The sequence below is a fragment of the Nitrospira sp. NS4 genome, from assembly GCF_049546785.1.
GTDB lineage: Bacteria > Nitrospirota > Nitrospiria > Nitrospirales > Nitrospiraceae > Nitrospira_D.
In genome coordinates, this window is the sequence record NZ_JBMWAN010000008.1 from 1 (window position 1) to 80,768 (window position 80,768).

At 60.6% G+C, this 80,768-nt stretch carries 73 protein-coding genes and 1 pseudogene; 1 reads left to right on the forward strand and 73 read right to left on the reverse strand.

All coding sequences use genetic code 11. The features are described 5' to 3' along the window. From ACO9S2_RS17030 to ACO9S2_RS17370, 69 genes and pseudogenes are all read right to left on the reverse strand, one after another. Positions 1-328, reverse strand: a pseudogene (locus tag ACO9S2_RS17030) (carboxypeptidase regulatory-like domain-containing protein); the annotation flags it as partial. Positions 329-379: 51 nt separating this feature from the next. After that, entirely contained in the window at positions 380-958 is a 579-nt protein-coding gene (locus tag ACO9S2_RS17035; RefSeq protein ID WP_423723608.1) for a carbon monoxide dehydrogenase beta subunit family protein, read from the reverse strand. Positions 959-983: 25 nt separating this feature from the next. Further along, positions 984-2,429, reverse strand: coding sequence for a hypothetical protein (locus ACO9S2_RS17040; RefSeq protein WP_423723609.1), 1,446 nt, complete (start codon positions 2,427-2,429; stop codon positions 984-986). A gap of 18 nt (positions 2,430-2,447) precedes the next feature. Continuing rightward, the gene (locus ACO9S2_RS17045; RefSeq protein WP_423723610.1) at positions 2,448-2,849 is read right to left on the reverse strand and encodes a hypothetical protein; all 402 of its coding nucleotides are present in this window, start codon (positions 2,847-2,849) and stop codon (positions 2,448-2,450) included. A 47-nt stretch (positions 2,850-2,896) separates the two neighbouring features. Beyond that, complete coding sequence (locus ACO9S2_RS17050; RefSeq protein ID WP_423723612.1) at positions 2,897-3,184, reverse strand: hypothetical protein; 288 nt, start codon at positions 3,182-3,184, stop codon at positions 2,897-2,899. A gap of 35 nt (positions 3,185-3,219) precedes the next feature. Next, the gene (locus ACO9S2_RS17055) at positions 3,220-3,912 is read right to left on the reverse strand and encodes a carbon monoxide dehydrogenase beta subunit family protein (RefSeq protein WP_423723613.1); all 693 of its coding nucleotides are present in this window, start codon (positions 3,910-3,912) and stop codon (positions 3,220-3,222) included. Between the two features lie 76 nt (positions 3,913-3,988). Then, positions 3,989-4,483, reverse strand: coding sequence for a hypothetical protein (locus tag ACO9S2_RS17060; RefSeq protein ID WP_423723614.1), 495 nt, complete (start codon positions 4,481-4,483; stop codon positions 3,989-3,991). Positions 4,484-4,829: 346 nt separating this feature from the next. Continuing rightward, positions 4,830-6,188, reverse strand: a complete 1,359-nt coding sequence (locus tag ACO9S2_RS17065; RefSeq protein WP_423723615.1) for a sigma-54-dependent transcriptional regulator — start codon at positions 6,186-6,188, stop codon at positions 4,830-4,832. Then, the gene (locus tag ACO9S2_RS17070) at positions 6,185-7,579 is read right to left on the reverse strand and encodes a two-component system sensor histidine kinase NtrB (protein WP_423723616.1); all 1,395 of its coding nucleotides are present in this window, start codon (positions 7,577-7,579) and stop codon (positions 6,185-6,187) included. The genes ACO9S2_RS17065 and ACO9S2_RS17070 overlap by 4 nt, the downstream gene beginning before the upstream one ends. 94 nt (positions 7,580-7,673) lie before the next feature. Beyond that, positions 7,674-9,353, reverse strand: coding sequence for an ATP-binding cassette domain-containing protein (locus ACO9S2_RS17075; protein ID WP_423723617.1), 1,680 nt, complete (start codon positions 9,351-9,353; stop codon positions 7,674-7,676). A 1,762-nt stretch (positions 9,354-11,115) separates the two neighbouring features. Further along, positions 11,116-11,700: a Tll0287-like domain-containing protein gene (locus ACO9S2_RS17080; protein WP_423723618.1), complete on the reverse strand. Its 585-nt coding sequence runs from the start codon at positions 11,698-11,700 to the stop codon at positions 11,116-11,118. Between the two features lie 110 nt (positions 11,701-11,810). Then, positions 11,811-12,347, reverse strand: coding sequence for a c-type cytochrome (locus ACO9S2_RS17085; RefSeq protein ID WP_423723620.1), 537 nt, complete (start codon positions 12,345-12,347; stop codon positions 11,811-11,813). Positions 12,348-12,471: 124 nt separating this feature from the next. After that, complete coding sequence (locus ACO9S2_RS17090) at positions 12,472-12,915, reverse strand: CBS domain-containing protein (protein ID WP_423723622.1); 444 nt, start codon at positions 12,913-12,915, stop codon at positions 12,472-12,474. A gap of 463 nt (positions 12,916-13,378) precedes the next feature. Beyond that, the gene (locus ACO9S2_RS17095; RefSeq protein WP_423723624.1) at positions 13,379-13,963 is read right to left on the reverse strand and encodes a c-type cytochrome; all 585 of its coding nucleotides are present in this window, start codon (positions 13,961-13,963) and stop codon (positions 13,379-13,381) included. Between the two features lie 26 nt (positions 13,964-13,989). Next, a complete protein-coding gene (ppk2, locus tag ACO9S2_RS17100; protein WP_423723625.1) occupies positions 13,990-15,051 on the reverse strand; it encodes a polyphosphate kinase 2 in 1,062 nt (353 codons plus the stop codon). A gap of 26 nt (positions 15,052-15,077) precedes the next feature. Further along, positions 15,078-15,437, reverse strand: a complete 360-nt coding sequence (locus ACO9S2_RS17105; RefSeq protein ID WP_423723627.1) for a DsrE family protein — start codon at positions 15,435-15,437, stop codon at positions 15,078-15,080. A 45-nt stretch (positions 15,438-15,482) separates the two neighbouring features. Continuing rightward, positions 15,483-16,070, reverse strand: a complete 588-nt coding sequence (locus ACO9S2_RS17110; RefSeq protein ID WP_423723629.1) for a superoxide dismutase family protein — start codon at positions 16,068-16,070, stop codon at positions 15,483-15,485. A gap of 121 nt (positions 16,071-16,191) precedes the next feature. Next, positions 16,192-17,202, reverse strand: a complete 1,011-nt coding sequence (locus ACO9S2_RS17115) for a c-type cytochrome (protein ID WP_423723630.1) — start codon at positions 17,200-17,202, stop codon at positions 16,192-16,194. Between the two features lie 37 nt (positions 17,203-17,239). Then, entirely contained in the window at positions 17,240-17,857 is a 618-nt protein-coding gene (locus ACO9S2_RS17120) for a c-type cytochrome (protein ID WP_423723631.1), read from the reverse strand. Next, entirely contained in the window at positions 17,854-19,035 is a 1,182-nt protein-coding gene (locus tag ACO9S2_RS17125) for a sulfite oxidase (RefSeq protein ID WP_423723632.1), read from the reverse strand. Before ACO9S2_RS17125 ends, ACO9S2_RS17120 begins: the two co-directional genes overlap by 4 nt. Then, a complete protein-coding gene (locus ACO9S2_RS17130) occupies positions 19,032-19,469 on the reverse strand; it encodes an OsmC family protein (protein ID WP_423723633.1) in 438 nt (145 codons plus the stop codon). Before ACO9S2_RS17130 ends, ACO9S2_RS17125 begins: the two co-directional genes overlap by 4 nt. Then, entirely contained in the window at positions 19,466-19,996 is a 531-nt protein-coding gene (locus ACO9S2_RS17135; protein WP_423723634.1) for a YeeE/YedE thiosulfate transporter family protein, read from the reverse strand. The genes ACO9S2_RS17130 and ACO9S2_RS17135 overlap by 4 nt, the downstream gene beginning before the upstream one ends. After that, positions 19,993-20,559 (reverse strand): YeeE/YedE thiosulfate transporter family protein, encoded by a 567-nt coding sequence (locus tag ACO9S2_RS17140; protein ID WP_423723636.1) that lies wholly within the window; start codon positions 20,557-20,559, stop codon positions 19,993-19,995. Before ACO9S2_RS17140 ends, ACO9S2_RS17135 begins: the two co-directional genes overlap by 4 nt. Positions 20,560-20,608: 49 nt before the next feature. Further along, positions 20,609-21,463: a c-type cytochrome gene (locus ACO9S2_RS17145; protein ID WP_423723637.1), complete on the reverse strand. Its 855-nt coding sequence runs from the start codon at positions 21,461-21,463 to the stop codon at positions 20,609-20,611. A gap of 10 nt (positions 21,464-21,473) precedes the next feature. Then, the gene (locus tag ACO9S2_RS17150) at positions 21,474-21,692 is read right to left on the reverse strand and encodes a YgaP family membrane protein (RefSeq protein ID WP_423723688.1); all 219 of its coding nucleotides are present in this window, start codon (positions 21,690-21,692) and stop codon (positions 21,474-21,476) included. 96 nt (positions 21,693-21,788) lie between these two features. After that, the gene (locus tag ACO9S2_RS17155; RefSeq protein WP_423723638.1) at positions 21,789-22,157 is read right to left on the reverse strand and encodes a c-type cytochrome; all 369 of its coding nucleotides are present in this window, start codon (positions 22,155-22,157) and stop codon (positions 21,789-21,791) included. 239 nt (positions 22,158-22,396) lie between these two features. After that, positions 22,397-22,912 carry a hypothetical protein gene (locus ACO9S2_RS17160; RefSeq protein ID WP_423723639.1) on the reverse strand — a complete coding sequence of 172 codons (516 nt, stop codon included), beginning with the start codon at positions 22,910-22,912 and terminating at the stop codon, positions 22,397-22,399. A gap of 63 nt (positions 22,913-22,975) precedes the next feature. After that, on the reverse strand, positions 22,976-23,203 hold the full coding sequence (locus ACO9S2_RS17165) for a DUF2934 domain-containing protein (protein WP_423723640.1): 228 nt from the start codon (positions 23,201-23,203) through the stop codon (positions 22,976-22,978). 17 nt (positions 23,204-23,220) lie between these two features. Further along, the gene (locus ACO9S2_RS17170; protein ID WP_423723641.1) at positions 23,221-24,216 is read right to left on the reverse strand and encodes a hypothetical protein; all 996 of its coding nucleotides are present in this window, start codon (positions 24,214-24,216) and stop codon (positions 23,221-23,223) included. Next, positions 24,216-24,452 (reverse strand): hypothetical protein, encoded by a 237-nt coding sequence (locus ACO9S2_RS17175; protein WP_423723642.1) that lies wholly within the window; start codon positions 24,450-24,452, stop codon positions 24,216-24,218. The genes ACO9S2_RS17170 and ACO9S2_RS17175 overlap by 1 nt, the downstream gene beginning before the upstream one ends. A gap of 224 nt (positions 24,453-24,676) precedes the next feature. Then, on the reverse strand, positions 24,677-25,468 hold the full coding sequence (locus tag ACO9S2_RS17180; RefSeq protein WP_423723644.1) for a Crp/Fnr family transcriptional regulator: 792 nt from the start codon (positions 25,466-25,468) through the stop codon (positions 24,677-24,679). A gap of 821 nt (positions 25,469-26,289) precedes the next feature. After that, positions 26,290-26,529, reverse strand: a complete 240-nt coding sequence (locus tag ACO9S2_RS17185) for a hypothetical protein (RefSeq protein ID WP_423723645.1) — start codon at positions 26,527-26,529, stop codon at positions 26,290-26,292. Positions 26,530-26,730: 201 nt separating this feature from the next. Next, complete coding sequence (locus tag ACO9S2_RS17190; RefSeq protein WP_423723646.1) at positions 26,731-27,363, reverse strand: response regulator; 633 nt, start codon at positions 27,361-27,363, stop codon at positions 26,731-26,733. A 25-nt stretch (positions 27,364-27,388) separates the two neighbouring features. Continuing rightward, entirely contained in the window at positions 27,389-31,066 is a 3,678-nt protein-coding gene (locus tag ACO9S2_RS17195) for a PAS domain S-box protein (protein ID WP_423723647.1), read from the reverse strand. An 8-nt stretch (positions 31,067-31,074) separates the two neighbouring features. Further along, complete coding sequence (locus ACO9S2_RS17200; protein WP_423723648.1) at positions 31,075-31,539, reverse strand: response regulator; 465 nt, start codon at positions 31,537-31,539, stop codon at positions 31,075-31,077. Between the two features lie 55 nt (positions 31,540-31,594). Beyond that, on the reverse strand, positions 31,595-33,379 hold the full coding sequence (locus tag ACO9S2_RS17205; RefSeq protein WP_423723649.1) for a sensor histidine kinase: 1,785 nt from the start codon (positions 33,377-33,379) through the stop codon (positions 31,595-31,597). A 395-nt stretch (positions 33,380-33,774) separates the two neighbouring features. Continuing rightward, on the reverse strand, positions 33,775-34,209 hold the full coding sequence (locus tag ACO9S2_RS17210; RefSeq protein ID WP_423723650.1) for an OsmC family protein: 435 nt from the start codon (positions 34,207-34,209) through the stop codon (positions 33,775-33,777). Between the two features lie 46 nt (positions 34,210-34,255). Then, positions 34,256-34,705, reverse strand: a complete 450-nt coding sequence (locus ACO9S2_RS17215; RefSeq protein ID WP_423723651.1) for a DsrE family protein — start codon at positions 34,703-34,705, stop codon at positions 34,256-34,258. Positions 34,706-34,730: 25 nt separating this feature from the next. Further along, a complete protein-coding gene (locus ACO9S2_RS17220) occupies positions 34,731-35,267 on the reverse strand; it encodes a hypothetical protein (protein ID WP_423723652.1) in 537 nt (178 codons plus the stop codon). Positions 35,268-35,271: 4 nt separating this feature from the next. Further along, a complete protein-coding gene (glgP, locus tag ACO9S2_RS17225) occupies positions 35,272-37,011 on the reverse strand; it encodes an alpha-glucan family phosphorylase (protein WP_423723653.1) in 1,740 nt (579 codons plus the stop codon). 7 nt (positions 37,012-37,018) lie between these two features. Continuing rightward, positions 37,019-37,498 carry a hypothetical protein gene (locus tag ACO9S2_RS17230; protein ID WP_423723654.1) on the reverse strand — a complete coding sequence of 160 codons (480 nt, stop codon included), beginning with the start codon at positions 37,496-37,498 and terminating at the stop codon, positions 37,019-37,021. 19 nt (positions 37,499-37,517) lie between these two features. Further along, entirely contained in the window at positions 37,518-37,868 is a 351-nt protein-coding gene (locus ACO9S2_RS17235) for a c-type cytochrome (protein WP_423723655.1), read from the reverse strand. Positions 37,869-37,890: 22 nt separating this feature from the next. Then, complete coding sequence (locus ACO9S2_RS17240; RefSeq protein ID WP_423723656.1) at positions 37,891-38,520, reverse strand: ABC-type transport auxiliary lipoprotein family protein; 630 nt, start codon at positions 38,518-38,520, stop codon at positions 37,891-37,893. Positions 38,521-38,533: 13 nt separating this feature from the next. Continuing rightward, positions 38,534-39,496, reverse strand: coding sequence for an MlaD family protein (locus ACO9S2_RS17245; protein WP_423723657.1), 963 nt, complete (start codon positions 39,494-39,496; stop codon positions 38,534-38,536). A gap of 132 nt (positions 39,497-39,628) precedes the next feature. Then, the gene (locus ACO9S2_RS17250) at positions 39,629-40,447 is read right to left on the reverse strand and encodes an ABC transporter ATP-binding protein (protein ID WP_423723658.1); all 819 of its coding nucleotides are present in this window, start codon (positions 40,445-40,447) and stop codon (positions 39,629-39,631) included. Positions 40,448-40,484: 37 nt separating this feature from the next. Next, positions 40,485-41,597, reverse strand: a complete 1,113-nt coding sequence (locus ACO9S2_RS17255; RefSeq protein ID WP_423723659.1) for an MlaE family lipid ABC transporter permease subunit — start codon at positions 41,595-41,597, stop codon at positions 40,485-40,487. A gap of 85 nt (positions 41,598-41,682) precedes the next feature. Further along, entirely contained in the window at positions 41,683-43,485 is a 1,803-nt protein-coding gene (gene ftsH, locus ACO9S2_RS17260) for an ATP-dependent zinc metalloprotease FtsH (protein ID WP_423723660.1), read from the reverse strand. Positions 43,486-44,067: 582 nt separating this feature from the next. Beyond that, positions 44,068-45,219, reverse strand: a complete 1,152-nt coding sequence (locus ACO9S2_RS17265; protein WP_423723661.1) for an ABC transporter permease — start codon at positions 45,217-45,219, stop codon at positions 44,068-44,070. Positions 45,220-45,233: 14 nt separating this feature from the next. Then, positions 45,234-46,388 carry an ABC transporter permease gene (locus ACO9S2_RS17270; protein ID WP_423723662.1) on the reverse strand — a complete coding sequence of 385 codons (1,155 nt, stop codon included), beginning with the start codon at positions 46,386-46,388 and terminating at the stop codon, positions 45,234-45,236. Continuing rightward, positions 46,385-48,445 carry an ATP-binding cassette domain-containing protein gene (locus ACO9S2_RS17275; RefSeq protein WP_423723663.1) on the reverse strand — a complete coding sequence of 687 codons (2,061 nt, stop codon included), beginning with the start codon at positions 48,443-48,445 and terminating at the stop codon, positions 46,385-46,387. The genes ACO9S2_RS17270 and ACO9S2_RS17275 overlap by 4 nt, the downstream gene beginning before the upstream one ends. A 40-nt stretch (positions 48,446-48,485) precedes the next feature. Next, entirely contained in the window at positions 48,486-49,592 is a 1,107-nt protein-coding gene (locus ACO9S2_RS17280; protein ID WP_423723664.1) for an HlyD family secretion protein, read from the reverse strand. A 132-nt stretch (positions 49,593-49,724) separates the two neighbouring features. Continuing rightward, positions 49,725-53,015, reverse strand: coding sequence for an efflux RND transporter permease subunit (locus tag ACO9S2_RS17285; protein WP_423723665.1), 3,291 nt, complete (start codon positions 53,013-53,015; stop codon positions 49,725-49,727). Between the two features lie 12 nt (positions 53,016-53,027). Then, positions 53,028-54,080, reverse strand: a complete 1,053-nt coding sequence (locus tag ACO9S2_RS17290; protein WP_423723666.1) for an efflux RND transporter periplasmic adaptor subunit — start codon at positions 54,078-54,080, stop codon at positions 53,028-53,030. A gap of 26 nt (positions 54,081-54,106) precedes the next feature. Then, positions 54,107-54,295, reverse strand: coding sequence for a YgaP family membrane protein (locus ACO9S2_RS17295; RefSeq protein WP_423723667.1), 189 nt, complete (start codon positions 54,293-54,295; stop codon positions 54,107-54,109). A gap of 62 nt (positions 54,296-54,357) precedes the next feature. Then, on the reverse strand, positions 54,358-55,683 hold the full coding sequence (locus ACO9S2_RS17300) for a cytochrome b N-terminal domain-containing protein (RefSeq protein WP_423723668.1): 1,326 nt from the start codon (positions 55,681-55,683) through the stop codon (positions 54,358-54,360). A 78-nt stretch (positions 55,684-55,761) separates the two neighbouring features. Further along, positions 55,762-56,313: a ubiquinol-cytochrome c reductase iron-sulfur subunit gene (locus ACO9S2_RS17305; protein ID WP_423723669.1), complete on the reverse strand. Its 552-nt coding sequence runs from the start codon at positions 56,311-56,313 to the stop codon at positions 55,762-55,764. Then, a complete protein-coding gene (locus ACO9S2_RS17310) occupies positions 56,310-57,557 on the reverse strand; it encodes an NAD(P)/FAD-dependent oxidoreductase (protein ID WP_423723670.1) in 1,248 nt (415 codons plus the stop codon). Before ACO9S2_RS17310 ends, ACO9S2_RS17305 begins: the two co-directional genes overlap by 4 nt. Positions 57,558-57,744: 187 nt before the next feature. After that, positions 57,745-58,212 (reverse strand): hypothetical protein, encoded by a 468-nt coding sequence (locus ACO9S2_RS17315; RefSeq protein ID WP_423723671.1) that lies wholly within the window; start codon positions 58,210-58,212, stop codon positions 57,745-57,747. A gap of 26 nt (positions 58,213-58,238) precedes the next feature. Then, the gene (locus tag ACO9S2_RS17320; protein ID WP_423723672.1) at positions 58,239-58,670 is read right to left on the reverse strand and encodes a DUF2231 domain-containing protein; all 432 of its coding nucleotides are present in this window, start codon (positions 58,668-58,670) and stop codon (positions 58,239-58,241) included. Between the two features lie 297 nt (positions 58,671-58,967). Next, positions 58,968-60,236 carry a hypothetical protein gene (locus ACO9S2_RS17325; protein WP_423723673.1) on the reverse strand — a complete coding sequence of 423 codons (1,269 nt, stop codon included), beginning with the start codon at positions 60,234-60,236 and terminating at the stop codon, positions 58,968-58,970. Between the two features lie 149 nt (positions 60,237-60,385). Further along, positions 60,386-60,865, reverse strand: a complete 480-nt coding sequence (locus ACO9S2_RS17330) for a DUF4149 domain-containing protein (RefSeq protein ID WP_423723674.1) — start codon at positions 60,863-60,865, stop codon at positions 60,386-60,388. A gap of 15 nt (positions 60,866-60,880) precedes the next feature. Continuing rightward, positions 60,881-61,441: a hypothetical protein gene (locus ACO9S2_RS17335; RefSeq protein ID WP_423723675.1), complete on the reverse strand. Its 561-nt coding sequence runs from the start codon at positions 61,439-61,441 to the stop codon at positions 60,881-60,883. Between the two features lie 128 nt (positions 61,442-61,569). Next, the gene (locus ACO9S2_RS17340; RefSeq protein WP_423723676.1) at positions 61,570-62,532 is read right to left on the reverse strand and encodes a formylglycine-generating enzyme family protein; all 963 of its coding nucleotides are present in this window, start codon (positions 62,530-62,532) and stop codon (positions 61,570-61,572) included. Positions 62,533-62,558: 26 nt separating this feature from the next. Next, entirely contained in the window at positions 62,559-63,521 is a 963-nt protein-coding gene (locus ACO9S2_RS17345) for a formylglycine-generating enzyme family protein (RefSeq protein WP_423723677.1), read from the reverse strand. Between the two features lie 126 nt (positions 63,522-63,647). Continuing rightward, positions 63,648-68,588: a hypothetical protein gene (locus ACO9S2_RS17350; RefSeq protein WP_423723678.1), complete on the reverse strand. Its 4,941-nt coding sequence runs from the start codon at positions 68,586-68,588 to the stop codon at positions 63,648-63,650. Between the two features lie 471 nt (positions 68,589-69,059). Further along, complete coding sequence (locus ACO9S2_RS17355) at positions 69,060-70,454, reverse strand: sigma-54 interaction domain-containing protein (protein ID WP_423723679.1); 1,395 nt, start codon at positions 70,452-70,454, stop codon at positions 69,060-69,062. A gap of 83 nt (positions 70,455-70,537) precedes the next feature. Beyond that, the gene (locus tag ACO9S2_RS17360; RefSeq protein WP_423723680.1) at positions 70,538-70,921 is read right to left on the reverse strand and encodes a response regulator transcription factor; all 384 of its coding nucleotides are present in this window, start codon (positions 70,919-70,921) and stop codon (positions 70,538-70,540) included. 226 nt (positions 70,922-71,147) lie between these two features. Further along, complete coding sequence (locus ACO9S2_RS17365) at positions 71,148-72,245, reverse strand: two-component system sensor histidine kinase NtrB (protein WP_423723681.1); 1,098 nt, start codon at positions 72,243-72,245, stop codon at positions 71,148-71,150. Continuing rightward, positions 72,242-73,615 (reverse strand): sigma-54-dependent transcriptional regulator, encoded by a 1,374-nt coding sequence (locus ACO9S2_RS17370; RefSeq protein WP_423723682.1) that lies wholly within the window; start codon positions 73,613-73,615, stop codon positions 72,242-72,244. The genes ACO9S2_RS17365 and ACO9S2_RS17370 overlap by 4 nt, the downstream gene beginning before the upstream one ends. Positions 73,616-74,136: 521 nt before the next feature. On the opposite strand from ACO9S2_RS17370, the gene ACO9S2_RS17375 reads away from it, so the two are divergent. Next, on the forward strand, positions 74,137-74,865 hold the full coding sequence (locus ACO9S2_RS17375) for a hypothetical protein (protein WP_423723683.1): 729 nt from the start codon (positions 74,137-74,139) through the stop codon (positions 74,863-74,865). A 134-nt stretch (positions 74,866-74,999) separates the two neighbouring features. Here the strand turns inward: ACO9S2_RS17375 and ACO9S2_RS17380 are convergent, their stop codons facing one another. The 4 genes from ACO9S2_RS17380 to ACO9S2_RS17395 all read right to left on the reverse strand — a co-directional run. Beyond that, positions 75,000-76,349 (reverse strand): TolC family protein, encoded by a 1,350-nt coding sequence (locus ACO9S2_RS17380; RefSeq protein ID WP_423723684.1) that lies wholly within the window; start codon positions 76,347-76,349, stop codon positions 75,000-75,002. Positions 76,350-76,355: 6 nt separating this feature from the next. After that, on the reverse strand, positions 76,356-77,747 hold the full coding sequence (locus ACO9S2_RS17385; protein ID WP_423723685.1) for an HlyD family type I secretion periplasmic adaptor subunit: 1,392 nt from the start codon (positions 77,745-77,747) through the stop codon (positions 76,356-76,358). Between the two features lie 11 nt (positions 77,748-77,758). Then, on the reverse strand, positions 77,759-79,957 hold the full coding sequence (locus ACO9S2_RS17390) for a type I secretion system permease/ATPase (RefSeq protein WP_423723686.1): 2,199 nt from the start codon (positions 79,955-79,957) through the stop codon (positions 77,759-77,761). A gap of 134 nt (positions 79,958-80,091) precedes the next feature. Beyond that, positions 80,092-80,768: calcium-binding protein (locus tag ACO9S2_RS17395; RefSeq protein WP_423723687.1), on the reverse strand; the 677-nt coding region annotated here is incomplete at its 5' end.

Consider the following 80,768-nt stretch of genomic DNA (forward strand, 5'->3'; position numbering starts at 1 on the left):
TGGCTTCGATCTGGGGCACGCCCCCCACGTCGAACGGTTTGCCCTTCTCGATCCCCTCGAGATAGACCACGACTTCGCGAAACTCGCCGGCCGGTCCGACGTTGAACGGCTGCAGGATACGCCAGCCCTGTCCATCGGAGATGCGGCCGCAATAGAAGGGGTCGGGCAACGTGGTGAGATTGTAGCCCTTCGGCTTGGGGACGGTCCCGTCCAGCTTCACGGTACCCGTGAGGGTGCCTCCCTCAGACACCGCGATTTCTTCATAGGCCCAGGCGGAAGAGCCCATTCCAATTATTACCGCGACAATCGCAGCCAATACATATCGCATGACATATCCTTTGTTGTTGAAGGCAGATAGCAAGACGGCCGTCCTGCGCCCTTATGAAGGCCGCGTGCCTTTCTGCCGATGGACAGAATCCACGATGCGTTGAATGGTGTCGACGGTCAAATCGCGAATCGTCAGGTGCGCTTCATCGTCGCCACTGAAGGTACAGAGCGCGATCGTGAAACAATCGGTTCCCCCGCGAATGATCTTCAGTGCGATATTGGATTGATGGCAGTGCACTCCGACAAAGAGGCACACGTCGATCTTGTTCTTCCAGATAGTCAAATTGGGATGGTTCGGGTTGATCTCCTTCTCCGCGACAATCTTCGGATACTTCGGCCGGTAGTCGGCCATCGGAATGAGCCTGGCCGGAACGGATTCGGCCAAGGCTTTGACGACGCGCGCCTCACGGACGGCTCGCTCATTCCAGGCCCAGAGGACTAAGGGACCAGGAAAAATCGTCGGGTTCTTGGCCGTCAGCAACCGGCGCGCGGCCTCGTCGATGGCCTGCTGTTCAGGGACACGTTTTCCCATCACGAGCCCCTCGCCTTTCGAGGGCCCCACGACTCCCCTATTCGACACGGACGGGGGAAGAAATCCTTCCGGCCCAAGCGTCATTTCATACTGGTTCATTCCTGACACTCCTTTCCATTGTGGTTCATACGGCTCCCAACCCTTCGCGAAGGAAAATATCCATCGGCGTGAGGGACTTCCCGGGCGGCGGCCTGAGCACCGTAAACGGGAACGAGCAGGCCCCTCGGAGTCGCTCCTCATAGCCCTGAGTCCGGCTTGATTCGATCAGGACGACTCGATCAACGGTCTTGGCAAACACTTCCAACTCTTCCTGTGGAAACGGCACGATCGCTTTTGGATACCAGCCGGTCACGTTCATTCCAAAGCTGCGGCAGAGAGCCACCGCGTCTCGGACAACCCCTTGAGCTGCGCCCCACGCCACATAGCCCACAGTGATCCCGCCCTCTCTTTCCTCTTCAGTGAACAGACCCTGTGCCTCAGGCTGCGCGGTCATGGCCGGGTCTCGCGCGATAACGGCTCTCCGTCGGAATAATTCCTGCACAACGCTGATCTCGACACTTTGCTGGCGCCTCGCGAGCGTGTCGTCAATCATGATGCCGACGCCATCACTCAGTCCGCTACGGATCATATTGTGTCCGGCAATGACCAACGCCAGCGCGTCCGGGACGTCGGCCGCGACCAAGACACTCGGAGCCTCGAAGCCATTGAGACAGGACGCGATGGCGGAGGCGTCTCCCTTGAGCAGAGCCGTCACTCTCCCTTGCGGCCCACGATACGCGTCCACGCCCGGATGCCTGTCGCTCTGCAACACCGACACCGTCGCCCCGGCCATTCCCGTATGCCTCGTGACCCACTGCCCCGGCGATCGGGCAAGCTCCTGATCGCAGGTTGATTCACACCCGCAGGCACTCACCCCGAATCCGATCATGATGGCCCGTTCCGGAGTCAGGATGATTCGATGAGCCTCTTCCACAGCCGTGGAAAGAGGCAGGGAATAGGCATCGCGCTTCGTGAGCGTTCGATCGGCGAAATGCCATCCGGCGACGAATGACTGCGGGGCTGTCACCAAGGGAGAGAAGCAATGGAGGGACTCTTCAGGAAAGCCGAGCACATGCAGCAACACGCCCAGCGCAGCCAGTCCCTTGCCGGGAAGCCCTTCGCCTTGTTGGGCGCCAAGCATGCCGAGAGGGATAGGGTAAGCGATCACTCCCTCTGGAAGCATCGGAGGCGCCAGTGGCTCTGCCGGAGGCTCCCAGAGCAGGACACTTCCCGGCTGAAGATTGAAGCGCCACAATTCCGGCACGGTAGGGCTCAGGTGGAGGAGAACATCGCACCCGTGTCCCATCGAATGGAACGGACGCGTGGCGAGGCGAACCCGCAGCACACAGTCGCCGAAGTCTCCGTTGACCCGGCCGCTTTGGGCCATCACGGAGAACCCGCGATCGGCCAGGAATTGGGCAATAGGCCCCCACTCTTTCAGAAGCAGTGCCGCCCCGGGTCCCACGATCTTGATGATAAGATCGAAGTCTTCGCTGGAACGAGCGGGCAGCCAGGCTGTCAATGGAGCCATATCCCTCGCCTGCATAATCTACACACGATAGGCATTGCGCACTTCTTTGAGGCCGGAGAGGCTGAGCCATTGCACGCCATAGCCGCTCATGAAGAAGTGGTCGTACACGGCGGACAAGAAGATGGGGCCGTCGTGGGGATACACGACCTGTCCCTCCCAGCCGCTGATTCCCCGGCGCAACAGTTCTCGTAATCCGGCATGCGTCGTCGCAATCGCCCCGGTCGCGAGGTCGAACCAGACGAAGGCCGTGACGCCTCGTGGATAGTACAGGGCCACCATGTCGGCATGCTGTGACATGTGCTCAGCTCCCACTCGCACGGTTACTGCTTCTTTTTCCCAGCCGGAGATTTCTTTGCGGGCTTCTTCGCTGTGGTGTTCTGCTTCGCGGCCATCGGTTCCTCCTGAGCTGGTTGTGATCACGATCGCCCTGCGTCATTGCGGGGCCTCGATCGTCAGAAGGCATCTCCTCACCGATTGGATTGCAGAGGATGACCGGTCCGCTGGCGGCAGCGAGCCACCCCTTCACGCGCTTTGAGACTGTTGGGATCACAGGCTAATACCGCATCCCAGTTGGACAGAGCCTCTTCGTACTGTTCCAGCCTTTCAAGGATCGCGGCCAGCTCGCATCGCGACAGGACATCGGCGGGACAGGCGGTCAAGGCCTCTTGAAGCCGGGTGAGCCGTGCGACCCATTCTTCGCCCGAAGCATGGCGGACTGATTGTGAGTCCGCCCCTGTATCGCTCTTCATGTCCATGACCGCACCCCTTCTTCAACGCAGTCCCGCAATCGTTACGCCGGCCTCGGATCTACGCGCTCGACACCATGATTGGCCCGGATTTGTGTTCCCGTCAGGCGCACAGTCTGTCCATCCGGGGGCATCTGAATCCCAAGGTCTTTCCGAACGGCTTTGAAAATCTCGATGATATGGTCCATCTGCTTCACGTCCAGGTCTTGCACGCTCAACATGGCGTCTTCATGAATATCGTGGCAGAAGGCGACGGTCAGGCAATTCGTTCCCGCTCGGACCATCCGCAACGCCAGATTGGCATAGTGGCAGTGGATGCCGATGAAGAGCGCGACTTCGATCTTATTTCCCCAGATGGTGAGATTGGGGTGGTTGGGATTAATGCCTTCCTCGGGATCGATCTTGGGATATTTGGGCCGATAATCCGGCATGGGAATAATCATCACGCCGGGGATTTCCGCCGCGAGCCGCAGCAAGGCCTGCCCTTTGGCGATCCAGTCGGGATTCCAGGCCCAGAGGTATAGGGGGCCGGGAAAAATCGTGGGGTTCTTCCTCGTATACAGTTGTCTGGCCGCCTCGGCGATCACCTCATCAGCCGGTGCGTGGTGGCCATAGAGCAGCCCGAACCCGGAATCGGGGTGAGTGACCCCGAGTTCCATAGCCGACGGCGGGTGAAATCCTGCCGGGCCGACATCGATCACACGGTCACGCTTGATACTACCCAATGGGCTCATCATCTATTCCTTTCCACATGCTGCGCCGTTTCCTTTCACCGCCTTCGCTTGCACCTCCGCCCCGACGTAATCCCCCATCTCAATGAGCGGGTGAACCGCATCGAAACTTGTCTCTAACCCCTCGGTCTTGCTTGATGGTTTCCAGCCCGGCCCACTCGTATCCGGTCGGCACCTTCGCGATGAGTTCCTTGGCCGAAGTCACAACCCGCCCAGCTTCTTGTCCCATGGCCTGGACTGCCGTCTTCGCCGCCGTTTTGTTTTGAGCGGCCTTGCCCGCAACAGGTCCGGCGAATTCCACGACCGCGATCGGCATTTTTTCAGCATCCGCGTAGCACCGGACAATAGAGAAGCCTTCCTCCTGCGTGACCAATTCGTCCTTCGCGAGAATCAACCGCTGTCCCAACTTCACGAAGTCGTCCTTCGCATAATCCGGCGCTCCAGCGGCTCCCGCTTCGTCCAACGAGTGTTGTGCTGCTCTCAGCCGTTCAGCCGGCGGCTGGGCACAGCCCGTCCCAACGGGGATCGCGATACTGATCAGTCCGACGGCAATCCCCTGCCACGTGCTTCGCGACACCACTGTGCCCTCTCGCGCGCTCAGAGTGTCTTCCAAGTACCCGGGCCTTTGCATGGGGAATGCCGTGGATCGAAGGCGCATCGAAGATGGGCAGTCTCACAAGAAATTAAGGACTTGCGCTCTTCCGTTTGACATGTCAGGAATCACATTGGCTCGTCCATGATAGAGGCATGCAAGACTTGCAGATTTCGACGGGAGGCCTGGACGGCTGACTGCATTTCTTGCAGATCCGGAGACGGCCCTGCGTTGCGCATGCGATCAGGCACCGGCAACCGTGCAAAATTTGCGATTCGGGGAGGGGCGGAGAGAGTCAGGGCTGATTAAAACCGTGGCCGGCAGAGGGACGTCAGTCTCTGATGCCGTATTCTTTGATTTTGTACTGCAGCGCGCGAAGGCTGATGCCGAGGAGCCTGGCCGCCTTCTCCCGATGGTTGGTCACTTCCGCTAACGTGCGCTGGATTGCTTCCCGTTCGATCTCCTCAAGGGACGATCCCAGTGTGACGACCATCGTGCGCGCATCCTCCTTGCTCGCCTGAATCTCTTCCGGAAGATGCTCCGGCTGAATCGCCGGGTCTTTCACCGTAATCACGAGTCGCTCCATCAGATTCCGCAGCTGACGAATATTGCCCGGCCAGGCATAGAGCCGGAGCAGCCGCATCGCCTCGCGGGAGACGTCTTTCGGTTCGCGATGATGTTGCGCTGCGAACTCCCTGAGAAAACGGTCGGCTAAGAGCGGAATATCGTCGCCCCGATCGCGAAGGGGCGGGAGGCGGATCGGGACCACGTTGAGCCGGTAATAGAGATCTTCCCGAAACAAGCCCTGTTTGACCGCTTCCTCAAGGTTGCGGTTGGTCGCCGCGATGATCCGGGCATCGACCGTGATCACCTTCGTTCCGCCCAGGCGCCGGAACTCCTTCGTTTCCAGCACACGCAGAAAATCGACTTGGGATTTCAGCGATAATTCCCCGACCTCGTCCAGCAGCAGTGTGCCGCCGTCGGCCAACTCGAACCGCCCGGCCTTGGTCGTCATCGCGCCGGTGAATGCGCCCTTTTCGTACCCGAACAGCTCACTCTCGAAGAGATTCTCCGGCAGGGCGCCGCAATTCATGGTCACGAACGGCCCGCCGGCCCTGGCGCTCCGGTGGTGGATGGCCCGGGCCACGAGTTCCTTCCCGGTGCCGCTTTCTCCCGTCAGCAGGACGGTCACCGCGCTGTCGGCGACCATGTCCACCAGACTGTAGACCCGCTGCATGGGTTCACTCTCGCCGGCCAGCTGGTCAAATCGTGTCTGCGTCTCAAGCCGCTCCCTGAGCTGCTTATTCTCCTGCGCCAAGGCGCGGCGCTCCAGCGCCTTCGCGACGACGATGTGAAACCGGTCGCGGTCAATCGGCTTGGTGAGGTAGTCGTACGCCCCCAGACGCATCGCTTCAACGGCGGTATCGATGGAACCGAAGGCGGTCATCACGATCGCCTCGGTCTCCGGAGCGTGCTCCTTCATGCGGCGAAGGAATTCCATACCACCCAGGCCGGGCATCCGCAAATCTGTGATCACCAGATCCGCCTTCGTGTGTTCGAGCAGGGCCAGCGCCTCTTCCGCGGTTCCCGCCCCCTGCACCTTGTGCCCGAGCTTTTCCAGCATGGTGACGAGGGCGGACCGGATATTGGCCTCATCTTCCACGACGAGGATGTGCGCGTTCCGTGTCATGGGTCGCGCACCAATAGGTCATGTGCGACGGGGGCTGTGGGGAATTTGATGACCACCGTCGTGCCGATCCCCGGTGTGCTGGAGACCTGGATCGTCCCTCCATGGTCCTGCACGATGCGGTAGGCGATGGCAAGACCGAGTCCGCTGCCCGCAGTCTTGGTGGTGTAGAACGGTTCGAACAGCCGGGACAGCTCTTCTTCCCTGATGCCCACGCCGCTATCCTGCACCGTCAGTTCCAGCCAATCCTTTTCGCCTGCCTTGCATCCTCTCGCGATCACATGGCACACGCCTCCCTCCGGCATCGCCTGGAAGGCATTGACGATGACATTGACCAACACCTGGCTGATTTCTGTCTCGTCGCCCATGATCGACGGCAAGGGGGCGGACGTTTTAGCGATGAGTTGTATACGGCGGTCCTGCGCTTCGTACTGCAAGAGCGCCATAATGTGCGACAGTACTTGCCCCGTGTCGACCGCGTGAAGGCGAAGCGCGCCTGGTCGCGCGAATTTCATGAAATTGTCCAGGATGGCCCCAAGCCGGCGGGTTTCCGCGTTCAAGACGTGAAGATACTTGCCCAATGCCGCCGAGGGGCGGGAGCCCGCCCGCAGCTCCTCCTCAAGCAGATGAAGATTCAAGTCGATCGCGCTCAAGGGATTGCGCAGCTCATGCGCGACACCGGCTGAGAGCGTATGCAATCCCGCCAGTTTGTCCGCGACCCGCACGCGCCGTTCCAGATCCAGCAGCTCCGTGACATCCTTGAGCAGGGCAATCACGCCGACCGGCCGGCCATCGTCCCCTGTCAGGTCGGCGGTGGTGAGGCGGATCGTGCGGGCCTGGTCGCCGGTACGGTAGGGGATGTCATGCTGATCGACATGACGGTTATTGTGGAGCGCCTCATCGAGCGCACTGCGAATCAGGTCTCCCCGGGGAAACATCCGGTCATAGGAGTGACCGAGCAATTCCTCCGTGGACCGCCGCAGCGTCGCCACGGCAGACGGGTTGACGGCGGTGATCTGGCCGCCGCTGTTGATCGTCAGCACGCCGGTCGGGATACTTTCAAGGATATTTCTCGCAAGCCCCTTCACCTCTTCAAGCGTGCGTTTGGTGCTGTCGTAATGGAGGAAGGTGATGACCGCCGCAATCCCGATCGCGCTGACCAAGAACACAAGCAGCGTCACCACAATCAGATCATGCCGCGATTGCCAGAGGGCCGGAAACAGGTCCGTCGCTACTGTTTGTCCTTGCGTGAACCCCTGGAGCAGCAGTTTCTCCTGCTCCAAGCTGAATAGGAGAATGACGGCGACGACCAAGGCCAGAATGAGCACGACGGAGGTAATGAGCCGGTACGGGATGTGTCGGAGCCGGGTGGCTTTGGGAATAGGTCTAAACATAGGAGCCGTCGGGACGCTGCGCCTTCATGCTATCACGGAAGACGCACCCGATACAGTCCGGGGTTCCGCTCGCGAGAGGCGTGGGCGGCGCGCATCATTCCTGAATCACGCATCGGTCGACATGGTCTTTAATCGTATGGTCGTTGCTGATGAAAATCGCGGACCAGGACTCCTCCTTCGAACACAACCGTCGCAGGATGACCTGCCTGATAGCCGGTTCCACATTATGCAAAGTTCCATCGAAAATCAGCAATGGCGGGCGCGTCACAATGGCGCGGGCGACCAGGACACGAAGAATCTGGCTTTTGGTGAACTGCGTGCCTCCCGCGTCTATCCGGGTCTCAAGCGCACGGGGCAACCGGTCGATCTCGTCTTCCAATTCAACGAAGCGTATCGCCCACCGGAGGTCTTCAAATCTGATGGACGATCGTCCCAGCGTGATGTTTTCTTCCAACGTGCCGGCGAAGAGCGTGGGCTGAGAGTCGAGCACTAACCCGCGAGCCCCGTTGATGTAGTCCATGGCGACTTCCCGGAGATCCACGTCATTATACCGGACCACCCCGGCCGTCGGCCGATAGAGGCCCGCGAGGACGAGAGCCACCGTCGTCTTCTGGGTGCTGGATCGAACGAGGGCCGCCAGCTTTTCTCCCGGTGCGATTTCAACGTTGAAATGCTCCACAACGGGCGGCGCGTTGGGATACGCGAACGCCACGTCTTTGCAGGTGAGGCGGACGCCGCAGATCGCGGGATCCGGCAGATGCGTGCTCACTCCCATGCCAAAGGCTTCGTGTTTGGGCAGGGCAAAGACGCGATCCAGCTCGCTCAACGAGGTCAGCACATAGGTCATCGCATAGATCCGGCGCGTCACCGTGTCTAAATTCAGCAGCAGGGTCCCGACGATCACTTCGGCGGCCACAAACTGGCCGAGCGTAATTTGCCCGGCTGATAACAGCCAGCCGCCTAGGGCGATCATGCCGCTGTGGCAGAGGGCTTCCCAGACGACAATGCTGCGATATTGACGCCAGGTGAGAATGTTCGCCCGTACCCGCCGCGCGGCCAGGTACTCATTGAGGAGGTCGTCCGTTTTGCCGAGCAAAAACGGCGCGCTCCGGCTTGCTTTGAAATGAAGCCGATTGCTGGCAATGTCCTGGATCCAGGTCATGACCGCATAGTTCTTCTCAGACACGGTCTTGGTCGCCTGGACTTCTCCCTGGCCGGAGACGGCGGCGACAAGCACGAACCCGCCGAGCAGGAACGCATTAAACACCAGAAAGTTCGGGTGATAGAACACAAGGATGGTCATCCCTGTCAGGCCTGACACCAGGACGTTAATGACATCAACGAGGACCACGATGATGGCCCGCGCCAGCAACTCGGCTTCCATGAACCGATAGGCCTGCGCGGGGGTGAACGCTTCCTGCCTGATCCGCGGCAGATGTTCCGTCATGGCAATGGCGATGCGGACGTACAGCCGCTGGAACAGCGTCTCGACGGTGCTGGTTTGAAAGACCCTGAAAAAGCCGATAAACAGGAGGCCGATCAACATGATGAGCGCAAAGGTGACGATCATGATCGGCTCAATCGCATAGACAAACGTGTTTGTCAGCTCCTGAACCGTGAGGGGAACGACCAGAGAAAAGATGCCGATGGCGACCGCATAGGAGACGAGGATAACGAGGAGGCGTTTCTCCAGCCCGATGACGAGCCCGAGCCGCGCAAGTTCGGTCCAGAAGGGGCTCCTGACCGGTTTTACGGCAAGCGCGGGTCTTGACATAGAAGCATTCCTGAAGACCGATGACTGTCGCCTCGCCTCATCTCATCAGGAGATGCCTTGAGCGCGAGGCGTTCCAACAGCTCCCCCGCCGGCAACCGATCGCCTCTTGAGAGCCCGGCCCTCGTGAACCGGACGTTTACCATTCAGCCGAAGACGGCCTTACCTCTCCGGATGCGATGGGCGGGCGACCGTCCCGCGACGACGGATTAAACGGTCGCAGCACTCCTGACAGAGCTCCTGCAACGTGAGGTCATCACAAAAGAGCGCCGCAGAGCGACGGGCGCACCGGTCGCAATATTTGATCGCGCTTGCTTTGGCTTCGGTGGTTGGGCTCAAAGATTCCTTCACTCGTGGTGCCTCCTTATAAGATTTGCCCGGATACCGGCTGACTCGTTGGCCGGCTGATCGATCGACAATCGCTTCACCCGCTGGATGCCAGTCCAACCTGTCCCCGGAAACATCGCCACTCCTTCACTCGATAAAGCAACGCCGGTGCCTCGCAGACACACACAGTGCTGTTCGCACGTATGTCGTTGAGTTTCCAGAGTAAGGGGTTGAACACGGTTCCCGGCGTGAGACGGTCACTATATTCCCTGATCTGCAAGCGCTCACCATCCTGCAAGAATTGCAGGCTCAGAATGAACCGGGAGTATCCTGCGTCGGAATGCTTCCACGCACCGCCTGCCTCCCACGAGCGGGTCAGACCCTGTCGGCCTCACGCAAGAGGGCCCAGGCTTGTCGTGCCTTGACCTGATCAAGGCAGGGCTCACAGAGCAGGAGTCTGCTCAGGTCATCGAAGATGAGGCGAGGCTTGGGATACCCGCACTGCTCACAGGCACTATCAGGGGGATCCAGATCGATTCGTCCACGTTGATTCATTGAGGGATTTCCTCTCGTCCGCCCCACGATTCACATAAATCGTCGAACCCGGCTTTGGGCCTGACCCGAACGGTTGACGGGTGTCGTCGACTCTCCGGTAACGGCGGAAGACAACGCGCGCAGTAGACTCGTTGAGTGCGGGTATCCCATATGCCCATGGTCAGGGCTTTCCCGCACAGGGGGCAGATCATTTGAATCATTACAGTTCAAGCCATGATTCAGGTGATACCGTTGCCACATTGCAGGCCTAAGGCAACTCGTATGCCTCATGCCCCCGAGACAAGAGATGCAGGGCTTATCAGATACTTAGCAACGGAGTGTCTCTCAGTTCGATTGTTCCAGGGATCGCCCCGGAGAAACGTCTGCAAACTTTGCACGGGGCTTTGAATGGAGCCCGCTGAGCTGAAGAAAATTACGCGGTTAGCGCGTGAGGAAGAACAACACAGCAGAATGATTCAAATGCAAACATTGCAGATCGGCTGGATATATCCCTAAAAGTCGGCTTACGAATGAGGCAGGTCTAGCGAGATCATGACAGGGGCTTTCTTCCCTGGCTCACGACGACGTTGATCGCTCGCTACGTCTGCGCCCGCTGCCGGCCCTGTCCTGGTTGGCGTAGCGCACACGGCGAGTTCGGCATAGTGAATGGGTAGGTCCATTTGCTCATGGGTCTTCACGAGGAGCCCATACGTAGAAGCCGCATCCTTTTAGCCCCTGCACTCTTGGCCGGGGCAGGAGCTATGGCGTCATAGCTGCATCTTTTCATCGTATGGCCATCCTTTCTACGGAGGCTTCACGTTCGGATCGGCTCAGAAGCAGGCTCGTTCTGAGCCCGACCAGGCAGAGGGCACAAACCGCCCTCTTACGCGACGACGCCCGGCGTTCACTCAGGGGCGGGAATTGAGATCAGGACCGCGCCCAGCACATCTCTGAGCTTATAGTCATGCTTCGGACTGCGGGGATCGGCGTTATGACAGCTCACACAAACGGGCGAGACCGCCAGGTCGGCATAGACGGCTTGGAAGTATCGCGAGCCTCCCTCAGTGAGGTAGCCCTTATACGGCTGCTCCGGTTTGGCCATCACCGCCTCCAACGCCTTCCGTTCAAACTCCGAACGAGGCCCGCTCTGCTTATTGATCGGATTGAGACTGATCAACCGATACCGCACTTGCCCTCCCGTCAACTCCGCCAGACTCGACGACTCCTGGACGAATTGAGCCGGAAGCGGAAGCGCGCTGACCTCGCGCCACTTTTCCGATGATTCGATCACACCCCGCCTCTGCATCCGCTCCACCACATGGACGGTGTAAAACGTCCGGTCGGCCTCCAGCACGGAGTGGATATAATCCACCACCGTTCCCGCCGGAACGCTGCCGCCTGACTCCTTACCCGCAAAACCGGTTCCGCATCCCCCGGCCGCGCAGAGCGCGACCAGCCCTCCCAGAACAACCCCCGTTTTGAATGACATAGCAGCCTCCGTTCGCTAAAGCCTCTTCCGACCGGGAACCCTGAACAGGACCAACGGAACGGCACTCCCGCATATTCGTCTCTGGGGCGGCGGAAGTTCCCCTCTTGCATTTAAGCCGAGGTGCTGGACGTGCCCCCCGTGTACCCCTTGGCCGTGTGGGCCGGCGTCAGGTGGCAGTTCTGGCATCCATGTTCCCGATACAACTTCCGGCCCCGCTCCAGCTGCGCCGGCGTCCCCGGCTTCATCACCCCTTCTTTGATGCGGGAATCTTTTCTCGTCGCGAGGAACTCCGCTACCGCTTTGGCTTGATCACCGGGCAACGACAGATGCCGTTTCTTCCGGTCCGGGCGGAAATCGTAGCCGACGGGATAGTGTTTGAACTCCGGATTCTGCAGCCACGCCAGCAGCCAGTCTCGCTGATACTTGTTGCCGGCCCAGATGAGGTCGGGGGCCTTCTTCGTTTTACGCGGCGCCGGCTTTCCTTCGATCCGATGACATTGCACACAGGTGGTCTTCACGATCTTTTCACCGGGATCGGCGGCGCTTGCCATGCCGGAACGACCCACCATCAATACGCCGGCCATCGAAACGGCAATTCCGATGACGACCGCATACTGTGTCGTACGCCGAGAACGGGTCCTGGCCATATCGAGTCCTCCGTTCATTCAAGGGCCACGTCTGAACCTTGGCCCCGCCGGCGGATCAGGGTGGATCCCGATGGCGCCGGGGCCGAGCGACCGCAGCGCCATCGGAGAGAACAGAACACACCGGCTACATCGAGCCGGTTTCAATGGAGATCCCCAGCCCGATCCAGGCACGCAACAAATCATGGCGTGTCACGGAATAGGCCACCTTGCCGTTCTTCTTGACCGGGAGGTTGAGCAGGCGCTTCTCCTCCATCAATTTCACGGCCTCATCGATGCTGGTATCCTCGGACACCGCGATACGGTCCTTGGCCATGACATCCCCCGCGGTCAACTGGTTCAGATCCTTTTTGGCTTCGAGGGCCCGGAGGATATCGAATTCGCTGATGAACCCGATGAACTCGCCCTTTTCATCGACGACCGGCGCTCCCGGCGTGTGTTCGGTAAGCAATTCAACCGCTATTCCCATGACGTTCTGGTCCCGCCGGAACACCAGATCGTTCGTCGCATTGATTTGCCCGACGGTCTTGAACCCTCCGACAGGAACCCCTGGTCTGGCTAACGTCGTCATACTTCCTCCTCTGTGTTAGTAAATGATTACAAAACCCTCAAACGCTCGCGCGAACTTGCCATGAAGTCCACACAACTTCTGCGCATTTGAGTGGGCGAACCCCACAAAGATTCACACGCTATTGAGATCGCCTCGTTTGTGATCTCAGAGAACCAGTTCTGCGAATGTCATGCCGCTTCTTTTGCACTTGCGCACTGTGACATGAACCCCGCTCATCTACTTGATTATGCAGAGACAATGAGAGGGAGAGAAGGAGAGAGGGAGAAATGACCTTGTGCAGACGTTTGCTACAGTCCACCCAACATAGTGGCGCAAAATTCCACCAATGCAGGGCAGAGCTATTGATGGATCGCAAGCCCCATGTCAAATTGACAAGATATTCTCGTCGATGTGAGCGTAAAGCTTATGGTTCAGGCAGATACTTAGCGTAGCGGGCCCCTCAGAGAGTGCCCGCATCACCCATTTACCGGGACTCCTCATGCTTCTCGCAAGGTTGTCCGTCATAGCACCCCATCCCGCCTTTCGGCCCGCGATGCTCCATGCCGCCCATCCCTCCGCCGGGTCCCATCATGGGCCCCATGCCTTGTCCGTGGCCCATCATGCCGTGCCCGTGCTCAGCGGCAAAGCTTCGCTCATACTGGATGATCGACCAGATTTCTTCGTCGGTGAGCTGGTCGCCGAATCCGATCATGGCCGTACCAGGCGAGCCATGTTTGATCACCCAGAAAATCTCGCCTTCGGTACGATGGCGCCAGAATCCGTGATGCTGGAAGTTTCGTGGTGACGGATCGAGGCCGACTGCAGCCATGCCATTGCCCGATCCATCCTTCCCGTGGCAATTGAAGCAGGTCCCTCTCCCGTTGTAGAGGGCCTTGCCCTTCTCGACGATCTCCGGCGAATCCGGCAATGGATTGGTGAGGGCACGCGCGTCGGCCAGGTTGTCGGCCGGCACCCGCGGCTGCATCATAGGCCGTTCGGCAGCGTTCCCCGTTGCCGCATTCGAGACAAGCACCGCGAGCAGGCTGCAGAACACGATCCTCTTTCGCATACTCATCATCCCACCCTCTCTGTTTTTCAGAAATCGAGTTCCACCATCTTCCGATGGAACCGGGTAATCACATTCGGGTCCGGCGCCAGACGGATCTGCGCCTCGTCCTTTCCCTTGTAGGGCAGGAGGTTCAGCACATGCCGCAAACTTTCCAGTCGCGCAGCCTGTTTGTCGTTCGCCTGGACGATAATCCATGGACTGAACGCCGAGTGCGTCTTGCTGAACATTTCTTCCTTGTACCGTGTGTACGAGTCCCAGAGTTCCTGCGCCTTCTCATCGACGGGGCTCAGCTTCCATTGCTTCAGGGGATTCTGCCGGCGCGCGTCAAATCGCTTGGCCTGCTCCTCCTTGGAAATGGAAAACCAGAACCTGATGATGGTCACGCCGTCTTCGTAGAGCATGTGCTCGAATTCCGTGACCTGCTGCAGGAAGCGCTGATGGTCCTTCTTGCTGCAAAACCCCATCACCGGCTCGACCACGGCGCGGTTGTACCAGCTGCGATCGAAGAACACGATCTCGCCCTTATTGGGCAGCTGCCGGATATAGCGCTGGAAATACCATTGACCTTTCTCTTCGTCGGACGGCTTCGGCAACGCCACCACACGCATCGCCCGGGGATTCAAATGCTCGGTAAACCGGCGGATGGTCCCGCCCTTCCCCGCCGCATCGCGCCCTTCGACCAGAATGGCGATGCGCTGCCCTTCGGCCTGCACCCAGCGCTGGAACCGGACGAGCTCGACCTGAAGGGCGCGCAGCTCTTGTTCGTACAACAGCGTCCTCCGCACTTCTTCAAGATCCACCGCTTTGTTCTTGAGCAAGGTCAGCAGGCCTTTGCGGGTATTGATCCTCGTCAAATCCTCACCCGTCAACGCGTGCCCGGCTGCGTCGATGGCGTAGGCGATCTGTCCCCCGCTTCCGTTCTGCCTCTGACGGTAGCCGTCCCCTTGTCTGGGAATCGCGGTCGGAATCGCCTCCAATTCATCCGCCAGCAGGTCGCCGTCATTGTCGGCAACGACTCCGGCATCCCCTCCAGCTCGACGGTCTTTCCTATTCTTCGATTTGCCGGTCGCCTCGCCCTCTGCAGCCATGATGCTCCCTTCGCCGAACGTCCAGGTTAAAACGCCACATTCCGGTCCCGTTCGGCGACCGCCTTGATGTAGTCCGGCATGCCCTTGATGGAGGCGCCCCCGACAAGATCCGCCCCGCCGATTTGCCGGGCTACCGCACAAGCGCCGCAGACCCAGATCGGCACCCCGGCTGCCTGGACAGCGGCGAGCAGATCCTTCAACGGCGTCAGGTTCACACCGGTCACGTGATCGGCCGTTCCCTTCCGTCCCAACGTCACCGCCTCGTTCCAAAGCCAGAGCACCACGTCATGCCCCTGCTCCTTGGCCACCTTCGCCGCCATGAATGGCAGCGTCGCCATGGTCGGATCATCAGTGCCCCGGCTGCCGGAAATAATAAAACTTGCCATCGATGCTCCTCCGTTTCTGTATCTCTGTTCTCGCGGGATCGTCGTCTATTTCTCCAACGTAATCACGCCACAGGCAATCCTGGGCCCACCAGGCGCGTCTTTTGTCGGCGGATCAGGAAGGTATTGATCCTCAAGCCCATGGATGATAAAGGCGCTGCCATCCTTGTCGAATAACGTCGTCAGGCCCGGGCTGAGGGTGACACGGCTGGTGATCGTGTAGAGCGACCCTTTCCGATTCTCATCGACCATCAGATTCGGCAGGTCACCGAGATGGTACGGATGGTTTCCCAGTCCCGGCGTCACGTTCGCCTCAGGGTTCACTTGCGGATCGACAGTACCGTCATAGTGTCCTTTTGCGGCGGTGAACGGATCGCAGGCTCCTGTCTCGTGAATGTGAATGGCATGGCGACCGGGCGTGAGTTTGCTCTCAGCCGTCCCTTCCAGCTTCAGAACAATGCGCACCCGGCCCTCGTATTCCTGATACAGTTTCGCCTCGCCGGTAATCCCCGGTCCGGCAATCATGGCCTTGGCATGCAGCTTCTCATCCAACTTGCCCGTATACGGACGCGAGCAACCGCTGACAAGGACTACGGCCCCAACCCCAAGGATCATCCATGTGACTATGCGGCTCATATAACCTCCTCTCGACCCGCCGGCGATCCGGCGCAGGAGATGAACTCCACGACCTGTTGATCAGGGAATCGAGCAGAGGCACCATGCCGGCGCATGGTGCCTTTCCCCATCCCTTTGCTTTCTACTTCGGGCCTTTGAACGTTGCTTTCAAATAGGCCATGACATCGGCCACACCCTGCTGCCCGATGGTCAGGCCCCAGTAAGGCATGTTGGCGGATTTTCCCATCGCCGCGCCGCCGTGGTTGATCATGTTGTACAGGTACTCGGTCGGCACCTCGCTGAAGTTGATATTGGCATGGATCGCCGGTTTCGGTTCGATCGTGGCCGCAGCCGGTCCGTCCCCCTTTCCGGTGGCCCCGTGGCACTGCATGCAATACTCTTTATAAATCACCTTCCCGCGCCCGACGCTGGCCTTCCCGAACTCGGGTGCCGTCCAGGGCTCATAGTATTTGAAGTCAGGAACGCCTTGCGCAGCGAGGTACCCGATCACCGCACGTAACTGCGGCTCTGTGGCGTCAGCCAGAAATTCCCCGGTGTGGATGATGAAATCCTGCGGGTTCTGCCCGAACCGGAAGAGCCAGTCCATGTTGTACCGCTGACCGGATTTTTCGAGCGCGGTGCTCTGCTGCCCGCCGATCAGTTTCCCGTTTTCCTCGATCGTGTGACAGCCGAGGCAGGCATGCGCCTTATAGGCCATCCCTCCAAACGTCACCTCGAACTTGCTCACCTTCGAGGCATCGAACGCCCCGACTTTCACCCGCGGATCCTTGTTGTTCTTGTCGAAATAGTCGGCAATGGCATTGGCTTCGGCCTCGGTCACGACCGGATGCTTCATCGATCCCTCGCTCAAATCCCACCGATACCCCTTCACATACAGCGGTGCTTCCTTGCCGGTGAGCCAACGGATCAACCAGGGGCGCTGATACTTGCTGCCAGCCCAGATGAGGTCGGGCGCTCTCAGATTGAAACGGGACTCGGCCGTTCCTTCCAGTCGGTGACAGGACACGCAAGCCTGCTGGATCAACTCTTTCGCCCGTGGCTGATCGCTGCCGAACAACAGCCGCGGAGTGGACATCAGTCCCACCAGCGTCAACAGGGCCCCGCCAATGACCACACTCTTCCGTAGATTCATGACCGCTCCTTTCATCTGTCGTGACCTCCCCGCCCCCTTACCTGGCTAATAACCAGGCATGAATATCCGCAATATCCTGATGACTCAGCACCGCCCCCCAGGCCGGCATCGGCCCTCGTCCGTGCAACACCGTCTCCCAGAACAGATCTTCATGTTTGAGAATCGGGTTCTTCGCGAGCTTCGGGCCCATTCCGCCGGTGGCACCGGCCCCATGACAGGCCTGACAATTGTGCTCGAAGATGCCCGCCCCTCTGCCCGCCACGCCGACGAGCGGACCCGTGCTCGCAGGCTCCTGCGTGAGCGGCTCGGACGTTCTCACTTCGCTATCGAGCGGCGGCAGATGATCCGGCGCGGCCGGGTGATAACGCGCCGACAGATAGCGCACGAGCAGGTCGGCTTCGTCGTCGGAAATCTCCGCCCCCCAATGTTTCATCTTGTCGACCGTGGCCAGCCAGCGGTCCTTCGGCAATCGCTGTTGAGACACGAGGTCCGAGCTATGGCACACGGAGCAGCGCGCGACGATCAACCCCTCGGCGCGCGGCGCCAGCGCCGCGCTCACCGACGCCAGATCATCCTCCTGCGCCGACGTGCCGGCCGCCAACCCGGCGAGTCCCAGCACGACCGCACCGATGAGTACAGGGGCTCGATTCATCATAATCCCACCGTGATCGCGACACGATCCCACCCGTTCCACAAAAATCCGCTCGGATTCCACGGGCTGGTTTGGGGTTGGACCTGGCCACCGGAATCCGTCGCACGACAGAGAATCGTGACGGGCCCGGACACCGTGGGCTTCCACAGAAACTGCCATTGCCGCCAGGCGTAGGGTTCGTCCTCACCCACCAGCCGGGCCTGCTCCCAGGTCTTGCCTTCGTCGAACGAGAGCTCCACGGTCGCGACAGTCGCCTCCCCGCTCCACGCCACTCCCTGCACCGTCACCGGTCCCTGTCCGACTTGCGCGCCTTCAGCCGGAAAGGCAATGAGCGACTTCACGACCATCGCTTCCACGGGAACCATCGAGGTCCCCGGAAGACCGGAGTTCGGCTGAATCGCCGTGACCGGCACGCGATAGGCCGTCTGCATGTAGTACCCCTTGGCTTCGTCCGCCTGCACGGTGATATCAGTCAGCCACTTTGTGCAGGAATCTGCCATCCAGCCCGGCGTAATGACCCGCAGCGGGGCGCCGTGCAACAGCGGCAAGGGACGTCCGTTCATTTCATACGCGAGAAGTGTGTCCGGATGCAGGGCCTTCTCTAACGGAATGCTCCGGGTGAACAGCGGCACGGACGCGACCACCGGCCGGTCGGCGCCTTGCAATTGGACATGCTTCGCCTGATGACGGAGACCGGCTTTGGTCAGCACGTCCCGCAGCCGCACGCCGGTCCATTGCGCATTGCCGACCGCGCCCCGCTCCCATTGCACGCCGGGCACTTTCGGACGATGGAACGCGCGCCCGTTGCCGCTGCATTGGACCACGGCTGTGATCGTGACCCGTTCGAATTCTTTGAGATCATTGAGCGTCAGTTCCAACGGCTGCTCGGTTAATCCCCCGACACGGAGTCTCCAATTGGCCTCGGAAATCAGGTCCGCCGCCGGCGGGCCGAAATGGCTTCTCACGAAGAAGCGGTGGTTGGGAGTGAGGAAGGAGGTGAATTCGCGCACCGGCGTTTCAGCGTCATAGGGCCTGGTCACCCGTGCGGTCAGGGGGCCCGACTCATTACGATCCGGGGCATCCCCGGCTGCCTGCGCCGCGGGCAGGCGCTGATTGACAAGCAGGCTGACTCCAAGACCTTGGAGTATGGTCCCAAACAGAGACCTCCGCGAAATGGTCATAGGGGTACCTTCCCTTCAGACGGCTGGGCCAAGGGATGAGTGTGCGGATTCAACTTGATGGACAGGTTCGGAGCGACAGCCAGCGACTGATGGACGGTACAAGCATGGGCGACTTTGAGCAACCGTTCCTTGATGTCCGGGGACAAGCGATGCGGCAGATGAATCACGAGGGCGATGGTTCCGACGCGATGGGGCCCCTCCGCCGTCTCCCACTCAGCCTCCACCGAGAGCCCTTCACGCGATATCTCGTGCCGCGCGCAGAATTGCCCGACGAAATACCCGACACAGCTCGCCACCGATCCGACAAACAGTTCGACGGGACTCATCCCGGCATCATGCCCGCCGTCTTCGACCGGTTGATCCGTGATGACCCGGTGCCTGCCGCTCGTGATGTCATAGCGGGCTCCACCATGATAGGCGACGGTGAGTTTCATCGCGCACCTCCTGAATCGGGAAGCCTGATAGCCAGCCAGAGGCAGCACACACCCAACGGGGCCGCCAGCACAATGCCCGGCATCTCGAGCAATCCATGAATCGTCACTGGTCCGTACCGGCCCAGCGAGAACAAGACCGTTTCAAGATCCGGGACCATAAAGGCAAACACCAGCGCGCCGAGCAACCCGCCGAGGACCGTCACCCAGGCATCGGGCTTTCCTTCCCCCGCCGCGGCGAGCGCGGTGCCGGGACAGTAACCCGTGACGGCAAAGCCCACCCCGAAGATCAGCCCGGCCACTGCGACCCCCGGCATATAGAGATCTTTCACGTTCATATTGGCCCACCCGAACAGATCCAGCAGATGCACGCCCAGGAGCCCCACACCGATGGCCGTCAGGATGAGCTTGATGATCGTCAGATCTTTGAGTCGCAGCGCATTGGTAATCTTCGTATGGCTGGAGGCCCCGGATAATTGCAGCACGGCGCCGAATGCGGCACCCAGGATCAACCCCAATAGCAACTTCATCGCTTCCCCCAGTCCCCATAGAGCCACCGCGCCGTCACGATCGCGCTGACGAAGAGCGCCGCCGAGAAGATGAGCGAACTCACCGCGAGCTGAGACACGCCGCTGATCATGTGGCCGGACGTACAGCCGCCTCCGAATCGGGCCCCGAACAGGAGGAGAAATCCCCCGATGAACGACCAGGCCAGCCGCCGCCCGGGAATCGGCCCGAATCGCGTGGCCCATTCTCCCGGCAGCACCCTCGGGCTGAACCGCTTCGTCGCCCACGACGCGAGCCCTGCTCCGATCGGAATGCCGAGCACGAAAAAGAATTCATACGTCGCCAGCGTCCAGCCCCCGGCCGTCGCAGAGAGATAGGAGCTTTGATTGGCAACCTCCGGGAGCACCTGGTGCAGCAGCACCCCGTCCAACACCACATACTGCGTCGAAACGCCGATCGGCTGCACGAGGGCCACGGCGATAATCAAGACGAGGCCGATCCCCAACCCGCCGGCCCACCAGGGCAATATCGGAGCCACGGCAAAACCCGGTGCATCGGTGATCCGGCGAGGTCGGAGGTCGCTCATTATTCGTGCTCTTAATTCGCCCAATCACCCAATGACGACATCACCCGTTCTAGTAGGGCGCATCCGCCGGCTTCCCGCCTTTCGGCCAGTCATACGCCTTCGCCGGAAAGTCCGGACGCGGCTGACTGTTGATAAATGCCGCGACATCAAACGCCTCATCATCGGTCACCGTCCATCCCCACCCGCGCGGCATGTTTGCTTTAATAAACGACGCCGCCACACTGACACGCGCCATCCCTGCGGCGATGTTATACGAATCCGGCCCCCACAGAGGCGGCGCGGCCATCGTCCCTTGCCCGTCAGACCCATGGCAAAAGACACATTTCTTCGCGAACACCGCCTTGCCGTTGACGGCATCCGGCGGACGAGTCGAGGTGATACGGGGGATGCCTCGCCAGGGGACGGCACTCCCTTGCGGGACGTTCTGTGACAACCAGTCGATATAGGCGACCACGGCCGCCAATTTTGAACTGTCGGGCGGAAGGGCAGTGCCGTTCAAGCTGCGTTCGAAACATTCATTGATCCGGTCCGCGAGGCTCACCTGCCGATCGGCGCGCGCCCGGTACTCCGGATACAGACGGCTGAGGCCCACAAAGGAGGCGGCATTCGGATTCAGCCCCGCATCGAGATGGCAAGTCGTACAGTTGAGTTTGTTCCCCGCATAGGGCTGCCCGTACTCCTGCGTATTGGCGACAATTTTGAAGCCCAACCGGATCTGCTCGCCGCGCTGACCGCCGGGAATGGATTCGGGGGACGGCGGGGCAAAGAGCGCATCCAGCGCCGGTTCCTTCTTCGCCGGATCATTGGATTCAGCCACCTGCCCCGCTTTCGGCGGCGGGACACACCCTGCGACAAGCCATCCGGCGACCGTCATCAGCAGACACCCGAGTGCGATGTGGCGCATGAAAGGCCTCTCAATGTTTATGGCCGTGAGCCGTCGGGCAGGTATTGATTCCCAGCAGCGTCCACAATGGACAAAAGCCGATCGCCCCCGTCACCAGCGCGATGGTCCCCACCACGAATGCGACCCCTGTTCCCACGGGAGGCAACCCGGCAAACGCTCCAATCCCCAATGCCAGCACGCCAACGACGATTCGGATAGGCCGCTCAATTCCTCCGACATTGCATGTCATCACGACACCTCCTGGTTATATGCCCAAGAAAGGTTTGGCTGCCTGCTTCCTTGGAGCCATGAGATAGCAAAGCGATTCACTTCCGACACTCACAAATTACTCCTGCCGGAGCGTTCGCACATAGGCCAGCACATCCCAGATCTCATCGTCGGACAGCGTCGTACTCCATGCCCCCATCGCTGTATTGGGCTTTCCGTCATGAATACGCTTGAACAGACTCGCATCCAATCGACTCTGAACGGCTTGTGAACTGAGGTCGGCCGGCTGGGGAACGAGCTGAATGCTCATGGCCCCTTTCCCGTCAATCCCATGGCATCGGATGCAGGTATTGGTATAGATCTCCCGACCGGCCACTGCGTCGTATTGCTTCACCGGCATAGAAAGATCTTTCACCCCTGCGCCTCCGCCGAATCCGACCGAGGTCATCCCGACAAACAGACTGAGCATTATTCCAGCGAAACGCATAGGCCACCTCTTTTTCTGATTAGATGACACTGCGAGCGATGTGCCACTGCTCTGCATCCATCTATGCCTTAGAATGACTCAATATACCAATGGGTTAGCGAGTGGCGGTCACTTTCGGCCGATAAAGGGAATGACGAGTGGCGAGAAACACCCCAACCGGGAAACGGGTCACTGTCGCAGGATGCCACAGAGGGAAGGCTTGGAGGGGCGCAGCCCGTCTCAAAGAGGAAAGACAGATACTAGATGAAGGAGAGCGTTGCGTCGCTCGATTGATCACCAACGGGACGAATGACCGCCTCCATTCTGATTACAACACGCGACCCTCCTCCCCCGATCTGGTCACGTAATCCAAAGGCTTGCAGCAGCACTGCCTCGTCTTGGTCTACAAGCAGTTGTCTCGCTTCAAGCCGTTGACGCTCAACGTTCCCCGTCCAGCATGCAAGCGCAAGTCGCATCCGGTCGAATAGATCAGCGACTGAACCGGGAAGGGCGCCATCTGTGGCATGACCGTGTTCCCGCCAATTCAGCAACTTGAGGAACTCAAAGGCTGTCTGATTCGCATAGAGCATCTTGCACGACGAGGAGAACACCATAATACCGACTCGTCGCCGCGGCTTCGGGAGCACCCGGCTCAGCACCACGGAATCGCTGCCGTTCTGCGGCCCCGTCAGGGCCTCTTTTTCCTGGGACATCTGCGCCTCTTGTGTGCCGTACTCAGGACAATCCATGAGCAACGATGCAAGCCCCTGTGTCATGCCACCCTCCTCCGTTTGACCGGCAGCCAACACTGATTCAAGCCGCTCCAACCCGGCCACTCATCAGTGACCTGTCAGAACCCTCTGCTCCGCGGCAAGCCAATCGTCCACTTCATGGCCGTCCCCGCGACCCCGCTGCTCATAGAACTGATAGGCCAACGCGGCAATACGGGCATGGAGATCTTCCGACGCCCCGGTTTCTCCAGGTCCGGAGCCTCCGGCCTCTGGCTCCTTCCTTGAGGAGACCGCCCGAACTTTCCGTCGAGATCCTGGTACGGCATAGAGTTTCATCAGTTTTCTCTCCTTTCTTACATGTTCGCCGCGACAGAGCCGTCAGAGACAGCCTGCGAGATCGGCGCAAAGGGGCGATTCAAACATTCCAGCGGGAACGCCGGTTGCCGGCCGATCCGACGCAACGAATTCGTAATCCACTCGGGCTTGCCCCAATCGCTCCACAGCACGTCGCTCATTTCAATCACAGCAGTCCGCTCTGGAACACACTGAACCAGTTCGGAGAAGAAGTGATGGGCCGGCATCTCCTGATACATCTCATCGAGAACACCCGCCTCCCGGGGAGTGCCGATGACGGCACTGAACGCCTCAAAGCGCGCCATAAGATCCGGGAAACACTGCCACCCGAGCTGCCATACCAGCTCCGCCTTGGCCGCCAGCACACCCGTATTCCACAGCGCCCCTCCGGCCAGCGCCGCGTCGGCTTGCACAGCAGTCGGTTTCTCCAGGATCGCCTCGACCGCCTTAATCTGGTATTGGGTAGACCCGTCGAGCTGCTCGCCCGGCATGATCCACCCGTAATCCAACTCCAGGCGATCCGGGGGAACCCCAAGAAGCACCAGCCGGTCAGGCAACCACTCAGCGGTCCACACCGCCCGCCGGACCGAACCGAGGAACCGGTATTCGGGGTACACAAAATGATCCGAGGGATAGAGCACCACGGTCGCCCGGGGATCCCTGGCTCTGATATATGTGAGCGGCAGAAAGATGCTGGCCGCCGTCTCACAATGCCTCGGTTCGACCAGAACCGTCCCTCCTGTGCGTCCATCAAGCTGGGACCAGGCTTCCCGGCGATGCTCACGGGCAATGACCGTCACGATACGCTCCGGCTGACAAAGCCCGGCGGCCCGGTCCAGGGTATGTTGAAACAGCGACCGCCCCCCGACAAAGGCACAATACTGTTTCGGCTTGGGATGTCCCAGCCAGCGCTGGATGAATGCTCTGATTCGACCGCCGTCGTCGGCGACCGAGACGATCGACCAGGTCTGATTCGGCATCCGAGACCCCTCCATCACGCTCCTCCCTTCGCCTCATTCCAATCGCGTGCCCCGGCCGGTGACGACAAAAAGTCTCTGTAATAGGCGAGACAGACCGGGCAATAGGTGTGAGAGAACATCACGTCCTCCCGCCTGAGCATGTACGCAGCCAGATAGGATTTGAAATCCTGCCAGAGCCCCTCCCCCCGTTCAGTCCCTGTGTCGTCTCGAACCCGATCGCAAAAGCAACAGATCGGCACCACCTGTCTCATGGTTTCCTCCTTCCTCTTCCGTCCAGCCCGCCATCGGACCCAGAGGGGAATCGTGAAGAACCACTCAGTCTGAGGCACGACCTCGCCCGCAGTGACCTGCCAGACGATTGATCATCTCTTGGATCTGAGCGGTTCCAAAAGCCGAACGATCATGAATACTCACCCGATCGGTATGCCGTGCGCACAGCATGGAGCACCCTACCTTTTCATGACCAGACCTTCGCTTACTTCCGAAGGAAAGACTGGTCAAAATTGCTCAGTCGTGAAGAATTGACGCGGCGGCGCGGCTGAACGCTGCCTGGCGCAACTCCATGGCACCGAGGCTGTAGAAACGGATGGGAGGCCCCGTTGTGGTGGACGACCTTGAGGAGAGAACTGCGTACATGCAAACAGGCATCCCCATCAGGCCTACCGCTGTACTCAATGAAGCCCCGTTTACGGAACTTGTTCATGAAGAAACTGACGCGGGAACGGGTGGTCCCGATCATCTCGGCAAGGGTTTCCTGGCTGATCTTCGGAATGACCGCCTCCGCCCTGCCCTCCTCCCAGAAGTGCGCCAGCAACAGGAGGGTCCGCGCCAGCCGCTTCTCACTGGGGTTGAGGAGCTGATCCACCAAGTCTTCTTGGATGCGGATCTTGTGATGCAGCAGATAACCCATAAACCACTCGGCAAACCCGGGCGCATCGCGAAGGAGCCGGATCATGGCGTCTCTGTCGAGACGCACGACACGGGAGTCTTCCACGGCCGTCGCCGTTTCGCCACGAACCGTCTGTCCGGAAAGGCAGCACTCCCCAAAACAGTCGCCCGGCTCCAGAATCGCAATGACGGCTTCCTTGCCCTGCGGCGAGACGACCGTCAACTTGCTCTTGCCCGCCCGGAGAAAGTACACGGCGTCCGCCGCATCCCCTTGCGCATAGATCGTGCGTTTCCTGGAGAAGGTCATTTCCGTTTTGCCGCTGCCGATTTGCGCAAGGAACCGGTCGATATCAAGCGGCATCGTGTGCGTGAGCGTCATGCTGGCCCCCTCTAAGACTTGAGACGTCCTCAGCGACCGGCGCTGAACCGGCTGACAATCGCTCCTCGCCCTTCCTTTCGCGTGTGCACCTCCGGCCACAATGCCTGGTTGCCGGTGTGTGTACGATGGCATCGCCTCCGGCCAAACCGATCGCCCAGGCCTGCTTTGGCATTCGTGGCCGGTCCATCACAGATCAGACCGCTCCTTCCCTCTCACTCCTATCCGTCTCGATTGCGCCCTCCGATAACCCCAATAAAGTCCTATAGCTCACGAGACATGTTGGACAATAGGTGTGAGAGAACATCACCTCATCCGGCCTCAGCCTGTGATTGACCATATAACTCGTGAACTCCTGCCAGGGGTCCTCGCCCTCTTCGCTCTCCACGTCGGCTCGAACCCGCTCGCAGAAACAACAAATCGCCACGATTCGTCGCATGGTGTCCTCCATAGGTCCTTTCCGACCAGCCATGGGGACATCCTCCAGACGACCGCGATGTGTTCCTGTCAGAGGGCGAGCGCCACCCGAGGCCGCCCTTCGCGAGTCTTTCGATGAGCCATTGCCGCCCGGCTTGAGCGTCGGCGATTGATGACAATCACCGGATCGATGATGTTCCCGCAGGCAATACATTGCAGGGCATCACAACCATCCTGTCCCCGACTCCCTCCCCAATCCCTCAACTGAATCCGGTACAACAAGCCCCGGCACCGATCACAATGAACGGCCGCAGTCCAGTCGGTGCGACCGCCCTCTCGATGCCCCGACTCCCTCTGTTGACGCCTGCGCGGCTTCTTCCGATTCCCGCACTGTTGCCCTCGAGCCCTCATCGACTCACCCCCGCATCCTGCATCCGATTCCACCCTGAGGTAACGGCAATGTCATAGCCGAATCGGGCCGAGCGCTGAAGAGCCAGCCTCCCGTCCCGGCTCATCCGATCGATGGCCGAGAAAACCTGATTCCAGGTGAATCCAGTCAGCCGCCGAAGGATATCTTCGACCTGACAGGTCCCGTGAGCCGTGAGATCGTGAATAATCGCCTGATCGATATCCTGCGCACGCATCATGGATCCCTCCTTGTCACGTCCCGATACTCCCCCGCTTTTTGTGAGCCGGTTCGGCTCCCGCAGGTTCACGCGTCTTATACTGCCTCGGCGTGTGGGACACCATCAGGGGCAGTTCGATATTTATGTCGTGGTTTAAACGACAGGTAATTGGATGTATTTATGCGTGGGAACGATCGCGAGAAAGAGAGGGAAAGAGCCTGATCAGCCAACCAGGCCGCGTTCAAGCGCGTAGCGGGTGAGTTCCGCGTTGTTTTTGAGCTGCATCTTCTCAAGAATGCGCGCCCGATAGGTGCTGATGGTCGTCACGCCGAGGTGCATCGTTTCTGCGATCGCGGAGACCGTTTGGCCGGATGCGATCAGACACATCACCTCATATTCACGGTCTGAGAGGCGCTCATGAGGAACGCCCTCGGTGCTGGCCTTGACCGTCAACGCCAGTTTTTCCGCCAGGGAAGCACTGACATACTGGCCTCCACTCAGCAACTTCTTGATCGCCTCCACCAGCTCCTCCGGGGCACTGGCCTTAGTCAGGTATCCATCCGCGCCGGCCTTGAACATGCGGACGGCATACTGATCTTCCGGGTGCATGCTGAGCACAAGAACCGGCAGGTTCGGGCATTCGGCCTTCAGCTGCTTCAGCGACTCCGTCCCGGTGGTCCCGGGCATGGTGATATCCAGAATCACCACATCCCATTTCTGCAACCGCACCAGCTCCAGGAGTTCATGCGCGTTGCCGCACTCGCCGACCGTGACTGGGCCCAGGCCGTCGGCCAGCAAATCCTTGACGCCCCGCCGAAACAGTGGGAAGTCGTCGGCGATCAGAATATGCAACATGTGCCCCCCTCGGTGTGCCCACCGTTTATTCGGCAGGCAGTCGCAATGTCACCGTCGTCCCCTGCCCCGGCAGGCCGACAATCTGGATTGCCCCCCCGGCGGCGCCGGCCCGCTCGCGCATCCCTAAGAGCCCCAACGACGTCGCGGCAGTGGTTTTCTCCGGCACGATCCCCCGACCGTCATCGTGAACTTCCAGCAGCAACTCTCCATCGAGCTTCTCCAGATGCACCCGAATCTCCCTGGCCCCGGCGTGCCGCAAGACATTGGTGAGCGCCTCCTGGCAGATGCGAAAGGCAGCCGTGGACCGGGCAGAATCCAACGGAATATCCTCTGCCGTGGAATCAAAGAGGCAGGGAATTCCACTCCGTCGTTCGAAATCCCGGCACTGCCATTCGATGGCCGCCACCAATCCCAGATCGTCCAGCACCCCGGGTCTCAATTCCGCGACCAGATCCTGCACGGCCGCGATCGTCGTGTCCACATGCTCGCTCATCGACTGCATCATCTCCTTCAACCTGGCAGGAGAGTCCTCGCTCATGCGGGCCGGCAGCCGTGCAATGTCCATTTTCAGGCAGGTCAGCCGCACGCCCAATTCATCGTGCAACTCACGGGCGATCCTCCTCCGCTCCTCCTCCCGCACCACTTCCAGTCGCTGCGAGAGCGTACGCACCTGGCCCAACGTCCGTTGCAGTTCCTTCTCAGCCCGCTTCCGCTCCGTGATATCGAACGCGAAACCGGACATGCGTATCGCCGCCCCTTTGTCATCACAGATCGTCCGGCCGATCGCCACGATCCATCGCAGCCCACGCTCCGGGTGGATGATGCGAAAATCATGGTTGAGGTCTAAACATTTCTTCACTGCCTCGCGAGTCGTGAGGTCCGCTTGCGCCCGATCCTCCTCATACACTGAAGCGAGCCAATTTTCGTATGACGGAATGGTCGCGGGGGATACACCGTACAGACGATAGTGTTGTTCCGACCAGGTGACTTTATTCGAACGGATATCCCAGTCCCACAGACCGGCCTCAGCACCGGTTTGCGCCATCTCCAGATATTCCAGGTTTCTTCGCAGCTCTTCCTCCGCCCGCTTCCGCTCGCTCACGTCGCGCACAAACGCGCAGTGAAACTCGTGCTCCCCGTAGGCGAGAAAGCTGATTTGTATCTCGACGGGAATCAGCCGGCCATCCTTGGCCCGATGGAACGTATCGAGGCCGAGGGTCTTGCGGGTTCGGGTCTCGGACCAAAACTCCGGCCACCTGTCGGGGGGGAAGTCGGGATTCAAGTCATGCACGGTCATCGTGCGGAGTTCGTCAGGCGGATACCCGAGCATCGCGCTGGCGGTGGCGTTCGCATAGACAATGTTGGCCTGGGGATCGATCCAGTAAATAGCGTCCACCGCATGGTCCATTGCGAACTGCGTGCGCCGCAACACCTCCTCCGCCCGCCTCCGCTCAGTGATATCGCGTATAATCGCGAAGGGGCCGATCATCTTGCCCTGCGCGTCCCTGAGGAGAGAGGCGGTGACGGAGACCGGGACGAGGCTCCCGTCCTTTCTCACCCGCTCCGTCTCGTAGGCCTGAACCTCCCCGCCTCTGGAAACGTGTTCCACAATCGCGGCCACTTCCCCGCTCAACCGGGGCGGCACGATGACATTCAGCGGCCGGCCCAGGATCTCCTCGCTGGTATACCCGAACAGTTTCTCCGCGGCCCGGTTCCAAAAACTGAACCGGCCGTCGATGAGAGCCATGATGGCGTCGTTTGAGGACTCGATCATCGCCGCCAGACGCTCCCGCTCCGCCTCGACCAGCTTTCGCCCGGTGATGTCCTCGACGGCGCCCTCGTAATAGAGAACTTCCCCTTGCCCGTCTCTCACCGCCCGCATAGACTCCGAGACCCAAATCGTCTTCCCGTCTTTTCGGCGAACCTCATATTCAAAACCTTGAACCACGCCCCGCAAGTCCACCAGGCGGAGGAGTCCTCGGCGGCACTCCGGATCGACATAGATCTGCTGTATGATGTCCGTCACACTCGATACCAGCTCCTCGGGCGATGCGTATCCGCACATGCGCGCCAGCGCGGGATTGGCGCTCAAGAACTGGCCGCCCGGGGTGGACTGGAAAATGCCCTCTACGGCGTTGTCGAAGATGTCCCGGTATTTCTCTTCGGCCTGCCGCAGGGCCTCCTCCATTGCCTTACGCTGGGTGATGTCGGTGGTGATGCCGCACAGGGCATAACTGTTCCCGTCACCGTCGAAGAGGGGAAATTTGGAGACGAGGCTCGTATGGAGGCCGTCATCGTGCAGGGCGACCTCTTCAAACTCAAGCGGGACTCCCGCCCGAAACACCTTGAGGTCGTTGGCGCGAAACACCTCCGCCTGTTCTGCCGGGAACAACTCCTTGTCCGTTTTGCCGGCGATGGCCTCACGGCTGATATGAAAGGCCCGTTCGAACTGGCGGTTGACGTGTAGGTAGCGGCCTTGCGCATCTTTCAAGAACACCAGGTTCGGGCTGTGATCGAGAATGGCCCGGAGTTTCCCTTCGCTGTCCCGGAGTTCCCGCTCGGCCCGTTTTCGCTCGGTAATGTCGCGGAACATCACCACCGCGCCGACGATCTCACCCCGCTCGACGATCGGCGTGCTGGTGTATTCCACCGGGAAACTGGAACCGTCCTTCCGCCAGAACACCTCATCGGCCGCATGCTGCACCGCCCCGTCACGAAACGCCCGATAGACCGGACATTCTTCAACGGGGTACGGGCTCCCGTCCGGCTTCGTATGGTGCACGAGGGGGTGCATAAGGCGGCCGACCAGTTCTTCGCCGGTGAACCCGAGCATTCGCGCGGCGGCCGGGTTCACAAAGATCGCCTCGCCCTGCCGGTTGACACCATAAATACCGTCATGGGCGGAGGTCAGCAGAAGGCCGTAGAGATGCCGGAGCCGTTCGAGAGTGTCCTCCACCCGTTTCCGCTCGGTGATGTCGCGCGCGATTCCCAGGACGCCGAAGGTCTGCCCGTTCCGGACGTGCGGCACCACCACGAATTCGCCCACGACATAACTGCCTTCGCGCGAACGGATACGCAGGACACCGGTGAGCTGATCCCCTTCCTTCATGATGTGCCGGAACATATCCAGCGCAAGGGACTGATCCTCAGGGTGAAGCAACTCCCTGAAGGGTCGCCCGATCCACTCCTTGAGTGTCCATTGCGTAATGCGATCAAACGCTGGGTTCAGCGAAGTGATGATGCCGTCTTTGGAGAGCGTGAAAATGACATCCCGCGCCCCCTCAACCAGAGTGCGGAACCGCTCTTCCGAATCGCGCAGGGCCGCTTCCGTCCGGCTCCGTTCGACTGCGTAGCGCAGGGCACGATTCAACAGAGGGCCGGTGACCTGCCCTTTGACCAGGTAGTCCTGGGCGCCGGCCTGGATCAACTGCATGCCCAACGCTTCGTCTTCGGTGCCAGTCAGAACGACGATCGGCACGTCCTTCGCAGCCTCACGCAGCCGGGCGAGCGTATCCAGCCCCTGGCTGTCGGGGAGCGACAGATCCAGCAGCACCGCGTCGAAACGTGTTTCAGCCAGACGCTCACGCCCGATAGAAAGACGGCCGGCCAGAGTGATCTGAAACCGGCGGGCGCTGTCTTCCTTCAGATATTCTTGCAGCAGCCGGACATCCCCGGGGTTGTCCTCAACCAGCAGAATTTGCATGGTCTCACTCACGCGAGGTGGCCCTTGCCGTTTTTCGGCAGCACGACGATCCCGAGCCAGAAGTCTTCGATCGATTTCACCACCGTGATGAACTGCTCCAAATCCACCGGCTTGGTGATGTAGCAGTTGGCATAGAGGTTGTAGGTTTTGAGCACGTCCTGTTCGTCCTGAGAGGTGGTCAGAATGACCACCGGAATGCGTTTCAGATCATCGTCGGCTTTGATTTCAGCCAACACCTCGCGACCATCTTTCCGGGGAAGGTTCAGGTCGAGCAGGATGAGATCCGGGCGCGCGGCTTGCTGGTGCGGCCCCTGCCGGCGCAGGAACGACAAGGCTTCAATGCCGTCTTTGACGACCGTCAGCTGGTTGAGCACCTTGGCCTCTTTGAGCGCTTCGACGGTCAAACGGACATCCCCCGGATTATCCTCCACTAAGAGAATCTCTACGGGCCTGACTCTCTGAGACCTTTGCATGATGCGTTTCTCCTCCTAAAGGGCCATGCGTGAGACGTGAGTCATGGGAATCGATTCAGGATCCTGATTCATTTTGCTCATGCCCGATGACCGGCAGTGTGAAATAGAAAACCGCGCCCCGGCCTATCGGCGACTCCACCCAGATGCGTCCGCCGTGGCGCTCCACAATCTTTTTGCACAACGCCAGGCCGATGCCCGTACCGGGGTAATCTTCTCGATTGTGCAGGCGCTGAAAGATGACGAAGATACGCTCGGCGTACTGAGGATCGACCCCGATGCCGTTATCGCGAACCGAAAATTGCCACTCGTTGTTCCGGAGCTCAACCGACACGTGGACCCTGGGAGGCTCCTCTCCGTGAAACTTGATGGCGTTGCCGATGAGATTCTGAAAGAGTTGGCCGAGCTGCCCGCCGTCGGCGGTCACCACCGGCAGCGCGTCGTGGGTGACAACCGCCCGGTTCTCTTCGACGGCCAGCCGTAAATTGGTCAGCACGCCATCCAGAAGCTGATTGCAGTCGACCCGCTCAAAAATCTTGCCTTGTGTCGTCACCCGCGAGTAGGTCAACAGATCATTAATCAGCCTCTGCATGCGGGTGGCGCCATCCACCGCGTACCCGATGAAGTCATCCGCATCGGCATCGAGCTTGCCCTTGTAGCGTCTCGCAAGCAGCTGCGTGTAACTGGCAATCATCCGCAGCGGTTCTTGCAGGTCGTGCGAGGCCACATAGGCAAACTGTTGCAAATCGGCATTGGAGCGTGCCAGTTCGGCGTTGGACCCCTCCAAGGACTCCTGCGCGCGGACCAGGTCGCGATGCTCGCGACCCAGCCTCCACGACACCCACACGCCGAACCCGACCAACGGCGTCACGAGCAGAAGCCCGACCCCGCTGACGGTCCAGATGAGCCGGTTGATCGGGGCATAGGCCCGATCACGGTCCATGCGAACCAACACGGTCCAGTCGAATCCCGGAAAGCTGCCGTACCCTCTGGTTCTTGCATACCCGGTCACGACAGGAATCCGCCGGCGCTGGTGCAGTTCCTCGGCGAAACCGGGCGTATCCCGATCCTCGGCCGCTCTTCGTATCGACGGCAGCTCCATTGCCGACAGTGTGCTGTTCATTCCCGTCGTCTGCCCCTTCTCAAGGACGACCGTTCCTTGGCGGTCCAACAACAACCAGTCGTAGGCGTCTTCGCCCTGTTTGCGACTTCCTTCCTGCTGAAGAATGGACCGTAAATTCTCAAGCGGGACCCGGCTCCCCACCATCCCACGAAAGTCTCCCCGGGGCCCATACATCGGCGCCGCAAATCCCACCGTCATCACTCCCCCCGATTCCGGCGAACGCTGAGCCTCCTCCAGATGGACCTGCCCTGTGCGCCTCACCGTGTCAAACCAGTCCGTCCGACTCAGATCCGGACCGGTCTCCGCTGAATGCTCGTTCGTCCCAACGTTGTTCTTGTGCGTGGCGGGTTCATTGATTGTCGCAACGACATGACCCGTCGCATCGGCAATGCCTATCCAGGAGTAATACCAGTAGAGCTTCCTGTACTCCTGTAATCGTTTCGTTCTCTCCTCCTGGTCGCCTTCGATAAGGATTCTGTCGTTCGCAAATAATTGAATATCCCCGAACCGCTCGAACAAGACACGATCCAGCGTGTCCGCGACCTGGACTGCCGTTCCTGCAAGTTCGGAGCCCTTCTCTTGGACCAGCACGGTTCTCAACGACACCAGCGCATACAGTCCCATCCAGACTGCAATGGCAAAGGACAGCAAGAGCACGAGCGGAAGAAGGCGTCCTGACCGCCACGATCCGGTGGACGGGACCTGTGGATTAACAATCAACTGACGTATCCCCTGACTGCTGGAACTCCCGCCTTATTCCCGATGGCCGTGGCGCAGCATCCGGCCTGTGGAGAGGCCCGATCAGCACATTGCAACGGAGATGCGGCAGAATCCTGAACGGGCTCTACCAACAACCAATGATCCGGGGTCGCACAAAGGACAAACGTCGAATAGCGATGGGAAGGAACAATGCGATGAGTCTCGCGTGTGGTATGCATGAGGGCCTTCCGCGATGCCAACATCCGACTCGCCGGGACAAAGAATAGCAAGCTAAGCGAACCAAGACAAGACGCCTTGTCCGTCGGCTGCGGGAGGTTACCCGTTCCGCAGCCGCACGGCCCCTCACGGCACGAGAAACTGGAAACACCGTCGGCTGGTCCCCACACCGTCTCCCTCTACACAATAGTGGCTGCGAGGTGGACTCGCGCTTTCATGGAATTCGAAATCAGGCAGTTGGCTTCGGCTTTCTCGATCAACTCCTTCGCCTTGGCCGCATCGCCGCCTGCAGGCAGGGTAATCACCGGCTTGATCGTGATCTCGGTGAACTGAAACTTGCCCTCCACAAGTTCAAGCCGTCCCTCGGCGGCACTTTCATAGGCCGTGAACGCCAATCCTGCCCGCTCCGCCACGGCCAGAAACGTTGTCATCACGCAAATATTGGCGGAGGCCACGAACAGATCCTCCGGCGACCAGATACCGTCATGCCCTTTGAACTCCGGCGGCGTCGCCACCTGCACGTCGGGCTTGCCCGCACAGGAGATGACGCCCTTGCGCTGCTCCGTCCATTTCACCGCCGTGTGATACATGTAGACTTTCGGTTTCACATCCATGATTCCTCCACGTTTCTGCTATCGGCTATCCGCCGTCAGCTCTTTGTTACGGCTTGATATACGCCCACCCCTGCTCCTGCCGCTCCATCAACCGCACCATCGCCGGCACCGTATCGCCCACCTCGCCGATCAAATCCTCCCGCGTCACCTTCATGGCCTTCATGGTATTGGAACAGGCCGTATAATTCACCCCGTAGTCCGCCTTCAATTGAGCTAATTCCGGCCCGAGAGTGGTCGTGCTTTTCATCAACAATGAAAGCCCCGCCCCGTGCGCCACCAATTCGAGCTGGAGCCGCTCGCGTCCCACTTCCTGATAGAGGTGCCGGATGTTGTTCAGCGCGCCCCGCTGCACCTTTTCCTCGCCGGAGTTCAGATGCATCACCACACGATGCGGCTTCTGCGCTCCGCCGCTGTCACCGGGGTCCGCCGCCAAGGCCGTATGACGAGGTCCCAACGCAATCGCGAGCATGGCGATGAGAATAACCTGTTTCCACATATATGCACCTTCTTTCTCAGCCTCCTCAGGGGACGCTGGTCACCTGCCGAATCAGTTGTATCACCGCCCAGATCAGAAACACGCCGTATACACACCCGAAGAACCAGGGGAAGCTGACGGCGCGATGAGCCCACCACTGCCGATGCTGGCGAAACGCCCAGTTCGGAGTAAACACGGTCGGCTCGTTTCGCAGATTTTCGATCGGTTGCCGCGATTCGTGGAGCTGATGAAGGCCCGTGAGGAGTTGGTGCTCCTTCCATTCCGGATCCTGTTCGATTCCTCTCATCTGCCATTCCCACAAGGCGTTCTGCCCGGCAAAGCGGCCGAGGACGATCGCCATCTGCAGAGACAGGAGCAGGCCAAAGCTACAGAGCAGCAGGATCAGCACTGTGAAGGGCAGCGCGAGCGACTCCCTCGACACGAGTAATCCGATCACGGCGACAAAGATGGAGTTCGCCGTCAGGTAATCTGAGAGCATCGTATGATAGTCCCGGACCCCGGACGTCCAGAGCGTCAAAAGATGATCGTAGGCGGATTCCAGCGTGGCCCGATCCTGAGACATGCCGCTACCCTTCATCGATAGACCGCCCCGCCAGGCGATAGGCATTGCGCCGGTATTGCCCCATCATGCGCTGGGTGTTGAAGAAGGCGCCGTTCACTGCGATGGTATGGCGCATCACGTCGATATACCTCGCGCGATCACGGTAGAACATCGGCAACACTTTCTGTTCCAGCTTGGCATAGAGCGCGTCAGCGTGGCATTCGTCAACGCCTGAGCCCGGCTCGATGCAGGCCTCGATCTTGTCCCCGATCGACCATCCGGTCACGTCTTCCAGGTGGCCTTCGATCCACCAGCCGTCCAGGATGCTCAGGCTCGGCACGCCGTTCATGGCCGCCTTCATCCCGCTCGTGCCGGATGCCTCCATCGGCGGCAACGGCGTATTAAGCCAGACATCCACTCCGCTGCAGAGAAGCCCGGCCAGCGTCATATCGTAATTGCTCAGATACGCTACGGGGATCGTCCCCTTCAGGCTGTCACGGATCTCGTGAATCCGACGGATCGTCTCTTTCCCCTCCTGATCGTCCGGGTGCGCCTTCCCGGCAAAGACAAGCTGGATGCCTCCTGCCTGGCCGGCTATTTTCTTGAGCCGTTCGACGTCGGAAAAGATGAGCGTCGCTCGCTTGTACCCGGTCGCGCGCCTGGCAAAGCCGATGGTCAGCACATCGCGATCGAACCCCGCGTTCGTTTCCCGGTTCACAAAGTCCAGGAGCACCCGCTTGGCTTCCATATGCGCGGTCCAGAGTTCTTCGTCCGCGATACCGACCGCATAGCGCAGCGACAATTGGTCTTTCCGCCAGTCCGGGAGCAGCCGGTCATAGAGAGCCTGAAACGAAGGAGCCGTCCACGTCGCCGCATGCACCCCGTTGGTAATGGAATGAATCGGATACTCGGGAAACAGCGTGTGGGACAACTGACCATGTTTCATCGCCACGCCGTTGACGAACCGGGACCCCCGAAGCGCCAGCTTTGTCATGTTGAGTGTGTCGTTCTGCTCGCAAGCCTTCAGCAGGCCGCAGCGTCTCGACCCGAGCACGCGATGCGCGAGGTCTGCCGGAAACTGATCGTGCCCGGCCGGCACCGGCGTATGGGTGGTAAACACGCATTGGTCCCGGACGGATGCAATGACGTCCGCCGGCAGCTCTCCGGGCTCCGCGCGGGCGGCAAGCTTTTCCTCCAACAACGCCAGGACCAGGAGGGCCGCATGTCCCTCGTTGAGATGAAACCGGGGAATGTCGCCACAACCGAGCGCCCGCAGCATGCGGAGACCTCCGTAACCGAGCACTGTTTCCTGACAAAGCCGGTAGTGAAGATCGCCTCCGTACAGAACGTCGGTGATCGTACGATCCCACGGTGAATTATCCACCAGATCCGTGTCGAGCAGGTACACCGGAACCGTCGCGCCGGTCACGCCTCGCACGGTGTATCTCCAGGCCCGCACGTGAACGGTGCGCCCTTCCACTTCGACCGTCACCCGCGGCTCGAGGGGTTCGAGAAAGTCGTTGACCGGCCAGGCCACCGGCTCCTCCGTCTGCCAACCGTGAGGATCCAGTCGCTGATAAAAGTGTCCGCGCCGATGGATGAGGGTCACGGCGACCATCGGCACTTCGAGATCGGCAGCCGACCGGACGGTATCGCCGGCCAGAACCCCGAGCCCCCCCGAATAGGTGGGCATGAGAGGGTCCAAACCGATCTCCATCGAGAAATAGGCCACGAGCGGGGGCGTTATAATTATCTGTCCGTCCATCGGATCATCAGCCGGTAAAACGATCGCGCACCCAATCTCCGACATAGTGCGTGATTACGATCACAGAGAGCCCGATCAGCATATGCTCGCCGATCACCTTCCAGGGGGCGACGCGTTGGGCCCGGGCGACAAAGAAACTGAGGGCGGCCAGCAACAACAGACCCCAGATCGCGCTGGCCACAATCGCCCGGTCAAGCGGCCAGACCCAGACCGGGATGACAAAGGTCATGGCGATCGCAAACTTCGCCAGAAATGTCGCGATGGTCGCCTCCCAAATCTGGACGGTCGGACCGCTGTTTTTGGATTCTTCGGCCAAATGAATCCCGAGGGCGTCGGACATGGCATCGGCGATCGCGATGGTGAGAATCCCGCCGATCACAATGGCCCGCGAATGCGTTCCTGAGTGCAGGCCCACCATCAGACCGAGCGTCGTGATGACACCCGAGGTGAGGCCGAAACTGAGCCCGGTTTTCCAGGAAGATTTCATCCGCCTTCATCGGCCCCCATCATCGCGGAAGAGTCAGGACATAGGCCAGCACGTCACGGATGGCTTCCTCCGACATGGCCGACTGCCAGGCATCCATTGCAGTGTTGGGTCGTCCTTCGTGAATGCTCCTCAACAGCCGGGAGTCCGGCTTCAGGAGCACATCGCTCGACGTCAGGTCCGCCACCGGCGGGTCCAACGTCGTCATCCCGTCCCCTCTCCCCTGCGGGCCATGGCAGGCCAGGCAGTACTTTTCGTATAACTGCTTCCCCCGCACCAGATTGCGCTCGCCTGCCGAAAACCCGGGGGACGGGATCAACAGCCAACAGAGCGCCATCATCGCGCAGATCGCGGAGACACGGATGATCGTCATAGTGGTCCCGTCCTGTCTGTGTTCATGAACGCCCGCACGCAGGAGCGCGCCGCAGACATCCCTGGAGCCAGGAACCGATCTGATCCAGCATCGCCGCCATCGCCCGGTTGGCGGCCAACACACCCCCATAGGCATCGTCGCTCGGCACGTCTTCCAGCGTCTCAAAGGTCCGCGTCCCGACAATTCGGGACTCCTTCAGATCAATCAGCTGCGTGCGGACCGTCACCCGCACCCGGCTGGGCTGCTGCAGAAACTCCTGTTGTACGGCCAGCCCATACGAATCGAGACGAAAATCTCCCCGCACGGCCCCCGGCAAGGGAATGACGGCTCCCCACACTCCACTCCGGGCCAACGAGTGAGCCAGCAAGGGGGTGAACATGCGCGCCGGGGCCTCAGCCCACTGACTGTACGCGTAATACTCCATCTCATACGCCCGCTTCAGATACACCATGCGCGGCGTGTCAAACCCCGGCGCAGGCTGAGCGAGGCTGAGCAGAAGCACCGGTCCATTGAGGTCGGCAGAACGGACTTCCTCGGATGACGCATCAAGGGCCAGCTGATAGGTATGGACCGGCTGTGAGTCTGTGCGGGACGAGATGCAGCCGGTCGCCGCCGCCATCCATACCGCCGCCGCTATGGTCCAACGCTTCATCGTTCGCCTCCTGCTATTCTCCAGGCCCGCGCGGCGGCGCCGGTCGCCCGAACACCAGCGAATTCGGTTCACGTTCCAGGTCGCGCGCCACGCGGGACAAGGTGCCCGCCAACTGCCTCAATTCAGTGATCAGGAGGCCCGTCTCGGGCAGGGTCTGCCGCGAAAACTGCTCCAACTCCGGCCGCGCTTCATTGACGACCCTTCCCACAGCCTTGCTGGTCTGCGCCAGGTCCTCCGTCAACGTGTGCAGCGCGGCGGCGCTTTTATTGATTCTCGCAAGCAGGACCGGGGCTTGCTCATTCAGCGTGGCCGTGACCTTCACCAGGTTATCCGCACTCTCCGCCGCGCCGTCCAGGCCCCGCTCCAACTGAGCCTTGTGGGCCGCAACCGTCTGCGCCACGTCGGAAAGATCCTTGATCGTCCGTTTCAGCGCCGTGCGATTCTCCTCGTCCAGAACCTCCGCCGCCCCCCTCGCCACCGTATCCAGATCAACCAGCAGCTTGGTCAACCCTTTTTCGGACAACAGGCGGGACATTGCCTCGTCGAGCCGGAAAAAGAGCGAAGGACCTGTCTGGATTACCGGATACCTTTGCCCCTCTAAGGCCTGCAACGGCGGCGCCTCCCGGCTTCCTCCGGTCAAATTGATCGTCGCCAGACCGGTGAGCCCCTGGGTCTGAAGGACCGCAATGGTGTCTGTCTTGATCGGCGTCCCTCGGGCGATATCCAGAGTCAGCCGCACCTCCTCGGGATTGTCAGGACTCAGCGCGATCTCTCTCACCCGTCCGACGTCGACCCCGCGGTACTTCACCGTCGAATCCACACTCAATCCCGCGACGGATTCTCTCATGTATGCCTCATACCGCTCATAAACACCCCGATAGTCGGTCTTCCCCAGCCACAGAACACCGGCCAGGATCACTGCGCCAAGAAGCGCGACAAACGATCCGACGATGAGATAGTTCACTTTCGGTTCCATAATCAGTCAAGCTCTAAGGTTGAAGCGGCCATCGCCATAGGTCGATGACTTGCGGGAAGGGCGCGACGCACGGCGCGATCCGAGGTTCCACCTTTCCCGCCCTTCGCGCCTGTCCCGCCATGTTCGACATCTTCATGCCCCTCGTGCGTTCCAGGCCGCCTGCGCGCTCGCGGCACGCCCCCGCGGACCGTGGAAATATTCCCGCACCACGGGATCTTCAGATTGCGACAACTCCTTCATCGTCCCGATCCCCAGGACCTTCCCGCTGCCCAGGACCGCCACCCGGTCGGCGATGCCCCACAGCGAATCCAGATCGTGCGTCACCATAACCACGGTCAGCCCCAACAGGCCTTTCAGAGAGAGCACCAGGTTATCGAAACCCGCCGCAATCATGGGGTCCAGACCGGCCGTCGGCTCGTCGAGAAACAACAGCTCGGGATCCATGACGATCGCGCGCGCCAGCGCCGCCCGCCGCCGCATGCCGCCGCTCAGTTCGCTGGGAAACTTGGTGGCACTGTCCGGCGGCAATCCCACCATCGCAATCTTGACAGCGACAATCTCACGGATGAGCGTCGCACTCATGGCGGTATACTCACGCAAGGGCACGGCGACGTTTTCCGCCAGCGTGAACGAACTGAACAGCGCTCCGTGTTGAAACATCACCCCGAAACGCCGATGGATCGTCCGGCCGTCATATGCCTCCAACGCTCTGCTGTCCACGCCGAAGAGCCGGATGGTCCCCGACAGCGGCGTCATCAGCCCCAGGATCTCCCGCAATAAGGTGGATTTGCCGCATCCATTGCCGCCGGCGATGGCAAACACCTCGCCCCGCCGGACTGCCAGACTCACATCCTCATGCACGACGGCCGCCCCGAACCGCGTCGAAACATGGCTCACCTCAATGACCGGTGCCGCCGCCTGCGTTGGAGCCTGAGACTCGATGGTTCCCACTAGCCTCTTGCCTCGCGCCTCTTGCCCATGCATCCCATCACAAATGCCACCAGTTCAGCACAATACTACAGATCGCGTCGAACACGATGACCAGGAAAATGCTCTGCACCACACTGATCGTGGTATGCCGGCCGACATCGCTCACCCCGCCCCGAATTTGAAATCCCTGGTAACAGCCCACGAGCGCGATGATCAGGGCAAAGAACGGAGCCTTGCCGATCCCGATCAGGAAATGCCGCACCGCCACGGCCTCCTCGAATCGAGACACAAACTCCCCAAAGCTCACATTCAGTTGGCCCGAGGCGATCAGCATGCCCCCAAAGACCCCCAGAACATCCGCGTAGACCGTGAGCAGGGGCAAGGCGATCACCAGCGCCAGCATCCTCGGGATGACGAGCAGATTCATCGGGGAGATGCCGAGCGCGCGCACAGCGTCCAGCTCCTCTGTCACCTTCATGGTCCCGATCTCTGCGGCATAGGCTGATCCGGACCGCCCGGCAATCACAATCGCCACGAGAAGTGGAGCAATCTCCCGCAACAGCGAAATCCCGACCAGGTCCACGATGAAAATGTTCGTCCCGAACTTTCGCAACTGTTCGGCGCCCTGATAGGCAATCACCACGCCGATGAGAAACGTCAGCAGCCCCGTGATCGGCAAGGCGTTCACGCCATCGATGTGGAGCATCCGCAAGAGCGAATGCAAGCGAAGCGACCGCGGGTGAGACAGAACACGACACAACGCCACCGTGCTCTCGCCCAGAAACGTCAGCCCCCGACGGGCGCACTCCCATTGATACCCTGCGGCCTGTTCAAGACGCTCGCCGAGCGTGCTTCGTACCGGCGCATGCCCCGCGGCGCGCCCCACCCGCTGCGCGCCGACCAGCTGAATCAGTCCGGCGAATTCCGGCCGCAGGCCCTGCAATCTTGGCTCCGGCCCTTTCCGATAGGCGGCATGAAGACTCTGCTGAAGCAATACGGCACCGCCCGTATCCAACGCGGTCATCTCGCTCGCGTCGCAGATCACGCCGCTTCCCTCAGGCCAGGAGAGCGCCTCGACCTGGCGCTCCAGATCCGCCAGATTGGGCAGCGTCCACCGCCCGCGGCAGTAGATCACATTGCCCGCAATATGGACCGCTGCCTCTTGCCCCACCCTCACGCTCCCTGAAAGTCTCGCACGGGCCAGCCTGCTGATGCGGTCTGCCGGTATTCCTCCCGCACCAACCCGATCGTGAGACTCAGCCCTTCTCCATGATCGCCTTCAGCTCTGCCCCGCTGATCACTTCCCGCTCCAGCAACACCTTCGCCCCCGCCTGCAGGACAGCTTTCCTCTCTGCAAGCAGCCGCTTCACCCGCTCGTACTGCTCGTCGATGATCCGCCGTATTTCGCAGTCGATCTCGCGGGCGGTCTCTTCCGAGTAGTCGCCCTTTTCCTGAGACATCTGAATCTGGATAAACTGCGGCTGTCGCTCCCGTTCCAGCGTGATCGCTCCCAGCTTCTCGCTCATTCCGTAGGCTTTCACCATGCTCTTGGCGATGTCGGTCGCCTTCACCAGATCGTTCTGGGCACCGGTGGAGGCCTCGCCGAAAATCAACTCCTCGGCGATGCGGCCGCCGAGCAGCACGGCGACCTTGTTCTCCAGTTCGGATTTCGTCATCAGGAACCGGTCCTCCGTCGGGAGTTGCAGCGTGTACCCGAGGGCCGCAATGCCGCGGGGAATGATGGAGATTTTCTGGACTTGATCCGATCCAGGCAACGACAGGGCCACCAGGGCATGGCCGGTCTCATGGTAGGCGACCCGCTCCTTCTCCATTTTATTCAGGACGCGATTCTTCTTTTCCAATCCGGCGATCACGCGCTCAACCGCTTCCTGCAATTCGGAGATACCGACCTGATCCTTGCCGCGCCGCACGGCGAGCAGCGCCGCCTCGTTGATAATGTTCGCCAGATCGGCCCCGGAAAACCCGGGGGTCATCGCGGCGATGTTTTCCAGATCGGCATCCGGGCCGAGGGTCACCTGCCTGGCATGAACGCGTAAAATCGCAAGGCGCCCGCCTTTATCCGGTCGATCCACCAGGACATGGCGGTCGAACCGGCCTGCCCGCAGCAAGGCCGGATCGAGAATCTCCGGCCTGTTGGTGGCCGCCATGAGGATGACGCCGATCCGCGGATCGAACCCGTCCATCTCAACCAACAACTGGTTGAGCGTTTGCTCCCGTTCCTCATGCGCCATGGGTCCCATCCCGCGGGCCTTTCCCAGCGCATCGAGCTCGTCAATGAAGATGATGCAGGGGGCCTTCAGCTTCGCCTGCTCGAACAGATCGCGGACCCGGGCGGCGCCCACCCCGACGAACATTTCGACAAACTCCGACCCGCTGATGCTGAAGAACGTCACCCCGGCTTCTCCCGCCACGGCGCGGGCCAGCAAGGTCTTGCCGGTCCCCGGGGGGCCGACCAACAGGATTCCCTTCGGGATCTTCCCGCCCAGCTTGGTGAATTTCTCCGGTGTCTTCAGAAATTCGATCACCTCGCGGAGCTCTTCCTTCGCCTCGTCCACCCCCGCCACATCGGCGAAGGTGACCTTCGTATCCTTTTCCGCATAGATTTTCGCCTTGGACTGCCCGACTTGCATAAAGCCGCCTTGAGCCTGTCCCAACCGGCGAAAAATAAAAAACCAGATGGCGAGAAACACGACGACCGGCAGGATCCAGGACAGCAGATCGCGCAAAAAGGTGCTCTCGACGACACCGACAAACTTCACCTGATGCGCTTGCAGCTCCTTGACGAGATCCGGGTCTTCGACACGGATGGAGGAAAACAGCTTCGGCTCCTTGGCCCCCTCCGCCGGCTTCAGCTTACCGCTCAGCGTGTGACTGCCGAGCGAGACTTCCGCCACCTGTCCCGCGACGACCAAAGTCTTGAACTCGCTATAGGGGATCTCCTCGATCTTTTGCAGGGCAAGAATGAAATCGTGGACCAGGATCACGGCCCAGATGGCGAGAAACACGTACCAGATGGAAAAGGAAATCTTTTTATTCATACGCACACCCTGCCCTCTATGCTCAACTATTGCAAGGAGGGAGCCTCCGCTCTAGAACGCGTGCATCCGGTTTTGACAACAATATTGACCTGTTAGCAGGCAGAAGTAGGGGGCCGGTCGAGGATAGCAGGGGAGTCTTGCTACAGGTTCAAAAGGACCGCTGTCGCAGAACGCAACAGAAAGGTCGACTGCTGCTTTGGCCCGCCGATCGAGTTATTTAAACCCCTTATAGGGATCCTCGAAGACAGCTCCGCATTCAAGACATCGCACCTGCCCCGTACGTTTCCCATCGTTGTTCAGAATGTCGTCGATGAGACGACCGTGGAGGCAGCGGGCTGTGCGGGTAATTGACACCGGCGAGGCGTGTTCGATCGTCTCATGTGACATGAACGACCTCTCAACAGTCCGGAAAGAAAACCGAGGATGCATGATAATCCTTCTCGTCAGGTTTTCCAAGGTGCAAAATATGGCATGGGATTCTCCCGTCTATCCATACATCCGCCGATAGAAGCGGACACAATGATTGCATTCGTCTGCTGCGCGATCGATCGTCACGCGGGACAACCTGCTCTGGTTACAAAATCAGTCGAACTGCCGCCGGAATCGCCACATGCCGAAGCCGAACAATCCTCCGCCCAGCAGAGCCATCGTCCCCGCCGGCTTCCAAAGGACGTCGAGCCCCGCGCCTTTGAGCAGCACGCCATAGGTGATGTCGATGTAATATCGAAGCGGCGAAAAGGCCATGACGGTCTGAACCCAGCCCGGCATCGACTCATAGGGCGTGTTGAGGCCGGAGAGCAACATCATCGGGCCGACGAGAAAGAGCGTCATCATGCCCACTTGAGCCTGATTTCTGGTGACGGTCGCAGCGACCAACCCCAGTCCGGCCGTGGTGAAAATATGCAAGGCGGTCAGGAAGAAGAACGCCCAGGCCGACCCCTTCATCGGCACATGAAACACAGGGCGCAGTACGCCGTAGACGGCAATGGCAGTGCAGATCAGGATGACAGCGGTCATCGCCAGCACCTTGGACAGCATGATCTGAAAGGGGGAGAGCGGCGAGACGAGCAGTTGCTCGACGGTCCCGCGTTCCTTCTCGCGAACCAGGGCGATTGCCGGCAGCAGCACGGCAAAGACCGTGATCATGCGCAACACGTGGGAGATGGACTGAAACCACGTCTCATCCTGATTCGGATTGAACCAGACACGATGCGCGCTCATAACGAGGGGCAGGTTCGCCTGCGCCCCGGACAGGCCGAGCGAGGCCAGGCCTGCCTCCGAGCCGAACCCGCCCGCAATCCGGAGGGCATAGCTGGCGGCCGAGAGTCCTTGTGGCGCGTTGGTCGTGTCGACCAGGAGTTGCACCGCGGTTGATTCCCCCGCGGCCAGCGCCTCGTGAAAGCGGGGCGGAATGTCCAACAGCACCATCGCCGTCCCCGCATCGAGCTGCCGCAGCCCTTCCCGCGGATCGGCGACTTCCCCCTTGAACCGGAAATAAGGCGGCTGGAACCGGTGGATCAGTTCCCGCGAGGAGAGGCTATGGTCCCCGTCATGCACCAGGATCTCCGCATTCCGGAGCTGCATCGTGATCCCGACGCCACTGATGTAGACGGACAGCGAAAAGGAATAGAGCAGAAACAGCAGCAGCGGAAGATCGCGCCCCAGTTGCAGCACTTCCTTCTGCGTCATCGCCGCGAGGCGGCGCCACCATCTGAAAACCCGGCGCCCATCCATCGGGATTCCTCCCGTCATGCCTTCGGTCTTTTCGTAAAGAGCCGGTACGCAACCAGGCCCATCCCCGCCGCGAACGCCGCCAGCGCGGCCATATCGAGCCACATGATGCCCGCCCCGATACCCTTGAGAAAACTCCCCCGCACCACATTCGTATAGTACATCGCGGGGAAGAAATGCGCCTGGACCTGCGCCCCCCGGCCCATCGACGAGACCGGCACCAGCAGACCGGAAAACAAGATGGTCGGCAACATCGCCACGACCATCGTGATGATGAGGGCCGCCATCTGCGTGCTCACGAGCAACGAGATCAGCAATCCGATGCCGGTACTGCAGAAAATGAACAAGATCGATCCGGCGAGAAAGACCAGCAGACTGCCCTTGAACGGCACGTCAAACAGGAGGACGGCCATGAGCCACAAGACCCAGACGTTCACGAGTGAAATCCCCGCGTAGGGCAGGATTTTCCCCGCCAGAAACTCCGCCCGGCTCACCGTGGAGCTGTAAATGTTGTAAATCGAGCCGGTTTCCTTCTCCCGCACCACGCCCAGCGCCGTCAGCAACGGCGAGGACACCATCAGCGTGAACATGACGAGCGCCGGCACCATGGACCAGGTGCTCCGCACTTCTTCATTGTAGAGATACCGGACCTCCACCGTGACGGGCTGTACGATCCGGCGCGCCTGGTCGCGCGCAAGGCCGCGGGTTCGGCTCAGATAATCGACCAGCAGTTCCTGCGTGAAGGCCTGGTTGATGGCGATGACATAGCCCTTGGCGATATCGGTATGCAGGGGAAACGTGCCGTCGAGCAGGGTTTGCACAGAAACCGGCTCTCCGGCCGACAGTTGCTCCTCAAACCGCTCCGGAATGATGAGGGCCGCCCGGATGGTCGCCTCGGTCAACAGCCGATCGAGGGCGCGCGGATCGTCGGCGTGGCCGCGATACGCGAAATACCGCGACTGGATGAACCGGTAGCCGTACTCCCGGCTTAACGCGCTGCGATCCTGGTCGAGTATCGCAAACGGGATGTTTTCGACATCCATCACCAACCCGTAGCCGAACACCACCATCCAAAGCGCGGGCAGCAGAAAGGCCAGCAGGAGGAAGAGCCTGTCCCTGGTGGTCTCTCTCCATTCCTTGAGCGCGACCGTTCTGATCCGTCGAAGATTCATGGCAAGTCTAGAGGCTCCACCGCGCCGATCCCGTCAGGCCGGGAGTTATTGTGCGCCGCCTCTTCCAGCGCCCTGACCCGTGAGACAAACACATCTTCGAGGCTCGGCTGCCTGGTCCGCACGGCTGCGACTGCGATCCCGCACCCGGTGAGCAGGGCTCGAATACGCGCCACATCACGGCCCGGATCCAGAGACAGCACGTGGACCTTTGTTCCTGACAGGGTGGCGTTGACCATGCCGGCCCCGGCCAGTTGCGCGAGCGCGCGGCCGGGCTGGTCCGCCACAATCTCCAGCAAGGGCCCCATGTCCCGCTCCAGTCCGCGCTTCAGGTCTGCCGGCGAGCCGTCCGCTACCAGCCGTCCCGCATGCATCAAGCCCAGCCGGTCGCAATGCTCCGCTTCGCTCATGTAATGGGTCGTGACGAGGATCGCGACCCCGTCCTCGCGGGCCAGCCGCGTCAACATATCCCAAAACCGTCGCCGCCCGATCGGATCGACGCCGGAGGTCGGTTCGTCCAGGAACAACACTCGCGGCTCATGCACCAGGGCGCATCCCAGCGCTAGCCGCTGGCGCACACCCATCGGCAGCCGTCCCGTTCGATCGGCCTCATAGCCCGTCAGTCCCGCCATCCCGATGATCCATTCCATGCGCTGTCGCGCCTGCCGTTGACCGAGCCCGTAGATGCCGGCGAAGAGCCTGATGTTCTCACGCACCGTCAGATCCAGGTAGAGCGAGAAGGCCTGGGACATATAGCCGATCCGCTCCTTGATCGCGCCCCCTGCCCAGCGCATGTCCTCACCTGCGACCCACCCGTCTCCTCCCGTCGGCGGCAGAATGCCGGTCAACATCTTGATGACGGTTGTTTTCCCCGCTCCGTTGGCACCCAGCAACCCGAAGATTTCCCCTTGCTTCACCTCGAAGCTCACGCGATCGACGGCGCGAAAATCCCCGAAGTCCCGAACCAGTTCCCGGGCTTCGACCGCGAGGCCGTTGAACTGAGGTGCCCCGGCGTCGGGTCGCGGTGCCCCTGATCCGGCGTGCGCCTCGCTCCGGTCCTGCCGGTCCCGCCCCTCCCGCAGCAACAACGACACCACGACATCCTCCAATTCCGGATCGTCGGTCTGGGCCCGCTCGACCGGCAGATCGCCGAGGACATTCCGGATCTCGCCGAGGGCGGTAGCGGGGTCTGTCTCAGGGGTAAACACATGGAGCGCGGGCCCCAGCGTTTCCACTTGGGCATAGCGCGTCTTGAGTCGCTCGACTGCGTCGAGTTGCGAGGTGGATTCGAACGTGACGACCAGTCCGGGCACCAGGGCCTGAATGTCCTCCGGGCTGCCCGCGGTCAACACCCGGCCATGGGACATGAACGACAGCCGGTGAAACCGGACCGCTTCGTCCATATAGGCGGTTGAGACCAGCGCCGTCATGCCCTTGGCATGCTGCCAATCGGAGAGAATTGCCCAGAAGTCACGCCGCGAGACGGGGTCCACGCCCGTGGTCGGCTCGTCCAGGATGGCCAGCTCCGGCTCATGAATCAACGTGCAGATCAATGCCAGCTTCTGCTTCATGCCGCCCGAGAGATTCTTCATCGGCCGGTCGCGGAACCGTTCCAGACGCGTCATTGCGAGCAGCCTGGACTTGCGCTCCCGAAGCTGCGCATCGGGAACCAGACGCAGTTGCGCGAAGAAGTCGATGTTCTCCTCGACGGAAAGCTCCGGGTAAAGATTGAGCCCCAGCCCCTGCGGCAGAAACCCGATCCGCTGCTTCACTCGCTCCGCAGCCCGCTCCGAATCAACCCGCACCCCGAACACTTCCACAGTCCCGCCCTCATAGGAGAGCACGCCGGCGATGGCCTTCAGCAGGCTGCTCTTGCCCGCTCCATCGGGTCCGATAAGACCGTACATCTCCCCTCTGTTGACGATGAGATCCAGACCATCGACCGCGATGTGCTTCTTGTAGCGCTTGACGAAACCCGTGACGCGAACAACCGGCGCGATGTGTGACGGGTGATCGGGGATCGGCGGAGTCGGACTTTCTCTGTTGCCTTCGGTCATCATTCATGACCCATCACGCGTCGCCAGGCACGCATCACGCCAGTCAGAGACGCGGTTTCATCCACGCCGCATCCTCGCGCCAGCGGATCACGGCATCCGCCGGCAAACCCGGCGTGAGTCGATGATCCGGATTATCGTTGAGGTAGAGCCTGACGGCATAGATGAGTTTCACCCGCTCATCCGGCGTCTGAACTTCCTTGGGGGTGAATTCGGCCTTGGACGCAATGTAACGAACGGTCGCCTCGAACGGCTGATCGGGAAAAGCGTCCGTATAGATCCGCGCGGGCAGGTCGAGACGGACCTTTCCGATCTGGACTTCCGGCACATACACCTGCAGATACAACCGGCCCAGATCGACCAGTTCGAGCAGCGGCGCCCCGGCCGCCACCACTTCACCGACATCGACCATGCGGGTTGTGATCGTGCCGTCGGTCGGAGCCACGATGGTGAGATCCCGCAGGATGCTCGCCGCCTCCGCCTGTGCCGCCTCTACCTGGTCCCGCTGCCGCTCCAGCGCCGCGACCTCCGCTTCCTTGGACCTGATCCGTTTCCACCCCAGCTCCGCCTGCGACAGTTCCTTCCCCGCCTGGTCCAAGGTGGCTTTCGCGAGCACGATCTCACTGGCGGCGACTTTCCAGCGGGCCTCGGCCTGATCCAGCTGCTGCTGCGACACCGCCTGGTCCCGAATCAACGACCGGAGGCGGTCGACATCCCGGCGCGCTTCATACTCCACCGCTCTGGCTTTCTGAACCGCGGCTCGCGCGCTATCGACCTTCGCGGAAGCGGCTTCGATCCCGAGCGGCACATCAAGATTCAACACCGCCAGCGACGTATGCGCGGCCTCGACCTGCGCGCCCAGAGATTCGACAAGCCGGTCCGCCTGGTCCAGCTTCGCTTTTGTCTGCGCATCGTCCAACCGGATCAGCACATCGCCCCTGGACACCCTGGCACCTTCGCGCGCCAGCAGATCGACGATCCGTCCGGGAAACTTGCTGGCGACGGTGACATGATCGCCCTCAATGCGGCCGTTCGCCTGGATCAGCCCCTCAGGCAGTCGGTCGGACCCGAGGAACCGAACCAGAAAGTAGGCCGCCAGTCCCAGGAGCACAGCACCGAGCGCAATAGCCGGATATGTCCGAGTGATTTTCATGAGCGGGAGCCATCCATGGTCATGAGGCAGGATATGAAACCGGCCAACGCGCCTTCCATTCGCCGTCGAGCGGCGGCTATGACCAAGATCGGCCTGAACTGTAGCACAAGGCGGCGTGGAGAATCGCGTTCCCTACGTCCGTTCCTGCGGCAGAGCATCCGCAGATCGGGTCCGACGCCCTATCACGTGATAGTACAACACCGGAATGATGACCAGCGTCAGCAGCGTGGCGGCACTCACGCCAAACAGTAACGACACGGCCAGCCCCTGGAAGATGGGATCGAGAATGATAACGAAGGCACCCACCATCAAGGCGGCGGCGGTCAAGAGGATCGGCCTGGTCCGGATCGCGCCGGCCCTGATGACGGCCTCCGCCAGAGATGCGCCGCTTTGCTCCTGTAGCTGAATGAAATCCACCAGAAGGATCGAGTTCCTGACAATGATGCCCGCGAGCGCAATGAAGCCGATCATGGAGGTCGCCGTGAAATAGGAACCGGTGAGCCAATGGCCGGGCAGAATGCCGATCAGGGTGAGCGGAATCGGAGCCATGATGATCACCGGCGTGAGGAACGATTGAAACTGCCCGACGATCAGCAGGTAGATAAGCAGCATCGCCACGGCAAAGGCGATCCCCATGTCCCGAAACGTCTCATAGGTAATCTGCCATTCCCCGTCCCACTTCATCGTGAGTTTCTCTTCCGACCAGGGTTGCACCGCATAATATTGCTCAATCTGGTAGCCCTCGGCCGGGCGGTATTCCTCCAGCTTCTTTCCGACTCCCAGGACACCATAAACCGGACTCTCGGCCTTCTCCGCGCCGGGCCCACCGACGTCGGCGACGACATAGACCACCGGCTTCTGATTTTTGTGGTAGATCGCGTTGTCCTGAATCCGCTGCTCGACCGTCAGCAATTCGGAGAGCTGCACCATGCCGCCGGTGTTCGCGCGCAAGCCGATTTCACCGATATGCTCAAGCCCGGTCCGCTCCGCCAACGGGAGCCGCAACACAATCTGCACGGGGCTCTTCTCCTGGGGAATATGCACCAGTCCGATCTTCGTGCCTTCTAAGGCCATGCGCAAGGTGTTCACGATGTCTTCGGAGGGTATCCCGGCCAGCGCCGCCTTGGCCCGGTCGACCGTGAAGAGGTATTTCACCTGATCGGCTTCGACGTAGTCGTCCACGTCGACCACCCCCGGCGTCGACTCAAACAAAGCCCGAATCTCCCGCGCGGCGGCCATCTGGCGTGTGTAATCCGGTCCGTACACCTCCCCGACCAGCACCGACTGCACCGGAGGTCCCGGCGGCACCTCGACGGTTTTCACATTGGCCCCGTACTGCCTGGCGATCTCCTGGACTTGCGGGCGCATCCGCTGCGCGATTTCGTGACTCTGCGCGGCACGCTCGCTCTTCGCCACCAGGTTGACTTGAATGTCGGCCTCGTGGGGCTGTGCTCTCAGATAATAATGACGCACCAATCCGTTGAAGTTGAACGGCGAGGCCGTGCCGACATAGGCCTGATAATCCCGCACCTCCGGAACGGTCCTCACGTAGCGGCCGAGCGCCTGCGTGACTCGCGCCGTTTCTTCCAACGTCGTGCCTTCCGGCATGTCCACGACCAGCTGTAATTCGCTTTTGTTGTCGAACGGCATCATCTTCACCACGACATGCCGGGTGTAGAACAACAGACAAGACCCGGCCAGCAACAGCGCCACGACTCCCAGGAAGCCATAGGCCAGAATCGGATGAGCCAGCAGCGGCGACAGCACCCGCCGGTACAGACGAGCCGTCAGCCCCTGCTCGTCGGCCTCATGATCCATTCCCGCCACTTTCACGCCGGGCCGATAACAGGTCTGGCAGAACCAGGGGATCACGACGAAGGCGACCAGCAGCGAGAAGAACATGGCGATCGACGCGTTTACGGGAATCGGGCGCATGTAGGGCCCCATCAATCCGGAGACGAACGCCATCGGCAGCAGCGCCGCGATGACCGTAAACGTTGCCAGAATCGTGGGATTCCCGACTTCATCCACCGCGTAGATCGAGGCTTCCTGATGGGGTTTCAAACGAAGCGTCAGATGACGGTAGGTATTCTCGACGACCACGATGGCATCGTCCACGAGAATGCCGATGGAAAAAATGAGCGCAAACAGCGTCACGCGGTTGATCGTGTAGCCGATCAGCATCGAGGTGAAGAGCGTCAAGGCGAGCGTGAGCGGAATCGCCAGAGACACGACAATGGCCGGGCGCGGTCCGAGCGCAATGCCGAGAAAGACGACGACCGCCACCACCGCAATCAACAGGTGCCACAGCAATTCGTTGGCCTTTTCCTGCGCCGTCTCGCCGTAATCGCGCGTCACAGTGACACGCACGTCCGCCGGAATCGTGAGTCCCTTCATCCCCTCGACTTTGCGAATGACCTCGCTCGCGACCGTGACCGCATTCGTCCCGCCCTGTTTGGCGATGGCCACCGTGACGGCAGGCTCCTCGTCCGTGAAGCGTCCCTCGTGAAGTGTCTCTCGCACGCCTTCCTGCGCTTCACGCTTCACGAGCGACGAGCGACCGGCCGAGAGGCCCTCGCCGAACCAGACATACTGCGACAATTCGGCAGGCCCATCCGTGACCTCGGCAACCTGGCGCAGATAGACCGGCCGCTGCTCGTTGACGCCGACGACTAATGATTCAAGATCTTCACGAGACCGGATGAATCGGCCCGTCTCGACCAGAAAACTCTGATTGCGGGTATCGAATCGGCCCGTGGGCAACGCCCGGTTTTCCCCGCGGATGACGCCGGCCACCTGCAATGGCGTCAGGCCGTAGGCCTTCAACCGCGTGGGATCGATTTGCACCCGGAGTTCTCGCACCTGACCGCCGACAATAAACCCGGCGGAGGTTCCTGCAACTTTCTTGATCTCCTCCAACACCTGTTCAGCCAATCGATGCAGTTCAAATTCGCCGTACCGTTGACTCGAGAGCGTCACCGTCACGATCGGTACATCGTTGATGTCCTTCGGCTTCACCAGGAAGGGCTCTGCTCCCGGCGGCAACAGGTCCTGATTCGACATCAGCTTGTCGTAGAGATCGACCAGGCTCTGTTCCATCGGCTGGCCGACATAGAACCGCACGATGATCAGGGCACCGCCGGGCCGTGAAATGGAATAGACGTACTCCACGCCCTTGATCTCTGACAGCTTCCGCTCGAACGGCTTGGTCAATTGTTCTTCGACGACTTTGGCCGATGCGCCGGGAAAGGGCAGCCAGACGTCAGCCATCGGCACAACGATTTGGGGTTCTTCTTCACGGGGAGTGACGATGATCGCAAACAAGCCGAGCAGCAACGCGCCCACCATAATCAGCGGCGTCAGCTTGCTCCCGATGAACAGAGCGGCGATGCGACCACTGAGCCCTGGGCGATACTGGTCCATGATGTCGAGGGATTAAGGGATTGTTGGGGACGCGATTGGGTTGACGATCTGCACCATGGCACCGTCGATTCCTCTGGCGCCGTCAAGCAGCACCCGTTCACCCACATTCACACCGGAGAGAATCTCTACCTGATTGTCGAACCGGCGCCCGGGTTTGATCCACCGGAGTCGGCCGATCTGATCGGAGCCCACCACGAATACGCTCGTCATCTCCCCTCGCTCGACAACGGCAGAAGAGGGCACCAGGATTGTCTTGGTCATCCCCTTGTCCAACTGCAACCGGCCGAACATGCCGCTCTTCAGGCCGGGGGTCATCGGCAAATCCACCTTGACCATGAAGGTATGGGTTTGAGGGTCCCCCGCAGGAAGGATTTGACTCACCACCCCATGCAACGGGGCAGCCCCGAGCGCATCGATGAGGATCGGAATTTTGTCCCCGAGAGACACGGCCTTCAGATCCCCTTCGGCCACCGTCGCCTCCAGGCGGAGTTGCCGGGGATCTTCCATCTCAAGCAGAGGCTGACCGGGCGACGCCAGCTCACCTGCTTCAACTTTTTTCCCGGTGATGACGCCGTCGAACGGCGCCTTCACCTCGGTATAGCTGAGTTGGGCCAGGACGGCTTTCCAACTCGCCCCGGCCACCTTGAATGCCCTGGTGGCATTTTCCACTTCCTGCTTTGACACGGCATCATCGGCCAAGAGCGCCTTCATGCGAGTGAGTTGCGCCTGCGCATTCTCGACTTCCGCCGTGGCACGCGCCAGGTCGGCTTGGACGTCCCGGTTATCCAGCTGAATCAAGGTCTGTCCCTTTGACACTCGCGTCCCCTCTCTGACCAACAGGGTATCGATCGTGCCCTGGATACGGCTGGACAGCGTGGCTTGGAAGATGGCTTTGACCTGACCCGTCACCTCGACACGAATAGGCACCTGGACCGTGGCGATCTCCACGACCGCCGCCTGAATCGTCGCCTGCGGAGCAGCCGACCCGACGGTCGTCACCGGCTCTTCCTTCGATCCGCATCCGAACGACACCAACAACAGCAGGCCAATGAGCAGTCGATTCACGCATCATCTCCCATAAGGTCACCGTTCTACTCCTGCACGCCCAGCTTCCGTAACAGGGCCATCATCGGACACCAGCCGGTAAAGGCAGACTGGATCAAGTTCGCCGCGACAAACGCCGCGAAGTAATTCCAGTATGGATGAACCGTCGCGCCGAGTATAACGGCAAGCAATACGAAGACACCGGCAATCAACCGCAACATATCATTGAGTTTCATGGGGCCCTCCTTTTGTCCTACTCATGTGAGGCAGGGCCGGGATAAAGGATTCGCGCGACCCGTCACGGAACTTTCTTCAGGCTCAACATGTAGCTGGTCAGATCAGCTAACTGCTGATCGTTCAATGGGAACTTCGGCATGAAGGAGCCCGCCGATACGGATTGCGGGTCTTTGAAATGCTTCACATGCCATTCACGGTCCGGCCTGGTGTCGCCGACGAAGGACAGATCCGGCGCCACCGCCCCTCCCTCTCCATGAATCCGATGGCAGCCCGCACAGCCAAACTCGGCATAGAGCGCCTTCCCGCGCACCACGGCCGGATCAGCCCGGGGTACCGCGTACAGGTTCTTGATCGAGAGCCCTAACAGCGACAGCACCACGACGAGAAACACAACCCCTGCCCCCAGCGCCACGGGCCGCCTGATGGGGTTGCGGGCCGGATTCCGGTCAATAAACGGCCAGAACAGCATGATGCCGATCACCAGGACCGGCAGAATCCAGGTTGCCAACGGCTCAAACGGACCATGCACGTACTTGAGCAGTTCGTAATAGAACAGGAAATACCATTCAGGCACCGGGACGAAGCTGGTGTCGGAAGGGTCGGCCTTGTCCGTCAACGGGAACGGAATCGCCAGCGCCGCGGCCGCCACGACCGCAAACACGCCGAAGATCACGACGGCATCCATATAGACCTGGCGCGGATGGAAGGTCTCGCTGTCCAAGGACGCCCGCGCGTCGGTCCATGGCCCGGCCGGTCCGACGCGGCGGAGAATAAAAAGATGCAACCCGATCAGCAGGAGAAGCAGGCTCGGAAGGAAGAGCACGTGCATCGCAAAGAACCGGGACAGGGTCAGGGCTCCGAGCGTCTCACCGCCCCGCAGCACCCGCATCATGAAGTCGCCGATGACCGGCACCGTCCCCACCATGTTGATCCCGATCTGCGTGGCCCAATAAGCGGTCTGATCCCAGGGCAGGAGATACCCGGTAAAGGCGAACACCATCACAAGCAGAAACAACACGACTCCGGCCATCCACATCGCTTCGCGCGGCGGTTTGTAGGCCCCGTAGAGAAAGGTTTGCAGCATATGCAGCCCGATCGCCACCACCATGGCCGACGCGCCCCAATGATGAAGACCCCGGACAAAGGCCCCGAACAGGACCTCCGTCTCGATGAAGCGGAGACTGTCATAGGCATGATCGGGGGTCGGCGCATAATAGAGGGCGAGGAACATGCCCGTGATCGCCTGCATCAGAAACAGAAACAGCGTGACCGAACCGAACACGTAGATCCAACTGGCGCCGCCGGGAATGGGCTCATCCAGGAGCGTCCGTTCAACGGATTTGAGATTGAGCCGGCTGTCCAGCCATTTATAGATTCGTGATGCCACTCGTCCCTCGTGAAGCGTGAAGCGTCATAGGTCTGCCGTCCCGCGAGATACAGGCGACGAGATACGCTTCCCCCCTCGTCACAGTTCCACCACCTGCGCCGTGCCGGATTTGAATTCCTTAAAGACCACGAGGAGGCGACCGTTCTCAATCTTGGAGGGCAACAGATCCAGCGGCCGGGGCGCGGGGCCGGACAACACCTGCCCGTCGATATCGAACACGCTGCCGTGACAGGGACATTTGAAGGTCTTCTCCCCGGTCTCCCAGCGATACCCGCAGCCGAGATGGGTGCACATGGGAGAAAACACCTTGATCTGTCCGTCCGGTCGCTTCACCGCCCAGATCGCCTTGTGCGACCGGCTTTCCAAATAGCCGTCCTGAATCGTGGTGATATGGTCGAGTTGTCTGGGTTCGCCGGGCGGGATGTCGCCGACACTGCCGACATCCACCCACGGCCGGACACGCCGTTTCAGGGCAGGCGAAATCACATAGCCGAAGAGCGGAATCGCGAGCCCCAACCCGATCAGACCCGCCAGGCCGCCCGTGACCCATTGGAAAAACCTACGTCGTGAACCGACCGGCGTCGAGAGTCCGGACTCGCCCTCCGGCGTCGGGCTGCCGTCGGACGTCATACCTTCCGCTCCAGCTTGTCGATTCCCATGGCTTTCAGAATCGCTTTTTCGAAGAACGGCTCGCTCACGCCCTTCTTCATTTTCATCAGGAAATACTTTTCAAGCGCGATCTTGGCCAGATGCACCCATTTGCCCTTCTTGGCCCAGGTGACGTTGCGCGGCGCCATTTGCGGCAGCGCGACAAAGGCCATCCCCGTATCGCCCATGTCGGCGAGGCAGATGGCATTCCAGGTCGCCGTGTCTTTCTTGGCGTTGTTCTCGATATCCGCGTGGATATTGTGCACCGCGGCCGACACCATGGACTCGATCATGTAGCCGGTCTTCGGAGCGCCAGTCGGAACCGGCGTCTGCTCCACGGGCGGGATCGCCACGCAGACACCCACCGCATAGATATTCCGATACTTCGGATTCATCTGGTAAGCATCGATGTTCACGAATCCTTTGGGATTGCAGAGTCCCGCCGTCCCGGCGACTGCGTCCACTCCCGCAAACGGCGGAATGATCATCGAATAGCGGAAGGGCACTTCCTGCCCGTCGTCCAGGAGCATCTTCCCCGGCTGCACTTCCTTGATCGAGATATTCGAGATGGGCTTGATGGAATGTTCCGCGAATTCATCTTCCATGAGCCGCCGCGACTTGCCCACGCCGGCCAGCCCCATGTGGCCGATGTAGGGCTCCGGCGTCACAAAATAGATCGGGACTTTCTTGCGGAGCTTCTTCTTGCGCAAATCCGCGTCGATGATGAACGCCATCTCATACGCGGGGCCGAAACAGGAGGCTCCTTGCGCCGCCCCGATCACGACCGGACCGGGATCTTTCAGAAAGCTCTGATAGGCGCCCCAGGCCTGTTCCGCGTGATCGACGTTGCAGACCGACTGGGTATACCCGCTTGGACCGAGGCCCGGCACCGCGCCGAAATTCAGCTTGGGGCCTGTGGCAACGATCAGATAGTCGTACGGCACCTCGCCCTTCGCCGTGACCACCCGGTTCTGCTCCGGCTCGATCCGGTCTGCCGTCGCATGGACGAACTCGATCCCTTTCTTCTCCAATACAGGCCCCAGCGCGAAGCTGATGTCCTTCCGCTTGCGCCAGCCCACCGCCACCCAGGGATTCGACGGCACGAAGTGGAACGACTCCACGTTCGAAATCACCGTGACCTTGTGTTTCTTGTCCAGCAGGGCCCGCGCCTCGTAGGCGGCGGGCAATCCCCCGATCGACGCGCCGATGATCACAATACGAGCCATAGCTCCCTCCTTTTCTGCAAGCAGTCAGCCATCAGCGTTCAGCACGTGTAGACGAGCCCATCATCATAACGACGGATGCGTTTTCACAGGGGAACTGGATGCAAGACCGTCCGGGTTTTATCATGCCTGACCGTTCCTGTCTCGGATGTCACTCTCATGCTGCGGACTGCACGCTGACGACTGACGGCTACTTGTCCGCTCCGAATCGATACAGGTCATGGCACGTCGTGCAGCGGGCCGTCATACTTGAAAGCCGCCGGAGGATTTGCTGCGGAGTCTCTTGTTGCACGATGGCATCCGCCAGCGCATCCATGTCCCGATGAATCGACATCCCCATCTGCTTGAAGGGGAGCGGCAGCTTGGCCATGATCGCCGGATTGACATCCGCCGCCATGCCCATTCCTGCCGCACGGGCCGCAGCTTCCATCGACTTCAGATCAGGCTGCGGATCCCCCAGGCCCCTGACAACTCCGTCCACCGCCTTCAAGAGTTGCCGCATCTCTTCCAGGACCTGATCGCGTTCAACCGGCGCCAGGGCGATCTCCATTCGACCGTCAGCTCCAGGCCTCGTCACCCCCTTCACAAACAGCCACGCTCCGGCGGCGATCGTGACGACCCACAGCATCACAGCGATCATGCACAGACTTCGTTTCATCTCGCTCCTTTGGGCGACGATCCTTATTACCGTGGGGCCATGACTCCTGCACCATATTCGTATACAAGACTGCCTCCGTAGTAACTGGCCACGAGCAGCACGGCGACCCCGGTAAGCCCGAGAGCCACTGAGACGACAGGGCGCTCCTGAACCCAATCGAGCCACACAGCCATGCGCCATCCCAACAGGCCCGCAAAGACCCAGAAGGTGGCAAACCCCAACGATTCATGAAGCTCGAGCACCTGCTTGGGCACCCCGCTGTGCTCCACCGCTTCCTCTGCCATCGCACCGCTCGCCACCGACACAAGCGCGCCGGCCAATCCCAATACCAGGGTGTACAGACTCGCAATCCGGCACTCATCCCGACGCCATCGTTGCCCCAGGAGGTCCAGGAACACCGTAGCCGACAATAGTGCGATCGGGAAATGAACCAACATCGGATGAATGGGATGAACCATCGATCTCCTTTTCTGTGACCTTCCTCAGCAAGCTGTGCAAGTGAGGAACCGCGGTGCATATAGACCAGCCAACACACACTCCTCCATATTTTCAATGAGTTGTGATGTCACGGCATACCTTCCTGCTCGTGAAGAGTGGAGCATTGCTACAGAGAACGAAAGAGCACTGTCGCAGAAAGCGACAGGCGACGAGCCGGAGCGGAGGAATCAGTAGGATAGAGATTCACCAGGGGGAAGAGGGCCCTGCCGGCCTTGGGACCCGCGTTCCAAGGCCGGCGACACAACTACCATACCTTCTTACCTTCTGACGGCGATCCCGTGGGTATCCGCCGTCTCCTTGCCGTCTTTCATGTTGCTGATGGCCGCCTGGCCCTTATAATGGCCAACCTTGCCGTCTGCATCGACATGAATCACGCCGACGCCCGGGATCGTGCCCTTGGCGTTCTGCGCGGTCTTGTCGTTGCCGGTGAGCGGGTTAGGCCCACGCAGCCCGACAAACACATACCGGCCATCCGGAGCCACGTCCATCAGATCGGGAGCAGGATCTCGATTCGCCTCGGTCGTGAGATCGATTGCGCTGACGCTCAAGTTGCTGAGCGAATCGATGATTTCGATATTGTTGCCGGCCCGATCGGCGCTCCACACGTAGCGGCCAACCCCAACCATGCCATGCGAATCAGCAAACTTCTCGTCCCGCTGTGAGATGAGCTTGGCCGAAATCGAGTTGGGCAGACCCGAAAGATTGAGGGCGTACACGTCGTAGGACAGGGGCGCCACCGGCCAGCCTCCGCCGGAATTGATATACATGGTGTCGCCGACCTGAACCCCGCCGCAACCGGCCGGATGGATCTGATTATTGTCGAGCATCGCCACCGCCTTCATCGGCGTGGTCGTCACATCCATCACCACCAGCCCCCCGCCGCGCAACGTCACGAACGCGTACCGGCTCGAGGCTTCGGTAATCGGACAGATGGGAGAGGTATCGGGACGCTCCGCGCCTTCGAACGCCGCCAGGCTCACCACATCTTTCTCGGGATCGAAACTGAACTTATGCGCCCTGTAATCCGTCCAGATCCGGATAAACTTTTTTTCGGCGATGTTCGCGGCAATGGCCATCTTCTGATCCGGCGTCGGCCAGGCCGCATGGACGTTCTTGCCCATCGACAGACAGGCTTCCGGCTTTTTCGTCACGGCGTCCATGAACAGCACATGTCCGCTGAGAAAGGACAGAATGACATGATCCTGGTCATTGTTGAAAAAGAGCATGTGCGGACGACGGACCGGTTTTTTCGTCGCCTCCTCGCAGAACTTGCCGATGTCCCCCGCCAAGTCGATCGTGACGGCAGGCTTGGCCGAGGCTGGAGTCGCCGCAAGCTGAGCCCCGTCATAAATGTGCAGATACCCCCCGCTCTCCTTCCCTGTATCGGACTGATCGGTCAGCCAGACTTCGTAGGCTGAGGCAACATTCGCCTGGCCCATCATCGTACCCGTCAGTACCCACACAGCCAGGCCACAAGCCTGGACTGCACGGGCCACCCGTGCGCGCGTATCTTGATGACGCCTCATGGTCGACCTCCTTCAGTCAGTGATGTGCGAGCAAGAGGGATCTCCTGCTCGTGATGCGTGTCCGGTTTGGCCTTCTAGAGTAGAGGGATTTGCGGAAGAGATCAATCGACTGCGCGCGGGGGGCGACCGCCGGCTGTATGGCGACCGTCCTACAGACGAGCGAGCATCACCGCCACGAAGAGGACTGCGAGCGAGAGTAACAGGGCTACACGCGGCAACCAGGTGGCGGCCGTCAGCATGGTGCGATCGGAGGCGCGCCGCTGATCGGAGGGAATCGACAGGATCGTCCGCACACGCGGACCCAGCACCAGATCATGCGCAAGCGTCATGAGCAGCAGCACGCCCACCAGCGAGAGTTTGATGGCCAGAACAGAGGGCCATCGATGAGGCTCAACGAGCGGCCATCCATGCGAGACCACCAGCAGGGAACCGGTCAAGACGAGGATTGCGACAACGCTCCATACTACAAGGCGGAATCGCATGGCCGCAGCCCGGAACAGCACACCGGCGTCCGGCTTGGATGCCAGGGCCCGGTAGGCCGGCGCCAGGACCAGGGAGAGAAACAACATTCCTCCGATCCACGTGACCGCGGCGATGAGATGAACCCAGACGAGAACAAGTGGCGTCATACAGCAGACGTCACACTACGATTTATGCACATGGGGATGCAACAAGACCGGCTGAGGAGGCCCAGGGGGGAGAACGGCCCACTTCAACTGCGGGCACCAGCCGATCTCCCCGGAACCCGCAACCGCCTCAATCGGCTGGCCTCGCATTGATCCATCGCCGTCCGGCAACATCTGGATACAGGGGGTACAAAGGAACTGGCACGGAACCGGGCAACTGCGGGCTTCGCAGCCGACCAGCGTATGGAAGAGCGCGGCCTTTTCCTCGCAATGGCGAACCGGATCGGGGGCCAGCAAGCTTTCCCGGTAGCACTCCAGGCGCTGCCACAACTTCGTCAAATTGGAAATCGGACGCGCGTTGACACTGGCCCAGGCGCCGGGAACGCGGACGGATTCGCCGATCAACTGCAGCGCCAGATCGATCCCCTTCGGCAGATCGGGAAACGTGGCGATACAGACCCGGTCCCCGCCCGCCCGTTCCACCATAAACGCGGGGGCGCGCTGAGCGAGACTCAGCGCGCCGGAATCGTCATCCGTCATCCGCTGGGGAATATGCACAACCAGATTCATCTCATGCATTCCGAGGCCCCTGCGCGCGGCGTGAGCATAGCGAGCGACCGATCGTCTCTTGTCATTTGCACTGAATCCGACTCGCCGGCCTGCGACATCAGCCTGGTTAGGAATGCCTACGTCGCGTTCCTCGCGTGCTATTCGCTCACCATCGAGACTTTTGTCCCTGCATCGCCCTGCGCATCGCGCGCGCAGCGGAACCCCATCCAGTTGATCTTCGTATTGGGATCGGTGCCATTTCGCATCGCCGCGCGCATGGTGGTGGTGCTATCCATCCAGCCGCCGCCGCGAAACGCCTTTTGCGTGCCTTTTTCCGGACCTTTGGGATTCCGGTCCGGGGCCGTCTTGTAGTAGTCCTGGTCATACCAATCGGCTACCCATTCGGAGACATTGCCCATCATCTGATAGGTGCCATAGGGACTCACCGCATTGTCGTACTTGTCCACCGAGATCAGCGGCGGATACAGCAGGAGCCGTTCTGGACGATCGCGCACAGGACCCGATATCCCCGTGCGACCGAAGTTCGCGCGGGTCAGCCCGGCGGATTCCTTCCCCCAGGGATTGATGCGGCCATCCTCGCCGCGCGCGGCCTTTTCCCATTCGGCTTCCGTCGGCAAACGCTGTCCCGCCCACTTGCAGTAGGCATCCGCGTCGTACCAGGACACATGCATGATGGGGTGGTGCGTCATCGTGTCCTGGAAGTTGCCGCCGTCATAGCGCCAGTCGATCTGCGGATTCCGGCCGGTCGCGAGAATGAATTTCAGATACTGCAAATTGGTCACTTCATACTTATTGATCTCGAACGCATCCAAGTAGACCCGTCGCTGGGGCAGCTCGGAGCGATAGGCCACCCTATCGGTCTTCTTGTCGCTCCCCATGATGAACTCTCCGGCCGGCACCAGGACCATGTCATCCTTGGCCTTGATCGTCGCCACCCGCTTCTCCGCGAGTTGCTTGCCTTCCGGGGTCCACTCCACCACGATGTCCTGCACGTCGAGCCCCCAGGCCATACGGGCCATGATAAGCAGCGCGGCGAGCACCAAGACCGCGTTGATACCCCACTCCCACTTTCTGAACTGCTCCGCTTCCTTCCGTTCCATTTCTCGGCCTCCTCGTTGGTAACAGGCTAGCGGCTCGAGGCCAGAGGCACGGGGTGTGTCATATCCCCCCTCTCGCCACTCGCCTCCGGCCACTTGCCTACATCCGATTTCGCACAGCGAAATCCCGTCAAATAGCTCCGTCTCGTTGGCTCGCCCCCGTTGCGCCCGGCCGACCGCGCGACTTCCGGATCTTCATTCCAGGATCCGCCGCGAAACACTTTCAAGTCTCCCGTCTCCGGGCCTTTCGGGTTGTCGTTGAATCCCTTCCGGTAATACTCCGGATCGAACCAATCGGACACCCATTCGCTCACGTTCCCCGCCATCTGATAGACACCGTAAGGGCTGGCCCCTTTGTCGTAGCGATTGATGTTGGCCAGCGGGGGATACTTCGCGCCCCGCTTCGAACCGGGATGCGCGATATTGCTCTTGATCCAACCGGCCGGCTCATCCCCCCAGGGAAACATCCGGCCGTCTTCGCCCCGCGCGGATTTTTCCCATTCCGCTTCCGTAGGCAATCGCTTGCCCGCCCAGCGGCAATAGGCATCCGCCTCCTGCCAGCTCACGTTGATCACCGGATGCAAGGCCATTTTTTCCGGGAATGGTTTGGCTCGCCAGAACTGCGGCCAGTCCATGCCGGTAGCGAGAACGAAGCGCAGATATTCCACATTCGAAACCTCGTACCGGTCAATCTCGAAGGCGTCCAGGTAGACCGGATGTTGGGGAAACTCTTGCGGACCCGCCGCCCGGTCCTTCTGCGGATCACTGCCCATGAGAAACTTTCCGGCAGGCACCGTCACCATGCCGCCCGGCACCTCGACCATGGCCATCCGCTCGACGTCATCCAGCGGGGTCCATAAGGGAGGCTGCGCGGAGGATTCGTGATTGGCCAGCGCAGCGCTCGGGCACGCGGCCAGAGGCACGAGGCACGAGGCCAGCGCAACCAGCATCACCCATACCCGCGACTCATTGAATCCGCCCCATCGCCTCATACCGATCCCCTTGCCTCTCGCCCCATCTCCGGCAAGCCGGTTTTACTTCAGCCTGTAGAAACAAGATGGGGGAGCTGCATGAAACAGGCAGCCCCCCCACCAGGTGTTACACCATATCCGCTCCGCTTACTTCATGGCGGTCGGAATGGCCTTCACTTCGGGCTGCGCATCCGCCTGCTTGGCGCCCATACCGGCTGCGCCGAGCGGCTGGATCCGTGAATCGCCGGCTGGCAAGACACGGAGGTAGCCCCACTGTCCGGACTGCGTGTAGGGCAGCCGTGCGTTGGACCAGACGAAGTCCCCCACCTGACGATACGGGCCGCCCGCACCGCCACGGATGAACACGTCCAGCACTTCCGATCCGGCGTACTCCACCACGCTGATTTGGTCAGCACCCGGCATGTACGGCTCGATCGGCCACTCGTGGCCTTCGACACCGAACATCCCGTTCTGCTCGCTGTTCGCACCGAGGACATGGATGCGAATGGCGTCACCGGCATGCGCCTCGATCAGAGGCGTGACGGGATCCTCGGGCTTATCCACCACGCAGGGCTGGAAGATTTTCCCGAGCGAGCAGCCTTGCTCTTCGCGGAACTTGTACGGTTCGGCACGGTAGTTCACCGACGTCAAACCGGCCACGTTCTGCACGTAGGGCATGAACGCGGTTCCGATGATGTTGTCCTCATCCTGGAAGAAGAGGGCCACATCACGATAGTTCCGCATGCCCACGTTTTCCGGCAAGCTGGCGTCCACAATGACGTCCGCCCGCCAGGTGTTCTTCTGCGACACATCCGCACCGGTCACCGGATCGCGATACTGCGATCCCTTCGGGCCGACGATGATGGCGCCATACAACCCGTTGCGCGGATTGACGACGATGTTGCCACCATCCCACACCAGCGACGTCGTCTCCTTATTGGCAGGATGCGCGTAGTAGGTGTAGCTCCGGCCTTCGCCCGGTCCCACGGTCTGATCGCCGCCGTTGTTGCCGACGTTCAGGCCCTGGCTGTCCCTCGGATCGAACGCCAAGCCCGGCGCAAAGAACGACGCCCGGCTGGCCTTCATCTTGTTCTTCAGATTGACCTTGATGCAGTCACCAAGGTTGACGCGCAGCGTCAGCGGATTCGGAGTCACACCGCTGGCCACCGTCGTCGCTTCCTCTTCCAGCGCGAAGATCTTGCCTTCCGGCATGGTCATTTCGATCTTCCGCTCGAAGTCCACCTCGATCGCATCCGGCGCCTTCGGATTGAGCTTCATCGGGCGATCCAACGCCACGACGTTGAAGCTCTTCACCGGGGCATCAGCCGGACAGACTGAGCTGGGGGTTGCGGGAATCCCGAGGGGATTGGTCCCCCTGGGAAGCGGCTTCAGATCCGCCACTTCCTTATCGAGCACGCGCACGATGCCCCATCCACCTTCGGCGAAGTGTGACGTTCTGCCGTTGAAGTGGATGTAGTCACCGGGCATACCCTGGAATCCGCCCGCCTTGGTCACGAGGTCATACCGCTCGGCGATCCCGACGTGAATCGAGTTCTTCCGGTTGGCATCCGCCGCATACCGTTCCGTGAGGAAGGTGTGGCCGGCGATCGTCCAGACGTGCGATTCGTTCATCAGCTGGTGCAACAGGCGGAACACCATGGTGTCGCCCGTGTACGCCCGCAGGAGCGGTGTACCCGGATCCCCGTGGATCGCGCTGCTGAACAGCTTCGACGTATCCGGATTGTTCGAGAGGCGCTGCGCAAACGGAGCCGCGCGGAAGTTGAAGCCGCTGCCGGTCGTATGCGTGCCGCCGTTGATGTACTTGTTCGGTGCGTTCATGATCTTATCGGGCATCTGGAACGACACCGTCTTGCCCGCTTCCAACGCCACTTCGATCGGCTGTCCCGGAGGATTGCCGGCTTCGATGACGTTGACCGTGTGCGGCACCGTGTCGTGGATGGAGACCATCAACTCACGGAAGCTGCCGCTCACACCGGCACCGATCGGCTCGTTGCTATGGATGTCCGCGATCGGACCGCTCCACACAAGCTTGCCGTTCTTCGGATCATGATAGGTGGACCCGAACGGCTCCACGATCGTCACGCCGAACCCGCCATGCGGCCAGGTCGTCGCGCCGAACGCGTGGTCATGCCAGAACACGGTCCCCATATCCACGTCCACCCACCACCGATAGCGCACAAACTCCGGCGAGACCAGGTCGTTCGCCGGATGGTTGTTCTTCAGCGGCTTGAAGAACGTGATGGAATCGCCCTTGATCTCCTTGATGCGGGCGACTTCGGAGCAGCTCTTATCCCGCGGCAATGACGCCGTCGGATCGTTGCCCTTCTCCAAGCAATCCATGCCCACCATCACTTCGGTGTTCACATGCAACGGCGTCGCACCGGGAGCCATCTGAATCTTGATGGACCTGGCTCCGGCTTTGGCCCCGCCGACGATCTTGGCGACCATCGGGGCAGGCAACCCGTGCTTCGTCTTCTTGCCCCACATGGTGAAGGGGCGCACGGACATCTCATACTCCATCCCGGAGATCACACCGTCCGAGTTCCCTGTATCGAACTGGAAGAAGTGGGGATGGATGTTGATCTTGGACGACTGGAAATTCGTGTAGTCGTCGTCGTCCCACTCGCTGGTGAGAACCAAGTCCACGCAGTCATACACGTTGGCGCGAATGACCGCCGGAAGCTTGAGATCATCGTTGGCTCTGGTCAACCGCTCTTCTTCATGGAGCAGGTAGATCAGACCATCCTTGTCCACCATGGCCGGCTCTTTGCCCTGCTTCTTGGCAAGAGTGATCGGCATGCGGACAAAGTGAATGTTGTAGAACTTCTGATTGGCATTCACCGGGCAGAGACTCCAACGTCCCTGCTCGCCCGGCTTGGCCGGCTCGGAAGTCCGCTCGCCATTCTCATCCTGGTGGATCGGCTCCAACCAGGGCGCGCCACTGTGGTTCGCGGAGAACGGCACACGCTTGCCGAAGTGCGGCTTGAACAGCGGCCAGGCCATCTTTCCCGTGGTCGGATCGAACAGAATTGCCGGTCTGGTGCTGTCATCCCACTTGGCCGCCCACGGATACTTGGGGTTCTGTGCGGTGCTTTCCCGTTCGCCGACCGCCACATTCCCGTTCCACTTCCAGTCCCACACCGTCGCGTCATAGGCCATGATCTGGCCCTTTTCGTCTTCGGTATGGCCCGGCTTACCCTGCGCCGGCACGAACATTTCGACCCAATCCTTGATGTTCACGATCACCGGATCGGATTTCCAGTTCGTCTTCTGGCTCTTATCGACAATCTTGAAGGTCTTGCCGAACCAATCGACGGTCGAACCGATCAATTTGTCCGACGAGACACCCTGCCTCATGCGGCCCTGACGATCCGGCAACTCACGCATATCCGGCATCGTGTCGGTATGCGCATTGCCAACCTGCAGCGTATTGTAGAACCGGCCGTACCCCCACATGCCCGCGACATAGTGGTGCGCCACGTGGCAGTGATAGAGGAATTCGCCGGCCAGGTGCTGACAGCCACCGCCGCCGCACTCCGGTTCCAGGTCGAGGGATTCGGACGGACCGACCACTTCCACGTCCACCCGATCAGACTTGGTGCGAACGACCGGGTACTTCACCGGACCGTCCTGCCCCTTATACCAATGCTCTTCCTGATCGGAACGCGGGCTGCGCTGCCAACGGATGGTTCCGCTATGGGGATGGTGGGAGTGGAACACTTCCGATCCACCGTGCACCAACCGCCACTTGACCGGATCACCCAGGTAGCCACGAGCCACCGTGGTGGGAGGGTCGCCGAAGGTGTAGGCGCTATAGGCCAACGACTCGTCCTCGAACCCGAAGTATTCATGCTGCAAATGCATCTGATCGATGCCGAACGGCTCGCTGCGATAGTTGATCGCGCGGCCACCCGGACGATAGGCATCCGTCAACGGATCGCGCTGCGGCAAGAAGTCACCCTTCTTGTTCAGCGGCCGGAACGCTTCGTCGCCGATCTCGTGATAGAACAACACGAACTCGCGGAAGTCCGGTCCCGACCCGTTGTCGATCATGACCTGCCATCCGCCCTTCGTCTCGGGCGCGGCGCCCGTGCCGAGGGGATCGAGGTACTTGGAGCCCTTCGGTTCGACGATGAACGCGCCGAACAGGCCCAAGACCGTCAATTCGCGGTCATTACTCCATGAATGGAACTGCCGCACGCCTTCCTGCATGGTCGGATGGATATACCATTCGAACTCCTGCGTCTTGCCCGGCGAAACGACCGTGTCCGGGTTCGTCGTCGTCGCGGGCTTCCCGGTGGCGCTCACGATCATGCTGGAGGCCTGGATGACCAAGCTGCCATCTTCCGCCTCCATCTGGTTGCGCAGCGTCATCTTGACGCAATCGCCCTGGTTGGCGCGAAGGACCAGGGGCTGAATCGCATCGCCCTGGTTGCCGGTCGTCACCGCGCCCGGATCGAATCCATCCTTTTCACGAGCGGCCTTGTTCTTGGCCTCCTCGGCGCGAACCTTGTCGATTTCATCCGTGTGGACGTACATGTATCCGGGATAGAAATCGAGCCACCGGTTCAAACTGATCTCGATGTTGATCATCGAGACATCGAACTTCTTGACCGGGGCATTGGCCGGACACTTGCCGCCGGACGACACCACCGGCTCGCCCTTGCCCGAGTCCGTCATGAGCAGGAAGCTGCTGCCGTCCTGGCCCATGTACTGGTGCATCATCGATGTGTTGTTGAAGGCGCCGGAGGTCGGGGACGCCTGCGCGTCTTTCTGCGCCTGCTGCTCCAGCTTCTCCATCAACCGATGATGCTGCATCTCCATCTTCTCTGCGTTGCCGGCACGACCCTCGATGGCGTTTTCCACCACCGTCTGCCCCTTCAGTTGCTGGGTCCACCCCGGCATGGCGACGGGAGTCGCGTGTCCCTGATGGGACCCCTCTCCCGTTTCTGCCGCAAACAGCCACGGTGTCGCCACCAGACTGCCTGCCAGCAGCACGCTTTGAAGCATCAGCGCCGCATGTGTGCGCCTCCGCTTGCGTGTAGGTTGGAATAGAAAAGACCTCATATTACGGCCTCCCCGGTTAAGCCCGCCACGATCGGCGGCTGGTTAAAAAACCCCTGTCTATACCCACTGCTGTTCCGCGTTCCACCAACATTTGTAAGGAACCGGCCTCCGCATCTTCCGGCCTTCTTTCAGGAGGGAAAGAGCTGGTGAAGGTTTCCCTCTTGCGAAGGAGAGGGTCATTCGGAGGCCGGTCCAAAATCACCCAGACCTTCACCAGCGACCCCTTTCTAGCGCAAACCTTGTGCCCAACCTGAGGTAACTCAATGAAAAATGAGATTCTTCAATGCTGGAGCGACGTCGGTGATTCTTGACGGGGGACTCCTGCTGGTGCCGGAAGAGATACAATTCCACCCGCCTGGACAGGTCCGACACAGACCAATAGTCACTCTAAGTATTTTCAACATGTTGCACTGTCCATTAGTTTGGACAGCACCGGAAGTCCATTTGGGGAGAATCGGGACTACCGGGGAGTTACTGTAACTCATAGTCACGTAGTTTATTGTAGAGGCTGGCCCGGCTGATCTTGAGGAGTTTGGCCGCCCTCAGCCGGTTGCCGCCGGTCTTCTTCAGGGCATCAACAATCCTGGCTCGCTCGGTCTGACTCACCGCATCACGAACAACGGTGCGCAAGCCCTCGTCTTTTGTCGTCGAGCCGAGCGCCACAATGTCTTTGCAGGTCAGATCGGAACCGGTAGTGGTCACCACAGCCCGTTCGATGTAGTGCTGCAGCTCGCGGACATTCCCCTGCCATGCCGCCCCGCTCAGCGCATGCATCACCTCCGGAGAGACCGTCCTGAGCGGCTGCCGGTGACGCTTGCAGGATGCAGCCACAAAGTGCTCCACCAGCAACGGAATATCCTCCCGGCGTTCGCGAAGCGGGGGAAGATAGAGCGGCAACACGGCCAGCCGATAATACAAATCCTGCCGGAACGACTTGGCCTTCACGAGTTCGACAAGATCCTTGTTTGTCGCCGAGACGATCCGGACGTCGATTTTAATCGGCTGGTTGCCGCCCACCCGCTTGACTTCGCCCTCCTGCAACACCCGCAACAGCTTGGCCTGAAACGCCGGCGTGGTGTCGGCAATCTCGTCCAGAAAGATCGTGCCCCCGTCCGCCTCTTCGAACAACCCTCGCTTGGTCGCCGTGGCGCCGGTAAAGGCCCCCTTCATATGACCGAAGAGTTCGCTTTCCAGCAGCGTTTCAGGAAGGGATCCGCAATCGACCACGACAAACGGCTTCTTCCGCCGGTAGCTCAGCCGATGCAGCGTCTTCGCCACCAGTTCTTTGCCGGTCCCGCTTTCGCCTTGAATCAAGACCGTGGCCGGACTATCCGCGACCAACGCAATCGTGTCGAACAGTTGCTGCATGACGGGGCTCCGCCCGAGCAGCTCCCCGAGCGACTCCCGCACTCCCGACGGCGAGGGATCCTCGAGAACGGCATCGGCGGAGACGCGACTGCCGAGCGCCTGATGTTTGAACAGCACCAGCATGGACTCCACAACCCCCTGACTGGACACCAGCGGGAAGGCCTGGTGCATCCCGCAGGCAGCCCCCTCCACGCCGCTGCCGCAGGCCACCGACTGCACCTCGGGCGCTTCAAACACCTTGCTCGCCGGGCAGGCCTCGCACGGGTCCGTCCGATGGGCAAACGCCTCGTAACACTTCGCCGAATGCCCGACGGACTCTTCCATCGATGAACCCGGCCACCCGGCTTCGTTCGCATACACGACGTTGAAGTCGCGATCCATCACGGCAACCCGGTCCGTCATACCGCTCGCCAACTGTTTAATTGCTTCCAGCCGCGCAGCCAGGATGGGATCCTCAAAAAATCCCTGTGCGCGCTGTTTAGATTGAGATCCGGCCATCTCCACACCTTTTGGAACGGCACAACCGTCGCACCGTTGGATTAGATGGGGCCTTTCCCGGTAACCGGTTTGCCCCCCGCCTGCTAGCCTCCCGCCGCTTGTCTCTCCCCGCTCAACTCAGGACTCAACAATCGCTTAATCGTCGCCTTCAGCTCTTTGACGTGCACGGGCTTGTCGAAGTACACCGTCGCGCCCGAGGCCAGCACGTCGGCTCTTAATTTAGCGTCTCCGAAAGCGGTCATCAGGACGAGGGGACAATGAGGCACGCTTCGCCGTAACCGGCTCACGTATTCGACTCCCCCCCCCGGCATCTTCAGATCCGACAGGATCAAATCCGGCGGCGAGTCCCGCACCACGCGCAACGCCTCGTCACCGTCGCGCGCCTCCTTCAGCTGATACCCTTCCCCCCACAGTTCATCTCGCAACAAACTCCGCATCTCGGAATCGTCTTCGACTATAAGTACCATGGGCATTACTCCTGGCTGGCTCACTGTTGTTCCCCTCTTCGGTCAGGACCGGCATATGCGGAACCTTCGCAAGCGATGTGCCACCGCCACGCGGTATTTCCATCAAGAAATCACCTGAATTCGCGTGGGCTTCTGAGCTGGGATCAAAAAGAACGCAGTAAGGGATTTTTTTGTTGGTGAGAAAAGGGTCAACTGGTACAGGTCCACCTGTCGCGTTGCGCCACAGCTACAAGGCTGACGAGTGGGGACTGACTTCATCGGTGATCGGCAGTGAGAGGGTCACGGTCGTCCCTTGGCCGATCTCACTGGCCACATGAATAGACCCTCCGTGCTCTTCAAGGATCCCCTTCACGACCGTCAGCCCCAACCCGGTCCCTTTGCCGAACTCTTTGGTCGTGAAAAACGGCTCGAAAATCTTGTTCATCACATCCGGGGGAATCCCGTGCCCTGTGTCCCTGAGCGTCAGCAGGACAGCAGCGGGCTGCGCCTCCACGGTCAACCGCAGCACCCCTCCATCCGGCATGGCGTGAATGGCATTCATGAGGAGATTGATGAATACCTGGCTCATCTGATCCCGGTCGGCATACACCAGGGGACAGGCCTCGCTCAGCGCCAGCTCCACGTTGATCCGGCTCTTGACTAACCGCTCCTCGAACATCTCCAGATTGGCTTGAACCGTCTGACGAAGATCCAGCGGGGCCCGCTCGATCGGACTGCGCCTGGCAAACGCGAGCAACTGGTTCATCACCCGCGTAATCCGCTCCACCTGGCTGACGATCGTCTGCAGCCCCTTCTTGGTTCCCTCCTCCTTGGTGCGCTCCATCAGATATTCCGCCCGTCCCAGAATCACGTTCATCGGCGTCCCGATCTCGTGCGCCATGCCGGACGCGAGCGTCCCCAACTCGGCCAGCCGTTCCGCGCGACGCAACTGCGCTTCCAGCCGCTTGCGCTCCGTGATATCCACAACCGAGGCGAGAACACAGCGGCCGTGGCCGGTGTCGATCGGGGTCAGGCCGACTTCAACCGGAAACTCCGTGCCGTCCCGGCGCAGCCCGAACAGTTCCTTCCCACCCCCCATCGATCGGGCTTTCATGTGCGCGTGAAACTCTGTGCGCTGTGCAGGATGAGCGGCCCGGCGGTCCGGCGGCAGCAGCACCTCCACCGACTGCCCGATCAACTCGTCCGGTTGATACCCGAACAGATTCAGCACACAGGCATTGGCCATGACGATCGTCCCGGCCTTGTTGACCAGCAGCATCCCGTTCGGGGCCGCATCGACGATCAGGCGAAACTGGCCTTCATCCTTGAGCGCGTCCGGATTCACTCCTGGCTTTTCCCTTCCATATCGGCCAGTTTCCGGTAGAGGGTCTTCCGGTCGATTCCCAATGCATGGGCGGCCTGGTACTTATTCCCCCCGGTCTTCTCCAGAATCTTCTTGATGTACTCGTTTTCGATCTCATGGAGCGACAGCGTTTTCTCGGCGGCTTCGTCCAGCACACGCCGGTCGCCCCGCGCGCCCTGCACTCCCGTCGGCAGATCGTCCGGCGAAATGGTTTCTCCCCGGCTCAGCGTGACCGCCCGCTCGATCACGTTTTCCAACTCCCGCACATTGCCGGGCCAGTCATAGTCCATCAACATCGCCAGCGCCGACTCGCTCACGCCCTTCACATGCTTGCCCCGGGCCTCGGCGCATTTCTTCAAGAACGCCTCCACTAAAATGGGAATGTCCTCCCGCCGCTCACGCAGCGGGGGGAGCTTCAATTCGATCACATTGAGCCGGTAGTACAGATCGTCGCGAAACCGTTTCATCTTCACCTCTTCGGCCAGGTGGAGATTGGTGGCCGCGATGATGCGCACATCGACCGCCACCGGCTTATTCGCGCCGACCCGGCGAATTTCCTTCTCCTGAATCGCCCGCAGCAACTTGGCCTGCAGCATCAACGGCAATTCACTGATCTCATCAAGAAAGAGCGTGCCCTTCTGCGCCTCTTCGAACAAGCCCCGCTTGTCCGCCTTGGCGTCGGTAAACGCGCCCCGCATGTGGCCGAAAAGTTCGCTTTCCAGCAATTGCTCGGGAATCGCGGCGCAATTCACCGGAACAAACGGGGCATCCTTCCGGTCGCTGTTATAATGGATGGCCTTGGCGACCAGTTCCTTCCCCGTTCCGCTCTCGCCGGTGATCAGGACGTTGGTCGGTCCGTCGGCCACACGACGAATCAAATCGAACACTCCCTGAATCGCCTTGCTCTTCCCCAGAATGTGATGAAAGCTGTATTCCTTGTGGACTTCCTTCCGCAGGCGGCTGACTTCCCGTCGAAGCGCCGATTCGCGCACCGCACGCTCGACGACCCGGATGATTTCTTCCGTCTTCACCGGTTTCGTAAGATAGTCGCTGGCGCCCTGCTTCATGGCGTCTACCGCCGTCTCCACCGAACCGAACGCCGTCATCAGGATGACGCCCATATCGGGGTAGAGCCGTTTGATTTCGTTCAACAGTTCCGTCCCGAGCATGCCCTTCATGCGCAGATCGGTCAGGACGACCGCAAAGTATTGCTCCGCCAATAATTTGAGCGCCTCCTGCCCGCTGCCGGCCGTCGTGATTTGATGCCCGCGCTCTTTCAGCACATCGGACACCAGCTCCCGCATCTCCGCGTCATCATCTACAACCAGCACCGCGCCCCGTTCTTCAATCATTGGCAATCCCTTCCCCGGCGCTCTCACAGAGTTACAACTAACCCGCCATCATAGCCGATGACAAGCCTCATCTGTAGCAATATTCCCCAGCCACAAGCTGCTGCTGGCGACAAATGCGACAGAATTCCCCTGATTTTCATCTTTTCACAAGCTCTTGGGAGCCTTGTGCAAACCTGGCGCCAGGTCCTGCCCCCCAACAGGGAAAATAGATGCCCACGCTCACCAACACCAACACATCAAGGCCATGGTGACCGACCTTCCGGCGGATGCGGCCAAGGTCCACCAACGGCGTTTCAAAAATCCGCCCCAGGCACAACGTGAAGAGTGAGCCCTGGGAATCCCGGCGGTACTGCATCCGGAACCCTTCACCTGTCACGATTCACATCTCGCGAATCAAAGACCGAACCGGGCCGGCTCACAGTTCACGCCGGCGCCGCAGACCGGTCCACTCCATTGTTGTCGAGCAGCCTGCGTGGTAGCATCGCAATAGGACATCGGGCGCGAGACAAGCGGAGACTTCCATGTTCCCTCGGCAGACCACGGCATCCCTTCTTTGGCTGGCCGCCATCGCCGCGATCCCCGTAGCAGGGTACGGCGCCGATGCGCCGTCCGAGCGCATCGAGATCGCCGGCGACTACCGCTATGCGGCCCACGAGTCCGAGCCGGTCGACGAGGCCAAAGCCCTCGCCTGCAAGGAAGCCTGGCGATTGGCCGTGGTGAACTCCCCCCTGTACCGCGAACAGACCGCCTCCGTCATCGACTCCGCGCTCCTCCGCGACCTGGCCTACACCCTGGCGACCCAACACGTCCAGGACGGGCAGACCGTCGAGCAGCTCGAACGGGGACGCACCGTCTCCTGTCGCGTGCAAGGCTTTCTCCCCGTCGAAGAAAGCACGCGCATCATCAAGACAGCGCTGGCCGGCGGCCCCCCGTCCGCCGAATGGCTCGACCAGAATCGCGTGCTGCGCATCGTGAGCATCCGGGAGGATAAAAGCGGCACCATCGTCGTTCAATATGAAGCCCTGACACGATTGGATTGGATCGGCACCCACTACCAGGGCGGGTTGAGAGAATCCGCCGACATCATGGTGGACTTCTACGACGACCAGGGCATCCTGCTTCGGACCGACCGGTACCCGGCCAGACGGACATCGGCCGGGGACGACATCCTCAACCCGGGATCAGTGGCCATGCTCAAAATCGCCAAGCCTATGGCCGCCAAGACCTATCGCGTGTGGCTGGTGAAGTAGGCGGGCGCGCACGTTCACACGACTTTTCCGCAGCAGAAGCATAGATGCCTCCTTATGGCAGTCGGAGCCGCTCGTGAACCGAGTTCCCCTCCGTCAGCCAACTGCGCGTAGGCAAGAATACGGAGCGACTCGGACTAGTTTAATGCGTTCAAAGTGCCGGTAGCTCGGGCGAGGTTGACCCGCGCGGCATTGAGCTGAAAGAGGGCTGCCACGGCGTTTTCCCTGGCGCGCGAGACAGCCGTCAGCGCGTTGGTCATTTCAAACTGGCTGGCGGTCGTAATGACGGCATAGCGCTCACGAGCCAACTCCAACTCCCTGGTAGCCGACTGCAACCCGGCTTGGGCAATCGCCACTTGCTCCTTGGCCGATCCCAAAGCCGCCACAGCATCGTGGACTTCCATTTTGACTTGGTTGAGCACCGACCGCATCCGGAACGATTCCTGGCGCAACTGACTCCGGGCCTCGGCAATCCGTCCCTCCCGTTGCGCCCCGTCGAAGATGGGGATTTGCAGCACAAGGGCCATGTTGTAGGTGTCGACCGTGCTGTTCCACCGGTTGCCGATCAGCCCGTAGTCTCCCTGTGCCACCAGCGACGGCAATCGCTCGCCGGTGATCGAGGAGTACGTCAGTTCTGAAACGCGCATGCGGGTGTACTGCGCCATCACTTCCGGTCGATTGGTCAGGGCGGCTTCGACGGCAGCCTGAGGCTGAGGGGTGTCTTGCACCTCCAGCTGAAAGTCATCGGTGAGGGTGACGGGGATCTCGAAGGTGAACCCCAGGAGATTGATCAACCCCAGCTTAGCCCGCTCGGCATCATACCGGGCCGAGGCCCCCGCCTGCCGTTCATCGGCCAGCTGCCCCTCGAGCCGGGCGAGATCGAGGCCGGTCGCTACACCGCCCCGCTGGCGCTGTCTCACCATGGCCAGCAGCTCCGTCATGACCTGCTGAGTGGCCTCGCGCATCTTGACCATCGTCAGGGCCTTAACTCCCTCCATGTAGAGTAGGGCCACACTGGCCATGGTATCGAATTTCCTGATATCGGACTCAAACTCAGTGACATGCATCGTTTCGCGGGAAGCGCGCCACCGCTGAATCAGGCTGACACTCAGCAGATTTTGGGAGGCGGTCAGGCGGGTGTCGAAAATGCTGAAGGGATCGGTCCGTACCGGAGACAGCCCATAGGTGCCCAGGAACTGGGTCTGCCTGGACTGACGCACGTTGCCGGCAATATTGGGCAGCATCGCGCCCAGCTGGGTGAGGACCTGCCCGCGCGCGGCCTCGATCCGCTCCCGATAGAGCAAGACGTCGGGGTTGTTATCCACCGCGGCATCCAACGCCCCGCGCAAAGACAACGGCAACGGAGCCGGAGCCGCCGACTTTGCCCCTGTCGCAGGTGCGTCCGCAGCCGCACTCACCGCCGGAGTCAGGAGTCCACAGAGTCCCAATACCAGCCAGCAACTGATCTCGCCTATCGCGCGTCTCACCACATCCTACCGTTCCCTCAGGCTTTCCTTCGCCGACTTCAGCAACGGACTCAGCAGATATTCGATGATGCGCCGCTGGCCCGTCTTGATCTCCACCGTGACGGCCATTCCGGGAGACAGCTTGACCTGCTTCCCCTCCACCTGGATGGTCGCCCGCTCCATGCTCACGCGCGTGGGATAGACCAGACCGACTTTCTCGATCGGCGCCGCATCGTCCGACACGCTGAGCACCGTACCGGGAATTGTGCCGTAGAGTGTGAAGATGAACGTCTCGACCTTGATTTCGACCGGCTGCCCTTCCTTCACAAACCCCACGTCTTTGTTCTCGACCTGAGCCACGACCTCCACCGGATGATCTTGAGGCACCACGGTGAGCAGTTGCTGCGCGGGCGTGACAATGCCGCCGACCGTATGGACGGCAAGTTGCTGCACCACGCCATCGATCGGAGACACCAATCGCTGGAGATCGGCCTTCTGCCCCGCCTTCGTCACGTCTTGAACCAACGAGGCCGCTTTCGTCTCCAGAGTCGATAGCTCGACCTGCCTGGCCTGCTGAAACTCCGAAACCAACGCCCGATAGTTCTTTTCCGCTTCGGCCAGCGCCGCCAAATCCTGTAGGAGCCGATTCCTCTGCCCGGCCAGCTCCTGTGTCTTGTCGATCCGTTGCTCCTCCGCCTGCATGTAATCCATTTTGGTCACCGCGTCGTGCTCGAGCAGTTTCTTGTAGGCTTCCGCCCGCTCGGCCTCCATCGGCACCGTGGTTTCCAATCGCCGGAGATTCTCTTTCGTCTGATCCCGCGCCGCTCTCCTTTGATCGATCAGATGTTGCGCCGCAGCCACACGGGCCTGGAACTCGGACAGTTGATCGCGCAGCAACTGCTGCTGCAGCAGGACATACTGGGGATCGCTGTCCGGCGGGGCCTCGAATGTCGCTGCCCCGGCGATCAGCGCGCGCAAGCGGGCGGCTTCCACCTTCGCAGCCCGGTACTCATTGGAAGCCCGGTCATGATCGGCCCGGTTCTGCGTCGGATCGAGATCGATCAACACCTCGCCTTTGCTGACCACTTGCCCATCCTGGACATGAATCGCGGCGATCACGCCGGCCTCATAGGGCTGGATCACCTTTGAATAGCCGCTCGGAATGATCTTGCCCTGGGCCGTCGCCACGATATCGATCCACCCGAACGTCGCCCACGTGACACCGGCGGTGAAGGCGGCCAGAATCGTCCAGAGCACCGCCCGGCCGATCGGAGAGGGCGGGGCCTGTTGGATTTCCAATACAGCCGGAAGAAATTCCGTGGCGCGCCCGCCGGAGACTGTGCCGACTTGCGCACCATGCTCAGCCTGCCAAGCCGCCCGCCAGACCGACCAATATCGAGAGAGCAATCCGGATCCCATACCAGACCTTCCTACGACGCCTTCGGCGCCGCGACCGGGCGGCCGTCCTGATGGTGGTATAACCGCGCGTACGCGCCGTTCGCGCGGACCAGTTCATCATGTGTTCCCTGCTCCAGAATCTCCCCTTTCTCCACAACATAGATGCGATGTGCCGGACGCACGGTGCTGAGCCGATGTGCAATGATGAACACCGTCCGCCCTTTGCAGATATGCGCCATGTTCCGCTGAATAATGGCTTCCGATTCATAATCCAGGGCGCTCGTCGCTTCATCGAAGATGAGAATGCGTGGATTCGCCACTAGCGCCCTGGCAATGGCGATCCGTTGCCGCTGCCCACCGGACAGCGAGCAGCCGTGCTCGCCGACGATCGTGTCATAGCCTTCCGGCAATTCGAGGATGAAGTCATGGGCCCCGGCCAGTTTAGCCGCCTGCATCACCTGCTCCATCGCCAATCCGGGATCCGTCAGGGCGATGTTGTCGCGGACAGATTGGTTGAAGAGAAAGTTTTCTTGCAGCACCACCCCGACTTGCCGGCGCAACCAGGCCGGATCAACCTGCGCCAGATCCACTCCATCGACGAGAATTCGGCCGCGCTCAAGCACATACAGCCGTTGCAGCAGCTTCGCAATCGTGCTCTTGCCGGACCCCGACCGGCCGACAATCCCGATGACCTGTCCCGGAGCGACCGCAAAGGACAGCTTCCGCAGGATCTCCGCCCCGTCGGGGCGATAGCGGAACGTCACATCCTCAAACACCACCTGCCCGGCTACTTGCGGCAAGGTGGTGCGATTCGGGTTATAGGAGGGCTCCGGCTGCGTGTTCAGCACATCCCCCAATCGCTGCACCGACACACCGACCTGCTGAAACTCCTGCCACAGATTGACCATCCGCAGCAGCGGGCCTGTGACCTGCGCCGAAAGCATATTGAAGGCAATGAGTTGACCGATGCTGAGATCGCCGTCGATCACCCGGTAGGCGCCGACCCACAAGACGGCAACCGTCGTGACCTTCTGAATACATGCCGCCGTCTGACCGGCCACAGTGATGACACTGGTCGCGCGAAAGCTGGCGCGGACATATCCGGCGAGCTGCTCTTCCCACTTCCGCAACAGGGGCGGCTCCACCGCCATGGCCTTGACCGTTTGAATGCCGCTGATCGCCTCGACCAGGAACGATTGATTCTCCGCGCCGCGATTGAACTTCTCATGCAACCGTGCACGAATGATCGGCGTGATCGCCACAGACAAGACGGCGTAGAGCGGCAGCGAGACCATCACCACGCCCGTCAGCACCGGACTGTAGAACCACATCACAGCAAGAAAGACGACAGTGAACACCACGTCGAGCACCACCGTGACCGCATGGCTCGTGAGGAACTGGCGAATCTGCTCCAGTTCACGCACGCGGGCCACCGTATCGCCGACACGCCGAGCCTCGAAGTACGCGAGCGGCAAGGCCAGAATATGACGGAATAACTGGGCGCCCAGCCCGACGTCGATCCGGTTGGTGGTATGGGAAAAGAGATAAGTCCGGAGTCCACCCAGGACAGCGTCGAACAGCGCCAGCGCGATCATCCCGACCGCCAGCACGTGCAGGGTCGTGAAGCCTTTGTGCACGAGCACCTTGTCGATCACGACCTGGGTAAACAACGGCGTAAGCAGCGCGAACAGCTGCAGGAAGAATGAGGCAAGCAACACCTCACCGAGAAACCTACGATACTTGACGATGGCGGGAATGAACCAGGTGAAGTCGAACTTCAAATCTTGCAGCCGGAGATTCGCACGTTTGGTGAACAACAACAGTTCGCTGGACCAGGCTGACTCGAACTGCTCGCGCGAGAGGACCAGCGGCCGCCCCGCGGCCGGGTCTTGAATCAGCGCCTTGTCTCCGTCAATCTTGGCCAGCACCACATAGCGGCCGTCCCTGCGCTTGGCCATCGCGGGGAACGGCGTCCCCGCCAACTTGCTCCATTGCGTCGTGACTACGCCGGCTTTGAGTCCGAGGTGTTTCGCTGCGCGCAGCAACTCGGCATCAGACAGCGCTTGTCCTGACTGGGCGAATTGATGACGGAGCTGAGCTCCATCGGCAGGCAGATCGTAGAACCGGGCGAGGATCAGGAGGCAGACCAGCCCTGTATCGATGACTTCGGCTGGTGGAAGCGAGGCTGAATCAGAAGGATGAAGAGGAACACTCCCTACATCAGCTGACATGGCGTCATCCTAGGCTACTTACAGTAAAGGACCAAACGTTTTCTTTCATCAATACAGGATGACGTTCCACCCTTTCCTCTCACATCTGCCCCTTCACCTATCACGCCTGACGACTGACATTCCCCCACGCCTCCTCATTGCCAGCTTGCGGCCAAGATGGTTTGCACGTCCTGCGGCTGCTGATCGATGGCTTGATCCCAGGTCAGGCCGGTCTGCTCGGTGAAGGATGCCATCGCTTGAATCAGCTGATCAACTTGCGTGCTGAGCAGCACCTCACCGTTGCCCGCTTGGATCGTTTCCGTGCGGTTTGACGAACTGATGTACCAATTTTGAATGGTCACAGAGTCCGTCGAGCCATGGATCGACAAGCGCAGATCGTTGGCCTGGCGGCTGATCACGAGATCGAGCGGGTTGATGTCCGCAGCGTACAGTAACTTGTCAGAGGATCCGCTGTTGTCCTGCACAAAATCCTGCCCGTCACCTCGACCAAACAGATAGGTATCGGCGCCCAGCCCACCGTTGAGCGTGTCGTTCCCCGCCCCGCCAGTGAGACTGTCGGTGCCGGTCGAGCCGATAATGACGTTGTCGCCAGCGCTCCCAATGACGGTCACAAAACTGCCGATCCCCGACGCATCGAGGTTCTCGAAGCTGATCTGCGCGAGGGCGTCAGGAACGCCCCCGATCGACACCACCTGGTCGGTCGTCGAGGAGAGATCCACCTCTACGATATGGTTCCCCGGGACAATCCCACTGAGGACCAGGGTGTCGCTGTCCGCGCCGGCATCGATGCTATCCCCGTTGCCGGCCGTGA

Excerpts from the sequence above, each read along its gene's own strand:
- ACO9S2_RS17350 (WP_423723678.1), bottom strand. The coding sequence starts at position 68,588 with ATGAGGTCTTTTCTATTCCAACCTACACGCAAGCGGAGGCGCACACAT.
- ACO9S2_RS17305 (WP_423723669.1), bottom strand. The coding sequence starts at position 56,313 with ATGACGTCCGACGGCAGCCCGACGCCGGAGGGCGAGTCCGGACTCTCG.
- ACO9S2_RS17295 (WP_423723667.1), bottom strand. The coding sequence starts at position 54,295 with ATGAAACTCAATGATATGTTGCGGTTGATTGCCGGTGTCTTCGTATTG.
- ACO9S2_RS17050 (WP_423723612.1), bottom strand. The coding sequence starts at position 3,184 with ATGGACATGAAGAGCGATACAGGGGCGGACTCACAATCAGTCCGCCAT.
- ACO9S2_RS17160 (WP_423723639.1), bottom strand. The coding sequence starts at position 22,912 with ATGACACAGGGGCTTGCATCGTTGCTCATGGATTGTCCTGAGTACGGC.
- ACO9S2_RS17055 (WP_423723613.1), bottom strand. The coding sequence starts at position 3,912 with ATGATGAGCCCATTGGGTAGTATCAAGCGTGACCGTGTGATCGATGTC.
- ACO9S2_RS17240 (WP_423723656.1), bottom strand. The coding sequence starts at position 38,520 with ATGAAGCGTTGGACCATAGCGGCGGCGGTATGGATGGCGGCGGCGACC.
- ACO9S2_RS17245 (WP_423723657.1), bottom strand. The coding sequence starts at position 39,496 with ATGGAACCGAAAGTGAACTATCTCATCGTCGGATCGTTTGTCGCGCTT.
- ACO9S2_RS17270 (WP_423723662.1), bottom strand. The coding sequence starts at position 46,388 with ATGAATCTTCGACGGATCAGAACGGTCGCGCTCAAGGAATGGAGAGAG.
- ACO9S2_RS17170 (WP_423723641.1), bottom strand. The coding sequence starts at position 24,216 with ATGGAGGGGTCTCGGATGCCGAATCAGACCTGGTCGATCGTCTCGGTC.
- ppk2 (WP_423723625.1), bottom strand. The coding sequence starts at position 15,051 with ATGGCTGCAGAGGGCGAGGCGACCGGCAAATCGAAGAATAGGAAAGAC.
- ACO9S2_RS17130 (WP_423723633.1), bottom strand. The coding sequence starts at position 19,469 with ATGAAACTCACCGTCGCCTATCATGGTGGAGCCCGCTATGACATCACG.
- ACO9S2_RS17340 (WP_423723676.1), bottom strand. The coding sequence starts at position 62,532 with ATGGAACGGAAGGAAGCGGAGCAGTTCAGAAAGTGGGAGTGGGGTATC.
- ACO9S2_RS17150 (WP_423723688.1), bottom strand. The coding sequence starts at position 21,692 with ATGACATGCAATGTCGGAGGAATTGAGCGGCCTATCCGAATCGTCGTT.
- ACO9S2_RS17125 (WP_423723632.1), bottom strand. The coding sequence starts at position 19,035 with ATGACCATTTCGCGGAGGTCTCTGTTTGGGACCATACTCCAAGGTCTT.
- ACO9S2_RS17075 (WP_423723617.1), bottom strand. The coding sequence starts at position 9,353 with ATGTCAAGACCCGCGCTTGCCGTAAAACCGGTCAGGAGCCCCTTCTGG.
- ACO9S2_RS17275 (WP_423723663.1), bottom strand. The coding sequence starts at position 48,445 with ATGATGACCGAAGGCAACAGAGAAAGTCCGACTCCGCCGATCCCCGAT.
- ACO9S2_RS17200 (WP_423723648.1), bottom strand. The coding sequence starts at position 31,539 with ATGCAAAGGTCTCAGAGAGTCAGGCCCGTAGAGATTCTCTTAGTGGAG.
- ACO9S2_RS17080 (WP_423723618.1), bottom strand. The coding sequence starts at position 11,700 with ATGTCATTCAAAACGGGGGTTGTTCTGGGAGGGCTGGTCGCGCTCTGC.
- ACO9S2_RS17390 (WP_423723686.1), bottom strand. The coding sequence starts at position 79,957 with ATGTCAGCTGATGTAGGGAGTGTTCCTCTTCATCCTTCTGATTCAGCC.
- ACO9S2_RS17280 (WP_423723664.1), bottom strand. The coding sequence starts at position 49,592 with ATGAAAATCACTCGGACATATCCGGCTATTGCGCTCGGTGCTGTGCTC.
- ACO9S2_RS17370 (WP_423723682.1), bottom strand. The coding sequence starts at position 73,615 with ATGATTGAAGAACGGGGCGCGGTGCTGGTTGTAGATGATGACGCGGAG.
- ACO9S2_RS17135 (WP_423723634.1), bottom strand. The coding sequence starts at position 19,996 with ATGAAGTTGCTATTGGGGTTGATCCTGGGTGCCGCATTCGGCGCCGTG.
- ACO9S2_RS17315 (WP_423723671.1), bottom strand. The coding sequence starts at position 58,212 with ATGAAACGAAGTCTGTGCATGATCGCTGTGATGCTGTGGGTCGTCACG.
- ACO9S2_RS17035 (WP_423723608.1), bottom strand. The coding sequence starts at position 958 with ATGAACCAGTATGAAATGACGCTTGGGCCGGAAGGATTTCTTCCCCCG.
- ACO9S2_RS17140 (WP_423723636.1), bottom strand. The coding sequence starts at position 20,559 with ATGAGCGACCTCCGACCTCGCCGGATCACCGATGCACCGGGTTTTGCC.
- glgP (WP_423723653.1), bottom strand. The coding sequence starts at position 37,011 with ATGGACGGACAGATAATTATAACGCCCCCGCTCGTGGCCTATTTCTCG.
- ACO9S2_RS17310 (WP_423723670.1), bottom strand. The coding sequence starts at position 57,557 with ATGGCTCGTATTGTGATCATCGGCGCGTCGATCGGGGGATTGCCCGCC.
- ACO9S2_RS17385 (WP_423723685.1), bottom strand. The coding sequence starts at position 77,747 with ATGGGATCCGGATTGCTCTCTCGATATTGGTCGGTCTGGCGGGCGGCT.
- ACO9S2_RS17190 (WP_423723646.1), bottom strand. The coding sequence starts at position 27,363 with ATGTTGCATATTCTGATCGCCGACGACTTCCCACTGTTTCGGCGGGGC.
- ACO9S2_RS17095 (WP_423723624.1), bottom strand. The coding sequence starts at position 13,963 with ATGCGAAAGAGGATCGTGTTCTGCAGCCTGCTCGCGGTGCTTGTCTCG.
- ACO9S2_RS17165 (WP_423723640.1), bottom strand. The coding sequence starts at position 23,203 with ATGAAACTCTATGCCGTACCAGGATCTCGACGGAAAGTTCGGGCGGTC.
- ACO9S2_RS17070 (WP_423723616.1), bottom strand. The coding sequence starts at position 7,579 with ATGTTTAGACCTATTCCCAAAGCCACCCGGCTCCGACACATCCCGTAC.
- ACO9S2_RS17090 (WP_423723622.1), bottom strand. The coding sequence starts at position 12,915 with ATGACGACGTTAGCCAGACCAGGGGTTCCTGTCGGAGGGTTCAAGACC.
- ACO9S2_RS17375 (WP_423723683.1), top strand. The coding sequence starts at position 74,137 with ATGTTCCCTCGGCAGACCACGGCATCCCTTCTTTGGCTGGCCGCCATC.
- ACO9S2_RS17085 (WP_423723620.1), bottom strand. The coding sequence starts at position 12,347 with ATGGCCAGGACCCGTTCTCGGCGTACGACACAGTATGCGGTCGTCATC.
- ACO9S2_RS17155 (WP_423723638.1), bottom strand. The coding sequence starts at position 22,157 with ATGCGTTTCGCTGGAATAATGCTCAGTCTGTTTGTCGGGATGACCTCG.
- ACO9S2_RS17040 (WP_423723609.1), bottom strand. The coding sequence starts at position 2,429 with ATGGCTCCATTGACAGCCTGGCTGCCCGCTCGTTCCAGCGAAGACTTC.
- ACO9S2_RS17345 (WP_423723677.1), bottom strand. The coding sequence starts at position 63,521 with ATGAGGCGATGGGGCGGATTCAATGAGTCGCGGGTATGGGTGATGCTG.
- ACO9S2_RS17335 (WP_423723675.1), bottom strand. The coding sequence starts at position 61,441 with ATGCATGAGATGAATCTGGTTGTGCATATTCCCCAGCGGATGACGGAT.
- ACO9S2_RS17185 (WP_423723645.1), bottom strand. The coding sequence starts at position 26,529 with ATGATGCGTGCGCAGGATATCGATCAGGCGATTATTCACGATCTCACG.
- ACO9S2_RS17145 (WP_423723637.1), bottom strand. The coding sequence starts at position 21,463 with ATGCGCCACATCGCACTCGGGTGTCTGCTGATGACGGTCGCCGGATGG.
- ACO9S2_RS17065 (WP_423723615.1), bottom strand. The coding sequence starts at position 6,188 with ATGACACGGAACGCGCACATCCTCGTCGTGGAAGATGAGGCCAATATC.
- ACO9S2_RS17115 (WP_423723630.1), bottom strand. The coding sequence starts at position 17,202 with ATGAATCTACGGAAGAGTGTGGTCATTGGCGGGGCCCTGTTGACGCTG.
- ACO9S2_RS17215 (WP_423723651.1), bottom strand. The coding sequence starts at position 34,705 with ATGTGGAAACAGGTTATTCTCATCGCCATGCTCGCGATTGCGTTGGGA.
- ACO9S2_RS17195 (WP_423723647.1), bottom strand. The coding sequence starts at position 31,066 with ATGCAAATTCTGCTGGTTGAGGACAACCCCGGGGATGTCCGGCTGCTG.
- ACO9S2_RS17110 (WP_423723629.1), bottom strand. The coding sequence starts at position 16,070 with ATGAGCCGCATAGTCACATGGATGATCCTTGGGGTTGGGGCCGTAGTC.
- ftsH (WP_423723660.1), bottom strand. The coding sequence starts at position 43,485 with ATGAATAAAAAGATTTCCTTTTCCATCTGGTACGTGTTTCTCGCCATC.
- ACO9S2_RS17230 (WP_423723654.1), bottom strand. The coding sequence starts at position 37,498 with ATGAAATCTTCCTGGAAAACCGGGCTCAGTTTCGGCCTCACCTCGGGT.
- ACO9S2_RS17210 (WP_423723650.1), bottom strand. The coding sequence starts at position 34,209 with ATGGATGTGAAACCGAAAGTCTACATGTATCACACGGCGGTGAAATGG.
- ACO9S2_RS17220 (WP_423723652.1), bottom strand. The coding sequence starts at position 35,267 with ATGTCTCAGGATCGGGCCACGCTGGAATCCGCCTACGATCATCTTTTG.
- ACO9S2_RS17360 (WP_423723680.1), bottom strand. The coding sequence starts at position 70,921 with ATGGTACTTATAGTCGAAGACGATTCCGAGATGCGGAGTTTGTTGCGA.
- ACO9S2_RS17175 (WP_423723642.1), bottom strand. The coding sequence starts at position 24,452 with ATGAGACAGGTGGTGCCGATCTGTTGCTTTTGCGATCGGGTTCGAGAC.
- ACO9S2_RS17330 (WP_423723674.1), bottom strand. The coding sequence starts at position 60,865 with ATGACGCCACTTGTTCTCGTCTGGGTTCATCTCATCGCCGCGGTCACG.
- ACO9S2_RS17120 (WP_423723631.1), bottom strand. The coding sequence starts at position 17,857 with ATGATGAATCGAGCCCCTGTACTCATCGGTGCGGTCGTGCTGGGACTC.
- ACO9S2_RS17235 (WP_423723655.1), bottom strand. The coding sequence starts at position 37,868 with ATGACGATCATCCGTGTCTCCGCGATCTGCGCGATGATGGCGCTCTGT.
- ACO9S2_RS17325 (WP_423723673.1), bottom strand. The coding sequence starts at position 60,236 with ATGAGGCGTCATCAAGATACGCGCGCACGGGTGGCCCGTGCAGTCCAG.
- ACO9S2_RS17265 (WP_423723661.1), bottom strand. The coding sequence starts at position 45,219 with ATGGATGGGCGCCGGGTTTTCAGATGGTGGCGCCGCCTCGCGGCGATG.
- ACO9S2_RS17180 (WP_423723644.1), bottom strand. The coding sequence starts at position 25,468 with ATGACGCTCACGCACACGATGCCGCTTGATATCGACCGGTTCCTTGCG.
- ACO9S2_RS17355 (WP_423723679.1), bottom strand. The coding sequence starts at position 70,454 with ATGGCCGGATCTCAATCTAAACAGCGCGCACAGGGATTTTTTGAGGAT.
- ACO9S2_RS17320 (WP_423723672.1), bottom strand. The coding sequence starts at position 58,670 with ATGGTTCATCCCATTCATCCGATGTTGGTTCATTTCCCGATCGCACTA.
- ACO9S2_RS17105 (WP_423723627.1), bottom strand. The coding sequence starts at position 15,437 with ATGGCAAGTTTTATTATTTCCGGCAGCCGGGGCACTGATGATCCGACC.
- ACO9S2_RS17285 (WP_423723665.1), bottom strand. The coding sequence starts at position 53,015 with ATGGACCAGTATCGCCCAGGGCTCAGTGGTCGCATCGCCGCTCTGTTC.